General features: G+C 39.7%; 95 protein-coding genes (2 of these 95 cut by a window edge). 38 read left to right on the forward strand and 57 right to left on the reverse strand.

The genetic code is table 11. The annotated features are described in order from the left end of the window. On the reverse strand, window positions 1-640 hold the 5' portion of the coding sequence (locus tag ACSLUH_RS03845; RefSeq protein WP_448564782.1) for a pirin family protein. 212 nt of this gene lie to the left of the window's left edge; only the first 640 of its 852 coding nucleotides appear in the window; the start codon lies at window positions 638-640; its stop codon lies off the left edge, out of view. 176 nt (window positions 641-816) lie between these two features. On the opposite strand from ACSLUH_RS03845, the gene ACSLUH_RS03850 reads away from it, so the two are divergent. Then, window positions 817-1,422, forward strand: coding sequence for an FMN-dependent NADH-azoreductase (locus tag ACSLUH_RS03850; protein ID WP_448565217.1), 606 nt, complete (start codon window positions 817-819; stop codon window positions 1,420-1,422). A gap of 216 nt (window positions 1,423-1,638) precedes the next feature. Here the strand turns inward: ACSLUH_RS03850 and ACSLUH_RS03855 are convergent, their stop codons facing one another. The 5 genes from ACSLUH_RS03855 to ACSLUH_RS03875 form a co-directional block, all read right to left on the reverse strand. Further along, a complete protein-coding gene (locus tag ACSLUH_RS03855; RefSeq protein WP_448564784.1) occupies window positions 1,639-2,850 on the reverse strand; it encodes a CaiB/BaiF CoA transferase family protein in 1,212 nt (403 codons plus the stop codon). Between the two features lie 17 nt (window positions 2,851-2,867). After that, window positions 2,868-3,290 carry a hypothetical protein gene (locus ACSLUH_RS03860; RefSeq protein ID WP_448564786.1) on the reverse strand — a complete coding sequence of 141 codons (423 nt, stop codon included), beginning with the start codon at window positions 3,288-3,290 and terminating at the stop codon, window positions 2,868-2,870. A gap of 150 nt (window positions 3,291-3,440) precedes the next feature. Beyond that, window positions 3,441-4,658 (reverse strand): erythromycin esterase family protein, encoded by a 1,218-nt coding sequence (locus ACSLUH_RS03865; RefSeq protein ID WP_448564788.1) that lies wholly within the window; start codon window positions 4,656-4,658, stop codon window positions 3,441-3,443. A gap of 8 nt (window positions 4,659-4,666) precedes the next feature. Then, entirely contained in the window at window positions 4,667-5,221 is a 555-nt protein-coding gene (locus tag ACSLUH_RS03870) for a cytochrome b (protein WP_448564790.1), read from the reverse strand. 121 nt (window positions 5,222-5,342) lie between these two features. Beyond that, window positions 5,343-6,257, reverse strand: a complete 915-nt coding sequence (locus tag ACSLUH_RS03875; RefSeq protein WP_448564792.1) for a LytTR family DNA-binding domain-containing protein — start codon at window positions 6,255-6,257, stop codon at window positions 5,343-5,345. Window positions 6,258-6,525: 268 nt separating this feature from the next. Between ACSLUH_RS03875 and ACSLUH_RS03880 the strand changes: the two genes are divergently transcribed. Next, the gene (locus tag ACSLUH_RS03880; RefSeq protein ID WP_448564794.1) at window positions 6,526-6,894 is read left to right on the forward strand and encodes a hypothetical protein; all 369 of its coding nucleotides are present in this window, start codon (window positions 6,526-6,528) and stop codon (window positions 6,892-6,894) included. A 24-nt stretch (window positions 6,895-6,918) separates the two neighbouring features. Further along, window positions 6,919-7,896, forward strand: coding sequence for a hypothetical protein (locus tag ACSLUH_RS03885; protein ID WP_448564796.1), 978 nt, complete (start codon window positions 6,919-6,921; stop codon window positions 7,894-7,896). 89 nt (window positions 7,897-7,985) lie between these two features. Here the strand turns inward: ACSLUH_RS03885 and ACSLUH_RS03890 are convergent, their stop codons facing one another. Next, entirely contained in the window at window positions 7,986-9,143 is a 1,158-nt protein-coding gene (locus ACSLUH_RS03890) for an RNA polymerase sigma factor (RefSeq protein WP_448564798.1), read from the reverse strand. Further along, complete coding sequence (locus tag ACSLUH_RS03895) at window positions 9,143-10,018, reverse strand: alpha/beta fold hydrolase (protein ID WP_448564800.1); 876 nt, start codon at window positions 10,016-10,018, stop codon at window positions 9,143-9,145. The genes ACSLUH_RS03890 and ACSLUH_RS03895 overlap by 1 nt, the downstream gene beginning before the upstream one ends. Window positions 10,019-10,326: 308 nt before the next feature. On the opposite strand from ACSLUH_RS03895, the gene ACSLUH_RS03900 reads away from it, so the two are divergent. Beyond that, window positions 10,327-11,448, forward strand: a complete 1,122-nt coding sequence (locus ACSLUH_RS03900; protein WP_448564802.1) for a helix-turn-helix domain-containing protein — start codon at window positions 10,327-10,329, stop codon at window positions 11,446-11,448. A gap of 33 nt (window positions 11,449-11,481) precedes the next feature. On the opposite strand, the gene ACSLUH_RS03905 is transcribed toward ACSLUH_RS03900, so the two are convergent. Both ACSLUH_RS03905 and ACSLUH_RS03910 read right to left on the reverse strand, forming a co-directional pair. Then, on the reverse strand, window positions 11,482-12,339 hold the full coding sequence (locus ACSLUH_RS03905; protein ID WP_448564804.1) for a TolB family protein: 858 nt from the start codon (window positions 12,337-12,339) through the stop codon (window positions 11,482-11,484). Between the two features lie 217 nt (window positions 12,340-12,556). Next, window positions 12,557-13,594: a winged helix-turn-helix domain-containing protein gene (locus ACSLUH_RS03910; protein WP_448564806.1), complete on the reverse strand. Its 1,038-nt coding sequence runs from the start codon at window positions 13,592-13,594 to the stop codon at window positions 12,557-12,559. Window positions 13,595-13,679: 85 nt separating this feature from the next. Between ACSLUH_RS03910 and ACSLUH_RS03915 the strand changes: the two genes are divergently transcribed. Next, entirely contained in the window at window positions 13,680-14,621 is a 942-nt protein-coding gene (locus ACSLUH_RS03915) for a TolB-like translocation protein (protein ID WP_448564808.1), read from the forward strand. A 111-nt stretch (window positions 14,622-14,732) separates the two neighbouring features. On the opposite strand, the gene ACSLUH_RS03920 is transcribed toward ACSLUH_RS03915, so the two are convergent. Next, window positions 14,733-15,893 (reverse strand): helix-turn-helix domain-containing protein, encoded by a 1,161-nt coding sequence (locus ACSLUH_RS03920; protein WP_448564810.1) that lies wholly within the window; start codon window positions 15,891-15,893, stop codon window positions 14,733-14,735. Window positions 15,894-16,034: 141 nt separating this feature from the next. On the opposite strand from ACSLUH_RS03920, the gene ACSLUH_RS03925 reads away from it, so the two are divergent. From ACSLUH_RS03925 to ACSLUH_RS03935, 3 genes are all read left to right on the forward strand, one after another. Beyond that, the gene (locus ACSLUH_RS03925; protein WP_448564812.1) at window positions 16,035-16,856 is read left to right on the forward strand and encodes a TolB family protein; all 822 of its coding nucleotides are present in this window, start codon (window positions 16,035-16,037) and stop codon (window positions 16,854-16,856) included. A 269-nt stretch (window positions 16,857-17,125) separates the two neighbouring features. Continuing rightward, a complete protein-coding gene (locus ACSLUH_RS03930; protein ID WP_448564814.1) occupies window positions 17,126-17,971 on the forward strand; it encodes a helix-turn-helix domain-containing protein in 846 nt (281 codons plus the stop codon). Between the two features lie 112 nt (window positions 17,972-18,083). Further along, a complete protein-coding gene (locus ACSLUH_RS03935) occupies window positions 18,084-19,490 on the forward strand; it encodes an alpha/beta hydrolase family protein (RefSeq protein ID WP_448564816.1) in 1,407 nt (468 codons plus the stop codon). Between the two features lie 107 nt (window positions 19,491-19,597). Here ACSLUH_RS03935 and ACSLUH_RS03940 read toward each other — a convergent pair whose 3' ends face one another. The 15 genes from ACSLUH_RS03940 to prlC all read right to left on the reverse strand — a co-directional run bounded on the left by ACSLUH_RS03940 (window position 19,598) and on the right by prlC (window position 36,777). After that, window positions 19,598-20,899, reverse strand: coding sequence for a hypothetical protein (locus ACSLUH_RS03940; RefSeq protein ID WP_448564818.1), 1,302 nt, complete (start codon window positions 20,897-20,899; stop codon window positions 19,598-19,600). A 168-nt stretch (window positions 20,900-21,067) separates the two neighbouring features. Then, window positions 21,068-21,823 carry a LytR/AlgR family response regulator transcription factor gene (locus tag ACSLUH_RS03945; RefSeq protein WP_448564820.1) on the reverse strand — a complete coding sequence of 252 codons (756 nt, stop codon included), beginning with the start codon at window positions 21,821-21,823 and terminating at the stop codon, window positions 21,068-21,070. Further along, window positions 21,816-22,838: a sensor histidine kinase gene (locus ACSLUH_RS03950; protein WP_448564822.1), complete on the reverse strand. Its 1,023-nt coding sequence runs from the start codon at window positions 22,836-22,838 to the stop codon at window positions 21,816-21,818. The genes ACSLUH_RS03945 and ACSLUH_RS03950 overlap by 8 nt, the downstream gene beginning before the upstream one ends. Before the next feature lie 149 nt (window positions 22,839-22,987). Beyond that, complete coding sequence (locus tag ACSLUH_RS03955) at window positions 22,988-23,347, reverse strand: hypothetical protein (RefSeq protein WP_448564824.1); 360 nt, start codon at window positions 23,345-23,347, stop codon at window positions 22,988-22,990. 595 nt (window positions 23,348-23,942) lie between these two features. Then, complete coding sequence (locus tag ACSLUH_RS03960) at window positions 23,943-24,383, reverse strand: nuclear transport factor 2 family protein (RefSeq protein ID WP_448564826.1); 441 nt, start codon at window positions 24,381-24,383, stop codon at window positions 23,943-23,945. 40 nt (window positions 24,384-24,423) lie between these two features. Continuing rightward, the gene (locus tag ACSLUH_RS03965; RefSeq protein ID WP_448564828.1) at window positions 24,424-25,641 is read right to left on the reverse strand and encodes an alpha/beta hydrolase-fold protein; all 1,218 of its coding nucleotides are present in this window, start codon (window positions 25,639-25,641) and stop codon (window positions 24,424-24,426) included. Window positions 25,642-25,824: 183 nt separating this feature from the next. After that, on the reverse strand, window positions 25,825-26,928 hold the full coding sequence (locus ACSLUH_RS03970; RefSeq protein WP_448564830.1) for a helix-turn-helix domain-containing protein: 1,104 nt from the start codon (window positions 26,926-26,928) through the stop codon (window positions 25,825-25,827). A gap of 109 nt (window positions 26,929-27,037) precedes the next feature. Further along, a complete protein-coding gene (locus ACSLUH_RS03975) occupies window positions 27,038-28,222 on the reverse strand; it encodes a BaiN/RdsA family NAD(P)/FAD-dependent oxidoreductase (RefSeq protein WP_448564832.1) in 1,185 nt (394 codons plus the stop codon). Window positions 28,223-28,398: 176 nt separating this feature from the next. Continuing rightward, window positions 28,399-28,926, reverse strand: coding sequence for a non-heme ferritin (ftnA, locus tag ACSLUH_RS03980; protein WP_448564834.1), 528 nt, complete (start codon window positions 28,924-28,926; stop codon window positions 28,399-28,401). Window positions 28,927-28,984: 58 nt separating this feature from the next. Continuing rightward, the gene (locus tag ACSLUH_RS03985) at window positions 28,985-29,458 is read right to left on the reverse strand and encodes a peroxiredoxin (protein WP_448564836.1); all 474 of its coding nucleotides are present in this window, start codon (window positions 29,456-29,458) and stop codon (window positions 28,985-28,987) included. Window positions 29,459-29,731: 273 nt separating this feature from the next. After that, on the reverse strand, window positions 29,732-31,675 hold the full coding sequence (locus tag ACSLUH_RS03990; protein ID WP_448564838.1) for a methyl-accepting chemotaxis protein: 1,944 nt from the start codon (window positions 31,673-31,675) through the stop codon (window positions 29,732-29,734). A 149-nt stretch (window positions 31,676-31,824) separates the two neighbouring features. Then, window positions 31,825-32,610 carry a class I SAM-dependent methyltransferase gene (locus tag ACSLUH_RS03995; protein ID WP_448565218.1) on the reverse strand — a complete coding sequence of 262 codons (786 nt, stop codon included), beginning with the start codon at window positions 32,608-32,610 and terminating at the stop codon, window positions 31,825-31,827. Window positions 32,611-32,626: 16 nt separating this feature from the next. Next, the gene (locus tag ACSLUH_RS04000; RefSeq protein ID WP_448564840.1) at window positions 32,627-33,301 is read right to left on the reverse strand and encodes a DNA-3-methyladenine glycosylase I; all 675 of its coding nucleotides are present in this window, start codon (window positions 33,299-33,301) and stop codon (window positions 32,627-32,629) included. A 91-nt stretch (window positions 33,302-33,392) separates the two neighbouring features. Further along, on the reverse strand, window positions 33,393-34,556 hold the full coding sequence (locus ACSLUH_RS04005; RefSeq protein WP_448564842.1) for a GGDEF domain-containing protein: 1,164 nt from the start codon (window positions 34,554-34,556) through the stop codon (window positions 33,393-33,395). A 175-nt stretch (window positions 34,557-34,731) separates the two neighbouring features. Continuing rightward, window positions 34,732-36,777: an oligopeptidase A gene (gene prlC, locus ACSLUH_RS04010; protein ID WP_448564844.1), complete on the reverse strand. Its 2,046-nt coding sequence runs from the start codon at window positions 36,775-36,777 to the stop codon at window positions 34,732-34,734. 328 nt (window positions 36,778-37,105) lie between these two features. Here prlC and ACSLUH_RS04015 point away from each other — a divergent pair, with 328 nt between their 5' ends. Continuing rightward, window positions 37,106-41,602 carry an EAL domain-containing protein gene (locus tag ACSLUH_RS04015; RefSeq protein WP_448564846.1) on the forward strand — a complete coding sequence of 1,499 codons (4,497 nt, stop codon included), beginning with the start codon at window positions 37,106-37,108 and terminating at the stop codon, window positions 41,600-41,602. A 95-nt stretch (window positions 41,603-41,697) separates the two neighbouring features. Beyond that, entirely contained in the window at window positions 41,698-43,050 is a 1,353-nt protein-coding gene (gene gorA, locus ACSLUH_RS04020) for a glutathione-disulfide reductase (RefSeq protein WP_448564848.1), read from the forward strand. Window positions 43,051-43,162: 112 nt separating this feature from the next. On the opposite strand, the gene ACSLUH_RS04025 is transcribed toward gorA, so the two are convergent. Then, window positions 43,163-43,594: a DUF4177 domain-containing protein gene (locus tag ACSLUH_RS04025; protein WP_448564850.1), complete on the reverse strand. Its 432-nt coding sequence runs from the start codon at window positions 43,592-43,594 to the stop codon at window positions 43,163-43,165. Between the two features lie 6 nt (window positions 43,595-43,600). Next, window positions 43,601-43,777, reverse strand: coding sequence for a hypothetical protein (locus ACSLUH_RS04030; RefSeq protein WP_448564852.1), 177 nt, complete (start codon window positions 43,775-43,777; stop codon window positions 43,601-43,603). Between the two features lie 328 nt (window positions 43,778-44,105). Between ACSLUH_RS04030 and ACSLUH_RS04035 the strand changes: the two genes are divergently transcribed. Then, window positions 44,106-46,184 (forward strand): TonB-dependent receptor, encoded by a 2,079-nt coding sequence (locus tag ACSLUH_RS04035; protein WP_448564854.1) that lies wholly within the window; start codon window positions 44,106-44,108, stop codon window positions 46,182-46,184. A 77-nt stretch (window positions 46,185-46,261) separates the two neighbouring features. Here ACSLUH_RS04035 and ACSLUH_RS04040 read toward each other — a convergent pair whose 3' ends face one another. Then, window positions 46,262-49,159: a M64 family metallopeptidase gene (locus ACSLUH_RS04040; protein WP_448564856.1), complete on the reverse strand. Its 2,898-nt coding sequence runs from the start codon at window positions 49,157-49,159 to the stop codon at window positions 46,262-46,264. Between the two features lie 369 nt (window positions 49,160-49,528). Here ACSLUH_RS04040 and ACSLUH_RS04045 point away from each other — a divergent pair, with 369 nt between their 5' ends. Then, a complete protein-coding gene (locus ACSLUH_RS04045; protein ID WP_448564858.1) occupies window positions 49,529-50,917 on the forward strand; it encodes an ATP-binding protein in 1,389 nt (462 codons plus the stop codon). Window positions 50,918-51,559: 642 nt separating this feature from the next. Next, on the forward strand, window positions 51,560-54,304 hold the full coding sequence (gene polA, locus ACSLUH_RS04050) for a DNA polymerase I (RefSeq protein ID WP_448564860.1): 2,745 nt from the start codon (window positions 51,560-51,562) through the stop codon (window positions 54,302-54,304). 276 nt (window positions 54,305-54,580) lie between these two features. Here polA and ACSLUH_RS04055 read toward each other — a convergent pair whose 3' ends face one another. Next, complete coding sequence (locus ACSLUH_RS04055) at window positions 54,581-54,772, reverse strand: type II toxin-antitoxin system antitoxin (protein WP_448564862.1); 192 nt, start codon at window positions 54,770-54,772, stop codon at window positions 54,581-54,583. Window positions 54,773-54,818: 46 nt separating this feature from the next. Further along, window positions 54,819-55,685: an SPFH domain-containing protein gene (locus ACSLUH_RS04060; protein ID WP_448564864.1), complete on the reverse strand. Its 867-nt coding sequence runs from the start codon at window positions 55,683-55,685 to the stop codon at window positions 54,819-54,821. A 238-nt stretch (window positions 55,686-55,923) separates the two neighbouring features. On the opposite strand from ACSLUH_RS04060, the gene ACSLUH_RS04065 reads away from it, so the two are divergent. Beyond that, window positions 55,924-57,342 carry a hypothetical protein gene (locus tag ACSLUH_RS04065; RefSeq protein WP_448564866.1) on the forward strand — a complete coding sequence of 473 codons (1,419 nt, stop codon included), beginning with the start codon at window positions 55,924-55,926 and terminating at the stop codon, window positions 57,340-57,342. On the opposite strand, the gene ACSLUH_RS04070 is transcribed toward ACSLUH_RS04065, so the two are convergent. The 4 genes from ACSLUH_RS04070 to ACSLUH_RS04085 all read right to left on the reverse strand — a co-directional run bounded on the left by ACSLUH_RS04070 (window position 57,339) and on the right by ACSLUH_RS04085 (window position 63,274). Continuing rightward, window positions 57,339-58,283 (reverse strand): tetratricopeptide repeat protein, encoded by a 945-nt coding sequence (locus ACSLUH_RS04070; protein ID WP_448564868.1) that lies wholly within the window; start codon window positions 58,281-58,283, stop codon window positions 57,339-57,341. The two genes, ACSLUH_RS04065 and ACSLUH_RS04070, sit on opposite strands and share 4 nt — an antisense overlap. Next, window positions 58,284-59,948 carry a M1 family metallopeptidase gene (locus ACSLUH_RS04075; RefSeq protein ID WP_448564870.1) on the reverse strand — a complete coding sequence of 555 codons (1,665 nt, stop codon included), beginning with the start codon at window positions 59,946-59,948 and terminating at the stop codon, window positions 58,284-58,286. A 256-nt stretch (window positions 59,949-60,204) separates the two neighbouring features. Continuing rightward, the gene (locus tag ACSLUH_RS04080) at window positions 60,205-61,785 is read right to left on the reverse strand and encodes a DUF418 domain-containing protein (protein WP_448564872.1); all 1,581 of its coding nucleotides are present in this window, start codon (window positions 61,783-61,785) and stop codon (window positions 60,205-60,207) included. Between the two features lie 244 nt (window positions 61,786-62,029). Further along, window positions 62,030-63,274, reverse strand: coding sequence for a c-type cytochrome (locus tag ACSLUH_RS04085; protein ID WP_448564874.1), 1,245 nt, complete (start codon window positions 63,272-63,274; stop codon window positions 62,030-62,032). 208 nt (window positions 63,275-63,482) lie between these two features. Here ACSLUH_RS04085 and yihA point away from each other — a divergent pair, with 208 nt between their 5' ends. Next, window positions 63,483-64,115 carry a ribosome biogenesis GTP-binding protein YihA/YsxC gene (yihA, locus tag ACSLUH_RS04090; RefSeq protein ID WP_448564876.1) on the forward strand — a complete coding sequence of 211 codons (633 nt, stop codon included), beginning with the start codon at window positions 63,483-63,485 and terminating at the stop codon, window positions 64,113-64,115. Here the strand turns inward: yihA and chrA are convergent. The 4 genes from chrA to ACSLUH_RS04110 all read right to left on the reverse strand — a co-directional run bounded on the left by chrA (window position 64,112) and on the right by ACSLUH_RS04110 (window position 68,468). Continuing rightward, window positions 64,112-65,254, reverse strand: a complete 1,143-nt coding sequence (gene chrA / locus ACSLUH_RS04095; protein ID WP_448564878.1) for a chromate efflux transporter — start codon at window positions 65,252-65,254, stop codon at window positions 64,112-64,114. The two genes, yihA and chrA, sit on opposite strands and share 4 nt — an antisense overlap. Window positions 65,255-65,383: 129 nt before the next feature. Further along, entirely contained in the window at window positions 65,384-66,382 is a 999-nt protein-coding gene (locus tag ACSLUH_RS04100; protein WP_448564880.1) for a cytochrome d ubiquinol oxidase subunit II, read from the reverse strand. Then, a complete protein-coding gene (locus ACSLUH_RS04105) occupies window positions 66,375-67,796 on the reverse strand; it encodes a cytochrome ubiquinol oxidase subunit I (protein WP_448564882.1) in 1,422 nt (473 codons plus the stop codon). Before ACSLUH_RS04105 ends, ACSLUH_RS04100 begins: the two co-directional genes overlap by 8 nt. A gap of 123 nt (window positions 67,797-67,919) precedes the next feature. Next, window positions 67,920-68,468 carry a GbsR/MarR family transcriptional regulator gene (locus tag ACSLUH_RS04110; protein ID WP_448564884.1) on the reverse strand — a complete coding sequence of 183 codons (549 nt, stop codon included), beginning with the start codon at window positions 68,466-68,468 and terminating at the stop codon, window positions 67,920-67,922. A 908-nt stretch (window positions 68,469-69,376) separates the two neighbouring features. On the opposite strand from ACSLUH_RS04110, the gene ACSLUH_RS04115 reads away from it, so the two are divergent. Continuing rightward, window positions 69,377-70,360, forward strand: a complete 984-nt coding sequence (locus tag ACSLUH_RS04115) for a helix-turn-helix domain-containing protein (protein WP_448564886.1) — start codon at window positions 69,377-69,379, stop codon at window positions 70,358-70,360. Window positions 70,361-70,630: 270 nt separating this feature from the next. Beyond that, complete coding sequence (locus ACSLUH_RS04120) at window positions 70,631-71,572, forward strand: TolB family protein (RefSeq protein ID WP_448564888.1); 942 nt, start codon at window positions 70,631-70,633, stop codon at window positions 71,570-71,572. A 168-nt stretch (window positions 71,573-71,740) separates the two neighbouring features. Here the strand turns inward: ACSLUH_RS04120 and ACSLUH_RS04125 are convergent, their stop codons facing one another. From ACSLUH_RS04125 to ACSLUH_RS04140, 4 genes are all read right to left on the reverse strand, one after another. After that, window positions 71,741-72,901, reverse strand: coding sequence for a hypothetical protein (locus ACSLUH_RS04125; RefSeq protein WP_448564890.1), 1,161 nt, complete (start codon window positions 72,899-72,901; stop codon window positions 71,741-71,743). A gap of 84 nt (window positions 72,902-72,985) precedes the next feature. Then, entirely contained in the window at window positions 72,986-74,173 is a 1,188-nt protein-coding gene (locus ACSLUH_RS04130) for an acetyltransferase domain-containing protein (protein WP_448564892.1), read from the reverse strand. 226 nt (window positions 74,174-74,399) lie between these two features. Beyond that, window positions 74,400-75,329 (reverse strand): ABC transporter ATP-binding protein, encoded by a 930-nt coding sequence (locus ACSLUH_RS04135; protein ID WP_448564894.1) that lies wholly within the window; start codon window positions 75,327-75,329, stop codon window positions 74,400-74,402. Next, on the reverse strand, window positions 75,326-76,174 hold the full coding sequence (locus ACSLUH_RS04140; protein WP_448564896.1) for an ABC transporter permease subunit: 849 nt from the start codon (window positions 76,172-76,174) through the stop codon (window positions 75,326-75,328). The genes ACSLUH_RS04135 and ACSLUH_RS04140 overlap by 4 nt, the downstream gene beginning before the upstream one ends. A 266-nt stretch (window positions 76,175-76,440) precedes the next feature. Between ACSLUH_RS04140 and ACSLUH_RS04145 the strand changes: the two genes are divergently transcribed. From ACSLUH_RS04145 to ACSLUH_RS04160, 4 genes are all read left to right on the forward strand, one after another. Beyond that, the gene (locus ACSLUH_RS04145) at window positions 76,441-76,959 is read left to right on the forward strand and encodes a GrpB family protein (protein WP_448564898.1); all 519 of its coding nucleotides are present in this window, start codon (window positions 76,441-76,443) and stop codon (window positions 76,957-76,959) included. 136 nt (window positions 76,960-77,095) lie between these two features. Continuing rightward, window positions 77,096-78,817, forward strand: a complete 1,722-nt coding sequence (locus ACSLUH_RS04150; protein WP_448564900.1) for a diguanylate cyclase — start codon at window positions 77,096-77,098, stop codon at window positions 78,815-78,817. Between the two features lie 136 nt (window positions 78,818-78,953). Next, window positions 78,954-79,682 (forward strand): substrate-binding periplasmic protein, encoded by a 729-nt coding sequence (locus tag ACSLUH_RS04155; protein WP_448564902.1) that lies wholly within the window; start codon window positions 78,954-78,956, stop codon window positions 79,680-79,682. Window positions 79,683-79,787: 105 nt separating this feature from the next. Beyond that, entirely contained in the window at window positions 79,788-80,174 is a 387-nt protein-coding gene (locus ACSLUH_RS04160) for a VOC family protein (protein ID WP_448564904.1), read from the forward strand. A 20-nt stretch (window positions 80,175-80,194) separates the two neighbouring features. On the opposite strand, the gene ACSLUH_RS04165 is transcribed toward ACSLUH_RS04160, so the two are convergent. The 3 genes from ACSLUH_RS04165 to ACSLUH_RS04175 form a co-directional block, all read right to left on the reverse strand. After that, window positions 80,195-81,373, reverse strand: a complete 1,179-nt coding sequence (locus ACSLUH_RS04165) for a glycosyltransferase (protein ID WP_448564906.1) — start codon at window positions 81,371-81,373, stop codon at window positions 80,195-80,197. Window positions 81,374-81,456: 83 nt separating this feature from the next. Then, window positions 81,457-82,317 carry a hypothetical protein gene (locus ACSLUH_RS04170; protein WP_448564908.1) on the reverse strand — a complete coding sequence of 287 codons (861 nt, stop codon included), beginning with the start codon at window positions 82,315-82,317 and terminating at the stop codon, window positions 81,457-81,459. A gap of 349 nt (window positions 82,318-82,666) precedes the next feature. Further along, a complete protein-coding gene (locus tag ACSLUH_RS04175; protein ID WP_448564910.1) occupies window positions 82,667-83,245 on the reverse strand; it encodes a PEP-CTERM sorting domain-containing protein in 579 nt (192 codons plus the stop codon). Between the two features lie 257 nt (window positions 83,246-83,502). Between ACSLUH_RS04175 and ACSLUH_RS04180 the strand changes: the two genes are divergently transcribed. The 4 genes from ACSLUH_RS04180 (at window position 83,503) to ACSLUH_RS04195 (ending at window position 86,717) form a co-directional block, all read left to right on the forward strand. Further along, window positions 83,503-83,877, forward strand: a complete 375-nt coding sequence (locus ACSLUH_RS04180) for a BlaI/MecI/CopY family transcriptional regulator (RefSeq protein ID WP_448564912.1) — start codon at window positions 83,503-83,505, stop codon at window positions 83,875-83,877. Then, window positions 83,878-85,179 carry a M56 family metallopeptidase gene (locus tag ACSLUH_RS04185; protein WP_448564914.1) on the forward strand — a complete coding sequence of 434 codons (1,302 nt, stop codon included), beginning with the start codon at window positions 83,878-83,880 and terminating at the stop codon, window positions 85,177-85,179. It abuts the gene before it with no gap. A 225-nt stretch (window positions 85,180-85,404) separates the two neighbouring features. Then, window positions 85,405-86,241, forward strand: coding sequence for a hypothetical protein (locus ACSLUH_RS04190; protein WP_448564916.1), 837 nt, complete (start codon window positions 85,405-85,407; stop codon window positions 86,239-86,241). Continuing rightward, window positions 86,241-86,717, forward strand: coding sequence for a pilin (locus ACSLUH_RS04195; protein WP_448564918.1), 477 nt, complete (start codon window positions 86,241-86,243; stop codon window positions 86,715-86,717). The genes ACSLUH_RS04190 and ACSLUH_RS04195 overlap by 1 nt, the downstream gene beginning before the upstream one ends. Window positions 86,718-86,777: 60 nt before the next feature. Here ACSLUH_RS04195 and ACSLUH_RS04200 read toward each other — a convergent pair whose 3' ends face one another. Together ACSLUH_RS04200 and ACSLUH_RS04205 are read right to left on the reverse strand one after the other, a co-directional pair. Continuing rightward, on the reverse strand, window positions 86,778-87,566 hold the full coding sequence (locus ACSLUH_RS04200; protein ID WP_448564920.1) for a DUF2145 domain-containing protein: 789 nt from the start codon (window positions 87,564-87,566) through the stop codon (window positions 86,778-86,780). A 33-nt stretch (window positions 87,567-87,599) separates the two neighbouring features. Beyond that, complete coding sequence (locus ACSLUH_RS04205; RefSeq protein ID WP_448564922.1) at window positions 87,600-87,986, reverse strand: hypothetical protein; 387 nt, start codon at window positions 87,984-87,986, stop codon at window positions 87,600-87,602. 140 nt (window positions 87,987-88,126) lie between these two features. Here ACSLUH_RS04205 and ACSLUH_RS04210 point away from each other — a divergent pair, with 140 nt between their 5' ends. From ACSLUH_RS04210 to yiaA, 3 genes are all read left to right on the forward strand, one after another. After that, complete coding sequence (locus ACSLUH_RS04210) at window positions 88,127-88,867, forward strand: helix-turn-helix domain-containing protein (RefSeq protein ID WP_448564924.1); 741 nt, start codon at window positions 88,127-88,129, stop codon at window positions 88,865-88,867. Between the two features lie 17 nt (window positions 88,868-88,884). Beyond that, a complete protein-coding gene (locus ACSLUH_RS04215; RefSeq protein WP_448564926.1) occupies window positions 88,885-90,240 on the forward strand; it encodes an alpha/beta hydrolase in 1,356 nt (451 codons plus the stop codon). A 121-nt stretch (window positions 90,241-90,361) separates the two neighbouring features. Next, window positions 90,362-90,751 (forward strand): inner membrane protein YiaA, encoded by a 390-nt coding sequence (gene yiaA, locus ACSLUH_RS04220; RefSeq protein WP_448564928.1) that lies wholly within the window; start codon window positions 90,362-90,364, stop codon window positions 90,749-90,751. Between the two features lie 81 nt (window positions 90,752-90,832). Here yiaA and ACSLUH_RS04225 read toward each other — a convergent pair whose 3' ends face one another. From ACSLUH_RS04225 to ACSLUH_RS04245, 5 genes are all read right to left on the reverse strand, one after another. After that, entirely contained in the window at window positions 90,833-91,468 is a 636-nt protein-coding gene (locus ACSLUH_RS04225; protein ID WP_448564930.1) for a MarC family protein, read from the reverse strand. 130 nt (window positions 91,469-91,598) lie between these two features. Further along, on the reverse strand, window positions 91,599-92,045 hold the full coding sequence (locus tag ACSLUH_RS04230) for a DUF3592 domain-containing protein (protein ID WP_448564932.1): 447 nt from the start codon (window positions 92,043-92,045) through the stop codon (window positions 91,599-91,601). A 187-nt stretch (window positions 92,046-92,232) separates the two neighbouring features. Beyond that, entirely contained in the window at window positions 92,233-92,664 is a 432-nt protein-coding gene (locus ACSLUH_RS04235; protein ID WP_448564934.1) for a GNAT family N-acetyltransferase, read from the reverse strand. 115 nt (window positions 92,665-92,779) lie between these two features. After that, complete coding sequence (locus ACSLUH_RS04240) at window positions 92,780-93,652, reverse strand: hypothetical protein (protein WP_448564936.1); 873 nt, start codon at window positions 93,650-93,652, stop codon at window positions 92,780-92,782. After that, window positions 93,653-94,348 (reverse strand): hypothetical protein, encoded by a 696-nt coding sequence (locus ACSLUH_RS04245; RefSeq protein WP_448564937.1) that lies wholly within the window; start codon window positions 94,346-94,348, stop codon window positions 93,653-93,655. A 174-nt stretch (window positions 94,349-94,522) separates the two neighbouring features. On the opposite strand from ACSLUH_RS04245, the gene ACSLUH_RS04250 reads away from it, so the two are divergent. The 3 genes from ACSLUH_RS04250 to ACSLUH_RS04260 all read left to right on the forward strand — a co-directional run bounded on the left by ACSLUH_RS04250 (window position 94,523) and on the right by ACSLUH_RS04260 (window position 97,648). Beyond that, window positions 94,523-94,876: a transporter substrate-binding domain-containing protein gene (locus tag ACSLUH_RS04250; RefSeq protein ID WP_448564939.1), complete on the forward strand. Its 354-nt coding sequence runs from the start codon at window positions 94,523-94,525 to the stop codon at window positions 94,874-94,876. A 128-nt stretch (window positions 94,877-95,004) separates the two neighbouring features. Further along, complete coding sequence (locus ACSLUH_RS04255; protein WP_448564941.1) at window positions 95,005-97,083, forward strand: marine proteobacterial sortase target protein; 2,079 nt, start codon at window positions 95,005-95,007, stop codon at window positions 97,081-97,083. Then, window positions 97,073-97,648: a class GN sortase gene (locus ACSLUH_RS04260; protein WP_448564943.1), complete on the forward strand. Its 576-nt coding sequence runs from the start codon at window positions 97,073-97,075 to the stop codon at window positions 97,646-97,648. The genes ACSLUH_RS04255 and ACSLUH_RS04260 overlap by 11 nt, the downstream gene beginning before the upstream one ends. Before the next feature lie 127 nt (window positions 97,649-97,775). Here the strand turns inward: ACSLUH_RS04260 and ACSLUH_RS04265 are convergent, their stop codons facing one another. The 3 genes from ACSLUH_RS04265 to ACSLUH_RS04275 form a co-directional block, all read right to left on the reverse strand. Next, window positions 97,776-99,458 (reverse strand): SulP family inorganic anion transporter, encoded by a 1,683-nt coding sequence (locus ACSLUH_RS04265; protein ID WP_448564945.1) that lies wholly within the window; start codon window positions 99,456-99,458, stop codon window positions 97,776-97,778. A 192-nt stretch (window positions 99,459-99,650) separates the two neighbouring features. Further along, the gene (locus ACSLUH_RS04270; protein ID WP_448564947.1) at window positions 99,651-101,633 is read right to left on the reverse strand and encodes a tetratricopeptide repeat-containing sulfotransferase family protein; all 1,983 of its coding nucleotides are present in this window, start codon (window positions 101,631-101,633) and stop codon (window positions 99,651-99,653) included. A 102-nt stretch (window positions 101,634-101,735) separates the two neighbouring features. Continuing rightward, on the reverse strand, window positions 101,736-104,423 hold the full coding sequence (locus tag ACSLUH_RS04275; protein WP_448564949.1) for a TonB-dependent receptor: 2,688 nt from the start codon (window positions 104,421-104,423) through the stop codon (window positions 101,736-101,738). A gap of 253 nt (window positions 104,424-104,676) precedes the next feature. Between ACSLUH_RS04275 and ACSLUH_RS04280 the strand changes: the two genes are divergently transcribed. The 7 genes from ACSLUH_RS04280 (at window position 104,677) to ACSLUH_RS04310 (ending at window position 115,045) form a co-directional block, all read left to right on the forward strand. Then, window positions 104,677-106,647, forward strand: coding sequence for a BCCT family transporter (locus ACSLUH_RS04280; protein ID WP_448564951.1), 1,971 nt, complete (start codon window positions 104,677-104,679; stop codon window positions 106,645-106,647). A gap of 441 nt (window positions 106,648-107,088) precedes the next feature. Then, window positions 107,089-108,027, forward strand: a complete 939-nt coding sequence (locus ACSLUH_RS04285; protein WP_448564953.1) for an ABC transporter ATP-binding protein — start codon at window positions 107,089-107,091, stop codon at window positions 108,025-108,027. Then, window positions 108,017-110,944, forward strand: coding sequence for a Gldg family protein (locus tag ACSLUH_RS04290; protein WP_448564955.1), 2,928 nt, complete (start codon window positions 108,017-108,019; stop codon window positions 110,942-110,944). The genes ACSLUH_RS04285 and ACSLUH_RS04290 overlap by 11 nt, the downstream gene beginning before the upstream one ends. Before the next feature lie 10 nt (window positions 110,945-110,954). Next, window positions 110,955-111,959 carry a DUF4340 domain-containing protein gene (locus ACSLUH_RS04295; RefSeq protein WP_448564957.1) on the forward strand — a complete coding sequence of 335 codons (1,005 nt, stop codon included), beginning with the start codon at window positions 110,955-110,957 and terminating at the stop codon, window positions 111,957-111,959. 440 nt (window positions 111,960-112,399) lie between these two features. Beyond that, window positions 112,400-112,708: a hypothetical protein gene (locus ACSLUH_RS04300; protein ID WP_448564959.1), complete on the forward strand. Its 309-nt coding sequence runs from the start codon at window positions 112,400-112,402 to the stop codon at window positions 112,706-112,708. Between the two features lie 9 nt (window positions 112,709-112,717). Continuing rightward, window positions 112,718-113,572 carry an RNA polymerase factor sigma-32 gene (locus ACSLUH_RS04305; RefSeq protein WP_448564961.1) on the forward strand — a complete coding sequence of 285 codons (855 nt, stop codon included), beginning with the start codon at window positions 112,718-112,720 and terminating at the stop codon, window positions 113,570-113,572. A 315-nt stretch (window positions 113,573-113,887) separates the two neighbouring features. Beyond that, the gene (locus tag ACSLUH_RS04310) at window positions 113,888-115,045 is read left to right on the forward strand and encodes an iron-containing alcohol dehydrogenase (protein ID WP_448564963.1); all 1,158 of its coding nucleotides are present in this window, start codon (window positions 113,888-113,890) and stop codon (window positions 115,043-115,045) included. 93 nt (window positions 115,046-115,138) lie between these two features. Here the strand turns inward: ACSLUH_RS04310 and ACSLUH_RS04315 are convergent, their stop codons facing one another. Beyond that, a protein-coding gene (locus tag ACSLUH_RS04315; protein WP_448564965.1) for an acyltransferase family protein crosses the window boundary here: on the reverse strand, window positions 115,139-115,343 show its 3' end. The gene runs 1,082 nt beyond the window's last position; the window shows 205 of its 1,287 coding nt (coding positions 1,083-1,287); its start codon lies off the right edge, out of view — the gene reads right to left on this strand; its stop codon occupies window positions 115,139-115,141.

Consider the following 115,343-nt stretch of genomic DNA (forward strand, 5'->3'; position numbering starts at 1 on the left):
AATCCCCCGATGAGTATTGTTCGCCAGTGAGGGTAACTTCGCCATAAATAACATAAATTGCGGTTTCATGTGCTGGGTTAGGAGGCGCTATTGTGTTGTTTTCATTGGCGACCATATCAATAAAAAACATCGGTGAATAAGATGTCACTGGCGATTTTAAGCCGTACGCTTCTCCCACAATGACTCTCATCATAATGCCTTCTAAGTGACGCTGAGGTAATGAGATTTTATTAACATGTTCAAAGTTTGGTGACATTTCTGCTAGTGCTTCGGGAAGGGCTACCCAGCATTGCACGCCGCTAAGCTTATGTTTTGTTGCTCTAACTTCAATGGTTTCTCGTTCAGAATGGACAATGCCGCTGCCTGATGTCATCCAATTGACATCACCAGGGTGTATTTCAACGATATTACCCAAAGAATCACGGTGAAGCATGCTACCTTCTAATAGATAACTGAGCGTAGATAATCCAATGTGCGGATGGGGTCTAACATCGACGCCTTGTCCTGGAGAAAACTCCGCCGGGCCAAATTGGTCAAAGAAGATAAACGGGCCAACCATGCGTTGCTCGGCGTTTGGTAGTATACGTTTAACCTTAAATGCGCCAAGGTCATGAGTTTGTGCTACGAGTTTACTCGCCATATTCTTGCTCCACTAATCAATCATTTATCATAGTTTACATTCTGTTATCTGTTTATATATTAGCGATAATTGAAGCTATTGTTCGTTTATTTCGAATGTTATGTGCGATTTTTATCAATTTTCATTGCCCATTTCTTAGGCAATAATGCTTCATCAACCAAAGTTAGGGGGCTATGATGAAAAAAGTATTAGTGATCAAATCATCGTTAAATGGTGAGCAAGGCAACTCAAATAAGTTAACTGACGAGTTTTTAATTAAGCTGCAAAAGACAACAGACTTCACCGTTACCGAAAGAGATTTAAGTGTTGAGCGGATTCCTCATCTTAGCCAAGAAGAGATGGGTGCTTGGATGGCAAGTCCTGACGAGCGTACACCAGAGCAAATCGAATTAGCAGCATTATCGCAAGCGTTGATCGACGAACTGCAAGCTCATGACACGATCGTAGTGGCAATGCCGATGTATAATTTTGGTGTACCGTCTAACTTTAAAGCTTGGGTTGACCGAGTCGCGCGAGCCGGCATAACGTTTAAATATACGGAAACCGGTCCGGTTGGATTGTTGGACAACAAAGACGTCGTTATCGTTGCGGCTCGTGGCGGTATGTATGCGGGTACTGAAAAAGATAGTCAAAGCCAATACCTTAAGGATTTCTTTAGCTTTATTGGTTTGAGTGATATCCGTTTTATTTATGCCGAGGGATTAAATATGCCCGAAAAAGAGCAACGCTTGGTTAAGGCTAGCGAGCAAATGACAAAGGTAGCGGCAGAATTGGCGGCATAAAACTTACTTAACCTCAGGTTTGTATAAGAAATAGCACGAAAACGATAAAGTCAAACGCTTAAGGTTACTGTGACTTTATAGCGCGCTACTTTTTACGTAATTCAAGGCGAATTGTTGTAGGAATAGCCAGCTATTTCACGACAATATAACGAAGAAGTATGTAAAAATAGGCGTTAGAAATGCATTCCTTATGCAGAGCTGAGGTTACTTAAGTGGCTAAGCGATGATGTTGTCTTGGTAAAGTTTATCGATGACTTCTTCACTTAGCCCTAAACTAGTGCTCAGTATTTCTCTGGTTTGTTGACCAAGTGCAGGTGGTGCACTGCGATAAGAAACAGGTGTTTTAGATAAATTAATAGGGTTTGCGATGGTTGCTGCCAATGCATTATTGTCATGGTTAAACAGCTGGACCATTTGGCGGTGCTTTATTTGTGGATGATTAAATACATCGCTTAGTTGATTGACGGCACCACAGGGAACTGAAAGCGGCTCTAAGTGTTCCAACCACCATTGACAGGTACGTTGAGCGAGTTCTTCATTCAAAATAGCAATCAGCTTTTGTCGATTGTTGACTCGTGCTTGGTTAGTGCTGTACTTGGGATCTTCTGCTAACTCTATTCGGTTAATTAACTGACAAAACTTTTCAAATTGTCGATCATTACCAATGGCAAGAATAATGTATCCATCTAGGGTCGCAAAAGTTTGGTATGGGACAATGTTAGGATGGCCATTTCCATGCCGAGTAGGATTACTTCCGGTTGCCAAATAATTAAAGCCTTGGTTTGCTAGTGTCGCTAGCTGAACATCGAGTAAAGAAATATCGATAAACTGACCAATGTTTTGTTGCTGGCGAGCAAATAAAGCCGCCATTATTGCATTAGCAGCATAAAGGCCGGTCATGACATCAACCACAGCAACACCCACTTTCATTGGTTGGCCATCAGGCTCACCAGTTAAGCTCATTAAACCGCCTTCACCTTGGATCATAGCGTCATAACCGGCTTTGTGAGCGCATGGGCCGTTTTGTCCAAAACCAGTAATCGAACAAAATATAAGCGTCGGGTTGATACTTTTTAGTGATTGATAATCAAGGCCATATTGTTGCAGCCCGCCTACCTTAAAATTTTCAATCACGACATCAGCTTGTTTTACCAATGATTTAATCAAGGCTTGCCCTTGAGCTTTACTGATATCAATAGCAACTGATTTCTTATTTCGATTAGCGCAATGAAAATAAGCCGCTTGTTCGGTATCATTGTGCTGAGAGGGCATAAAAGGAGGGCCCCAATGACGAGTATCATCACCACCTTTAGGGTTTTCGACTTTAATCACTTCTGCACCCAAATCAGCGAGCATTTGTGATGCCCAAGGGCCAGCTAAAATACGACTTAAATCAATAACCTTAATATTTTCTAGTGCAGACTTCATTCGTGCTTATCTTACACTCAAATTAGGGAGAAATATTTGATAAAAAAAGCAATGACGATAACAACATAAGGGAAGGCAACAGTGGGTCTTAATGCATTCTTACCGTACTCAAACATCAATTTGATCGCATTTGGTCGATTTGCTAAAAACTCACTTTGAAATTGAAAAGCCTTCGTTGCTTGGCCATTTTCACTATTAATTGCTGATTCTAAGATTAAAAGTCGTTGTTCAATTCTGCTTTGGAACGTATTCCATATGGCGTTTTGCCCCCAAAAACACAAAGTGAGTACTAATAGCCAAAGGGATAAATAATCATTGGCAAGATAGAGGGCTACGCTCGCTAAACAGACTAATTTTATGATCAGTCCATATTTTTCATAGCTGTCGCATTGGTTTTGCAGGAGTTGCCATTCAGTTTGCAAAGCTGACGTGTTTTTCATTGCTTTTCCTCGTAACTAAGTTAACTAATCTACTTTACACAAAGCTAAACAGCTTAATAGGACTTTGCATCTTAATCTCATCATAACCTATTTAAAATTAATCAGTAAAAATTAATCAATTTACAAGCTTTTTCAACAAGTGCTAAATATTTAATGTTGACTTGGGCTCACTTCCTTAATTAAAAATACCCCATCGAAATGTTGCTGCCAGTTGGACACGTTAATCGCAGCGTTTGCTTCGTAGTTAAATCCATGTAGTTCCAATTGTTGATACTGTTGTTCATCGAATTGCTTCGGGTAAATAAATCGTATTGATTGTTGGGGTGTAAATTGTTGTTTGAGTTGGTATCCAAGGTGGCGTTTAGTTAGCAGGGGTAATGGTTTGACTTGCCCGTCAATATAATCACGATAAGCACCTGAAAGCCCAGCGATATTAACGTGGTATGTTTGTTCTGGATAATAGCTGTTTAGTCGTGTGGCAAGGTTGTCGTAGTTTTTATCGAGATACCCTTTACGATTAACGTGAACATAGTGCCCCCAGATTATGACTTTCTGCTGAGGATAAACATGCTCCATTAACCATCTGATATTATCGGCCATGATCAAATCGTGTTCATCAAAGCGACGATAATTGTGCTCGACCTCAAAGAGGCGAATAACCCCTTTCAGTAATTGCGCGTAATAGCTTGGCGAGTCAATGTTTGGCTGTTTGTCGATAGATTCAAGCGCGGAAATTAATTGATAAGTCTGCTTGATGTGATTAATTTTTTGCTGTTCAGTTAAAGAGGCAGGCTTGCGATCTAGACTCGATTGGAGAAGCGTTGCAAAACTCTGCCAATTTTGTGGCTTTTGACTTTCAAGCAAGTATGTATCGACAATTGTTTTCAGCATTGGCACCAATTGGCTTACCGAATGTTCACCACTTAAACGGCCATCAAATCCACTAAGTTGGAGTGACTTTTCTTGCTGCCTTTGTTGGTCAATGTAGTTTAATAGTTCGGTAAAACCTTGGTCTGTTGCGTAGCCATAAAATATATTGCCAGGGGCAAGCGTGGTTAAGTTTGCTGTCTCAGACTGAGCTGATTTTTTATCTATTTCCTGTACATCGTAAAGGCCACTCTCTAACAACAACACATTGAAGTTATGCTGTTGATGGAGGTATTTAATTAAGCGCGTCTTTAATGCGTAAACTTCATGCTCTCCATGGGTTAACTCATCAAGGTAGATTATGCGTTTATCTTTGATTTGTTCGCCAAAAATAGCTAAATCAGAGTAATCATCTTGAATACTCATAGCGCAAACGGCATTCGCGTGAAAAAACAGAACGATCAAACTGAGCAATTTAGCGAATATTGAAAATGGTTTCATAAAAATCCTTATCTTGTGTGAGATGACTGAGCTTTACCTGTAAGCATGCGAGATAAGGTGTCATCTCGATCAATAAAATGATGTTTTAGTGCTGCTAAAAGGTGCATTATGACAATTAGGGTAAAGAGATAACCTAAGTATTGGTGAATAAAGTCGCCTAAGTTACTGAGCATTAAATTTGGCGCAATAACTTGCCCCTTTTCATTATAATAACTCGGGATTAACTCAACACTCCCTATACTGACGCCGTAGCCACCAAAGCCAGAATATAGCAAGCCTGATATTGGCATTAATAAGCTGGCGAGTAACAGAAATTGATGCGTGTAGTGCACTAATTTTTGATGTGGAGTGCCTAAAGCAGCAGAGGGCCATGGATGTCTGTAGCGGATTAAGAGGCGGATGATGATGATGGCAAGGGCGATAAAACCAATAGCTTTGTGCCAATCATATAAGCCATAGTGGTTACCATCAGACATGTACAGCCCCGTTGACAGTAACCCAATAATAATCAAGGCACTGAGCCAGTGCATGTAGCGTGTTTGCTGTTTTAAATCAGATGACATGCTGTTCCTTTCAATTAAATGTTTTCGCTAAAGCTACCTATAAAAATCCTTTAAAACCAATATGCTGGGATGAATGGAACGATTTTGTGACTAACGAACGGGTGTTTTTTCTTTGTTGCTTTCACGTTTTGTTTCTTTCAGGTTTTGTTTCTTTCAGGTTTTTGTCGAAATTTAACTGGTGCTTTAATTGTTGCTTTAAAAGGCTTTTATATCGTTTGCTCACCGCTACATGTTGGTTGTTGGTCAGTAAAACATAGCCGTTACCAGAGGCTTGATTGGTTAGCGATTTTACTTTTTTAAGATTAATAATATGACTACGGTGACATTGAAAAAAATAACTTGGTAATAACTTTAGTAGTTGTTTTAGTGTGCCTCGTTTTAAGTAATTGCCATGATTGGTTTCGATTTCAATGTAGTTGCCACTAGCATTGACAACAGTGATATCGCAAGTAGCTAATTGCAATGGACGGCCAAGATGTTCAACATCGATATTTTGAGTTGTTGAGTGATTAACTGGCGTTATGGTTGACCTTTTAGATCTTCGCATTTGAACCATGAAAAACCAATATAAGTAAACAGCAATAAAGATGGCGACCTGCTTAGGAGTAAAAAGCACAATATAAGCGATAACATCGTGGTTAAGAATGTAGGTTAAATCGAAAGAAATTTGCAGGCTAACTGCCAGAATAACCATCGGAAACCCTATCGATATTGCGATCAAACTATGCTTATACCGGCTCGATAAAGCGGTTAATATCATTAATGCTAATGGCGTAAAGAAAAACCACACCCCTGAAAGCTTTAGCCACCATAAAAGGTGACTGATAAATTGAGTTTGCCCTTTAGCGACAAAGCTATAATAAAAAATGCTGTAAACAACAATAAATAGCAAATACAGTAAACTAAACCAAGCTAAGTAGGTTAAAGATTGCGCGAATTCGGGGCACAATATTAATCGACGTTTTTGCTTGTCTATTTGCTTTGTTAATTGCCTTTTTACGCAAGAAAATGTTTGACGCTGAGCTTTCAATAACACTTGAAGAGTACATTTGAAATTTCAATGGTATGAGACAGATAGCTTATTGATTACAGGCTAGGATAACAACCGCTAGTTTATTAGACTTTAGTCGTAGTGACGAGGCATTTGGGGCTAACAATTTTTATCTGCTATAGTATCTTTGTTGCTTGGATGTAACGAGTTTTGTCAAGGAAGAGCGTGGCTACTTGTTCTCTATTAATACTTGATTTTGCATTTTAGTAACGTGTGAATTTATTTTAAGCATGAATATATTAAGGAGAATAACATGGCTTACCCATGGCGCGATAATTTTGCTTGCACGAGCGTTTATGCAATTTTACGTAGCAAAAAAATGCTCGATCAATCCACTATCCCTTCAGTATTTAGTCAAGCGGGTGACACGAAACTCGGCAGTTTAACTTATTATCCTAAAACCAGTAACGATCAAACATTGCGAGAGAATCAAGCGACTATCATTGCCAATACTTTTGTTAACTATCTTGATAATTTGGGAGTGGTTGAATCAATGGAAGCCGATGGAACCACAATCGCTGACATTAAAAATCAGTTGAAAGCTGTGTTTATGGATGGTGATAAAACCTTAGTCGATGTTGCAGAAGCACTGGATGATTTGATCAAATTTTTTGACGAATAATGACTACATATTAAGGATGATAACATGAAATTTTTCTCTTCTTTATTGATGGCCGCCAGTGCGATGGGTTATAGCGCTAACGCCATGGCTGATGACCCATTGAAAGAATTATTTGGCTTAGATTTACTTAATAATAAAAATAGCCAAGTTCGATTGGGATTATACGGTAATGATACTGGGGACCAGTCAACCGTTGGGGTTGAGTTTAAGTTCGATAAGCAGTGGAGCTTCAATAAGAAGTTTACCAATCCTCAATCAAATCAACGTGACAATTTCATGAAGCTGCCGAGCAATCTTAGGCCAACGTCACAGGACTTGATTAGCATCGGACAAAATGATTACTCGGGGATTTCTGCTGAAAAAATGGCGGCTTGGTTTAAAGCATATGATCATAATGTTGATAGTTATACCGATTTTGCGGCAAGCCTCAGTGCAGAAGGATTATTAGCGCTAAAACAAGAAAATAACCTCAAAGACTACACCAGATTTCGTGGCGAAGCGCATTATAAAAGTTGGATCGCTAATCATTATACCTATGCAATAGGTGGTTTTACTGCCTATGAAACGGATCAATCAAATGATAATGCTCAATTTGGCTATGGTTTAACCGCTTACGGTCAATATTGGTTTCAACAAGGTATTGCTAATGAATATGCTTTTTTTAAAATTGATTATGCTCAAATAAACCCTAAAGATAACAGTCAACGACTTAGTGTCCTATCAGGAGACGATGACAGCTATTATCGCTGGGAAGTAAACACTACGGTGCAACTCGACGTGTCATTAGAGCAAGTCGATAAAGTAGAGTTTTCCTATCGATACTTTTATGAGCCTGGAGCACCTGAATTAATTAAGCAAGCTGATATGAACAAGTTTAGTCTGGCAACTGTTGGAATCTATTTTGACCAAGGTTGGTTTATTGCTTATAGCGATGGTAAGCTGCCATTTAGCGCCCAAGAGCAACAGATTTACCAAATTGGCTGGTCATATTCGTTTAACTAAGCTTGGTCTAAGAGTTAAGTTGCGATGCCGAGGCTTATCAGGCGTCGCAACATGTAACCTTAAATATTTCGTTGTTTTATCATTATTCATTACAGTAATTGAGAGAATCGGCCACTCATGTATAAGCCATAAAGCAGTCCTAAGGTACCGCCGCCACCACCGATGACCCAGCCAACGACACACCACAATCGAGTACTTTTAACCTTCTTAGCCGCTTGCGGATCTGAAGACGCTTGGCGTTGTAGATTTTCGATACTAATTCGATTGGTTGCTGTGACATTGACTGCTAAGCCCGCAATAAATAAGGCATAGGTAAGCACGGGGAATAGCCAACCTTGAGAATATATATAGCTAAGGCCAAATATAAGTGATGTAATTGCAATGAGTATATTACTGCGCCATTTGATCCGTTTTAGTGTTTCAATATCTGCCTGATTATCGATATGTTTCAGTACCTTGTTAATAGCAAAGCTATTGGCGATTATTGCTATTACACCACCAATGGCCGCACCGCCAAGTGAAGCAAGCAATTTACTTAACCAATGGCTATTTTTTGATACTGCACTATAAGTTAACGTGCTTGCTGCAACTGGGCTTGCGGTCATCGCTGTTGTTGCAAAGACACTCACCAGTCCAACAGGCGCGGTTGCTAAAATAACTTTACCATATTTGGCGAGCACTGAAGATTTAATGGTTTCTCGGGCTCGTTGCAAGCGCTTGCGCACCGTTGTTTCATTTAGTTCGAGTAACTCAGCAACCACTCGACTATTGCTGTCTTCGCGATAATACAATAATACGATTTCTTTGCTTTCATCAGGTAGCGTGTCAAGTAGGTGCCTGATAAGCCTATTCTGTTGCTCTTTTATTAGCGCGGTATCGTGTTGTTCATTTTCACTCAGTGTTTCCAGTAAGCTTTCTAGCGCTTCATCATCCTGATTCTCTTGTCGATAGCTCTTTTTATCACGAATAAAATTGAATGCCGTGTATCGTGTTATTTGCCTTACCCATGGCAGTAAACTGTCATTGTTGTTAAGCTGATCAAGTTGTTGCCACATTTTAATAAAGACCAGTTGGCACACATCTTCACTGTCTTGAACATCTTTCGTGATAGCCAAAGCGATACTGCTGACAGTATTACTGACTTTTGCTAGTAGCGTTTTAAACGCGGCTTTGTCGCCTTGTTTAGCGAGCCCAACATAATGGCTAATGGTATCGGAGCCGCCATTAACATGAGTTGTTACTGACATTATGCTTGCTCCTTAATAAATTGAGTAATTGCTGCCACTAACCATTCGGGTTGATCCCACATCAAAAAATGTCGCCCTTGATTATTCATTTTCAACTCCACTTGAGCTGAGTTTTTCAGTTGCGTTTGATAAAGTTGCTTAGCGGCAAGTTGCTGCTCTGGCGTTGCAAAGCCACCAGATGCTCCTATTAATAGCATAGGTGTTTTAAGCTTGGCTAGTTCACTACGTAAATCTTTGCTCATCACCGAGTGGAAAGCACTTGCTGCGGTTGTGGGATCGGAATTTTCTGCCATGGTGAGAATATCAGCGTATCGCATCGTATTACTGGTTTGAATAGAGATCGCTTGTTGGGCCATCATTTTCATTTGCTCAGCATTTGCGTGTTGATACATCTGCTTTATTGATGTCGCTTGGTAAGCAATATCGTCAACTGTGGTGTCGTTGGTGCGAGTAAATACTGGACCGATAAACGGTAAACCATCTACAGAGATTGCCGCTTTTAAGGGTAATTCTTTCTCTAGTGCTAGTTCAAAAGCCATTAAGCCGCCCATGCTATGGCCGATAAATATGGGGTTTTGCAGTGATGAGTGTGCTATGTATTGCTTTACTTCATTAATAATTTGAGGGTAAATATTGTCTGCTTGCTGGCAAGCAGGGTTTTTGCCAAAACCTGCTATCGATAACTGATGTACTTGATAATCTTTACTTAAATTTTCAGCAATAGGCTGCCAAACTCGCTCATCGCTAATAAAGCCAGGCATAAGCAAAATTGCTTGTCCTTGACCAGAAACTTTTGTGTTTAAGCAGCTAGCATTGGCTTCTGTGCTCAATAGTGAGTATGCGAGGATAAGAAAGTGGAATATATTTTTAATCATCTTAGTGTCCTTAATTAATGGGCTCATTAACAAAGTCACTAAGAAATAGAAAAGTGTGACAAAAAATTTTAATAACTAAAAAATCATTTTTAATCATGATAACGTTGATCATGGATTTGTATGGAGCGAACTTGCGCTAGTGAATAGCGATAAAAAGATTTTTTACGGATTCCCTCATGTGATCTGGCCTATAGAGGGCATTCGCTTTCCAATACTTGAGGCTTTAGTTATAACGATTTTACACGTTATCGTGATCTTTCGTTGAGAAATTTTTATTCATTATTTTATGAGTGTAATAATATATCGTCATGAATCCACCAATACTATTTGACGGTTTCGCTTTTATTCAGCTTTTTGCCACAGGGTTGGCGTTGTTTTTAGCTGCGGTTAACCTAAAAAAACCTAAAAGTGCTTCCTCTACCTTTCCATTTATCAGTGGTATTTTTTTACTGCTCGGGATCAACATATTCCATGATTGGGCGGTTTACTCCCAATATATTTTACAAGCGCCAAATTTGTTAGGCCTTGGCCCAATTCATTTTTATATTATCGGCCCACTGATCTATCTTTATATCGTCCAGCTCTGTCGTGGAAACACTACATCGAACCCAAAAGTGCTTTTGCATTTTGTACCTGCTATTTTTTTTCAATTGGACCGGCTTGATATTTATTTTCAATCGAGCGCTCAAAAGCTCGCAATCATTGAATACCATTTAAGCAGTATTGATAGTGCTGATATGAATCTGCATTCTTTAGAAAATTTGGTGCTCTATTTATTGCCACGTTTACACTGGTTGATGTATCTATTTTTAGCGCGTCAAATAATTTATAAAACTCAAGTTAACAGCCGTTCTAAACCCATGCTGCAAAGGATAAGAACATTTATCAACGTCTACCTATTTCTGCAGATCAGTGTTCTAAGCACTCAATTTGTCGCTGATTACTTGAATTTGGATTATGTCGAGTTGCGTGGTGTGGTTCAGGCGCTTACTGTTTATTTAATTGCGCTACTTGCGATGAATTACTCTGAGCAATTAGCGTCTCAGAAAATCAGTGCTGTAGGGCAGATGACAGAGGAGGAGCATGCACTTTGGCTCAAAATAAAGGCTGCATTAGAGCAACAACATCAATATAGAGATCCCAAATTGTCTTTAAACTCTTTAGCGACTTCTTTATCTTGTAGTACTCAGGAAATATCTAGGTTGCTAAATCAATTTGTTGGCCTCGGGTTTAATGCATATATTAACCAATTGCGTATTAAAGAAGCATGTACAAAGCTCGACGATCTCAGTTACAAAGATAATAGTAGGACACTTGAGAAGCTAGGATATGATGTTGGTTTTAATTCTAAAAGTACTTTTTATCGTGTATTTAAGGCCCAGGTTGGTGTGAACCCAGGCGACTATTTAGAAAATAAACAAGCTGATTAACGTGAAATGGATGTTAATCAACCCAAAGGTATGTCACTGACTTTCTAGTAACGTCTTCAATACTCTCCCCTCAGGGCTTAATAAGACAAACTTCCCACTACTGAAATCGTTGTTAATCAGGCTAACGGCAATTTCTCCAGTTGCTGGTGAGACCGATGGAGCTAAGGCACTCCAGCCATGCTCAGGTTTATACAATGACTGCTCCTGATGTTGAGTATTTAGCAACATTATTTGATTATTCTTATCGTAAACAATATTTTCCCCCCAAAATTGAGGGTGGCTCGCTCTTTCATCACCTTGGGCTTTTGCGAAATGATGCTGCTTGCCATTATTAATCGTCACATGGGTAATAAATGAAGTTGCTTCATTCATGCCAAAGTCCAGCAATATGAATTGACTGTCAAGACTCCAGCTGGGGTGATATTCATTGCTCTTGGATTGCACAAGATGTTTTTCTTCAAAAGTTTCGAGATTAAACAGGTGTAGATCAAAGTTGTTTTTATCAACCTGCTTATCGTAGGCCAACCATTGGCCATCCGGCGATGGTGCAGGATGCATTACCTCGCCAGTTATTTTCGCAAGGTAAGTTACTTGTTTGCTAGTAACATCAATTTTGAAAATACCGCTATTTTGGGCGCTGCGACCTGAAGCATAAACGTATTTTCCGTCATGAGAAAACTTCGGGCTATGCAACCAATATTGATCATCGGTTAGTTGGATCACTTCTTGTGTTTTGACATTGATCATCTTAATCAGCATGGCTTTACCAATGCGGTCGTGGTATGTCAGCCAGTTTCCATCTGGTGACCAAGTTGGCTTCATCGGGACTGCAAAACACACCGTGCTGAACACCACGATCGACAAGATTGTTAAATGTTTAAATAAGCTCATAAGTTACGTACCTTTTTATCCGTTATTGGAATAGGTATTTCAGCAGAACCATTCCTATTTGTATGGTTCAGAGCGTCTCAATTATGTTTTTGAGAATAATTTGACAAAAAAGTAACGGTAATTTGTAGAAAAAGGACTGAAATGCTAAGCCACTTTTAGTGGCAATCGTGCAATACAAATTGAAAAAAGCAACAAGGTAGTGTTAATAGCAATTCTCTTACTGCATTTTTAATATTTCCTGTTTAAGCTGCTGAGCCTGTTCAAAATTGGGGTCAAAGCGCAGAGCGTCATCCAAGTATTTCTCTGCGAGCGATTTATTGCCAGTTTTAACATAGCCCTGTGCAAAAATATAAGCTGTCAACGATGCAGGGTTTTTAGTTTGCCCTGAAATGATACTTTGGTGTAAATCGTCGTCATAGTGTGTCTTTAGCATCATCGCCACATGCGCCGCAATATGCGCCAAAGCTTGGTAATAGTTCTCGTCTTGTGAAATAGGGTAGGCTTTTGACCATAGATACTGTTGAGTATCAATATCTAATAATTGTACAACCAGAGTTGAATGGTCGCTATTATTGCCGATACCTATTAAAACGGTAGCGTCCACCGTGTTGGATTTATCGCTAAACACTTCGATATCTGGGAGCTTAATTAAAACTTCAGATAACATAAAAGAAAAGCCATCTGCAAACGCGCGGTCTTGTTGGCTCCCTTGTTTCGGTGAGACTGAAGCGATGTTTAACTTAATATTGGAAGCAGATGACGTGTAATTTATCATCAGCAAGCTCAGCAGCACTAGTGCAGTAAAACTTACCAACGCGACGATTTGCCATCTGACGCCATGCGTTGATTGGTTGCCAATGACCTTAGAACTTGCATTTTGTATTGGCTCTTCAGCATTATCTATGGCGAAATTAATGTCCTTTTTTTGAACATAATACCCTTTGCTACGTTCATTTTTAATAACGTCTTCGCCGTGGCATTTTTTTAGCTCTGAACGGAGTAATTTTATTCTTTGGCGCACTGTATCTTCGCCAATATGTTCGGTTTGCCAAACCAGTTTTTTAAGTTGTTCTACCGATAGTGGTGAGGGGCTGTGCTCTATTAGTACCTTTAGCAAGTTAAATGATTTTGATTTGAGCTCGAGGTTGTTTCCAGTAGTATCAACTATTCTTTTATTCTGCAAATCTAAGCTCAAGGAAGCTTGCATGTGATTGTTATAACTGTTTGTTTCTAATGTATATTCACTTTTCTTCACACAGCTTACCTGTTTTGGAAAGGGAGGTTGAGTTTAAGATGGTTGTGATGATTAACCAAGCAATAAATTATGGAGAACTTCGTTAATGAAAGCAACTAAACTCAATCGTCGTGCGTTTAAGATAAAGTATTTATTCAAGCTGAAATTATGTTTACTGGTGATAGGTTTTGTTGGTATGGCTAGCGCTTCTGCAGAGCGTGTGCTAAATCAGCATCATGCAAGTTTTTCTCCGAAAGGAAAACAGATGATTTTTCACTCACAAGTCCCAAATGGGCGGGGGGGAATGCTCACGCAACTATTTATAAAAAGCCTGCCTGACGGCGTAATTCATCAATTTGCAGCCAACCGTTTTTTGATAATGCAGGAGCCGCGCTGGTCACCTGATGGTCAATGGATAGCTTTCATTGGCGGGGAAGGTTATGGCTTAGGACAGTCTGGTTTGTATATAGTGCGTCCAGATGGTAGCCACCTTAAGCAACTTTTCATCAGTCCTGATGGGTTAACTAAAGCGCCTAGCTGGCATCCCGATAGTACCAAGATTGCTTTTGATCTTAGAGCACCACAACAAGCTAGGTCACAACTTTATGTGATTGACTTGCAGGGAAAGTACCAACCATTGACAACTATTCAACAAGGGATGGTGCTGCAACCTGAGTGGTCGCCAAATGGAGAATCTTTGGTCGCGGTTCTGCAGCTCGAGACTCATTCAAATTTGATGGTGCTTTCAGTCGATCACCCTAATAATTTTGAGGTCATAACTGATACCTCAGATACAGAAACCATGCCGATTTGGGGGGCAGATGGAAAGCGCATCATCTTTTCTCGTCTGCTATCTAGCGAAGGACAACATGACCTTTTTATGCTTGACTACGAAACAAAAGTGGAAAAGCGATTAACATCAACGAAAGATATCCATGAGTTTTTCCCGTTACCCTATGGCTCTGAAAATCAACTTTTTTATGACCAAGTGATCTTTGATCAATCGGGTAAGTCATCAACCGTAAAACGGCTTACGTTGGCTGACTAAAGCGGATATTTTCTTGCCGCTGCCGCATTTAAGAGCAGCGGCGATTGTCGGTTATACGGTTCAAAAGCTTCGATAATTCGGGTGTAAGAAAGAGTTGAAAGCTATAGCCATTCATCTACTTTCTTTGCTTGGTGATTGCGCCACTTGTTTTCGATATTGAGTGGGAGTAACCTGCATTTTCTCTTTAAATACGCGATAAAAAGTGGCTTTAGAGCTAAAGCCCGCTTCTAATGCTAATGTCTGGATATCTTTATCGCTTTGATCGCTATCTGCTAATAACTCCTTAACATAATTAATCCGATACTCATTCATATAATCATTAAAATTTAGGCCTACCTCTTTATTAATAACTTGCGAGATCATTGCAATCGATAAGCCGGTAGCATTCGATAAATCCGCTTGCCTAAAATCAGGTAGGCAAAATAACTTATCCTTACTGATCGTCGCTTCAATAGAGGCTAATAGACTTTTGCTTAGATCTTCATCGAGTACATTTTTCTGATATTTTTGGGTACTTTTACTCGAAAAAATGTCAGTTAGTCGATGTTTAAATAAAAACACTGCAATTAGCAAGGTAAGAGCTCCTAGCCCAATGGCATTAATTGACGTAGACAAACTTTTAGAGATTTCCGCGATAGCCGGAAAGTAAAATGTTGAACGGTATAGCAACCAAAATATGCAATATCCCAATAGGATATAAAACAACATATGTATCAGTAGTTTTCGAGCGATGGTGAAATGCTGAGTATTAACTTTGGCTTGCTTTAACAACCAACAACTTAAGATGAGATAAATAAAGCGATGGCTGTAGAATATGAGCATATTGGTAAGCTCAGTTAGTGTTAAAACACTGGGGCTGGTAATTTGACCCTGTTGATAGAATGATTCTAGAAAAATCAATTTTTCATTTGCAGAGCGAAAAATTTTTGGCAAGCGCGATAGTTGATGAATAACAAAAGGTACGAAGTGCAATAAATGCCATAACGATAGCGGTTTATCTGGCCTGAGTAATTTTAATGTGATCAACAATATTAGCGGCCCAATTAGATAAGTGCTAAAGGGACCAAAACCGAGAATGTGAGGAAATGATAACGCCAGTTTAGAATGCAAAAAAACGCTATGGCCAAGCGCAATAACAAAGGCAAGCAGCAGGACAGTGATTAACCATGAAATACCTAATCGAGGGTATGTAAGGACAACAAAACACGCTAATAGCACGCCTTGAGCTAAAGCCAAAAAGCCAATAAAACTAGTAAAGTCAAAAATAAGCATAATAATTAAACTCCCCTAATTATCAGTCATTAAAGAGATTAATCAGGGGTTTTAAGTCTCAATTTTTAAGATGAGACATTTGATAATGCCTTACAGCATATAGTTGAGCGGAGTATTAGGCAACACGTTGAGAGAGGCATTATGTTTAAAAAGTTAGTCGTTGGATTAGTGATGGGTAGTGTGGCATTTAAGATGAGTGCACAAGAGAGTCAATATGGACCGATATGGTCGCCTGACGGTCGCTACCTTGCTTATACGCAAGTCGATGAGCAAACAGACTGGGAAGTGATGATCAAAGATGAGCAAACAGGAAAAATTAAAAGAGTGACGGATAGTAAAGGGTACGATACTGATATCACTTGGTCACCTGATGGAAAATATTTAGCTTACACTTCGAGTCGAAGTGGCAACAGAGATATTTACCTTTATGATGTAGCTAAACATCAAGAAACACGGTTAGTTTCAAATGCGGCAATGGATAATCAACCTAAATGGTCACCTAACGGAGAGTACCTCGTATTTTTATCCCGCCGCAATGGGCTCAGTCAATTGTATCTATATCACTTTGCAACGCAACAAACAGCCCAGTTGACAGATTTAGACGGCCACGTGTTTCACCCTAGCTGGCACCCTGACGCCCGTGCTGTCATATTTGATCGACAAATAGAGGGTAAATCACAAATATTCAGCGTTGACTTAGCATCGAAAAAGGTCACTAACCTTTACCATGGCCCAGGTAGCAATATTGCCGCGGTATTAAGAGGGTCAAGGTTGATTTTTTCATCCAATCGTTCAGGCAACTGGGACATCATTCAATATGATATCTTAAGTGGTGAAGAAAAAGCCTTGGTAGCTACCCCTCAAAATGAAATGAAGGCAGACTGGCATCCTATTAAAAATGAAATAACTTTTACCCAACAAAACTCAAAAGGTCAATATCAGCTGGTGACCTTAGCACTTTAAAACGGATGGAGGCGATAGAAAGCGATCTTAAGCTTAGTGATCATATGCCTTTGTTATATTATTTCACTTAAACTTTCAAGCCAGCTAATTGCAGTATTGGCTGGCGTTAATTATTTTCTCGTAACATGATAAAGAAAAATATATCTTGTTACATCGTTTAGTTGTCAACAAATTGTTAATCAGTTAATTTCTGTATTAGGACTTTTTAATGAACTGAAGTTCTGCAATTAGCTCCCTAAATATCAATTAAGCTGACAAAGTACTGTGTTATGAAAGTTCATAGAGTCGAAGATTTTGAAGGGTTGGGAAAAAGTAGAGCACGCTCTTCTTATGCCGTTTATTCTGAATTAACTCAAGGTTCATGTCAGGGAACATCTGAAATGATCTCGATAAAAATGGTGCTGTCGGGAGAAGAGCATTATCATGTTGGCTCTCGCCGTTTTAAATTGCAGAAAGGTCAGTTTTTATTGACGCCAGCCGGTGCTGAGGTTCAAGGTGTAATACCTAATCGTGCTAAAGGGCTGTGTTTATTTATTCCTAACGCCTTACTGCAAGAGTTCACTCAACCAAGCGATGAGTTGAACAGTGGGTTTAATATGTCTTATTTTCAGGGTTTTAACCCAATAGACTTTGCTACTGCCAGCACTGGCATAGGGAAGCTATTGCAAAAAACTTCACTAGAGCAACTAGCTTCTCCAGAAAGTGAACAAATGATTGTTGAATCGTTAGCAGGACATTTTGACTATCTGGCACAAATGGATCGCAAGCTTGATGGCGTGAAATCGTCGACAAGACAGGAGCTACTGAGACGATTGGAGCGTGCCAAAGCTTTCATATTGGCGAATCTCGAGCATCAAGTAGATTTAGCGGAACTTGCACAAGTAGCCAACCTATCGAAGTTCCATTTAAACCGCCTTTTTAAGGTGGTTTATGGAGAACCGCCACTTCGACTGCACCAGAACTTTCGTCTTGACTGGGCTTTGGAGCAATTGCAACACGGAAAAACAACCTCTCAAGTGTCAGAATTACTAAACTTTGCTTCGGTTACCGGCTTTTCTCGCGCGTTTTTTCGCCGTCATGGTGTTCGACCGAGTACCTTACGTCACGCTAACTGAGCATTCTCATAGCAATTGGTCACTAGCGCTTGGTTTTAGCAATTTCGGATCACAAGGCTTTTTCAAACCTTTGTTAGCATAGTGGAAAACAGTTGATGTTGAGGAAGTATCTATGAAAATTAAGCCGCTGTTATTGAGTCTAGCCTGTCTAGGAACGTTGGCATTGCATAACGCTGCACTAGCGTTAGATCGAGAAGTTCGTCTTGGCTTTCAACCTGTACCTTTAGCCGCAGAACAGTTAAAAACACTGCAGCTTGAGGGCCAACGTTTATCAGTCGGTCATGTCCTTCCAGGGGGAAGTTTCGCGTCTGCTGGCCTTATAACAGGGGATATTGTTCTTTCTATTAATGAGCAAGCGATTTTTGGTCGTGAAGATTTAGGTAAAGCCAAAGCATTACTTCGAGCAGGAGAAACGTTTAGCGCTCAAGTTTTACGTGACGGGAAGATACTTAAGGTGGAAGGCATCGCCCAAGCCATGCAAACCGAACGCTTTAAAGGTGCTGACGTCGAGCTTGACGCGGTGCCGTTTGACAATGGCTATTTAAGAGCCATTCTCGTTAAACCGAAAAATGTTAATAACCCTCCGGTCGTTTACTACATTCAAGGATATACTTGTGGCACGGTAGAAATGCAAAGCCCTAAGCACCCCGTATATGATTTTGTTCAAGGACTTATTGACCAGGGTATAGCTGTTTGGCGGGTTGAAAAACATGGCATTGGCGACAGCAATAATGAAAAACATTGTCGCGATGTTGGCTTTCAGCAGGAGGTTGATGGTTTTAGTGCCGGTTTTAAACAGTTGGCCAGTCGCACCGATATCGATGCCAGTAATATCTTTCTCTTTGGACACAGTATGGGAGGCTACCAAGCACCCGCTATGGTCGCTGATGGTATCAAGCCTGCTGGCGTGGCTATTTTCGGTACTGGGCTTTTGCGTTGGCGCGATTATATGCGCAATATTGTTCGCTACCAGTCAACGCTAATGGGCACAGGTGATCCGGTTGAATCTGAGCAAACGCTACTGACGGCTGATGAGGCAATCACAATGTTGTTTAAACCGGGCGCAAGTTTTGCCGAGGTCAATAAAGCCTATCCACAAGGATTACAAGCCTTTGGAGAGTTGTTTGGCTGGCGTGGCGATGAATATATTCTAGGTCGCTCATTAAAGTTTATGCAGGATGTTGATGCATACCCTATTACTAAAGCCTGGTCGAAAGTTGATGTGCCAGTGTTAGCGTTAGCGGGCGAGGTTGATATGGCGATTATCGACCCTTTTGATACCGAATATATCGCTCGTATCGTTGATACTTATCATCCCGGGTTAGCGCGTTTTGAAGAAGTTGCAGGCACTAATCATTATATGGCCTATGTTGGCGGGCATGAACAAATGCGCAAATTAAGACAAAGTGGCGAGTATGAAAAGGTGCAATATGACACTAACCCTAAGCTCACTGAAATAACCGCAAACTGGGTAAAAGAAATAACGAATAGCAAGGTTGAGACCCAAACGAAAAGTTAATAATAATAACAAGAGTCATCGAGCTGTTTACCTCAACAGCAATTAGTATCTTGCGCCTCTTTGAGGCGCTTTTTTATTGAAGGTGAATACGATATTGATTAAATACGTTATTCTTTCGCTGCGACTAAATCTGAAAATTTGGTAGCGGGATGGGTATTAGGGATTGCCATATAAGCGTCAAAAGCAACCACAAGGCTTCGAAAGTCGCGGTCTAAAAACTGGAACTTTTCAAGGTGCTCTCGAATCGGTCTTAAATCAACTACAAAGATGTCATCATTATCCTTAATAGAGTTTACAAAAGGGTGGGTTGTGTTGTTGGTAATATCGGTATTGGTTAATTCGCCATACATAGATTGACAGCGAGTTTTTTCGTCACTGTTATCATTAGAGTCTTGACCACTAGAAAGTTTGCCGCCTCCTGAGCATTCAATGAAGATATTGAATTTGTGGCCACCAACGACTTTGGCGTAAGCTTGAATAAATGAGCCAAAGGTTACTCTACCTAACAGCTCGTCAACGTTTGCACCTGCATGATAGCCGCCAAATTTAAAAAATACTTTCGGGTCTGTGTTTAAGCGTTTTCGTTCAGCACGAATATCCCGTAAAAAGTTATCTTTCATCAACTCTTCACGAACAATATTCGATTTAGCTTTTGCAATTCTTATCGGTTTTGAAAAACCACCGTAGATATAGTTACTCGTTTCCATATCATCGAGAAGATGTTGTACTCTGCTATTGTTGATTTTCCTAAAGTGTGCGGTGAGTTCCTTCATTTTTTCTGGGGCTAAATCGGCAAACAAATAAGGCGATGTTTTCAGCGCTTGTTGGTATTCCTTGATGATGTCTTTTTGCTCGGCTGTGCTGGCAAATTGTGAGAGAAAGTTTAGGTGGGCAGGGAAACCCAAGAGAAACTCTTGATCTGGGCCAATAAAGAAATTGGTTTTATTGGCAGAGCTCTGATACATGGCTGCCGCCATTTCGGCCTCTTCAACCCAACCCATAAAGGCAATAGAGTTAAAACCGACTTCTGAGCTTAAATAGCGGTTTAACTGACCATAGCCCCCCGCTTTAAGCTGATTCTCCATAGTATATGCGCCGAAAGGGCTGATTTCTAAAGCCGCGTGGCTATAACCATGTTGCACCAAACCTTCAAAAATACTGGCACTAATATAAGGTATTTCAGCTAGACCATGGCGCTCACCGATTAGGAAATACTGTGCTTGTGCCCCTTGTTCAATTAACCAATTAAGCCCTTCGCCGGAGGCCTTTTTATTGGCAAGCTTAATTGGATAAGTGTTTTTCGACACGAGCTCATTGAACAAGGCTATATTTTCTGGTTTTGCCGCGGTGGTTTGCTGAGCAAATACCAGCGCTGTTAGCGCAATAGAGGTTTTTAGCAATTTTTTCATAGTAAATCCTTATTGAAAAAGATGCCTATAACATTAACGGTAAGTGCTTTGATGAAAAGCACTTTGCCCCTGAAACGACAATATTAGAGGGTGAATCGTTAATGAGCGGTGAAAGGAAAACGTAAAAAGCTGAGGCTATACAGCTGAGATTGCCAGCAAAGAAGTTGACTAAATATCGAAATACCAAGCTTTGACTTCTTTAGCTTTATCTCGGCTGACATTAACGGCAAAGTCACAGGCAGGAGTTAAGGAGACGCGTAGCTTACTGCCCAATGTTTTCTTTAACGATGTAATTGCACTGCGGTGCGCAATTACTTTGCGATTTAATCGGATAAAATCTTTCGAGAGAGTTTGTGATTCAATATCGTTTAAAGAGCCTTGAATAGAGTAAGTTTTATTATCATGCGTGACACAAAAACTACTGTCGTCACTATAAAAATAAGCGATATGTTTACTGGATAAATTGACTAATTCGTTTCCTCGCTTGCCAATAAAGCAACGTTGTTTTGGCGCTTTTGATTGCTGAGTTTGATAGTCATGCGCTAGCTGATTAAGGTGAGCTGGTCGGTGAAAGGCTTGGTATTTATCTAGTGCTTTTTGTATTGATGTTAAAGACAGTGGCTTAAGTAAATAGTCAACGCTATTTAGCTCAAAGGCTTTTATCGCGTATTGGTCGTATGCAGTTGTAAATATTACTGGCGTTGAAACCTTAACCTGTGTAAATATTTCAAATGAATTACCGTCTGACAATTGTACGTCAATCAAGAGTAAATCGGGGGGGTCAAAGCGTTGCAAAGCGTCTATTGAAGATTCAACACTTTGCAGCCAACGACTGACTTGGCATTTTGGCATCACTTTATCTAGAGAACGCTTAAGTAATTGATACGCAGCAAGTTCATCTTCAATTATCCATACGTTAATCAAGCTGGGCAACCTTTAGTAATGGCACAGATACAGTAAATTTATCTGATTTATCATCAATAATCATTTTGTGGTCACAAATCAGCGCATAACGCTGCGCTAAATTTTTAAGGCCTAAGCCGGTTGAATCAACACCTGTCTTAAGGTTTTTATTATTGTCGAAAATCAAATAACCATCATTTTGGCTTATGCGGCATCTCAGTGGGTGTTGAAGATCTATTCGGTTGTGCTTGATAACATTTTCTAATAATAACTGCAGTGTGAAAGGCGGTAAAAACAGATCGTCCTGTTGGCTCACTTCAATCACTAAGTTAAAGCTGTCGCCGAATCGCTGGGTTAATAATACGCTAAATTGCTGCAAAAAATTGAGTTCTTGTTCTAGAGGGACGAGTTGTTTGCCCGTTTCTTTTAGCATATAGCGGAGCAAATCAGAAAGATGGTTGATAAAGTCATGCGCCTGTGCTGATTCTTCCGGAATTAACGAGGATAAGGTATTTAAATTATTAAATAGGAAATGAGGATTTAATTGCGTTTGTAATGCTTGAAGTTGAAATTGAGCATTCTGTTTTTGTAACTCAAGATTAATGAGTTGGGCTTGCCGCTGCCCTTCTAGATGACGTAACAGCATCACAAATAAGCTAACAGCGATAGCGACTAACACGCCATGCACGGCATAATTATATAAATGAAGGCGCTGTATATGGTCATTTTGATTCATAACCTCAATCAACAACAATTTTGTCGCTATTTGGGCAGCGATAGAGAGAACACTAATGACAACAAAAGAAAGAAGTACATTTTGAATGCGAATACTGTGCTCTTTTTTAATAAAAAAAGCACCAACCAACCAATAGAGATACATCAAGACTATTTGTTGTGCTATTGCCCACCAAGAAAACTGTTCTGGTCCTGAAAACTGACTTGTCCAGTATATATTGAGGTAGATAAAAGCCCCTAAAATTGCCGGTATTAACCAATAAACTCGGACATGTGAATACTGTTCATTCAGTTTTTGCATTTCTTAATGGTAGCTATGTATTGTGATTTGTCATATTACAAACAGTGAAGCAAGGCCGCTAGTTATTTCATTGATAAGTAAATAGGGCACTGCTCAAATTTACAATTCACTTTGCTCAACGTAGACAAATTTTAAGCTTGATATTACCACTAGCTATTCGTTTTGTAATTGATAGACATTAAACCAAATTTGCAGCTTTTATCGTTCGGATCATGGCTTTTGCATGAACTTAAAATAACGTCTTTACAAGTGTCAGGCATGTAGGGCAGGGTCATGTTGAGCTCTTCTTTGGATAAGTGACGATTATCTGAGAGAAATTGAGACATCGAATTAATACGACATTGTTGATATGCTTTTTGGATAGTCTCGTTGTTCGAAATTTTTACCGTGTGCATCTGAGCCAAAACATTCTCACTTTGCCAATCGTCGTCATTGGCGTTGTATTGGTCAATAACCACCATTGCGACAATGACTAAAAGCATTAGGCCGATCTTAGTAGAATGACTCACGATATAAATCCTTATTTCTCAGTAGCTGGTTGTTTAGTTAATCATGGAGCGTTTGGGTGTAAACTCAAGAAAGCAGCTTACTAAAAAAACGTTATAGAATCGAAAGAAAACTATGTCAAAGTGGTGCAGAATGTAAAAGTTTGATTAATATTATTGCGTTTTAGGGGGGGGCTTTGTCGTTTACTGATAGTTGAAATCGAATAAATATATTAATTCATTCGATTTTCCTAAGAAGAGTAGCGAGTGTCATCATGTCATGAAAAGATTGGCTATAAGAAAAAATTTGTTACACCTCTGATGATTTAATGGTGTTTTCTTAATGATTTGTTTGGTTAATGTCGTTATAAAAAGTGGTTAAATGATGCCTTTTGTAGTGCCGACCTTGAGTATGAATTGATCAGTTACACTTTAATTAGTAACTTATGATCTCTCATAATTATGCCGAAGACAAAGTTGCTCCGTATCCTTTATCAGGTAAGGGCTACTTTAGCCCTATTAGATTTAATTAAAACGAAGACAATTCTAACGTAGTAATTTGCAGTAATTTTAATAGGTCGCATTTAGAAATAGTGAAAATGATTGAGCTATGACTCGGCTAATCCAAATACCTTCTCATATGATGGATCAAACCTTCGCTATTGAATTCTAGGACATATATGGTTCGGCCGATAAAATGCTTTTCCTTACCTTGTTTTATGTATATTGCGTTTTCCTTAATTACAGCGACAGCAGTGTTGGTGCCTAAGACAAGACTTTCAATGTCTAATTTATAAGAAATATTATTCGGTTTTCTTTGAGTATATGCTTCCCGGGGCTTTACAACCCCACTCATTGTTACACCGTAGGCAGCATGATAATCAGTGAGATCATCAGCGATATAAGCGAAATAGTTCTCCAAATCATTTTCGCTCATTTCGGGTTGATATAAAGCAGCCATAGTCGAGAAAAATCCTTCCACTTTGGCTTTGTTTATTTCTGCTTTACAGTTGGGTATTGTTGATAGAATAAGCAGCGAAACTAATAAATATTTTTTCATAATTGTCACCTTCATTTTTAATAGTATTTAATCTGAATGCTTACTGAATCAGCTTATTTAGCCTATCAATCTGCGTTTTGAAAAAATTTGCGTTGCTAGATGACTTTTCTTCTGCCAATTTTAAACCTTGCTTATAAACCGCTAAAGCCTTGTCAGGTTGTCTGGCATCTTCATAAATCTGAGCTAGCGCGTTAAGCGCACGTAAAGAATCAGGGTGTTTTCTAGCGCTTAGCTCTAGAATTTCCAGCCCTTTTTCTTGCTCTCCATCATCAAAAATGGAAAAACCAAGTTGTCTAAATGCGATTTCTGGTATTTCAGCAGTTACCGAGTATTTGCTGGCTCTCTTTTCAAAATAAGCTTTCAACCCCTTCATTTCACCACGCAACTTATAGTCGGCCAGTCCAGAATATCTTGGCAGTTGATAGTCAGAAAAACTAAACGATAAGCCTGCGTATAAAGTTAAGTAAGGCGTAGTCATATGTACCTGCTCTGGCATCGGGTCATATTTCCAGTTAAGCCCTTCTATTGGTAAGTCGTTCATTAGTCCAACAAAAGCATTGAGTGCATCAGTCGCACTTTTCCCTTCAGCAAGTTCATTGCCAAAGCTGATATAAAGAGACTTAGTTAACTGTTTCTCGGAAAGTTTAAAATGCTTGAATTTGTTGATTAACTCTGAGTTATTCATCTGAATAACTGGACTCGCAGCGATATAGTTATCAAATATCTCTGGTTGAGTAGCCAATACATCCATTGTAAATGCTCCAGCCATTGAATGACCAAAAAGTGTTTTATGCTTAGAGATACGGTATTTGCTGGCAATAAGAGAAAAAACCTCTTGTTTGATAAAGTTTAAAAAGTTCTCTTTTCCTGAAGATAAGTCTCTACGTCTTGTGCCTAGGTTATTGGTGATCGCAACAATAATGCTTGAAGGTATTAATGATTCGTTTTGTAAAATATCTTCTGCGGCAATTGCGTGTGCGAAGTGTCTCTTACCATCCAAAAGATAAAGTACAGGGTAGTCTTTAGTTGTTGAACCATAATCATTTGGTAAATTTACCAGTAGTTCTCTTTCCTCACCTAAAATACTAGAGTTAATTTTTATTGATATGTATTTTTGCTCAACACTGCGGTGTTCGACTAGTTCGGTATTAGTCGACGTTTGCATATTGTGATTTGATTCTATCGCCAAAAGATTACGGCTAATCAAAATAAGTATTGAACAACAAAAGGTAATGACCACTCTTTTAACATTCATCATGTAAACAGCTCCGAAAAGTAATTGGAAAGATTTATGGCGAGAAAATCTACCAAAGCCATGGAACCAAGCGTCAACCTCTATCGGATTTGCTTAAATTAATTTTAATTATGTTGCCAGTAATCACCTAAGGCATTGAAATATATAGCTCAATTATTTAGTCTCATGATGTGATATTTTTAATTCTTAAGAAGCAATTTTCATAGAGCTTGCTCTAAATTGACTAGGGGTTGTTTGCGTGTATTTCTTGAAAGCGTTATTGAATGAGGTTTTATTGTTAAAACCAACCTGATAAGCAACATCAATTATAGGTAATTTTTGAAATGCGGCATCAGCTAACATTTGCTTAGCTCGCTCGATTCGGGCTGAGTTTATAAAATCATAAAAGTTCTGTCCAAGTTGTTCATTCAGTGCTTGCGACAAATGATGAGGAGTAACGTCTAGATTTTCGGCTAGAGAAGCTAATGAGACCTCATTATCCATAAAAACTTCTTCATTGCGCATTAAAAAATTAAGCTGGTTAATAAGCTTCTGAGCGCTATTTTTAGTTAAAGTGGAGTTATCGTACTTACTATTCGCTTTAACCAGAACTTGTTCAAAATGGATTTCTGGCTTGCTTATTCCCCAGAAACCAATCAAAAAGATAAAAATGCATTCTGAAATACTAACGGCTAAACGCATTGATTCGAATACTTCAAACCCCATGAACCTTGCACTCATTTTAATCATTTCAATTACGAGCAGTATTACATAGCCAGCAATTATTAGCTTGAGCCAATCTACCTTTGCTTTTTCAAGATTCGATAGGTTTTGCTTAATATTCTCATGGTGCACTTTAATTCTCAGCCAGCATGCAACTAAGCAACAAACCAATTGAATGCTAACCAGCATAAAAAACCAATACCAAACGTACTGACTGAACCCTCCATCAATGAAATAAAAATGTGCACTTTTAAAAAAAACACCAAAAACAGGACCCGCAGCAAGTAAACCCCACGTGAAAGTCGACGGTTTTTCAGTCTGGGTGAAACTAACCGTGTATAAATATAGCAATGGACCAAGTAAAAATGGCAAATAAAAAATAGTTGGATGAATAATCAGGGAACTGTATGAAAGCGGTAAATAGCTAACATATTCATTCCACAGGGGAATAATATTTAGAACTATAAAAAGTGACAAAGTTCGGTTAGCCCAAAGCTGCCCTTTTTTCTTAAACAAAAGCAACAAGGATAGCGTAAGACCTTGCCCAACACTGAGTAAAAGAATTATTTTCAGAAATTCATCAGTCATATGTCGATACTAACAGTTAACAAAGAAATCAGTCCACGTAATAAGATAGTTTAAACAAAAATTAGACTTCTTTAGAGTGGATTGTCTTCGTTTTAATTTAAAGAAATCATTAGCAAGCCAAACCACAAGCGACACCTTCCGCCCAGCATGCCTGGAAATTGTAGCCTCCTAGCCATCCTGTCACATCTATCACTTCACCAATAAAGTAAAGACCCAATACTTTTTTGCTTTCAAATGTTTTAGATGAAAGCTCATCGGTATCGACGCCTCCTAAGGTAACTTCAGCGGTTCGATAGCCTTCAGTACCATTGGGCTTTATTTGCCAGTGATGCAGGTATTGATTAAGTACATCAACCTCCGCGTTACTAATTTGGGCGATAGATTTATCGATAATTTCCTTTTGGCTAACCATTGCTTCGACAAAACGTTTTGGAAGCACAGTTGATAACATATTTTTAAGCGATTTTTGGCTACTGTCTTGACGCCAGAAAGCGATGAGCTCAGCGAATTTTGTTTCGGGCAGTAGGTCAATCGTTACTGCTTGTCCTGCTTGCCAAAACGATGAAACCTGCAAGATAGCCGGGCCTGATAAGCCTCGATGAGTAAAGAGAATGTTTTCTTTGAAGCTAACCCCGGATTCACTGGTGACGATAGTGGGAATACTAATGCCTGATAAACCATCGAATCGTTCTTTATCATGTGAGTGCAGGGTAAAAGGAACTAATGCGGCGACTGTGGGTAGTACCTTTAAACCAAATTGTTCTGCGATTTTGTATCCTATCGGTGTTGCACCAAGCTTTGGCATAGTGAGCCCGCCTGAAGCAACCACAAGAGATTGACAGTGATAATATTGGTCAGTGGTTTGAATGGTAAACCCATCGTCTACTTTTGTAACCGATAAAACTTCACTGCGCATTTTGACAGAGACGCCAGCCCAATCGCACTCGGTCATCAGGATATCAACGATGTCTTGCGCACTATTATCACAAAATAACTGCCCAAGGGTTTTGTGATGATAGGAAACGCCATGTCGTTCAACCAGCTCGATAAAGTCTTGTGAGCGATAGCGGCTTAATGCCGATTTGATAAAATGCGGGTTTTGACAAAGATAATTGTCAGGTGCAGCATTTTCGTTGGTAAAGTTGCATCTGCCCCCGCCACTGATCAGTATCTTACGCCCTGGCTTTTTCCCCATATCGACAACAGTAACCGATTTGCCGCGGTAGCCCGCCGTTGCAGCGCACATAAGCCCTGCGGCACCTGCACCAATAATGAGAACGTCAGTGTGAATCAATATTTTTTACTCTATTGTCGAATTGCTTGGCATTATAAGGATATTTGCAGGTGATCTCTATAACACTTGATGAGGTTAGCGAAATGATAGAAAAGTAGTGAAGCTAATAAAATTTAAAATATTAAAGATAAAAAAGGGCTGCGCTGCAGCCCTTTTACGTATTGGCAACGTTATTGTTAAGCGCCACCACTATTCATGATGCTGCTTGAGCCTGTTTTGGCAAGATCGGCTAAATCTTTATCGACAAAGAACAATGCATGGCCATCATGACCAACCAAATTAATTTTATCCAGAACGCTTTTAAATAAGGTTTCTTCCTCATGTTGCTCAGCAACATACCACTGTAAAAAGTTAAAAGTAGAATAATCCTGATTTGAAAATGCATGGTGTGCCAAGCTATTAATTTGCTCTGTGATCATACATTCATGTTCGTAGGTTTTTTCAAATACCTCACCCAACGACTTGAATTGGTGTGGCGGTGCGTCAATCGCACCAATAATAGGTAAAGCACCTGTTTCGCTCACATAAGTGAATAAACGATTCATATGATCCATTTCTTCTAATGCATGTTTGCGCATGAATTCGGCCGCACCTTCAAAACCGTGGTCTTCGCACCAAGCACTCATTTGCAGGTATAAATTGGAAGAATAAAACTCTAAGTTAATTTGTTGGTTTAACTTGTCGACCATTTCTGGTTTTAACATGAAAACTCCTAGCGGCTTTTTAATCAATAAGAATGCGATAGGTCGCTAAACGATATCGCTAGAGAATGTCTAGTATAACTTCTGCTTTACTGACTTCAAATGCTTTCGGCTCTTCTAAATGTAAGTTGGTCACTACGCCATTGTTAATGATCATTGAATAGCGTTGTGAACGAATGCCGCCAAAGCCCTGAGTATCCATTTCTAAGCCTAGTGCTTTGGTGTAACTTGCATCGCCATCGGCGAGCATCATAATGCTTTCTGCGTTTTGCGCTTCACCCCAAGCATTCATGACAAAAGCGTCGTTAACAGATAAACAAATGATCATATCGACGCCTTTGGCTTTTAATTCATCAGCTGAAACAACATAACCAGGTAAGTGTGCAGCTGAGCAAGTCGGAGTAAAAGCGCCAGGCACAGCAAACAGTACCACTTTTCGGTTAGCAAATAATTCAGGCGTATTGTGAATCACTAAATTACCATCAACAATTTGTTGAAGTTGGCCGATAGGCATTTTGTCGTTAACTGAAATCATGTGCTTTGTAATCCTTTTGTTGGGTGATTTAATGGCAGTTTGACAGGTTTACATAAAAAACCTTTATCATGTGCACTACGAGCACAATCTTTACAAATAAAGCGCGGTTTATCAACGATATGAGCTAGCTCATGTAAATTTTTTTCAATCTCTTTTTTCTTGAGTTTGCATAAAGACTTCGCCATGCAATACCTACCAAACAACGAACCTAGTGATAGTTTAGTTGTTTGCTTGCAAGTTCGCACTCTTTCATCGATGGTAAGTGTAAAATTTTTAAGATGCTTTTTTTAACGTGGATGTTATATCTCTAACGTGAGTGCTAACTTCATTGGAAATGCTGTCGGCAAGCTGTTGTGATTCGGTCACTTCTTTATCAACATTACTCATCGCCACTTCAAAACTATTAAAGTGCTCTTTTTGCTGAGTGATCTGATTTAGGGTATCCATAGCCACATGTGCTGAACGTTGCGCTTGGCCGGTCACTTCTATTGCTGTAGCTTGTAATTCATCTGCAATTTGTTGCTGATTTTCAGACGCTTTTTCAATGTCGATAATGATGTTTTCGATTGAATGACTTGCACCTTGTAATTCATCCAAGCGGTTACTGATTTGATTCAGAGACTCTTGAGTTTTTCCTGCCAACTGTCTTACTTCATCAGCCACCACAGAAAAGCCTCGGCCGTGCTCTCCCGCACGAGCGGCTTCGATTGCGGCATTAAGGGCTAATAAATTCGTTTGATCGGCGATGGCACTAATGACATCCACTATCGAGGTAACACTATCAACGGCTTGTGATAAAGAAGTAATTGCGCTTTTACTCTGTTTCGCCGCTTGGTTGGTTGTTTTACTGGCATCAAGTACCATAGCAACGCGAGACTGGCTACTTTCCATCGCTTGTTGCGTTGCCTTGGCGTTATCAACCACTTGGCTAGATAAGGTATTAACGTTTTCGGTTGCTTCCCCTAAGGCAATCATAATGCTGCGCGCCGCTTGCACATGTTCACTGGTGCTGGTGGACGATTGATAAATATTAGCCACTTGATGTTCCATCGCTGACAACGCTTTAGCAACTAAATCAAGTTGTTGTGCTTTTTGTTGATCGTCCTCGGCAAGTTTGTTCACCATGCGGTTGAAACTTTGAGAAATTTCGCCTAACTCGGTTTTCTCAGCAATACCGAGAATATTGTCAACTTTACCCTGTTCGACCAGTTGTACGAAACTATCTCGCAGTTTACGCAATGGGTTCAAAATGACAGAGCGTTGCAGCCAGTAATTCGAAATAAGAAAGATCACTAAAAATAGCAATAAGCCAGCCACTATCCAATTGAGTTGGGTATTCAACCTTTTTTGCGTGTCATTAATCTTTTGTTCACCCGTTAAAATAATCTCTTCCAATGCCCCAACTTGTTTAGCGAGTAAGCTAAACCCTGATTCACGTTGCTGTTTTAATGCCAATGTAGTCGACAGCTCTTTTTGATAACGATTCACCAATGAATTTAAATCAGACAAGGCGCTTTCACTTAAGTCTTCTTTGTCGTCTTCATCATCGAAAAAGTCGTCATCATCGCTTTCATCTTCACTCGGATAGATTTCCAGCAATGGGAAGCTATTCAGTGTTGCTAAGAACGTATTTAATTCATCTAAAGCGATATCGATGCCATCACTGCTAACGTCTGCGATGCTAAAGAGTTTATCGCGGCTGTTGATCATTTCAGCACTGGTCTTAGCGATTTTGTTGGTAATGGTTAGGTATTCAACTTTTTGCTGGTCAGATAAAACCGTACTTTGACTCGCATAATGTGCCAACTCTTTATTTATCGCCAGTATTTCGGCTTCGACATTACGCAATAAAGCTAAAGGGTCACCACTGAGTTTTCCAATGGCTCGAAACTTGGTTTCAATATTGGTGTGTAGTAATTTTGCTTCTTCATCAATAGCTTGGTGTAATTCTTCAACACCTAATTGCTGACTTATCGCGGTGATTTCTGTCAGCTCTTTTTCTGCTTGGTTGAGTAAATTGGCATCACCGTTACGCAAATATTGCCCGATAGTGCGATTAAACTTTATCGTTGCTAACGATTTTAGCGTTTGATAGTTGGTATTTTGAGCGCGGCTATCGGCAAGCGATTGGGCGACTTTATACATTGTTGCTAAAAAGATGATGGCAAACAGGCTAATAGCTATAAATGAAAGACGAGAGAAACTGGAAACGCGCACCTAATATCACCTTTTAAACGGATGCTAAATGATGGCGAATTTTCCCTTAGAATTATGACGCTTAGGTTACAGAATTGTGACAATTAAATGTAAATTTGCACAAAAATGTATAAATATACATTTTTTGTGACTAATAACCAGTGTGGTGACTAGCGCTTAGGTATGGCCTGATTAACATAAACATCAAAGCGATTTTTCTTCATTTTTATTGAGGTTGATGGTGCTTTTCCTGCGAGTGGTGGTGCATACGAGGGGCGTTTAACGACAACACGATAGGTTGCTAGGTCTATAGCAGGCGCCAATAACGCATCTGCATCGAGATCTTCCCCAACGAGTGATTGGAAAACACGCATTTCTTTTTTTACTGCTGCTGATTTCTCTCTATGGGGGTACATCGGATCGAGATAAATCACGTCTGCTGCCCGAAGTGCCGAGATTTTTTCACTCGACGAAGCAAATATTAATGACATACGCTCTGCGATTTCTTTTGTCTCAGCGTTTAGTAGCGCTCGCGCAATGCCATCTTCTAACAAAGCAGCAACCACAGGCATGCGTTCGATCATGGTAACTTCACAACCAAGTGATGCTAAGACAAAGGCATCGCGACCTAAACCAGCGGTTGCATCTAACACTGTTGGGGTAAACCCATGCTTGAGTCCAACCGCCTTAGCAATGTCTTGACCTCTACCACCACCAAATTTTCGTCGATGAGCACTAGCTCCTTCAACAAAATCTACCGCAATTGCGCCAAGCTTTGGTTCATCACATTTAATGAGCTCTAGGCGATGACAATTAACTTGCAAAACAAACGCTAGCTCTGGATGTTTATCTATCGAGGCAATATCGCCAATATAATTAAATTGCCAACGATGAGCGACCTTCTTCGCTAAGTCGGTGTCACTATTATTAACGTATGCAACTGCAATATTGGACATGCTCATTAGTTCTGACCTAGGAAATTAAATTATTGTCACCTGTCGCAAAAGCAATAAGTTTGCTTAATTGACTTAATGACATATTACTTTGTTGCTGCCATTGATTAAAACATTGTTGAATGGTAGTTAGGCTAGCTTTGGTTTGTAATCCGCCTGAAATTAAATCATGCGAGCGAAAATATGCCTCTACGTCGCGGCTGAGTAGGAAGGTATCTTTTCCGAGAGTTCGCAACGCATAGGGGCCGGTATTACCACCTAGGCGTTGACCATTTTTTTTAAGATACGCCCACAAACCAACAATATCCTCACTGGGCCAATTGGCGATAAAGTCTGCGAAATTATCTTGTTCGTAGATCATCTGGGCGTTGGCTTTGATGGTTTTAACCTTATTGAAGTTGCGAATGATTTGTGGGTCTGCGGCTTTCCTTTCCCACATTTCATCTGGCATCATTAATATTTTTTCTATATCAAAATTGAAAAAAACTTCTTCAAAACTTGCCCACTTATTTTCAACAACACGCCAGACAAAACCAGATTGGAAAATTTTCTTAGTAAATGCTGATAAGAAGCGATCATCGCTTAGCCTTGATAATTGAGTATCATCGGCAGGCTCACCCAACATCAGGTTTAGAATGTCACTGCCACCCTTGCGCTCGGCAGCTCGTTGGTATATTTGTTCAAAAGTTTCCATCAATTTGTCTTAGCGTTAGGTTAAGGTGTCGGCCAGGATATTCTAGATACATGGCAGTTAATATAGGGTTATATGGTCAAAGTTGATGATATCAATATGAAAATGCGACAACTTTGTTTCTGCCGGAGCGCTTTGCTTCATAGAGTGCGGTATCTGCATTATTAACGTTTTGATTAATATCAATCGCTGCATCTATTTCACTCACACCAAAACTCGCAGAGACCGTTAACGTCGATTGATTAAATACAATCGCCAATGATGATAATGAATCACAAAGGCGTTGTGCGGTTTGAACAGCATTTTTTAAACCAATTTGTGGTAGTAAAATAAGAAATTCTTCGCCACCTATGCGGATAAATACGTCTTCTTCTCTTAGTTGTTCTTCAATATGTTTACAAAATGCCACCAGCACTTGATCACCTGCGGCGTGACCGTAATTATCATTTATTTGCTTGAAATGATCGATATCACAAGCGATCAGCGTTAGCGGCGTTTTACTGCGTTGTGATAATGACATCAGTCTTTTGGCTGCGTCAGTAAAATAATTTCGATTTTTCGCACCGGTTAAACGGTCAGTAATTAACTCTTTTCGTAATTTGCCCACTAATGAATAGATTAAGCTCAACGCGAAGCCAAAAAATAATATGCAAACAAAACTTAATAAACTGATGAAATCAATAATGAGCGGCATGAATATCTGTTCACTATAAAACACAGCAAACAGCAATGTGTATAACAAATAAAGTAATAGTGTTAGCAGCACTGCACTATACAAAACGCGATCACCAATACGATGTTTTTTAAATTGTTGGTGGCACTTTTTAATCGTAAAACTAAATGGAATAGCAATATTGATCAGCGTTAGCAATGCTCGCCAATAACCAACTTGGCTATATTGATGTAACTTAAACAACAGTAATGCAAAGATTAACCCATGAACGACAGCCCAACTGTAATGACCAAGGGTAATCGTTGCGTCATAACGAGTAAAAATAGCAAACATCAATGAATAGGTGATGGATAACAACAACACATTACCTATGATTATCGAAGCTAAAATTGCGTCATCATAACGAAATAAATTAGTACTTTGAGCGGCAATGACGAACAATAAGAGTAGTCTAAAGTAGTCACTAGACTTTGCTTTGTTTGTATTCTCAGGGCGAGGCAAAAAATAGGTAAAAGCAAATAACACCATGCATACGATGCTTAATGCGGCAAGATACGCGATAGCGGTTTGAAATTCGTTTAACAAGAGAGCCTCATAGATCGCCCGTTTTTCCTAATTTGCGATAAATTGCATGAAATATCGCAATATTATAAAGACTTTATTGTCGTTTTGTGAAACTTCAAACGTAAAAAGGTGTGTCTTATCTAGACACACCTTTTTGACTGTTCGCGCTTACATTAACTATAGCGTGTTGATCTTGTTAGGCGATCCCTGAGTGATGTAGTAAAGCATCAATTTTAGGCTCTCGTCCACGGAATGCTTTAAACAATTCACTCGGTTCTTGTGAGCCACCTTTCTCAAGAATATTTTCTAAAAAGTCTTGCCCAACTTGTGGGTTAAAGATACCTTCCTCTTCAAATCGAGAAAATGCATCTGCTGACAGTACTTCCGCCCATTTATAACTGTAATAACCAGCAGCGTAGCCACCACCAAATATATGGCCAAAGCTGTGCTGAAAGCGATTAAAAGGCGCGGTCGATACAACTGCGTATTCTGCCCGTACTTGATCTAAAATCGTTTGAATATAGTTATGGTTATCAGCTTTTGGATCAAAGTTCATGTGCATCTTGAAATCAAATAAGCTGAATTCAAGTTGTCTGAGCATTTGCATTGCTGATTGAAAGTTTTTCGCTGCAAGCATTTTATCAAGCATCGTTTGCGGGAGCGATTCACCTGTTTGATAGTGACCAGAAATAAAGGAAAGCGCTTCTGGTTGCCAGCACCAATTTTCAAGAAACTGGCTTGGTAGTTCGACTGCATCCCAAGGTACACCATCAATACCGCTGACGCCGCCGGCATTCACTTGTGTGAGCATATGATGGATGCCATGACCAAACTCATGAAATAGTGTGATCACTTCATCATGAGTGAATAAGGCTGGCTTATCACCAACGGGTGCATTGAAATTGCAGGTTAGATAAGCAACAGGGTATTGAATGTCACCACTAGCAAGTGATCGTCTACCAACACAATCGTCCATCCATGCGCCACCTCGCTTCTTGGCTCGGGCATATAAATCTAGATAGAAACTGCCACGTAAATCTCCATGTTTATCAAAAACTTGATAAAACTTTACATCTTTGTGCCATGTATCGATGTTTTCAACTGCCTTGATTTGAATACCAAAAAGGCGATTTACTACTTCAAAAAGCCCTGAGACGACTCTGCTTTCTGGGAAGTAGGGGCGAAGTTCCTCATCTGAAATTGCGTAGCGAGATTGTTTTAGTTTTTCACTATAGTAGGGTAAGTCCCATGGCTCGAGCTCTGTTTGACCAAATTGCTCAGCCGCAAATGCTTTCAATTCGCTTAAATCATTTTCACCTTGATGTTTAGACTTCGCCGCTAAACTTTCAAGAAAGTCAGTCACTTCTTTACTGTCATTGGCCATTTTGGTGGCTAATGACTTTTCAGCATAATCTTTAAAGCCTAACAAGTTAGCGAGTTCATGCCGTAAAGTTAAAATTTCAACCATAATGGCTGAGTTGTCATATTCACCCGCGTTAGGGCCTTGTTCTGAAGCCCGAGTGACGAACCCCCAATAGAGTTTTTCACGCAGTTCACGGTTATCACAATACATCATCACTGGTAGATAACTTGGGATATCCAAGGTAAACAACCACCCCGATTTTTCGTGTTCTTTTGCGCATTGTGCGGCAGACTCTTTTGCGCTATCTGGTAGACCAGCTAATTCTTGTTCATCTTCAATATGCACTTGATAGGCGTGCGTAGCATCTAATAAGTTATTGTTAAATTTAGAACTTAGCTCTGACAACCGTTGGGTTATTTCACCGTAACGTTTTTTATCTTGTTCAGGTAAAGCAATGCCTGAGAGTTTGAAATCACGCAGGGCATTGTCAATCACTTTGCGCTGCGCAACATCTAGTTCCTGATAAGCGTCACTGTTAGCCAATTGTTGGTATGCCTCGAATAGGGCTTGATGCTGACCTACAAAGGTTGAGTATTCTGAAAGTAACGGCAGGCAAGATTCATAAGCTTCTCTTAACTCGTCACTACTGACGACAGAATTCATGTGTGATACTGGTGACCATAGCTTACCAAGTTTATCGTCAACTTCTTCTACTGGTACGACAAGGTTTTTCCAGTTGTACGGTTTATCTTCTGACAATACTTCTTCAATAGTTTGTTTGCACAATGCTATCGCTTGTTCTACTGCGGGTTTAACGTGTTCAGGCTTAATTTTAGAAAATTCAGGTAATAGGCTAGTCGACATTAATGGATTAGACATCGGTTAAACTCTATCGGGTTGCTGTTAGTGTATAAGTAGATGTAAGACTTCTGGTTTGATATTTCAATACGTTGTCGTTAATAAGTTAAGAAAAAATAAAAGCGTTGCATCGCTTTTCGAGTACTCTTAAGATTTATCGGGTATGTCAATTCTCATAGACGATATATACTTAAAAAACAGTTCAAGTAACTGGTGTTTCGAGATTGTCTATTCTTAGGCAATTTAGGTAGTCAAGCATAATAGGTTTTTAATGCCCCTTTTAACTAGTTTTCGTTTTTTGCTGATTTGTTTTACTTTGAGCTTGAGCCACTCATCCTTCGCGAATTTGATGGACCTTGCATTAAAGTCACTTTCGGTCGAGCAAGGTTTATCACAAGCGAGTATCACTCAATTACTTCAAGATGATGAGGGCTTTATTTGGATAGGGACAGAAAATGGCTTAAACCTTTATGACGGTTACAGTTTTCGAACACTGCCTGGCCCTGATGGCGATTTTAGTAATTATGGCATCTATAAATTGTTGCAGGATAAAGAGGGGCTTTTATGGATAAACCTTAATGGTAAAGGCTTGTATACCTATAATAAGCATACCGATAGCTATCAAAAAATTCTGCTTCATGCCCCGCAAAGTAAAGACTACTATGTCGTTGATGTCGATGAAGGCCCAGAACAAATCATTTATATCACGACAGCTAAAACTATCATCACTTATGATAAGACGACTGGTGCTTTAGAGACTTTGGTTGATTTTAGTGCAGAACTTGAAGACAGACGGGTTATTCATAACACACTTTATCATCAAGGGGTTCTATTCATAGGTAGTGAAAGTGGTATGTTTGCTATTGATGTTAATAGTAAAAACTGGAAAAAGCTGCCGATATTGACACAAGAGACGGTCATTAATCCTGATGGAAAAATAAACGAGAAGGAAGCAAACCGTGTTTATCAATTCTATTTAAGTCCTGAGCAATTACTGTACTTTGGAACAAACTATGGCATTTACAAAATTGATATTACAAACATCAGGAATCAGATAGACAATAAATTACCATTTGAAATGTACCAGTCGGTTATTGCTGAATTGCCAAGTTGGACATTCTATGGTGATGACAGTGAGCTTTATATTGGCAGTTACAAAGGCTTAACTCGCGTTTCTACCGAAAATGATCGAATAGAACACTTATTTGCGTTTAATGATGTTTTTGAATACCTCAACAACAATATTGTTGTTGAACTAATTAAAGATAAGCAGGGTGTATTTTGGTTGGGATCAAATGCTAATGGTGTTTTTCAATGGGATCCAAGTTTAAGTATCGTTAAAAATTATCGTTATAAAAAGTCTTTAGTCGGGGGGATGTCTGACAACTTAGTTTGGTCAATCACTAATGACAATATTGATCCTAATAAAATTTGGGTGGGGACTTCTAACGGCGTAAATTTAGTCGATTTAAGTACTGACAATATTGAGCAGTTTTTAGTAGAAAAAGATAAGCGTGTTATTTATACCGAGTCGTTTATATACCTTGCAGCTCCTGATAAATATCAACGACTATGGATAAGCAATGCACAAAATATTCAAGTATTCGATATTAATACCAAGAAACTTATCGACTTACCTTTTTCAAAGGAAACTAATGCAATTTTCAAAGAAGAGAATTGGTTGTTTTATGTCGACCAGGAAAGTTTTGCATGGGTATTAGCAGAGTCAGGGCTGAATCGTGTTAATTTACTTAATGGTGAAGTAGATTCGCTAGATGTTATTGATCAAACCTTAGGAGACAAAAACATTTATAGCCTACTTGGGCTTTTACCAAACACTAGAAAAATGTTGTTATCAACGAATGATACTTTGTGGTTTTATGATTTAGAGAGTCAACGCGCCGAAAAAATTTATACCCATCCAGATATTCTCGCGACAGACTTTCGCTTGATGGACAGTTTTGCTATCGATCGTAATAACACCCTTTGGTTAGCTATTGTTAGCGAAGGTTTAGTGGGTATCGACATACAAACCAAAGAGCGTAAGTATTTTATTGATAAGAAAAGTTACGATATAGATCCTAATGTTTACAGAATCTTTGCTGATCAGGAAGGTGATATTTGGTTTTCAAGTCATAACGGTATTTATTATGTAAATGTCGATTCATTGCATGTCCGTAATTTTAATATTGGTGATGGCTTCAGCGCCCGAGAATTTAATGGTGGGGCGGCGACCAAGCTTGCCGATGGTAAGTTAGCCTATGGCTCGATTAATGGTTTCAGTATATTTGATCCGCTTGTGCTGAAAAACAAACAGCTGGATGAAAATTTGAAGCTTCATGCTACCAATGTTGAAGTGTTATCGCGACGCTTGGATTTGCCTTTTATGCGTAATCAAGGTCAGCCACTGTATTTAAATTATGATGATGTTGGCATTAAAGTCGCGTTTTCCCCATTAATTTTCAATAATCAAAACAATATGATCTTTGAATACAAACTTGTCGGAAGAGAGAATGTCACCTACCCAGAAACCAATGAAAACTATATTACGTTTCCAACGTTAGCTTCTGGTAATTATGAATTACAAGCTCGAGTAAAATCACCATTTACAGGCAAGTATTCTGAGCCAGCAATAGTAAAAATCTATGTTAGCTATGCGCCATGGGCTTCGCCGGCCGCTTATGTGCTTTATGCAATTATTATAATGGGCTTTATCATTTCATGGTTAAACAAGAAACGACGACATACCCAACAGTTAATTGATGCGCATGAGCAGGTTCAGCAACGAGAACAGCGCTTATCGCTGGCGCTTCGTGGCAGTAATAGTGAGGTTTGGGATTGGCAAGCTAAAGACAATATGATTTTTGCTAGTCGTGCTGCCAATGAGCTTGGTTATTCGAGTTATGGTGACTCATACCGATTTGATGATCATATCAAGCTAATTCATAACGGGGATAGGGAAGCCTTTGTTCACCAGTGGCAAGAGTTTTTGCGAGCGAGTAACCTTAAAGAAACCTTTAGTTGCACTTACCGAATGCGAACTCATGATGGGCAGTGGCTTTGGTATACCGATTTAGGCAAAATCGTTGAAACGGATATTAACGGTAAGCCGACTCGCATAACTGGCTCATATACGAATATAACGCAGTCGCGAGCAGATGCCGAGCGCGCACAATATTATGGCGAAGCGTTTAAGCAAACCAAAGATTGGGTATTTATTATCAGTGATAACTTTAATCGTATTATTGTTAATCAGGCACTGCAAGATGCTCTTGGCTGGCGCAGTGATGAAATAAATTTTAGCTCGCAAGTATTTGGCTTAGGTAAAAAGCGACGGGAGTTTTATCAACGACTCTTTGTCACACTAAAGGAAGATGATCATTGGCGTGGCGAAGAGTTAATTCAGGCAAAAACAGGTGAGGAATATCACGTCCTGTTGAACATTAGTGTTAATCGCAATAAAACGACAAATGCTCTTCACTTTGTTTGTATTGCTACTGATATTACCGCACAAAAAAATGCAGAAAAGGAACTGCGTTATTTAGCAAACTATGATCACTTAACTGAATTGCCGAATCGCTCATTATTGCTTGAGCGCATCAAGCATGCCATGGATTACTCAAAGCGAATAGGCCAATCAGTGGCGCTATTTTTTATTGATTTAGATCGCTTTAAAAAGGTTAACGATTCGTTAGGCCATGATCACGGTGACATGTTATTGAAAGAAATTACCATGCGATTAAAAAGTGTTTTACGAGTTGATGATACAGTGGCTCGGATTGGTGGTGACGAATTTGTTATTTTGCTTGAGTCTTTTAATGGTAATAGTCAACTCAGTAAAATAGCGCAAAAGGTGATTAAGGTGGTTAATGAGCCTATTGATCTTAAAGATAATACTGTATCTGTTGGCGCCAGTATCGGTATTGCGCTGTATCCAGAAGATGCCAACAATTCAGATGAACTGTTAAAAAATGCTGATGTTGCCATGTATCATGCTAAACAACTTGGCCGTAATACCTTTCAGTTTTTTACACCACGAATGAATGTTGAAGCAAGCCAGAGATTGTTAATCGAATCAAAAGTTAAAGCAGCTCATCAAGGTAAAGAATTTATTAACTATTACCAGCCAATTGTTAACTCAAGTACGGGTAAGGCTGTTGGTTGTGAATTATTGCTACGCTGGCAAACTGAAGAGCGTTTAGTGCCCCCTAACGAGTTTATCCCTGTTGCAGAAGAATTAAATATCATTATCGCGATGACTGAAGATGCGATGGAGAGGGGGATTGCTGATCTAAAAGTGTGGCAACAGTATCGTCCCGACATGTATTTATCAATTAACTTATCAGCACAGCATTTTGGTAATGAAAGCTTGGTGCGTAAGCTGTCATTAATGCTTGAAAAATACCAGTTGCCAGCGCAAGCGTTAAAGTTTGAAATCACTGAAAGTATCTTAATTTCAGATCCTAAAACTGCGATACAAACCATGCGAGAGCTTGCTGATATGGGCATAGAGTTAGCGTTAGATGATTTTGGTACGGGCTATTCTTCACTTAATTATCTTAAGCAATTGCCGCTACATGCGTTAAAAATTGATCGTTCTTTCATTAAAGGCATCGGTCGACATAAGGCTGATGAAGCAATTGTTGACGCAACGCTTGTCTTGGCGAAAAATTTAGATATGCACTGTATCGCTGAAGGTGTAGAAACCGTCGAACAGCTTAATTATTTAGCTAAAAATGACTGCTACGCCATTCAAGGCTATTTATACAGTAAACCAACCACCGCTGCACAAATTGCGCAGTTTTTAATTGAGGACAAGCAAGAAGTGACTGCTTCTTCAAAATAATCAGATAAAAATGAATTAATATTTCTTGTGTAGTGAACTAGAAAAGGGGGCTTTTCGTTCCTATATCTGATTAAAATGAAAATAAAGGCAATATTATGATTGAGCATTTTGATTTTCTCGCCATTGGTGGCGGCAGTGGTGGTATCGCGTCAGCAAACCGAGCCGCTAAGTTAGGTAAGAAGGCTGCTGTAATAGAAGCAAAAGCGATTGGCGGCACTTGTGTTAATGTTGGCTGCGTGCCTAAAAAGGCAATGTGGTATGCGGGGCAAATAGCTGATGCCTTAAATTATTCAGCCGATTATGGCTTTAACATTGAACGAGGCCCTTTTAATTGGCAAACGCTAGTGACTAATCGTGAGGCTTATATTGAACGTATTCATGGTGCTTATCAGCGAGGTTTTGATAACAATGGCGTAACTGTCATTAACGGTTTTGCCAAGTTTATCAATAAAAACACCGTAGAAGTTGATGGCAAGCGCTACAGTGCTGATCATATTTGTATCGCAACCGGGGGCCGCCCGAGTATACCCAATATTCCTGGGGCAGAGTTAGGAATCGATTCAGATGGTTTCTTCGCATTAACTGAGCAGCCAAAGCGTGTCGCTGTGATCGGTGCCGGCTATATTGCTGTTGAACTAGCAGGTGTGCTGCATGCGCTTGGTAGTGAAACACATTTATTGGTTCGCAAAGAAAAACCATTGCGAGATTTTGATGACATGCTTTCCGATACCTTGGTTGAGCAAATGGCGAAACATGGCCCAACGTTGCACAATCACAGTGTGCCAAAGAGCGTTGAGCAGCATGACGATGGCAGCTTAACGATACATTTGGAAAATGGCCAATCAGTTGGTCCGGTTGATACGCTAATTTGGGCAATTGGTCGTGCGCCAGCAACAGATAATTTAAACATTGAAGCAACCGGCATTGAGTTGGATTCACGCGGCTATATTCCAACTGATAAGTATCAAAATACCGATATAGATGGTATCTATGCCGTAGGGGATAATACCGGGCGTGTTCAATTGACACCTGTCGCTGTCGCTGCCGGCAGACGTTTGTGTGAACGCCTATTTAACAACAAACCCTATGAACATCTAGATTACGAAAATGTTGCAACCGTTGTCTTTAGTCACCCCGTTATTGGTACTGTCGGTTTAACTGAAAAGCAAGCCATCGCTGAATATGGCGAACAACAAGTAAAAGTATATAATTCTCAGTTTACCGCTTTATACCAAGCGATCACTGAAGATTTTCGAGACCCTACACGGATGAAACTTATTTGTGTGGGTAAAGAAGAGAAAATCGTTGGCATTCACTCAATTGGTTTTGGCAGTGACGAATTATTGCAAGGCTTTGCCGTGGCAATGAAAATGGGGGCGACTAAAGCAGACTTTGATAACACCGTGGCGATACATCCAACGTCTGCAGAAGAATTTGTGACAATGTAAGCCTTAAATCGAATAGGTATAGTGGAACAATCAACCTTAGCCTTTAGTTTAGGAGTTAAGGTTGATTGCTATATTACTCTTATCTCTATGCTTTACGGCAAGAAGTATTAGGTTAGCTTGTTGTCGTAAGCTGCCGCTCTAAAAGCAACATAACTTGGCCAGCGCCACCATGGACACTGGTACCATATGTCACAGTGTGTACTTTCCAACCTTCGAATGCATACTGGTTAATCGCATTATCAATTCCGAATGGTCCTTCGTCTTTATCCTTTTTTCCCCAAGCTGACATCCAAGAGATATCACTTTTCAGGATAACGGTTTTATATTCATAGCGAGTCACCTGTTCTTGCTCGATATAATCCAATGTGGAAACGTCAATATCAAATGTGGCAGCAAGTGCTTTTTTTGATTGTAATGAAATCACCCCTTCACGCTCAATTCGCTGAATCGTGCGCAAATTTAGGCCAGAAGATATGGCCAATTCTTCTTGCGACCATAATTTTTTTTGGCGTAATTGAACAACAAGTTCAGCATCAATTTTCATAATAAACTACTTTTCTTTTTTCATTCCAACGTATAAGGCAATGGAGATTGGCAGTGCGATACAAAATGCCGCGCCGTAACTATTAATGCTAGGACCAACTGACAACGTAAAGCCGATAAGTAAAGCGAAACTGCTTAACAACCGCTTTGTCTTGAAGTTATCATGCTTTTTACATTCTTTCATTTTTTATTCCTAAAGTATTAAATTGACGACACTAAATTTGTCGTATTGATGTCGACAGTGCTACGGCGATTTATCGACAGTTATACGACAGCTTTAATTACATTAATAAAAACAAAGATTTTCATGGAAAAGTTGAATACATATCGTCGTTATTAGTACATGAATAACTAAGCTATTTAGCGCTTTAACATTATGGAGTAAGCTATAATTAGCTTCAGTATAAGTTATAAATGGTTGCTTAATGAACATCCCTATTACTACAAAGCATAGCTTTCCAACATGTCGAAAAAAAATATCGCCATTGTTGCTATTCCTTTTTAGTTGTTTAATGAGCTTTAAGTGTTCAGCAGAAGCAGAAGATCGAGAATTTTTTTCGCTCAGTTTAGCTGAACTACTTAATGTGCAAGTCGTTACTGCAGCGACAGGTTATAATAGTTCTTTAGAAACCGCGCCAGCATCAGTGACTGTGATAGAGGCTTTTGAATGGAAAGCACAAGGTTACACTCAGCTTACTGAGGTACTTAAGGGCGTAGCAGGAATACAACTGAGTTATGTAAATCGTTCTACTGCCCAGTGGAAGCCAATAATAAGAGGGTTGGGAGGTGCTTTTACTCAACAGATAAAGCTTTTATATGATGGCATTCCGCTCAATGGTATTAATATCGGATCTATGCCAGCGCTTGATATTCCTCTTGATGGCTTAAAGCGTGTAGAAGTATTGCGAAGTCCGGGTTCAGCAACCTATGGTGCGGATGCTTTTGCCGGTATTATTAATTTAGTGCCTAATGATGAGTTAAGTGATTCCATCGACATTGTTGCCAAAATTGGTAGCTTTGACACTCAACAATTATCTTTAACAGGCTCAGGAGAGAAAGAAAGTGTTAAGTTTTTCTATTCTCTTTCTTATCATCATTATGATGATGACCCACAGCGTATCATATATTCAGATTTACAAAGCCAACTAGACAAAGCCTTTGGCATTAATGCCAGCTTAGCTCCTGGCCGATTTGATTTGTCTCAAGAAGTCTTTAGTTTTCAAGCAAAAATTCAAAATTCGTTAAGTGCTTTAACGTTACACAATTTAAAAGGACACTACGGAACAGGACAAGGTGTGGCGGAGGCATTAGATCCGACCGGCAGTAATGAGGTTGATAATTTATTACTAGACTTTAAGCATTATATTTTTAAAAACGATAAAAAATTCGGAGACGTGGTTTTTCAATCGTGGTACCAGAAGCAATATTACTTCCATCCGATTAATATCTTCCCACCAGGATCAATCATGCCAATTGGTAGCGACGGTAATATTAATTTTGTTCAGCCAACGACCTTTACCTTGTTCAGTGACGGAGTCATTGGACATCCTGGTAAAACATCAATTCTAACCAATGTAAATATATCGCAAACCAACAGTTATGATGACCATCACATACGTTGGCAGATTGGTTATGAAAAGCATCAACATAAACCAACAGAGCAAAAAAATTTTGGACGTGGCGTATTAAATGGTAGTGAAACGTTGGTTGACGGCACCCTGACAGATGTCACTAATACTAAATTTTCTTACCTTCCATACAAAAATCGCTATTTTCAGTTTTTATCGCTGCAAGACCAATGGCAGATAAGTTCCGATGTTATGGTCCATCTCGGGTTGCGTGTCGATCACTATAGTGACTTTGGAACAACAACTAATCCTCGTGTTGGAGTTGTCTGGCAGTTTGATGAGCAACTCACGTTTAAAATATTCAGTGGTAAAGCATTTAGAGCACCAGCATTTTTTGATCTCTATGCCGTAAACAATCCGGTTAATTTGGGAAACCCAAACCTTAAGCCAGAAAAAATATCGACGCATGAGTTTAATTTATCTTATCAATTTAATGAGAATTTAATTACAAATATCAGCTTGTATTGTTATAGCGCAACACAAATGTATCAATACGTTGATGATGGCTCAGGTAAAGGCTCTGTGGCAAAAAATGTTGGCGAGTTAGATGGTTATGGTGCAGAAGTTAATATTCGGTGGCGATTGAATAATAAGTTTGATCTGATGGTGAATGCGAGCCATGTAAACAGTGAAGATAAAAAGGGAGAACAGCAACCGCATTATGCAAAGCGCTTTGGTTCAATATCATTGAATTATCAATTGACTGAACGATGGCATATGAATATTTTCGCTTTATATACTGGACGTCAAGGCCGTAATAATAACGATATTAGAACACCTTTAGCTTCAAGCGTTTGGTATAAAGGGATGCTTAGGTATCAATTACATCAACCACGCATTAATTGGAATCTATCGATTGAAAACCTAACAGATGAAAAGTATTACACGCCAAGCAATCAAATAGAGTCAGACTATCCGTTACCCGGTCGTCGCGTTGTTCTTGGACTTGAGTATCAATATTAACATGTATTCAATGATAAAAAAGCCAACCGTAAAGTAGCGGTTGGCTTTTTGGTTATTGGCAACTGGTATCTTAAGGGTTAGTAAGCTGTCGCTTTTACATAATCACTGTATTCACTGCTACCACATGAGTTGCTAGCGCTTACTCTAAAGTATTGATAGCCATAGCTGTAAAACCAGCCAGTATCTGTACTTGATGTCGTGGTAATTTCTTGCCAGTTGTAACCATTCCAAGCTTGCACACTATAAGAAGTCGCTCCTTCAGAAGCTGTCCAACTTCCTGTTGCATAGTAAGAAAAATAATCTTGGAATGCCAAGTTAGTAGGTACTGCAGGCTCGCATTGTGCAGGTTCATCTTCTAAGGTAACCGTTAGCGAAGCAGATTCAGTTTCACCGCAGTCTGCTACAGCAACAACTCGCACTTGCACATCACTGCCGGCGGTAAATCCAGATAAGTTGGCATTAGTGTTTGATGTTGTCACTTTTGTGCGCCAAGTACCATTCTCAAATACTTGTACCTTATAATTTTGAGCATTGGCTGCAGCATTCCAGCTTAATGAGAAGCTGTTTGTATTTACATTGCTAGCACTCAATCTTTCTGCCGTACCTAAGTCACAAGTAGTATCTTTGATAAGATTAACAACAATGGTGGCAGAGATAGTTTCACCACACGATGCCACAGCAACAACGCGAACTTCAACATCACGACCTTCGGCAAAACCGGTGAGGTTAGCGTTGGTATTTGTTGTCGTTGTTTTAGTGCGCCAGATACCATTTTCTAATGTTTGTACTTTATAGTTTTGTGCATTTTCAGCAGCGTTCCATGTCAGAGAAAAACTGGTGCTATTGACATTGCTTGCAGAAAGTCTTTCTGCAGTACCTAGATCACAAGCAGGATCAGTTAATAGCGTTACAGTAAATACCGAAGTGAGCGTTTCGCCACAATCGCTAACTGCTTGCACTCTAACTTGCACATTGCTACCTGCTTCAAAACCGCTTAAGTCTGCACTCGTACTTGACGTCGTTGCTTGCGTGCGCCAAACACCATCGTCTAGTACTTGTACGTTATAAGAGCTCGCATTAGCAGCAGCACCCCAAGTTACGGTAAAGCTGCGGTCAGTAATATTGCTTGCTGTTATTGCGCCAGGCTCACCAAGATTACATTGCTGATCTGATTGCAACTGCACCGTTATAGCGGTTGATGCATTTGAACCACAATTACTTATCGCATTAACGCGAACTTCTACTTGACGACCTTGCGCAAAGCCAGATAAGGCAGCGTTAGTTCGCTCCGTAGTTAGCTTGGTGCGCCATGAACCTGATTCGTTAACTTGAACTTCATATGAACTAGCATTAGAGGCAGCGCTCCAGTCTAGATCAAAGCTGGTTTGCTGAACGTTGCTTGCTGATAATTGGCTAGGCGCACCAATATTACAGCTTGTTGAGCCCGTTAGCTGTACTTGCCAGCTTTGACTCGTTTCAGTGACGTTATTAGTATCTCTGATCACCGCATCTGTAGTGTCTTTTACTCGCGCACGAATGGTATAAGCACCATCTTGGTAATCGTTAGAAGATAACGTGAAGCTTTTACCTGTAGCGACTTGTTCATTGTTTACAAACCAGGTTACTTCTGTGGTTGAAGGGCTTGCTTCAACGGTGGTTACAGTGAACGTTTGTTCACCTTCTACCGATAAGTTAGTTTGTGAAGGAGCGAAGCTATCAATACCGTCGACATAGCCATAAAAACGAACAATGAGCTCTTCGGTATTAACTTCATAGAAAGGTTGACCAAGTGAGCGCATCATTGAGTTTTCTGTTGGGCGATACATGCCACTGCTACAATACCTAGCACCTTCATAGGCACCGACATTGCTAGCAACATTATTCCAATGAGACCACTTAGCACCATTTGAGTTGGTGGTTACATTGGCTTCACTTGGCTCGGCTGAATTACATGTACCATAATCATATTCATCGGCCAATTTACCTAATGTGTGACCGATTTCATGAACTGCGATATCAATCGCAGCATCTGCTAACGACATCGTAGCAACTTGACCACCAGCGCCACCATAGGTTTGGCTGTTGACAACAACAATGACCTGATCTGCTTCTTGGCTCTCCAATACACTGTTAATGTAGGTCAGTACTTTATTTTCATCGACACAAAGCAAACGCTCAATGTTATAACAACCAAAGTTTGCACCAAAGCGAGTGTTGATTGGTTGGCCGTTAGTGCCAGCTCCAGAAACTTGTGAAGCTGCCTCTACACGCCATACATTAAATAGGCTTATGTACTCTAAAAAAGGAGACTCTCTGAAAAAACCTTCAACGATGCGCTCGACATCGCCACTAAAATTTGGCAATTCACTTTGTGTATAGCCTTCACTTAAAAAGACTAAATCAACGCGGTTGTTTGAGTCTCCATTGTCAACTATTTTGAATACACCCTCTGCTTGTGATGCTGCACTTTCGCTAACGATTGACTTTTTTGTTGAACTCGCAATGTTATCTAAGCTAAGTGATTGCAGTTGTTTGAGGGTAAATTCACCTAAATGTTTTTCTACTTCATAAATCGCAATTGAGTGGAGTTCTTTGTGCTCTGGTACACGAATATTGAGTAGTGCAGAATCACGTTTAACATCTTTGGCAAAAACGATAGAACCATCATGCTGATCGAACACTTCCGCTCTAAAATAGAGAGGGTTTGAAATCACTTGACGACTAAGTTCTTTACCATTTTTATCAAATCCAATAACCACCATATCTTTTTCAGAATTGATGGTTTTACTGGGCGTTGGTTTGGCCTTGGTTAATTTGTTTGCCAGTAATGGGTTAGTTTGCACCGCAAACTGTTGTGCCTGTTTAGTATGGTTATGTATTTTCACACTAAGATGCCGGCTTTGCTCTGCAGCAAAAGCGAGCGAGCTTGCAAACATTGCTGTTAGCAGCGCAACTCTCCTTACAGCTTTGAACATGGTATTCTCTCCTTTATTTATAGTTTTTATTGCACTTGGAAACCTAAATGGGTTTCAGGTAGATCCCAATAATGCTTTATGATTTTTTTATTACTAAAATGTTAAATTTTAGTAATATTTCAGTGTAGATTGGTCATAGGAATTGATAAAGGGCTGATGAAGTTTACTGCTGATTGTGAGGCATGAATGGTGAAATGAATGACATCAATGTTTAAAAAAACAACACTTTTTGAGGCAAGCTATTGAGCCGTTTAAAAATTCCAAAAAGGTACAATGACTAGATATTGACGTTCGCATAGGGGGTTAACTCGCAGTAACCGTTAACAGCGGCTATAGTAAAACTATTGTCAAATTGTGGTTTACCACTCGATGGAAGAAATAGAAAAGCCGTTAGTCTCTATCAAAAACAAAGAGCGCAAGAAACGCATTCTTCAAGTTTTTTGGGTGTCTCAATTCGCACTATTACTTGCCTTATTTCAACCGATCATGAATAGCGATTGGCGTAATTTAGCGCTGATCGTGTTTTTCTTTAGTTTATTGTTTATCGCATTTTTTTATGCACGTAAGGGAAATTTAGACCTAGCCGCTAATGTGATTACCTGCGTTTTAACCATGTTGGCGTTGTCTTTGGCTTGGTTAAATCAGGGCGTTAGAGACGAAGCGTTATTAATTTTTCCGGCACTAATTACTTTTGGAATTCTAACCGGGTCTCGCATTGTCGTTAAGGTGATGTTAGCGCTGATATTGGTCAATGTTTTAATAATGGGGTTGGTGAATCAATTTGGTTGGCATACACATTACCTCAGTGGCAGCGGGCTAGAATCAGCAATTGTCATCATTATCATTTTTTCAGTGGTCTACTATAGCATTCGTTTATTAGGTGTTGATTTAATGGAAGCAAACGAGCGCTTGTATCAACATCAGCAAGAGCTAGAGGCACAAGTACAAGATAGAACGAAAGAACTTCAGCAATCGATAAAACTATTAACGGAAGCAAAAAATGAACTAGTTGAAGTGGAAAAAATGGCGTCATTGGGGCGCTTAGTTGCAGGAATAGCGCATGAAATTAATACGCCGATTGGCATAGCGGTAACTGCGGGTACTTCAATGAAGGATTATAGCGATGAAATAGAGGCTTTGTTGGAGCAAGGGCAGTTATCTCGAAAACAATTATTTGAGCATTTAAAGCGCAATGCCGATACCTTTGAACTACTTAATGCTAACTTGATTAGAGCCGCAAATTTGATCGCTGACTTTAAAGAAGTCGCTGTGCTTAATGAAGGTTTACGACGCTGTAAATTTGAATTAGGGCAAGAAATCAAAAATATATTTTCGCAACTTCAAACGGAGCAAGAAAAACTGTGTTATCGAGTGTATTGTCAATGTCCTGATGACCTATATGTTTATCAAGACCAAGAAGTGCTGACGAAGATTTTAACTAACTTATATATGAATTCGTTGAAACATGGCTTCGAAAATAAACCTCAAGGGGAAATCAGTGTCAGTGTAACTGTTGATGATGATAACCAGGTAGAACTTGCATACGCCGACAATGGAACAGGAATAGCTGATGAGCATGTAGGTCATATCTTCGAGCCTTTCTACACCACAAAAAGAGGAAGGGGAGGGACAGGTTTAGGTATGCATATTGTTTTTAATCTGGTGACCCACTCCTTAAATGGTCAGATAAGTTATCAAGGAAAGTTTGGTTTAGGTGCTAAATTTGTCATCAAGTTTCTTGCTGAAGCGGCAAAGTAACATCTTGATGTTGTCCCTGTTTTTGACCGTAAGTATGACAAAATTTACTTCTGTTAATTAATCATTTATTCAAGGGCTCATCCTTACCCCCTCGTTATTTCAATACTGTCTTTTTAAACGTCCGGCGAATAAAAAGTTAGTAGAATAAAGATGTATAAAAATAATCTTTAAAGAGTTTTTTAATATAAGAATTAATTCTCGTTTAAATGGAGAACAGGTAAATTGCGGCTTATATTTTTTTGTTATTTGCTTGGGAAAAACTCATTAAAAAATATTTTAATTTAGGGGTAGTAATCACTAAAAATTCTGGTAACCTCTATCGTCCTTAGATAAAAAGTCTGTGTTTTTTTTAAATAAAAAATTACTCAGTAACATTTTTATCCACATATAAAAAAATAATAATTAAATGTGATAGAAACGGATTTTTTCTTACCTTTCTTCATTTAAAACAATAATTTGCACATGATTCTATTTCTATCTTTTTTATTCAGATGGAAGCGTTTGCTATTGTTTTCAACAAAGTTATCCACAGGTGTGCGTTTTTTAATGTGGTATTCATCAAATAAATTGTTCGAACTGCTAGAGAGCAAGCTAGCTTTGTGGCATCCTTAGCGTCAAATTTTGGTAATCGATTAATGGCTTATGACTCAAGCGCAATTATCCCCTCTTATTTTAGTTGATGGCTCCTCATATTTATTTAGGGCTTATCATGTACCTTATTTGCAAGCTCTTTCAACTAAAGACGGCCAACCTACTGGTGCTATCACCGGTGTGCTGAATATGATCAACAGCCTTAAAAAAAGCTATCCAAATGGCAATATCGTTGTTGTATTTGATGCCAAGGGTAAAACCTTTCGTAACGACCTATATCCAGAATACAAAGCTAATCGACCACCAATGCCGGATGATCTGCGTTCACAAATAGCGCCTTTGCATGAAATTATCGAAGCGATGGGATTACCTTTGCTGGTGATTGAGGGTGTAGAGGCAGACGATGTTATTGGTACCTTAGCTCATCAGGCAACGCAAGCGGGTATTGAAACCGTTATCTCAACCGGCGATAAGGATATGGCTCAGTTGGTAAGTGAGCATGTGCGTTTAATTAATACCATGACCAATGTTGAACTTGATGTCCAAGGTGTTATCGAAAAATTTGGCATACGCCCAGATCAAATTATTGACTATTTAGCCTTGGTGGGTGACAAGGTAGATAATATCCCAGGGGTCAATAAGTGCGGTCCTAAAACCGCGGTAAAGTGGCTGTTAGAGCATGAAACACTCGATAATGTTATTGCTAACGCAGATAGCGTTAAGGGCAAGATTGGTGAACATTTAAGAGCGGCAGTAGACCACCTTCCATTGTCATATGAGCTTGCAACGATAAAGTTAGATGTAGATTTAGCGGTCGGTGTTAAGGAGCTTTTACCTGTAGAACCGAACGTTGATAAACTCGCTGGCCTTTACCGTAAGTTTGAATTGCGCCGTTTACTCGCTGAATTAACATCCAATGAGAAAGTAGAAGTAGCCGTACCAGAGATTATTGAGCAAGAAGATACTGTTGACCATAGTGCGATAACAACAGATTACGAGACAATTTTCACAGAGCAGCAGTTGGATACATGGTTGCAAACAATTTCAAATAAAGGGATCTTTGCTTTTGATACAGAAACAACCAGCTTGAACTATATGCAAGCTAAGTTGGTTGGCGTCTCATTTAGTGTTGAAGCGGGCAAAGCAGCTTATGTCCCAATTAATCATGATTATCAAGGTGCGCCAGAACAACTTAGCGAAGAGCATGTATTAGCGAAGCTTAAACCGCTACTTGAGAGTAAAACCGTTGCCAAAATCGGACAAAACTTAAAATACGATGCCAATGTGCTAGCTAATTACGGGATCAATATGCAAGGCATTCAGTTTGATACGATGTTAGCGTCTTATTGTTATAACAGTGTTGCCAGTCGTCACAATATGGATGCGCTTGCAGAGAAATACCTTGGCATGAAAACGGTTCATTTTGAAGATATTGCTGGCAAAGGTGCTAAGCAGGTAACGTTTAATCAAATAGATATAGATAAAGCCAGTCATTATGGCGCTGAAGACGCTGATATTACATTGCGTTTGCATCAGCATTTATATCCTAAATTGGTTAAGTCACCTGGACAGTTAGCGATATTTAATTTGGTTGAGATGCCATTAATGCCAGTTCTGGCGAGAATGGAGCGTACTGGCGTATTAATTGACAGTGATCTGCTGGCTGAGCAAAGTCAGCATTTAGGAACGCGTTTATCTGAGCTTGAGATTGAAGCGCATAATATTGCCGGTCAAAGCTTTAATTTAAGTTCACCGAAGCAATTGCAAAAAATACTATTTGAAGATTTGAAATTGCCAGTGACCAAGAAAACGCCAAAAGGGGTGCCATCTACAGCCGAAGAAGTGTTACAGGAATTAGCGTTAGATTATCCACTACCTAAAATCATTCTAGAACATCGCGGACTCAGTAAGCTTAAATCAACATACACGGATAAATTACCCTTGATGGTTGATAAGCAGACAGGTCGGGTTCATACCTCTTATCAGCAAGCCGTTGCAGCTACCGGTAGACTTTCATCTACGGATCCGAATTTACAAAACATCCCGATTCGAAGTGAAGAAGGCCGTAAAATCCGTCAGGCGTTTATTGCTAAGCCGCACCACAAGGTTGTTGCAATAGATTATTCTCAAATAGAGTTGAGGATTATGGCGCATTTATCGGAAGACCCAGGTTTATTGGCCGCGTTTTCAGAAGGGCGAGATATTCACCAAGCAACGGCCAGTGAAATTTTTGCTACACCTCTAGATGAAGTGACGAGTAACCAAAGACGTAGTGCTAAAGCAATAAACTTTGGTCTGATCTATGGCATGTCTGCATTTGGACTCGCCAAACAACTTGATATTGGGCGACAACAAGCGCAAGAATATATGGATAAATATTTTGAGCGCTATCCACGTGTATTAACGTACATGGAAGAAACGCGTCAAAAAGCTTCCGAGCAAGGTTTTGTAGAGACATTATTTGGTCGTCGTTTATATTTGCCTGATATTAAGTCAAAAAATGCCATGCGCCGTAAAGCAGCTGAAAGAGCAGCAATAAACGCCCCGATGCAAGGTACAGCCGCAGATATTATTAAGAAGGCGATGATTTCTGTTGATGCTTGGATTGAAAAGCAACAAGACTCACGCATTACTATGACCATGCAGGTTCATGATGAATTAGTATTTGAGATCCATCAGGATATTGTTGACCAGACTACTGAGAAACTTGTTGAAATCATGAATGACGCTGTCAAGCTCGATGTGCCGCTCATCGCAGAAGCGGGAGTAGGGGATAACTGGCAGCAAGCACACTAGTAGAGCTATCAATTTGGTAATCAAGTTACTTAAATGTAATTTTATTACATTTTTTCTTGACGTTTAGAGTTGATACTCTATAATAGCCTTGTTCCTACTTAGGACGCTTGTTGTAATAATTTGTATATTCTAGCTTTCCTCATAGCTTGGCCGACAACGGATGTTGTCGGCTTTTTTATTTCTATATCACGTCTATTTTTTGTAATTTATTTACATTGCGGTTAGCAATGCTAAAAGTCGCCCACTACCGATAACAATTTGCCATGCTATGCAGTTTTAATTGTCATCATCCAATGGATCGATTATCGGTTCGATAGCTTTTGGCTTGCTGCGACCCGATTTTCTTAGCGCGTCTCGCAAAACATATTCTATTTGTGCATTTAGGCTACGCAGTTCGTCATCGGCCCAATGCTGCATAGCATTAAGAATTTCCTCATTGATGCGCAGGGGATAAGCTTTTTTAGCCATATTCGCTCCTACAAAATAGTAAGTAATTCATCATCTTCGCTATTTGTTAGTATAGGCTACCGGTGTTAACCACTGGTTGAGCGGCTTCATCACTACATAATACCACCAACAAATTACTGACCATTGCAGCTTTTCGCTCGGCATCGAGTTCTACTATATCTCTTTCAGCAAGATGAGTGAGTGCCATTTCTACCATTCCTACGGCGCCTTCAACTACTTTTTGGCGAGCGGCGATAATCGCCATGGCTTGTTGACGTCTGAGCATAGCATTGGCAATTTCTGCTGCGTAAGCGAGATGACTGATGCGAGATTCAATGACATTAACGCCTGCTTCTTCTAAACGATCTTGAACTTCTTTTTTCAATGCTTCAGATATTTCATTGGGATCACTTCGCAACGATATTTCGTCATCTTCATGATTATCATACGCATAACTTGTTGCTAAGTTACGAAGGGCAGATTCACTTTGAATAGAGACGAAATCTTCATAATCATCCACTTGAAAAACTGCTTCGGCTGTATCGACAACTTCCCACACGATAACAGCAGCGATCTCGATTGGATTACCGTTTTTATCGTTAACTTTCAATCTACCACTTTCAAAATTTCTGACCCTGGTCGAAACTTTCATTTTGGTAAAAAATGGATTGGACCATCTAAGTCCGGGGGCACTTACCGTGCCTACATATTTACCAAAGAGTTGCATTACACGCGCTTCTTTTGGCGCGACCATGTAAAACCCAAACCAACAGATAAAAACCGTGATAAAACTGATTAATCCGACAATCACAAGTAATCCTGACTTACCGGACAAGCCTGAGGCTATGACAGCCCCTGCGGCAATCTGTAAAATAAGTAACACGCCAATAAAGGCAATTCCATTGGGCGCTTTCACTGCTTTTTCTTTGATCATAACGATATCCTTAACATTAGTATTATTGTGATATCAATATGATATCACTTTGCCATTTTGTCAAGTGCAAGTTTATAAGTTGTTAAGTGTGCGTTGTTGAGGGCTTGTTGTGTTAATTTGCATGTTAAATTCGGTGATTTTTTGACAGTAAAATTGCATTTTATATTGAATTCATTCATATTTTAGAACAATACCAAACCACATTTTCTTCGTTAATTTTTTAAGGGGTAGCTAAGCCTTGTTGTATGTTCGCTTGCTGGTTATATCTTCACTGCTAAGCCTTGTTGCATTAACCAATGCGCAACAAATTGAAGACGAATCTTTTGACCCCTTTTACTCGTTGAAGCAAACAATTGAAGGTCAACAGCTATTAGAGCTTGCAGAAAATGCACAGTTTGACCCCGCTTTAACGAAACAACAATTAGATGTATTGGCTGACACGGGGATAAAAGCGAAAAGTATCGAGTACGAAGTGGCTCAATATATCGCATACATCTCGGTTTATTCAGCAATGTCAAATTTTACCGAAGCTAAAGAATTGTTAGATAAACTGCATATATTGGGAACTAGGCTCGGCAATGATTGGATACTAGGCCTATATTTTACTCAAAAAGCAGCAATTGCTATGCGTCAAGGAAACATTATTAAAGGCGCTGATTATGCAACTCAGGCGGTTAAATTGGGCGAGGCGCTCGATTATGAATACTTAGTTGCGATAGCCAAAGCACTGCGGGCGGTATTTTATAGTAAGCTTAATAAAGGCGCTGATGCGCTTCAAGATTTTACTGAAGCATTGACAGTTTTTGAACTAAACGGTGATGAGCGCAGAGCAAGCAATATTTACTTAAATTTAGTGACTTTGTATTTAGATCGTCAAGAATACGAAAAAGCCTTAGTTGCATCGAATAAAGTAACTCAAATGCTCGAAGCGCAGCCGAGAAAAGATATTCGAGCATTGGCCGCAAACTATATTAATCGTGCGATTACCTTGAGTTATTTAAACCAAAAAGAGGATGAATTACAGGCGTATATAAAAGCGCAAGAGTATGCGATCAAATCAAATGATATAGAAATACTTGCTTCTATTTATGCCAATCTTTCAGACTATTTTCTTCGAAATGAAAATTACCTGTTAGGTGTAGAGCGAGCCAAACGTTGTATTGAAACTGCAAAAAAAATAGAGAATGATACTTTAATTGCCATTTGTCAGTTAAATCAGGGCTTGTCGCATGTTTATTTAAATGAACGTGAATTAGGCTTTGATCTACTTAACAACGCTTTAGAGACAATTAAAAAAGCTAATATGACCAGTACATTAAAGGATGCTTATGGGGTATTTATTGAGGCCTATCAACATTTAGATGACCATAAATCGGCTAATATTTGGTTGGAAAAACGTTATCAGCACCTCATTGAGCAACTAAAACAAGATAACGAAAGCTACTTTGACAAAATGGAAAGCAACTTTCAACAATCCGTAGCAGATCGTGAGCAAATGTTAAACTCGGTTAAAGAAGATATGATGAGTAATATTTTGACGCAGGAACAACTGGTGAATAAGCTCACCATAGCGTGCGGTGTTATTGCCTTTTTGTTATTAATCTCTGTGGTGTTCAATATACGTTATCGTCGCAAAATACGTAGTCTTGATTACTAATCGCTATGTTTGTTTAATAACTCGATTAACTCAGGTAATTTGTTTAAGTGTATTAACGGTAGGTAATCGAGGTTGATCCCTTCAAGTGTCACTTTTGCATCGTGATATTTTTCTTGAGCAACTTTAATGTTTACTAATTGAAATTGCGCTTCTGAAGTTTTTGCGTAGTCTTCAGCTGCCATTGCAAAGGCTATCGCTTCAATATAATAACTTTCTGCCGAATCCAGTTGGTTTAGTGTCGAATAAGCATTGGCAAGGTTATAGAGTACCGTACCAATTTGTTGTTTATTATTAAATTTCGACGCCCATGGCACGGTTTTAAGCCAGTAGTCTAAAGATTGCTGATGTAACTCTAATTGTCGGGTGACATGTGCCAAATTGCCATAAAGTTCCATCATAAAGTGGGAATCTTTACTTTGACGGTATTTTTTTTCGACACTGAGGAGTAGCTCATAAGCTTTTTGAAACTCTTCTAATTGCATCTGCACATTAGCAAGCTCGACAAGCCTCATTGGTGAGGGGAAAGCTTCCTGCATTTGCTCAAGTTTTTCTTTGGCAAGTTGAGCGTATTTTGATGCGACATCTCTTCCTTCATAGGTGATACTGGTTTTCGCATAGTAGATAAAAATCGTCAATTGAAATGAAAACGGCGCTTTTGTATTTATCCAAGCTTTGGTTTCTTCATGTAATGTTTCCATGAGTTGAAGATCAAACAATGCATTAAAACGATTTTGCAATAAATCATACCAAAGGTGACTTTTTTCAGTGACCTTTGGTAAATGTTGATCAAGTAATATCAAACATTCTTTAGGCGAAAATGTACAGGCCTCATTGATTTGTGAGAGTGTTTTTGTATCTAGATTGTTAGCTGCCAGCGAAAAAGAGAAGCTTTGCGCCACTAAAAGCGCTACAAATTTAGTGGCGATGTGTTTTTTACTCAATTAATTTCCCAATAAATCTAACGTACCAATGTAAAAGTTCGGATCTACCTCGATTGTTGCATCCGTTTCAACATTTTTTATGGTCGTCCAAGATTGGGTAGGGGAGAGCCATTGTTCTTTACCGTTAATAAAGAGTTTAACAGGCATCTCGAATCCTTCAATAACATTTCCCCAGCGGACAAGTAAACCTTTACTTGTTTGTAAATATTCGAGCATTGGTAGACGAACGTCGCGCAAGTACTGATCGAAAACCTTATCAAAGTTGATTCCGGACTGTTCATTAATATAGCTTTCAATTTGTTCGGTCGTTACTGTTTGGTGGTAAAAAGTTTTACCTAAGCCTCTAAGTATTTGGCGCCATTTATCATCGTTATTAATAATTTGGCGAATGGTATGAAGCATATTTCCGCCTTTATCATACATATCTCCAGAGCCCTCACGGTGCACATTATACTGGCCGATAATAGGTTTTTTGTTTTGAATATTCACGCGTTGACCACGAATGTATTTAAATGCGGTTTCTTTATCGAAGTGGTATTCAAGGAACAAACTTTCAGAGTAATTCGTAAAGCTTTCATGAATCCACATATCAGCAATGTCTTTACTGGTGATATTGTTAGCAAACCATTCATGACCTGTTTCGTGCACGATAATAAAATCAAATAATAACCCTGGGCCAACCATACTTCTATCACGGCCTAAATAGCCATTTTGGTAGCCGTTGCCGTATGTTACCGAACTCTGATGTTCCATCCCTAAATAAGGTGCTTCAACGATTTTAAAACTGTCTCGATAAAAAGGATACGGGCCAAACCAATGTTCAAATGCTTCAATGGTACTTTTTGCTTCTTTAAATTGGATTTTGGCTTTATTTAAATTTTCTCTGAGTACCCAATAATCCATATCGAGTGTGCCTTTTTCACCCTGATAGGTTTCGCCAAAATGAACATAATCCCCTATGTTAATGTTTACCCCATAATTATTGATCGGGTTAACCACTTGCCAATGGTAGGTTTTGGTTTTTTTTGCTTCGTTGTGTTCTGTTTTTATGAGCCTACCATTGGATACATTCACTAGATGCTCTGGAACTTCAACGCTCATGGTAAGGCCAAGATCTGGTTCATCATAGGCATGGTCTTTATTAGGCCACCAAATACTTGCACCAATCCCTTGATTTGATGAGGCAATAAAGTCGACGCCGTTACTATCTGTTGTCCAGGTAATACCGCCATCCCAAGGCGCTCTCTTTGCTGCGACGGGCTCTCCTGAAAATTCGACGGTGAGCTTCATTTCAGCACCTATCTCTTGAGGCGCTTCGAGGTTAACAAAATAACTATAGCCGTCTTTATCTATTGTTAATTCCTTGCCATTTTGACTCACCTTATCGATCGCCATAGGAGCTTGTAGATCGAGTTGTAAGCGTTTACTTTCTGATAAAACACGATAGCTAATGGTATTAGTACCACGAATAGTTTTGGTTTTAGGATCAACGTTGATGGCTAGATGATAGTGACTTAAATCCCACCAAGCCCTTTCCGGTGTGATCGAGCCTCTTAAAATATCCTGACGTGAAATTGTATTATCTTGAGCAAATAAATCGCTCGCTACGACAGCACTTGAGAGGCTAAGAGCTGCTATGCATAAGGCTGAATAGAGTGCTTTCATGAATAGGTTCCAATTACTAAATTTGGATTGATGATAGTTTGTATTACTAATACCATAAATTAGTAGTACAAACTATTAGCATGCGTTAAAAGGTACGCTTCAAACGATAGTACGACAGAAGTTGATGTTAAGATATGTGCATCGCTTGCTTCTTAGGAGCAAAAATAAGTTGCTTATTTGTTTTTTGGCGGATTGTCTTTTGTGGCCGTAAGAAAAGAGCCGCTTTAGCGGCTCTTTGCGCAATGCTATTTAGCCCTTACGCGGTTTGTAATTTACCTGTTGGCTCTGCTAATTTTAGCGGTTGCCATTTAAGGTAGGTAAATGAACGCCATAACCATTCTAATGGGCCGAAACGGAAGTACCTTAACCATAGGTAACTAAAGATTGTTTGACCGATCAATATAGCAAGGATTATTAATACTTGCTCACCACGAGGCACTTGACCAAACATACCTGCGCCGTAGCCATAGAATATCGACGTTAAAATAACCGAATGGCTAATGTAATTAGTTAATGCCATTTTCCCTAAAGGAGCCAACCAAGCAAAAGCCTTTAAAAACCATGCTTTTTGAGCCAGTTTTACAAACATGCCGACGTACCCAAAACAAAGAATATATTGGCCATAAAAGAACAGGTTGTTGCCTGCTATTTGCAAAATTTGTGTTTGTTTGGTGACTGGGTGTAATGCAATAAAGACCGCTGCCAAATTCATGATTAAACCTAGGGTAAGTCCGCCGTAGCACATTAAATCAAACAAGCCTTTATGCTTTTCGGGCGCTGCAAGTTTCTTACTGGCTACCAACCAGTAACCTATCATAAACAACGGTAAGGTGATGATAAATGCCATCACCGGAGTTTTGGCAAGCTCTCCAATTGCGAAACTAGTCCGGTATTTAGTTACTTCCCAGTAATTGCCTTCGCTAAAAATTAAGCTTTCTTTTCTCAGTTTAATTTCTTTTTCTTTTTTACGCTCAAAACGCTTTTCTATACGAGAGGCGATACTTTCTTCTTCGGCTACTTCTTCACTCTCTTCGCTTTTAACAACGTCTTCAATATCGGCAGTCGTTTGCGTGTCTTGGATCACTTCTGCGTCACTGGTAGCTGCTTCTTCAGTATTTTCATTGATTTCATCTGATTGAACTGGAGGTGCCAACGCATCTGCCAAACTTATCGATAGATACTCTTCACTTAGCTTAAATTCATCGAGTTTTTCTTGAGCGCCAGTGACGACCTGCTGACGTTCTTGCCATTTTTTCTCGATATCCGCGCCGTTATGGCTGACACCGTAATAAATTGAGAAACAACCCGCAATAATGATCGGTAAGATAATCAGTGTTAAACCGGTTTTGACAAAGGCTTGTGGGGTATTGAATTTTTGCAGACGTTTAGTACGTAGTAAGAAAACAAAGCCAAGCAATAACATACCGCCTGCTGCATAGTCATGTAAGATATCGCCGCCCCATAAAAAAATCATGTGAGCCATACCAAAAGCAAATAGTGCTAACATACGTCGTGTAAACATAGCACCGAATGGTCGCTCGGCTTTTTGCGCGTTTAACAACATCACCGCGAAACCCATACCAAATAGTAGCGAAAAGAGTTTATAAAACTTGCCTTCGATAAATACCTTAATCAGCCAGCTTGCTCCCCAATCAACACCGGTTTGTGTTTGATCAAACATCATTAAAGAGGAAATTGGTCGATTAAACCATTCTATGTTCATAAAGATGATCCCAATCAGGGCAAAACCCCTGAGTAGATCCATCACCTGAATTCGACTTTTGTCACTCACTGGTGCAAGTGTTGCAGTCGAAGGTTGCTGCGTTAGTGTATCCATAATGCTTCCTACATCTTTTAGTTATAATTTACTTAGTTATCAGGTACTAGGCATTTAGTATGCCAATATTAAGTTATTGAAACGTAAGAGATTAATTTTGATTGATAGTTGTGTTGATTATCAAATCAGTTAAATTGACCAAAGTGTAGGTTAAATCCACTAATTTTGTGTGTGATTTGGTAAGTAAGTGTTTCAGAGATAAAAAAAGCAGCGTAGTCGCTGCTTTTCTAACAGAATTTACTGTTTATTTCATTGATGAAATGTAAGTTGCTAACGCATCGATATCTTCTGCTTTTAGCTTAATAGCAATGTTTTGCATCATGCCGTTGTGATCATTTGCACGTTCACCTTTAGCAAAGCTTGCTAATTGTGCTTTAATATAGTCAGCGTTTTGTCCGGCTAATGCTGGGAAGCCAGCTGCATCCATACCTTTACCATCGATGCTATGACAACCAGCACAAGCAGTAATACCGCGTTTCGCATCGCCAATTTGATAAAGTTTCTCGCCCACTGGATCAGTCTCAGTGCCACTAGCTCTAGGGGTTTGCGAAGCATAGTAAGCGGCTAAGTTTTTCATATCATCTTGCGATAATGGTGCCACCATACCAGCCATAACTGCGTTAGCACGACCTTCTTTATTATCAGTTTCTACCGCTTTTTTGAAATCCATTAATTGTTTCAATAAATACTTTTCACTTTGGCCCGCTAATGATGGATACATAGCAACTGCAGCATTGCCATCGCTACCATGACACGCAGCACACGTTGCAGCTTTAGCTTTACCCGCTTCGATATCACCAGTAAAAGATTTCACTACCGTAACTACAGCATTCGCTTCACTAATTTCACCAACAGCATCCGTGTCTTTAAAATAAGCACCTAAATTAGCGATATCTTCAGTTGTTAACTGGCCAGCAACTTGGTTCATTGCAGCATTATCACGAGAGCCATCTTTAAAAGCATGCAATTGCTTTTCAATATATTCAGCGTGTTGATTAGATAGGTTTGGATTAATTAACACATCGCTGTTGCCATCTTCACCATGACAAGCAATACACGCGGTAATCCCTCTAGCTTGATCACCATTTTGGTATAGTGTTTTACCAGCCGTTGGATTGGCAACATAGGCTGGAGCTGCTGATACCGTGGGAGCAGAAGCTCCACCTTCACTTGCAGAGCTTTGTTTACCTAAGCTCTCATAATATGCTCCTAAATTCGCCATGTCCTCTGCAGATAGGCCAGTCGCCATCGGAGACATCATTGGGTTTTTACGAGCACCGTCTTGGAATGCTTTTAATTGCTTTGCAATATAGTCTGCATGCTGGCCACGTAAGTTTGGATAGATATCAGCTACACCAATACCATCAGCACCGTGACATGCGGCACAAGCAGCTGCTTTTGCTTTACCTGCTTCTGCATCACCAGCAAATGCATTGGCATGAGCTAGCGCACTTAATCCAATGATGAACGAATAGATGACTTTTTTCATGGATTGCTCTCTGTTTTCAAAGGTTGTTTGTATTGTTGATGAAAAACAATAGTATTACTTTAGTCGTTAACGCGGCATTTTACACGATATAGCTCATTGTTTAATAGCCTTTGAGTAAAAAATCATTAAAAAATGTAAGGAGATAGCCAGTCATTTTTATTAAAAAGAGATATAATGACGGCATTATTGGTTAATTAGGAATTTTACCTTGTCGACACCAGCGGTTAATTTAAACAAAGCAACGTTTACTATAAGTGCACCAGACATTAAACGTTTACCATCAGATACGGGCATTGAAGTCGCTTTTGCTGGGCGTTCTAACGCCGGTAAATCAAGTGCGTTAAATACGCTAACTAACCAAAAAAGCTTAGCCCGTACGAGTAAAACGCCAGGCCGTACTCAATTAATCAATGTTTTTGAAATTTCTGAAAACCAGCGATTGATTGATTTACCGGGCTATGGCTTTGCTAAGGTGCCATTAGAAATGAAACAAAAGTGGCAACGTGCGCTAGGAGAATATCTAGAAAAACGCGAGAGCTTGCACGGACTTGTTGTGTTAATGGATATTCGCCATCCATTGAAAGATCTAGATCGAGATCTAATCGAATGGGCTGCTGATAGCGAACTGCCGGTTTTAGTGCTGCTAACAAAATCAGACAAGCTTTCGCAAGGAAAAGCGAGTGCCGAAGTACTGAAAGTAAAAAAGGCTTTAAAGCCGTTAAATGCCGATATCAAAGTGCAAGAGTTTTCTTCTTTGAAAAAAACTGGCGTCGAAACTGCGAATCAGCATATTTGCCAATGGTTAGCCGGAGAGCAAGAGCCTGAGCTAGAGCAAAGCTAAATTGTTAACAATACTCCTGTTACAGCAAACCCTAAAACTAAATATACGATTGGGGTTTGCCACTGCTTTAATAAGTATAAGCCCACTAAAACAACCGCCATATCTTTCGCTTCAATCACCGCTGCGGTAAATACCGGCTGATATAACGCACTGATCAATAAACCTACCACGGTTGCGTTTATGGCTTGCATTGCGCCAGCGACCTTTGGCATTGCAGCAAGCCCTTGCCAATGTTTTAGGAAAGCCAACATGAGCAAAAAACCGGGCAGAAATATCGCAAGAGTGGCCAATACTGCTCCAATAATCGGAGCGCTTGGTAACAATTGATAGCCCAAAAATGTTGCGAGGGTAAACATAGGTCCTGGCACCGCCTGCGCGGCAGCATAGCCGGTCAGGAAGGTATCTGTTGGCATGTTATTGCCAACAAGCTCTTGCAGTAATGGCAGGACAACATGTCCACCGCCGAATACCATACTACCTGCTTGATAAAAATTACTGACAAGTTGCCAGTGCGCTGAAAGTGGTTTTAGCCATGGCAAACACGCTAATAACCCGACAAATATCATTAACGGTAGATACGAAATCTTTACTTGCTTTGTAGCGTGTAAACTTTTATTGGTTAGCAATAGTGCGCCAAGCCCACCAGCAAGCAAAACAAGCAAGAGCTGTATTTGCCAAGACGAGAAAAACAATAAAATAACCGCGGATAATAAGGCTAATAATTGCGTGAGCTTCTCTTTGCAAAACGATTGATACATTGATAATACGGCATCAAACACGACAATAACCGCTAATAGCTTTAAACCATGGGTGACGCCATAAAAATAGCGATTATCGATTAGTTGATAGCTGATCGTTGCTAAAATAATCATGAGCAGCATTGAAGGTAGCGTAAAAGCAGTGAAGGCGGTGAGTGCACCCCAAATTCCACCTTTTCGATAACCTAAAGCAAAACCAACCTGGCTGGAACCTGGGCCTGGTAAAAACTGACTTAAAGAAACTAGATGGCCATATTCTTCCTGATTTAACCAGTTAAGTTGCTTAACAAACTTTTGATTAAAATAGCCAATATGGGCAGCAGGCCCACCAAAACTAATACAGCCGAGCCAAAAAAAGTGCTTAAAGATTGTCATTAACATGGTGCGTGTGATCGCCTTTTTTGTTTGCAATATTTTCTAACATGTCTTAGCTCCAGTCAAAATTTGTTAAGATAGAGTATTTTCAATTAAACGTATTTAGTCGACACTGATTTGCGACGCTTTTTGACACTAATAATAACGTAAATCTTCTACCTTTCCCCAAAAAACCCAGTAAGAAAAAATGGTATAGCCAACAATGGCGGGTATCACCACCATAGCCCCATAAAGAAGAAAATTTAATGATTCGGCAGCTGATACAGCCTGCCAAATGGTTAATTCATTTGGAACGATATAAGGGTAGAAGCTTACCGCTAAACCTAAAAAGGTAAGCATAAAAATACCAATGCAAGCGATAAATGGCAGTGCCTCATTCTTTAGTCGCTGCTGCTGTATTTGATTGACTGCTCGCCACGCTATAATAAATAAAACAGCAACAATCATGGGGATAAGAATTAACCCACCACTGAATGACAAACTAAGCCAACGTTGATAAATGCTCTTATCAATAGTGATATTAGCGACTGATACAACGATGATACCGCATAAGCATAACCATAACGTTCGCCGCGCGTATCGGATTGCACGTTGTTGTAGTTCACCTTCTGTTTTCATCATCAGCCAGGTTGCACCGATAAAACTATACGCAATACTGACACCAATGGCACTTAATATGGCAAATGCTATGGCGATAGGTGTTTGTTCGAAACCCATAACATACAGGCCGAGCATATAACCTTGCGCTAAACTGGCGATAAAAGATCCGAACTTAAAGACCTTATTCCAAGTAGGTTTGTGGTTAAAAGCAGCTTTAGCGCGAAAGTCAAAGGCAACACCTCGTAAAATTAGACCGATCAACATAATCACCGTTGGTAAATAAAGTGCTTTAAAGATCACACTATGAGCAGTGGGGAAGGCAATAAGCAATAGGCCAACGGCTAGCACAAGCCATGTCTCATTGGCGTCCCAAAATGGACCGATAGACGCAATCATGGTGTCACACTCCTCGGGTTTATTGAGTGGCATTAGCATGCCGACACCCAAGTCATAGCCATCGAGAATTGCATAGAGAAGTGTTGCCAGAGCCATCAGGCCAGCAAAAATAACGGCGAGTGTTGTTTGCTCAAACATTAGCGTGCTCCTCAGTGGAAGGGGTAGATGACGTGTGTAGCGTCTGCTGAAATGGCATGTGCTTATTTTTAGCGAAGTATCGATGTTCGTGTTGTTGAATTTCCTCAATCTCTACTGCTCGCATCGCCATAATAAATAAGGTGCTAATGTAGGCGATAAGCAAAAATGCATAAACCAATAAATAGAGTATCAACGACATGGCAACATTTTCAGCGGGGAGATCGGTTACCGCATCCTTAACCAATAATACGCCACTGACTAAGTAGGGTTGTCGACCAATTTCGGTGACATACCAGCCAGCCAGCGTTGCTATCCAGCCAGAAAAACTCATGGCGACCAGCAACTTCAGTAGCGATCGGGGAAATGCTACTTGGCTTTTTTCAAATTGATACCAACGATAGCGCCCGTACCAAGCAACGATAATCATCAGTAAACCTGTCGCGACCATCACTCTAAAACTAAAGAATACAGGAGCCACGGGAGGGGTGTGTTCAAATTCACTTAGCCCTTTAATTTCTCCGTTGAGTTCATGTGTTAAAATTAAGCTGGCGAGTTTAGGAATACCAAAAGCAAAATCGTTTTGTTGTCTTTCTTCATTGGGGAGTGCAAAAAGTAGCAATGGTGCGCCTTTTTCGGTGTGCCAAACACCTTCCATCGCGGCAATTTTTGCAGGTTGATGTGCTAAAGTGTTTAGGCCGTGCAAGTCGCCAACGAAGGCTTGAAGCGGTGCTAATATCATCGCTGCAGTCAATGCGACTTTTAAGGTAAGCTTTGGTGCACGCTTATCGTCGCCTTGTAGTAAACGAAAAGCGCTGATCCCAGCCATTAAAAAGCTTATCGTTAAACCTGAGGCGATAAGCATGTGCGCTAAGCGATAACCAAAAGATGGGTTAAAAATTATCGCAAACCAATCAGTTGGGTAGGCAATACCTTCTCTTAGCTCAAACCCTGTAGGGGTTTGCATCCAAGAATTTAGTGATAGTATCCAAAAAGCTGACAAACTGGTGCCTACGGCAACAATAATGGTGGCTAACGTGTGTACCTTCGGGGGTACACGTTTAATACCAAATAGCATTATCCCTAAAAACGTGGCTTCGAGGAAAAATGCGGTGAGCACTTCATAACCAAGCAGAGGTCCGGCAATATTGCCTACTTTCTCCATAAAACCTGGCCAATTGGTACCAAATTGAAATGACATTGTTATGCCACTCACTACACCAATGGCAAAACTGAGTGCAAATATTTTTACCCAAAAGCGGTAGGCGCGCATCCACACCGCATTTCCTGTTCGGTCAAATTGCACTTTAAAGAAGACTAAAAACCAGCACAGTGCGATGGTAATCGTAGGAAAAAGGATATGAAAACTAATGTTTACCGCAAATTGAATTCTGGAAAGGAGCTCTGTATCTAGCATAGTAAATCCTTACTCGTGCATAAATTGGGCACAAGTTGGCTCGTAGTGCTTTATTTAAAGCACTAATGATTAAAAAATTGTTATCTCGAGTCGTTGGAGTGTGACGACTCTTAAGGTTGTCGTTTAACTACCGCTTTTTAAGAACTTGTCTTTCATATCAAGCACTTTTCCTACCCCTGAGCCTAGTTTTAATAGGGTTTTAAGTTTATCTGGGTTCATAGTTTGTAGCTCGCTCGCGAAAAAGGTAATACTTTCGAGTAAGTCATGTATTTCACGCATTTTATCTTGCGCGTAAACTTCTTCGTGATTAGCGGGTTCATTGAGTAAGTTGTCACGCAATAAACTGAGCGTTGGATCAATTTCTCGTTTGCGACGCTCTTCAAAAATGCGATTAGCCATTTCCCAAATTGAACCAGCAGGGGAATAATATTCTTTTCTATCGCCAGGCTTATGTTGCACTTGAATCAAACGCCACGACTGCAACTCTTTGATCCCCATACTCACATTACCACGACTGATATTAAGCAGTTCAGACAGTTGGTTGGCGGTTAATGCTTGTTCACTGATGGTAAGTAGGCCATACATTTGCCCTACAGTACGGTTAAACCCCCAGCGACTTCCCATTTCACCACAATGCAGAACAAACGCCTCAACTTTTGATGACATGATCATATGTGAATTCCACTATGTTTTAAAGTTTCAGAAATTACTGAAACTTTAAAACATAGTTTGATATAGATCAAGTTTACAACAGAAATTTTGTCGATATTTTTTGTTAAGAGCGCAATTAAATCAAAAGTATTAAAAGCGGTAAGAAGGAGTCATTGAAAGATTTACAAAGGAAAAAGACAAAAAAAAGCCGAAAACATTGTCTTCGGCATGATAGCTTTGGGGAAAGCCAGAATATAAAAAATTATTACAACAGGCGTTCGCTAAGGGAACAAAATGAATTATAGAGTAACCACTCTATAAAAGTAAAGTCTTTACTCTAAAAAATTAAATAATTGTGTAATTTGTTTATTGTGGAGAATTATGATTGCGCGAAATGTTTGAGATTACACTCAAAAAATGAGTTTGGCTTTTTGGGGCTAGTATCGGTAGATGAAACGCTCTCAAGTATTATGTCCGTTACTAATCAATTGCATTGCATGTGATTATCACTGTCACTAGCATCGTAAGTTTTTTGCTTAATAAAAGTGTCGGTGGCATATGGGTATCATTCGTGTTTGAATGCTGGCTATTCGAGATTTCAAATATTCTATCGCTCTTCATACTCGTTACCATAATTCCATGCAAAAATGTTATTGACGACACAGTTAGTTGAACAACAATTGACTAGCAATTTTGTTTTAAAAGTCGAAAACTACCTTGTTCGAAGTAGTTGTCTAATGCTATTTTTCTCATGGTAGGGTGAAGTTTTTTGAAAAAATTAATAAAAAACATTACTTTTAGTATATTTAATTTCAAATACTTACGTGAATTGCAACCGCTAGTTGACAAAATAACAAGCTAGCTTGGTAGTGCGCAACAGCCTGTTTTTCTATGGTGATGACCACATTACCAACAAAGGATAATTACTGATGAAATTAGCGGATAAAATAATCAAGTTAAGAAAGCAACTTGGCTGGTCACAGGAAGAACTAGCAGAAAAAATTAACGTATCTAGGCAATCTGTATCTAAGTGGGAAAGCGCTAACAGCATTCCAGATTTAAATAAAATTATTATGCTGGCAGAGCTTTTTGAAGTGTCTACTGACTTTTTATTGAAAGACGAAAACGAATGCTTTGACAAAGAGAGGGATGTCGTCGCTCAGGATTCACGGCTCCACCAAGTCAGCTTGGAGGAAGCGAATGCTTATGTCGAAAGTAAGCTTGAAGCGTCTAATGTCATCATGAAAGGGGTGATATTGTGTCTATGTTCTGTTATCCCGCTTTTTTTCTTTTTTGCTTTGGCCGAGACCGGACGTATGGGTATGACAAATGATATTGCAGCAGCGAGCGGGATTGTTGGGATACTCATTTTGATCGCTGTTGCTGTCAGTTTTTTCATCAAAATTAATCAGTATGAAAAAGACGTTGAGTTAATTGATAAGCAGCCGTTTGAATTGGCCTACGGTGTACATAGCGTTTTCCAGGAAAAGTTGGAACGTTATAGGTCTAGCTATAACTTGAGGCTTTCTGCTGGCATATTTTTGTTTATTACCAGTTTTTTGCCATTAATGTTAACCGCCATTTTTAATGGTCGACCTGATGCAATATTAATGATGATGATAGTGTTGATGGTGTTAATTTCTGCGGGTGTTTTTATTGTTTCACCTGCCTCAGCGAGGTACGACGCTTATAACCATATTTTAAACGATAATTCTGCCAACAAAGAAAAAAGTAAGCGAGAAAAACGTGCTGAAAAATTAGCTGCGTTCTACTGGCCGATGTTGGTGGCTGTGTTTTTGGGGTGGAGCTTATGGACAGCAGAATGGGGCATGACTTGGATAATCTGGCCTGTTGGCGCGGTATTGTATGTCGCATTGCTTGGTTTAATGGAACTACTTGAAAAAGAAGAATAGCGATCTTTTAAGGGTACAACATAGCAGGTGCTTTATCGTTTCATCGTCAAACATGACGAGTTTCACTTAAAATATGGGGTTGGTGATTTCATTTGCACTAACCTCAAGTTAAAAAAACATTTTCTATCATAAACTTTAGAGGCCGTTTTTCTCAACCTGATATTGAGATAAACGGCCTGTTTTTTGCGTTGTAGTTGCTATGTTTTTGTGCCGTAAACAATAAACTTGTATTTATTAACCACTGGTTTTGATAAATAGGGACAGCTTTTTATGCAAGCGAAAATGACTTATCCATTAAAGGTTTTTCTGGCGAGTTCATCAATTTTTTTTATTTCAATGTTTTCTCATGCTGCACCTGAGACAATGGAGCAACCATTTTCAATTATTTATGGCTTTAAAGAGGGGAATACTAAAGCCATTTATTTGAGTGATGCAAAAGGCAAACAACGTGTAAAAGTGCTCGAGACGGAAGCGAGTGATGGTTACCCTGCAGTTTCTCCCAATGGCATGCAAATCGCCTTTTACGGCAAATACGATAAACGTAGAACCTGGTCGATACATACTGCTGATATCGACGGTAATAACATTCGTCGCTTAACTAACGTAAAACACGTTTGGGATAGCGCACCTGCTTGGTCACCTGATGGCAAAACCATTGCCTTTGCGCGTGAATACCAAGATGAAAAAAACCAATGGCAAGAAGAGATTTGGTTGATGGATGCCGATGGTGCTAATCAACGTCAAATCAAAAAATTGGCGGGTCGCAGTCCAGAGTTTCTAGCTGACGGACGATTATTGTTTCAATCTCAATCGAGCCCGAGCCAGATCAGCATCGCCAATATTGATGGTAGCAATGTCATTCAGCTTACCAATGATGATAGCAATAATATGTCACCAAAAATTTCACCAGATGGCTCACAAATCGCGTATTTATCAAATCGAGATGGTAACCAAGAAGTTTATGTGATGGATATTGATGGCTCTAATCAAACTCGCATTACCAAGAACCGTGTTGAAGAATGGGATCCAGCATGGTCGCCTGACGGCAAAAAGGTGTTGTTTTCATCTCAAAATGTGCATGGCTTTTATGATATTTACAAAGCCAACAAGGATGGCTCAGCGATAGAAAAGGTACTAGAGAATGGTTCACAATCGGCAACAGTGCATTATATCGATACGAGCTATTTAAATAAGTTAGCTAACACTCAATAGCAAGATTTGCCAAGTAATGTGCTTAATTAATGCGTTTGCACTGAACAGGAGTTAGAACTCGCTACTTTTAATCGAGCAACTTTCAAAATAAGCACCAGTATTTTATTGGCGAGTTTCGCTTTTTAGATCTGGCGTTACTGATCAAATAAATTCCAATTGAAAGTGGTGTTAGTTGCTGAGTAAATTACAAAGGTAATTTTTATCTTGTTGTATAGCTTGCGTTAGTTCTTCAAGCCCTTTTTGTTGAGAATCAAGCTCACCTATGTTGTCAAGGTTGTAGAGATAAGTTCTGGTAAGGCTCTCATCGAGCATAAGTGCTGTATTAAAATGAAATAAGGTTTCTTGGTTTTGTTGTGAAAACAGTGCTTGCCGTTTTTTCGTTAATTCTTGATGTAAATCAGTACTCGCTTGAAATTCAGCTATCGATTCTTGTAGCACCAAGCCGATAGCTTGAGAAAGTAGGGTTTTACTGCGGGTTGCTATGTTTCTTCCTAGGGTCAGGCAGGCTTCAGCAATAGCCGGATTGGAAACATTATCATTACACCAATTCCGAATAGCTGCAAAGGATGGTAACACCACACTGCTTGCTAAACCGAGCATGGCATTTTGGCTAAAATTACTTGCCATCGAGCCTTCTAGTGCTTCAGCATAGGTAACAGCAGATTCTCCTATTCGCTCGTTAAACAATGAAGTTTGCGTAAGTCTAGCAATTTTTACCATTGTCTTTTCGTCATTTCCTTGTGCAGCGTAATAAGATATAGAGCTTAACCACATTGCCCCGTTTTCTTTATCAACCATGGTTAAATCGCTGATTAAACTGTCGGTGCAACGCTGATCATCACCAGTGGCACAATAGTTAATTATGTATTTAGCCGTTAACGGGTCTGCTGAGAAATCGTTAATATAGTTGATAAGCAAATCTAACCGTGTTTGGTTTTCGTCAGGCTCGGCGAATAATGCGTAATATCTTCTACCTTTTTGGGTAGTAGCGTCTTGCAGTGAGCTAAAATACGTTTGAATGTTGTTAAGTGATTCTTGTTCATCATCAATTTCATCTGGGATATCGCAGGCTACAAAGCTACCTGCTAGCTTTGTCTCATTCTCGATAGTATCGGTTTCATTAGCTATGACATTTGACTGAGCATCATTTTTTGACCGTACAGAAATGGATTGTTGCTCTGAAGAGTCAATTGGCGCTAATGCTGCATTTTGCAGTTTAGCTTGTGTGCCGACAGCTGTTATGGTTTCGCTTTTGTGGCTAAAAAGGTAGAAAGTGACAACTATGACAATAACGATAGCCAATAATGATAAAACGTACCTATTTTTCAAAGCATTAATCCATTAATGTCAAAGGGAGTTTTTGTATATTACATGCAGTTAGAGGATAGAGCAAAATATTTAAATAACAACACGTTAAAGGTATTTAAGCCACCATTTTTTGTTGGTTGATTTTATTAATACAAATTGTCGACACGGAAAGTACAGCAGAATAACGATTGCGAGCCAAATAACGTAGGTAAAAAACAAATTTACGCCATGAGTATCAGGGTAAAGCCAAAAAGGGCCGGTGATAACGCTTAAATCACTGCCTTGAAACTTGCCGATAACTATCGCAACCAAGTGGATCACGTAAAGGTGCACCACGTAAAAGAAAAACGGTACCTTGCCGAAATTAACCATCCAATGATGAAATTTCGATTGGCTCGACTCTGCAAAATACATAATCAGTGAACTTATACCTAATGTTGCTAGCAGGTAAGCTAACGAAGGGGGATACTTTTCAACATTTAACATTGCTAATAATGACAACAGACTATTAGCTTGAGCGCTCCACTGTGTCGGATTGCCATAAATATTAAAACCTCTAAGAATCGCAAATGCTGCAATGCAGCTAAGTGCAAATGCCATCAATATTCTTTTGCGTTGAGACACATCAAGCTCGAAGATAGGCGCTATCATATAGCCAAGCGCCATAACGCCAACCCACGGTATTAAAGGATAAGCCATATAAATAGTTAGCCCAAAAATTTCAACGTTGCCTGAAACATGAATAGACCACCAAAAGGGCATTGGCGAATTAGGCGGCATCCAATTGTTGGTCGGCAGTGTGCCATCAAAAGCGTTGTGTCCAAAAATCAATGCTAACGCTATAAGTAAAATCAATGGTTTAGGTAACCAAATAAGCGCAGCAAGGGCAATCATTGACATGCCCAATGCCCAAATGACTTGCAAACCAACTTGAAAGTTTGGCGAAAACCAATTCATATCCCATGCAAACGAAACCACCGTCAATTCAATAAAAACTAGCCATATTCCACGAGTCACTAGAAAGCGCGCTAATTGTTGTTTAGATTTTTTTCGAGCAATAAGCCCGGCTGAAACACCGGCGAGTAGCACAAAGACAGGCGCACATAAGTGAGTTATCCATCTTGTTAAATATAAAGGAACCGTGGTGCTATCTAGATCTAGCGGGTTAATTGTCGATGCATGAACGTAATCGCGCACGTGATCTAATGCCATGATGACAATGACAAGGCCACGCATAAAGTCAATTGATTGTAATCTTGTTATGTAGCCTTGGTTTTCATGGGGATCTGTCATCTTCATCCTAAGAGCTATGCCATACTGCATTGAAACGAAATAGAGTGGTTGGCAGGGGCGCTGCTTTCAAAAGTCGTTAACTAACTTTAGTTGGCATTACCGGTAAGTCAAACTATGGCGTTATAGAAGCGTTGTGTTTGATTGGAAAGGCAGTTGCGATTAACTGCCTTTATCACTCAGGCCAACAGCCCTAAGAAAATAGCTGTTTTGTAAGCTTTGGGTTTAATTAACTGTTACTTACCATTCGCTCAGCATGGGTGAATAGTTGTTCTTCAAGAGAGCGGCCTTTAATAAGTTGGCGATACTTAATGCCATTATCGGCAAAAAACTTAAGTAACTGTTGATCAAAGTAGGGCTCAATTTGTTCATTGTAGGTAATGACAAACTCCATACGATTAGTTTGTTCAATGTGCTCAACTGCAGAAAGATTATTAAGAATTAACTGTTTATCTTGTGCTAATGCATCGAGCAGTTGCACAGTGATGTAACCTGCGTTAGAGCTACTTTCACCGATTTGCTGCTGACTTAATTGCCCTTTGTCGAGGTACAGTACAGTGCGACAGAGTTTTTCAAGTTCATCTAAGTTGTGTGAACTGACCATAATGGTTGCTTGTGAAGAAAGATCACTGATTAACTTTCTAATCGCTCGAGCATTAACAGGGTCAAGACCCGCTGTTGGTTCATCAAGCAGGATAAGCTCAGGTTGCCCCAATAAAGCTTGCGCTATTGAGATACGTTTTCTCATGCCATGGCTGAGCTCTTGAGGCTTGACGTGCATGCTTTCTGCTAGACCAACTAATGTTAATACTCGCTCAGCTTCTTTTAATGCCATGGCTTTACTCATACCTTGCAGTTTGCCAAAAAATAATAATTGCTTGAGAATCGAGAAACGAGGATCGAGTTGTGCGTCCTGCGGTAATGCCGAAAGTTTGCCAAAAAGCTTTGGAGAATTTGGTTTATGTCCAAGAATTTCAACCTGACCTGAAGACGGTGTTAAGTAACCACAGAGAATGCTAAACAAGGTGGTTTTTCCTGCGCCATTTGGGCCGACCAACGCTATAGGTTCTCCGGTTTCTACTGAAAAATTAATGTTGTTCAGTGCCCGTTTATTACCGTATAGGTGACTTACGTTTTTACAGTGAATAACTGAACTCATAATGCTTTCCTTTTAAATAGGGTTAATGCTAATGACAATAAAACCACAGATTGGCAGATTGGCAGAACCAGCTGATTTAACGATTGCAGGCCAAATGAAGTGACTAAGCGCGGATACTGTGCCCCTAGAAGACCTTTCATCATAAAATCTAGCTGAGGAATATAGTAGATAAGAACCCCAGTCAGGATGAATGAGCCTAGAATGGCGATAATAGCGAGAAATGATGCAGAGCGAGCGGTTTGACAGACTACCGACGTTAACGCGGTCACTGCTACAAAAGGTGCAAGTACGAACACCATATGAAAAAGCACAAAACCAAAATGAGGAAGAAATGAAGAAATTAAACTAGGGTCTCGATAAATGGCCATGCCAGTTGAAGCGATGATCGTCGCCAGTACTAAAAGTATGAGAATAAGTAACTGGCCTAAATAGCGACCAAAAAACAATTCGGTTCTTGTGCACCTTAGTACGATAAAACGCAGTGTTCCCCGAGCTCTATCTGAGGATATTTGATCAGCAGTAATAAATAACGAAAACAACGGATACAGAACCAAAGAGGCCAACCAAAATACTGCAATTTCAGGTACAGACCAACTTAAAAGGCGCTCAGCGCCAAACATTCCTAGTGCTTGCTTGAGTGAGTTGGCAAATTCAGGTTGGGTGACAAGTGTCGTCGAGTAATATATCGGGTATCGTAAAATAAAATACCAAATTAATGCGAAAGCGGTTAGTGCCATCCATCCGCGTTTAGTATTAAATAACCGCGTTAATTCATAGCCAGCAATAATTTTTACGCGTGACAGTGAATTGATCGGTTGAATATTTTCAGTAAGCGAGTTGTCCATAGATTTTCCTCAGCCATAAATTGAAATAGTTTAAGCGATGATTGTGCCAATCTTAAGTTATTGTAAATATTATGTTTTATTGTTTAATGTTGGAAGCGAGTAGCCTTTGCGACTAATTAATCGTCAGATTGCTCATTTTTGTGGATATTTTTACACCGCTTCTAGTGATACCGTAAAGCCTGCCGTTAGTGGACTAGTGATCGCATCCGATAAGTAATTGTTATAAAATGCACATTATGTTTTTTTACCTAGTTTAAAGTGATTTTATGGCTAAACGTATAATAGAAGTAGTTGCTTATAACCCTCAATGGCCACGATTATTTGAGTTAGAAAAAGCGTTGCTGAGCGACATTATTGGCGAATTTGCCACAAAAATAGAGCATATTGGTAGCACTTCTGTTGAAGGCCTGGCAGCCAAGCCCATCATCGATATTTTAGTTGAAGTTCCTAATTTAGCTTTGCTTGATGCCAAAGCAAGCGAGTTTGAGGCTTTGGGCTATGAAGTGAAAGGGGAAAATGGTATCGCTGGGCGCCGTTACTATCAAAAAGGTGGTAACGCCAGAAGCCATCATATCCACGCTTTTGTTAGTGGCACAGAAGATCTTCACCGCCATCGTGCTTTTAAAGCTTACCTTATTGCGCATAAAGAGATTGCCCAAGAATATGCCAAGATTAAAAAACAAGCCGCATTGCAATGCGCACATGATAATGACGTTTATATCGCGCTAAAAAATGGCTTTATCGCCGAGCATGAGCCTAAGGCTATTTGCTGGTTTAATCAGTGAATAATTTTTCTAACTGTTGAGAAATAACCCTTCAACTTAGTAAATTTGCTCAAGTATAGATGCGAAAATCCTATAAAAGGCTTACAATATGTAAGTGAATAAGTGGGGCTATTGAGTCATTCCCAAATAGGCATCTATGTTTAATCCATTGTTAAAAGTTTTATTTTCGTTGTTGGGTGTATGCCTTTTTTTATTATCGTTTCAAGCTTTTTCAAACACGCTTCCTGTTACGCTAAATATCAATGATGTTGATGACACCGTTATTTCTAAGCACTTTCTCTATTTTCAAGAATCAGGTGATATTTCCCCAGATCAAGCGTTAGCAATATTTCGAGGCAAGGTAGACAGTCAACATAAGCCTCTGCGTGTTGATAGTTCGATTTTATCGTTAGGTTTAAACTCACCGCCTGTCTGGATGTATATTCGTTTTTATAGCGAATATGAGGAAGTTTTTTACCAGCACGTAGTCATTGATAATAGTTGGTTAGATAATATCGATTTGTATTTTTATCATGGCAATGTTCTTAATCGTCAAATCTCTGCTGGTGACGCTTATGCTTTCGATCAGCGAGCCATTAAGTTGCGCACTTTCGATATTCCTTATGGATTTTTGCAAGGTGAAACGGAGCTGTTAATAAAAATCACAACAACAGATCCTCTTGTTGTGCCAATTTATTTACTTAATGCCCAAGAGCTGGTTAAAAAGGAAGAATTCGACATGTACAGCTACGGTATGCTCTATGGAGCGATACTGGTTATGCTGCTACATAATTTTATTATCTATTTTACTCTTCGTGATTCTCGTTACTTATTTTACTGTATTTTCCTAACAATGTTCTTATTTGCTAACGTTGCTTATACTGGGCATGGTTATAGGTGGCTTTGGTCAGATTTTCCACGATGGCAATATTGGAGCACTTCATCTTCAATGGTGCTCTATGCAATTAGTGGGCTAATGTTCGCCCAGTCATTTTTGAATTTGAAGCACTTTAAACCGAAATTAGATCGCGTTATTGGCGCTTTTTGCGTTTTTTCCGCGCTGGTCTATTTGCTAATTGCCGCCATATTTGGCGGCGCTGGTGCACTGACGTTGGCTTTTGCTTTAATTCTTTTTTATCCGTTTATAATGCTCTCAATTGGGGGGATGGCAATTTATCATGGGTATAATAAGGCGTTTTATTTCTTTTTCGGGACAGTATTTGCCACCGTTGGCTCATTAATTACTGGGTTGGTTACCTTGGGAGTTATACCTTTTTCGACGATGCTTTTTAGGGCGGTAGAAATTGGAAAAGTGATCGATATGGTGGTGCTCGCTTCAGCTTTGGCGATAATTCTCAAGAAAACACAGGATGACGCAGTTAATGCAAAACGCACTGCTTTTTCAGATCACCTTACCGGATTGCATAATCGTCGGGGCTGGTACGCCAAAGTTGAACCTTTTTGGGAAAAATGTCTGTTGGAAAAGCAGGACTTTTCACTTATTGCATTAGACATCGATCATTTTAAACAAATAAACGATACCTATGGTCATGGTGCAGGTGACAAAGTGTTGATCGCAATAGCTAATGAAATTCAAAATAATCGCAGAAAAGAAGATGTCATTGCAAGGTGGGGGGGCGAGGAAATGATTATTGCTTTGCCCAATGCGTCAATTGATGAAGCGATACAGATAGGGCATCGTATATTAAATAGCATTCGCAATGTTGAAGTGGAAGATGGTGAGCATTTTATTTCTGTTACCGTCAGTCTGGGTTTGGTTTGCAAAGAAGAAGATAAAAATGTCGATGAAATGATCAAGCGCGCAGATCACAACTTATATCAAGCCAAACGTAATGGCCGAGATCAACTCTTCGTCTGATCTGAAGGTGTTTGATTCAAATGAAAAACTTTCTTAATTCACAAGATTGATCTGGCGTTTTTAATGTGAGTAAGCTAAAACATTTACAGACGTTCAATATTTATCGCAAAACCTATCGGTTTTGTTTAAGGGTATCGTGTCTCAATACTTAGCAAAGTTTTTTTGGGTTTTTTTAGCGGTTTTTTCGGTGAATTTGCTCGCCCAAGAGGCGCTAACGTTAATTACCGAAGACGGACCGCCGCATATGATACAAGTTAATGATGGCGGAATTGATATCGACATTACCAAGCAAGTATTGCAAAGCTTAGGATATCAAACTGATATTATCTATGCGCCGTTAAAGCGAGCTAAAGTGCAAGTAACGATGGGCGAAGCCGATTTAACGGTACCAACCTTTTTAAGCCAAGACAGCGATAGTTTTTATATTAGCAAGCCGATTATTGATTACCGACCTATGGTGTTTTCTGCTAAAGCATTTAATTTTAGCACCATCACTGATATCAAAGATTTAAGGGTTCGCTCATTTCAAGGAGCGACCGGCTACTTTGGTGATGCTTTTGTCGCTATGACCAAACACAATCAATACTTAGAAATTCCGAATATGGAAACGCTGGTGATGATGTTGGTCACTGAGCGTGTTGATGTGATCATCCTTGATTATTATATCTTTTATTTTTACTTAAAAAATTTGTCGATTGATAGACCTAAAAAGGTCATTCATGAGCATGAATTAATCCCTCCGGTGAAAGCCGCGGTAGGATTTCATGACGCTAAGTTGCGTGATAAATTTGATCAAGCCTACCAAGTTTTTGAGCAACAAGGGAAGGTCAAAAAAATAGTGCAGCACTATATTGGTGATAACTGACAACTTATAACTGGCCAGATTATTCTGTGTCGGTATATATCGACGGGGTACTTAAGTTTCTTTAAACTCGTTAAAACTTATACAGTACTAAGGAACCCTCTTACTATGATCAGCCCCTCTACACTGCTTGTCGTTAACGATTTAACTGAGTCCAAAAGGTTTTATACTCAAGTTTTGGGTTTTAAGGTAGAAGAGGCATATCCAGAGCGAGTTCGACTCAGCTATGGTGGCCATCACGTATTTATGTTTCAAGGTACAGCCGGTGCAGTTGACTATGACCATGGTGTCAACGCTAATGAAACGCTAATTTTACCGGTTAGTGATCTAGACGCGAAAATTCGGCAGCTAAAAGCTTTAGGTGTTTGCTTTATACATCAAGTACCAAGTGAAAACCCATGGGGAAGATATGCCGCATTTAAAGATCCATCCGGTATTGTTTTGGAAATTATGCAGTTCAATTCACAGATAACGAATGGTCATTATCCACTGTAAATAGCTTGCATTGTCTGTTTTTAGTGCTCAGACGTCAGCTTTTCGACCATAGTCATCAGACGTTGTTTTGTAGCCGATTCACTATAGTACTCGTTTGCATATTTTTGGCAGCGACTTTCGATGTGATGACAATATTGGCTATCATCGAAGAGTTTCACTATTTCATTTATCCACGATTGTATATCACTCTCTGTTAGCCAGTTTTTGCTTAAAGGTGTCAAGGTTGAAGGTATTGGCAATACGATGGCTGCATTTCCGGCAATTTCGGGTAAAGCTCCGCGATCAGAAACAATAGTGGCAATACCATTTAACATCGCTTCCATAGCTACTCTACCGGCGGACTCCTCGACCACCGACGGCATCAAAACCACCTTCGCATGTTGATAGATATCCTTCGGCGTCATAGCTTCTGAGGTCATAAATATATTGTTTGCTTGTGCTAAATTGATACCCGCCAAATTTAATGCGGCAATTAGTGCCTCACTATCGGCTCTTCCTTCGACAATGAGTAACGGAATATCTGGCCGTTTTGTTATCAAGAACTTAATCAAGGTTACCATTACGATTAACCCTTTTGCGGGCTCGGGATTTACATAGGTTAGAAACAAGCGTTCTTGTTTTTCTGCGATGATATCTGAATGCATTAAGGGTGGATAAATCACCGATGTTGGCTCTTGATAATGTTGATGATATTTAGCGAGAAATTTGCTTGGGACGATAAAGTAGTCAACATAATTAAGAGAAATGTCACTATATGAGCTATTGTGTAAGGTAAAGATGACTTTGGCCCCAACCTCTTGAGCGTCTTTTCTTAATGCGCGCTCGATGAAAGCGTTGCCAAATGTCAAAACAAGTTGCGGTCTTTCCGCCTTTAATATTTGCTTTGCTGTACGTTGGTAATGTGCTTCGATTTTCTCCGGTTCGCGCTTAGAAACTTTAATAAAACGATAAAGTCGTTTATTTTCGTCCAATAAAATTTCATCTGGTTTCACAACAGCGTTCTTTAATGAGGTTAAATAGTTTTCGTGTGCAGAGCTAGTCGTGTAGTGCTCGCTAGCCGTCGTTGATAGGCCAATAACTTGCCAACCTAATTCGACAAATAGTTGTGCAAAATGATCTGTTGATTTTGCAGCACCACTGGCCGGATCCAAAATGGATTGTTGGATAAAAATAAAGAGCTTTTTCTTGCGGTTTGTCATTAAAAAGCAACGCCTATCAAGTGATAAATCTCAGGCGACAACTTATACTGCCTGAGCGTTATTGGCAAAAGAGATTATTGCCGCTATTTTGTGACTTTTCGACGAGAGAATGCTAACCCAGATAATCCTGCAAGTAATAACGCCATTGAGCCAGTTTCAGATACTGCGATTGGTTCTGCCGTTGGTACTTGGTTAATACCAACATCAATAGAGTGATCTGGAATATTCACACTGAAAAAGTCGGCATCTGTCACCGCATTTTCACCGCTATAGTTACTCCAACTTGCGGTTAGTGCTACACTCCAAAAATATTCACCGTCACTGTCTACGGCGTTCGAAAAGGATTGGCCTGTTAACCAGTTTCCAGAACCAGAAACTGTGCCAGTGTGTGCATTTCCGTCAGAACTAAAGCTTGAAGTGTCCGCCGAAGTGCCTAACGTTTGCTCCCACAAATCGGCTGTTGATGACCAAGGTGCAATATATGATACAACTTGCCAGTCAACAGCGGCACCATTTGTCTCAAGTTCAAATTCAAAGTCAAAATTTAGTTGATCACCAGCGTTTAGATCATGAGTAAATCGGCCTGTCCATAAGAATGCCAAACCTTGAATACCATCTCCCCAACCATTAACATCTTCACCTGTCATCGACGCGTCACCATAAAGCTTTAAGCCTTTACCCAGTGAATCGCTATAGATGTTGCCAGAACCTTGCCCTCGAGTCTGTGGGTCAAAATTATCGCTTGTGGGGAGTTGGTTAAAAACTCCGGTAAATTGGCCAGAAACATTCCAAAATCCAGTATAACTTGACTCTAAAATCAGTTCAGAGTTATCGATAATATTGGCTGAGGCGTTGTTTGACGCTAATACCGCGATAGAGGCGACTGCTGCTAAAGCCCCTTTATTCTTTAGTAAGACATTTGCCTTTTCTGTAAAAGTTGACATGAGTATTCTCCATAGTAAGTTCGCGGATAATCTACTATATTTTTGTAAATAAAGTGTTAATTGTGGCGGTTAAGTTGTTAATGGCAGAATAGAAAAATGAAACAGAATATGTACAAACAATAATAGCCTTTAATAAAGCGCAGGTAAGTTATTGAATGTTATTATTTTAATTAGAAATTGCACATTATATTTGTGAACGGGGTGGAGCTGAATTTTTGCGATGCAGTTTAGTTAGTTGTTTCGCAATGTTCGAAAAAGCGCTTACTAGCTTGATTATTCAGTTTAGACGGGTTGACGAAAACACTGAACACCAAGTCCAGTATTTTCGTGGTTTACAGACGCTATACTTCTATTTTCGATTACGACGCAAACTAAGCCCTAGTAACCCTAAACCAAATACAGCCATAGTAGAAGGCTCAGGAATTGCTGAGGCAAACCTTGCTTCAAAAGTACCTGGGTTTGAACTATCGGCAAAAGATAGCACCCCACCTGACGTATTAACGGGCGAATTGTCCCATTGAAATAAGCCTGGAGTTGCCGCCACAGGTGCTAATGCAGAAGCCATATCAAAGTCACCCACATTAAAGCCGCTGTATAGATCTAGTCCGGATTCGCTAGCACGGGATAAGCCTAATAAGCCATTATTTTTGAAGGTACGAGTTCCGGTGATAAAGTTAAACTCACCGATGTTCTCTAAGGTAATGGTAGTTTGTTGTGCATCAATGAACACACAAGGTCCACCACAAGAAAGCAGGTCGTTGGTGTCAGAGTACTCAGTAATAGTAAACGCCGTATTGGAGAAGTTTATACCGCCAATAGAACCTGAGCCTGTACCGGTATAGACAAATTCAATAAGCGTTGCATGAGCAAAATTGCTAAGGCCAAGCATAAAAATTGCTGTAATGGTATTAAACATCTTAAGTTTCATTCGAATTCCTTTTTTATTAGGTGGCGCGAGAATAGATATCTCAATTTAATTTACATATTTTTTACAAATGCAAATCTTGTGCCATTGAAATATATGTATTTTTATCAGTGATTTACTGATTGGTTTTTTATTGGTGTGTTTTATGTGTAAATATTTATAACGATTAAATTATAACCAAAGCTTGGCTTGTAAGCCGAATTATCAATTGACATCTCTACATGTGTAGATATTATATCTACACATGTAGAGGAGGGGTTATGTCATTGTCGGATTTTGAACTTGAAGTTATGCAATTGTTTTGGCAAGTAGATGAGGCAACAGCACCGGAAATTCATAAACGTATAGAAGCAAAGCGAGATGTAAAATATACGACGGTAAAAACTATTATCGATCGGTTAGAAAGAAAAGCAGCGCTCAAACGATACCGAGTTGAAGGACGCACAATTTTCTACCAAGCAGCCTTGAAAAAACAACAGGTTAAAGCGCCATTGATCCGCAATTTCATTAATAAAGTCTTTTTAGGTAAATCAACTCCTTTAGCTGCACATATATTGGAAGAAGAGCAACTCAGTATCGAAGATATTGAATACTTAGAGGCCATATTAAAAGCGCGAAAAAAGGAGTTAAAGTAGATGCTCAGTTACTTGATTGTAAACATTGCTAGCTCAGCTCTCGTATTGTCATATATTCGTTGTGATCGAGGTACAGTGAATGCTAACTATTGGCTATCGAACCTTGCCATATGTTGTTGGCTGCTGCCCATAAATACAATTGCGAGATTACTTACTGATATAAGCTTGAGTAAACCTGTCATAATAGCCTATTCAAGTGTCAGTAAGTTAATAGCTTCGTCACCTATAAAGCCAACACGATTTAACTTTTCAGAAATTGCTTTGCAGGTACTTATAATGCTGTTTTTGATAGGAGTGTTGATCGCAAGTATTCGATTGTTAAAGTTTCACTATTGGCGCAAGCAGCTAACTCGTTCTTCGAAAACTACTTACCATTTACTGCTCAGTAAAAGGTATAACCATCCCATTTACACAAGCCCTAACATCGAAGGCGCCATTACGTTAGGCATAATCAACCCTATTATTGTCATGTCAGAAAAGGTAGCAACAGATCCCGAAGTTGAACTCGTTATTCTGCATGAAAAACAGCATATTCAAAACAGCGATAATGGCAAACTATTATTTCTATTGTTGATGGAAAGCATTTTTTGGTGGAACCCTTTAGTTCGTAGTTTAGTTAAGCTCAATCGATTTTTAATTGAAGTAAAGTGCGATCAAAAAGTCAGTGCCGTTTATCCTAATTATGTTGAGGGGTTGTCTCAGTTAATGCTGCGTCACCAGCGAGATAAAACCATGGCATTGTCAAGTAATGTATTGACATCAAAGAACACTAATATTCATAGAATAAAACTACTTAAGGAAAATAGAACAATGAATTTATTTAATAAAGCGATCTTGATCAGCACTTTCTTGTCAGTGGCTACGATGATGTCTTCAGTAACCTTGGCAACGGCTCATCGAGGTAACTTTATAGAGGCGACTGATGTTGATACTAAGCTTGGTGCGTTAATTAATTTAGATATAAATCTACGTTTATCCCACCAGCAAAAAGGGGATGAATATACCGAAAACACTCTCAGTAGCAAACTGACACTTTGGTCAAAATTTGATGAACCATTCTCTTATCAAATGGAAGGTTATCAAGTGAATTTGGTGGTAAAAGATCTTGGTGATCAGGCAAAAATATTTTTCGATATCATTGAAAATGAAAATAACCAGCAAAAAGTAGTGTCGTCGCCTCAACTTACCATGAAATATGGAGAGCAAGGTAAAATAGAAATTGATAATCCTGATGTAAGTGATACTGGGTATGCGTTTTCATTTTCTGTTGCTAAGGCAAAGGATCCCAGTAGCGATAGTTAATAGATTACGATTATTTGAGAGAATTTGCACATAGAGTTTGTTGATTCTTCTGCAGCCGACTCTGGTGCGTGTTGGTCTTTTGTGGTTATACGTGGTTCGAGTTAATAATAATGTTATTACTGTAAGTTTGGTGCCTAAGTTAAGTTGCGATGTTTTCTTGGCGTTGTGATTTATGTAGTAAACCGCTAAAGTTATTGTATAAAAACGATAGAGACAAAGGGAATTATGAATTGGGAGCAGTTTAACTTTAAGAGTCGCTTCTTTCTTCAACGGCTTAAACAGGGGGCTACATTACAGCAAGCTGAGCAAGCATATAAAAGCTCAGGGCTAGAGCATTTATATCAAGACAACTCTTCAGCGACTATTCAACAGCAGTTGTTTGATCAACTTTTTCAACTTTCTAACCCCGCTGATGTCATCAAAGCTTTAGCTTTTTTCAAGGAAATAAGCCTTTCTGGTGCAATACAAGGTGCTCTCCTATTTGGGCGTGTGCTAAAAAAGCTTGATGCTATTGTGGTACTCAGCATCATGTTTGGTTTTTTTATCTCCTTTTTTAACTTCTATATTTATCCAGCGTTTTTAAGCCTTACATCTGAATACCCAAATATTGTCGGACAATTATTTTACCAGCTACCGCTGCTATGGGGGGTTGGTATATCGTTAACCGTCGTTGTATTGGTGATTTCATTTTTAATTAAGCGTTTTTTAAAGCGCATTGATCGTTTTATTATTAGTTTGCCTAACATGGCGATGAGCTGGTTTGTACCTAAAAGCATTAAAGTTGAACTTTTCAATTTAAACCAATTGCTTGGGTATGCGTTATCGAAAGCTAACCTCAATAGTGACCTTCAAAATGAGTTGGGACTTATTGCTCAAAACGGCATGGATGTTAATCATGAGCTAAATAACTTATTTAATTTGAAGTTTCAGAAATTAATAATGATGATTCAATCCTATACTCGACATCTGCTTAGGTTGCTTTATGTCATCATAGTGACAGCGATTGCTTTCTTTGTGATGCAAATCTACGATCCTATTTTTAAACTTGGAATGATAGTCTGATGAATAAATTGAAAGGGTTTACGTTAATAGAACTGATGATAGTTGTATCTATTATTGGCATTTTGGCCGCTATCGCCTTACCGCAATACCATATCTACACGATAAAAGCACATGTTGCTGAAGCCTACACTTATGCAGGTAATCTACGTCAACCGATCACGGAGTATTATGGCGAGCATTTAAGTTTTCCTGTTGATAATGCAGCCGCAGGGTTACCCGCTCCAGATAAGTTGATTTCAAATAAAATTACCAGCGTGACAGTAGTAAATGGCGCTTTTCATATTGAGTTGGGTAATAACGTTCCACAGCCGTTGCAAGGAAAAACACTAACGTTTAGGCCAGCTGTTGTTGTTGGTAGTCCAATGAGCCCAATTTCCTGGTTATGTGGATTGGCTGAGCCTGTTAATGGTATGCAAGCAATTGGTGAAAACAAGACGGATTTGTCAGTTGAAATGTTGTCTGGTGATTGTGCGTGATCAATAAAAGCGTTGATAGCGCAATCAGTTGAAAGAATGCGCTATCGCCATTAACAATGATTAAATGCGATAAACATAGCTTGTTTCTAAAAGGTTGTATTTAGCTAAATAGCGCTTGATGCTATTAAACGACGTAGTTTCTATCGTTTTGTCATGGTCAGCTAACGTCATACCGTTACTAAATGCGCCACCAAGTACCAGCTTTAATCGGTTAACTTTAACGGGTTGAGCGTCAAAGTAAGCCTTAGTATTTCGCTTTAGGCGTAGCATATCTGTGGTCTCATATATCGCTGCATTTATAATGTTTAAGGTATGCTCAGTACAGTTTTGATATTTATTGTTGTAAGGATTAGCGATGAGCGAATACTTAGGGTTATGAACTTGTTTATTCTTACCCGTGACAAATGCATCGATGATTTTGTCCTGTAAGTCTGGGGTAGGAATAATAATACCCGCTTTAAGTTCATGGGCTCCCCAAAAGAAATCGACAGGATAGTCGGTAATTAATGCACTTTTACCTGAATCTTTGGCATCTTGATATAAATTATGTATTGCATAGCCTTTGGCGATACTTCCGTCAGCTAGTGTAATATCGGAGTAGATTGCAATTGCAGTGTGAGTAAACTCGATGCCTTTGGGCAGACTCGACTTGGGTTGACCAAGACGAGCAATAATGAATGCTCTCGCCCCTTGTTTGGCGGCGTAGCGTTCTACATCTTTTGCAAAGTTGGCAATTTGCTCAGCTTTAAACTTTGGTTTGCTGTTTTGATTACTACCTGCAATAGCTTGGTTGGTTATTAATAGGTTGGTTAATAATAATATCCAGGTTAATGTGATTAACTTTTTCATGATCATGTCCTTATAAATAAATTTTGCTAACAACTACTGGTTATCTGTCATTACTTGCTGCGGTGAGCGGTCAGCAGTAATGGTCACCTCAGTGATTTCTAACGCTATGGTTTTACGTACTTTAGCTTGTCGTTTTTGATGGTGGTGATGGTGTTCTGATACGATATGCTCGCTGGCGTGTGATACTGTATCTATTACAGCAGCACTTGCCGCTCCAGCACTTAATGCCACACTACCAGCAACGATCACTGGCGCAGCAACGACTGCGCTGGCTACTTGGCCGCTTGCGCCAATCCCGTGAGATGCTGCAAGGGTTGAATGTTTGCTTGCTTTCTCTGAATGTCTTGTTGAGGGTTCAGCATGAGATACCATTGAGGTAAATAACACCGTTATGCAGGTTAAATAAGTTAGCTTTTTCATACGTCATTCCCTAGTTTTTATCGTTGATTCGTTATCTACATTAGTGATTGGTATTTTTCTTGTAAACCATGTTGCTTGATGTATTGGTTTTAAACACGTAAAGTATCGAAATGTTATACTTTCGGTGTTTTGAGTGAGAGATGAGCCAAATCAAACAGGTGACCAGCACGTTAAAGCAATTACTTAAACAACAAAAAATTACCTATAAAATGCTGGCTGAAGCATTGTCGATGAGTGAAGCAAATATTAAACGGGTATTTTCAACGCGAAGCTTTTCATTAGAGCGCTTAGAGCAGGTTTGTCAGGTGATTAATATTTCACTGTCTGATCTCTTTGCTTTGTCAGACAAACAACAGCAGCAAATTACCGAATTAACTTTAGAGCAAGAGCAGGAATTGGTGGAAAATCCAAAACTCTTATTGGTTGCTGTCTGTGTCAGAGATTATTGGCGTTTTGAAGAGATTATCGAACAATATGATATTGATTTTCATGAAGGCATTCGTCTTATGGCCAAGCTCGATAAAATAAAATTAATTCAATTATTGCCCAATAATAATTATAAACTGCTCATTGATCAGGATTTTCGTTGGATCAAGAATGGTCCTTTTGAGCGGTTCATGGAAAAAGAAGTGATTAATCAGTTCTTAGCCAGTAAATTTGATGATGATGATAGCTTTCGCTTTTATCTGCGAGGACGCTATTCAAAAACATCGATTACTATCATTCAGCGAAAACTGAATCAATTAACCAAGGAAGCTGCGGAACTCAATATTGAAGATAGTGCGTTACCTTTAGCACAACGAAAACATATGGGATTATTAGTGGCAATCCGACCTTGGGAGCCGACCATGTTTGAACAATTTCGCCGGCAACCTCAGTAATAATCATAGGGAATATTATGCGTATTTTTTTAGTCATCTCATCAGTTCTGACAATCTTTTCCAGTGGCCTTACCATAGCGAAGTCTATTGATTGCGTAAGCATAAATACGGATATTGAGCACATAAAAACGCTCAAAGATTCGGGACAATATCGACGTATTGCTAATGACATGCCAGCGCCTGAATTTCGTTACCAAGAAGGGCAAAGCTATCAAAAGTACTTGGATTTCGCTGCCAAACTGATAGCGGTACAAAATCCAAAGGCGCAAATAAAATGTCCAATAGAAACCGGGGTAACAAAGCTACAAGGGAAAAGCAAAGCAACCATGACGGTTGCTGATGTGGTGGCTCCTTTTGAACTAACAAACAATAATCATTCAAAGGGGATTCTGTTAATTCATGGCCTGACAGATTCACCTTATCTATTCCATGATTTGGCAACTTTTTACCATCAGCAGGGTTTTAACGTGCGAACGCTCTTGTTACCCGGTCATGGAACAGCACCACAAGCGTTGATTGATGTTGATTTTACACAGTGGCAACAAGCCAGTGCCTATGCCATTGAAAAAACAATTGCCGATTTTGAGCAAGTCTATTTGGGCGGTTTCTCAACAGGTGGCGCTTTGATACTCGATTATTTGCTGACTCAGCCATCCGTGGAAAAAAATATTAAAGGGGTGATGTTATGGGCGCCAGCAAGTCAGGCAAAATCCAAGTTTGCCTGGGCTGCGAAGTTTGTTGATTGGCTACCTTTTGTTGACTATGCAAGTAAGGGGGCAGATATCGATTTTGCCAAATATGAATCTTTTCCGTTAAATGCAGGCGCTCAAGTTCATGCATTGATGAATCAACTAGGAAAAAAAATCGCCAAGGCGCAGCATATCCCAGACATCCCGTTGTTAACCATTACGAGTGAAGTTGATAATACCATTGATACCCAAGCGACATTAGCTTTGCTAAATACATGGCACACTAATGCTAATAGAAATACTGCTGCACTAGATACTCTTTTTTATTTTGGTGATCCTAAATCAGCTCATGCGTTACCAACGACATTTACCAAAATATTTGCCCAATGCCAGCAGCGAAGTTACTGCGACAGTATTATTAATGTCGCACACACCTCAGTAACTAATGCGCCAACTAATCCACATTATGGCTGGCAAGGAAATTATCGAAATTGTGAAGCAATTGCCATTGCATCCGACTATCAACAATGTAAATTAACCGAGCAACCAGTGTTAGGTGAAACTATTACCAGTAATATGGAAAAGACACCTTATTTGCAGCGTTTAACATTTAATCCAAGTTATCAGCAAATGTTGTCAATTATGAGTGATTTTATCGTTAAAACTAATGGTGGTATTAAATAGCTATACTTTTGGTCGCTTATTTAGCGTCTTTTACTTAAAAGGTTTACAAATTTTGTCGTTGATTTGATACTCATCTTCGTCACTACTACACGGTTGTAGTTTATTTTAAGGAGAAAAGAAGATGAGTACTAAACCAACTAAAGCATTTGTATTTACCTCAATTGCCATGTTAATCGCTGGTGTCGCTGCATTTTGTATTGGTTTGCTGAATGCGGAAATGCAACTGAATGAAAAGGGCTATTATTTTGCAATTTTAATTTTTGGTTTATTTTCATTTGTGTCGTTACAAAAAACCATTCGCGATAAACTTGAAGGGCAAAATATTTCGAAGCCTTATAGTATTATGTGTTGGGTTTCATCAGCTATCGCTATAGCCTTATTAACCATTGGCCTAATTAACGCTGACCTTTTACTCAGTGAAAAAGGGTTTTACGCAATGGCCTATTTATTGAGTGGATTTGCAGCGATAACGGTGCAAAAAAATGTTCGGGATAATGCACAGATTAATTAAGTTGATAGCCCTGATACTAAAAAGTGACCTTAAGGTCGCTTTTTAGTATTGATGAAAATAGATTTAGCAAACGCGATAAGGTTACAACAAGGGTAAATCAAACATTTTACGAACATAAGGCGTAACGCCAGCAAAGAAGAATTCCACCCCGATTAACATGACGACTAAGCCCATTAAACGCATCATGACTTTTGCACCACTATCACCTAGGAAGTTGAGGATTTTTTTACCTGCTAGCAAAATAGCCCCGGTAAGCAAGAGCACGATAGCAATACTACTAATTAAAATTGATTTAGCCTCAACCGTTGTTGCATCCTCCATAAATAAGATCGCCATCGTAATGGCACCAGGACCGCATATCATTGGGATCGCTAATGGAGTGATTGCTATCTCACTGGCAAATGAGTGATTAGTTTCATTATCATAGCGTTGCGTTAATGTTCGACCTCCTAACATATCAGAGCCCATCTTAAAAAAGATAAAGCCACCAACCACTTTGAGACCATCGATTGAAATACTAAAAAATTTAAAGACCCATTGGCCGGCAAAGGCGAGTAAGGTCAACATTATAAAAGCGGCAACACATGCTTTGATGACAACGCTGCGACATTCCGATGATGAAAACCCATGAGTTAACGCAATATAAACAGGTATCGCTCCTAATGGATTGATCATGGTAAAAAACGAAGTGAAGTATAACAGTGCTAATTCTTGCATCTTGTCCTACAAAACTGAAATGCGGTTACTTGGCTCTATTATATTTCACATTTAACTTGGAATTCGATAATAATTGCACATTAATTTAAAAATTTTGTATTTTGTTCAATTTAGTCAGAGGTTGGTACTGCTATTTACGTTTGATAAAGATGGCGGCAATTGTTCCGATGCCACAAAAGAAGAAACCACATCCCAAGATCGCCGTCACAATAGCTGAGCCATAAACAGAAAAAAAGTCATTGATAATTGCGTTTGAAGGATGATTTTTGTCATAGATAATAGAAACAAGTTCCCCAACACGATAAGAAGCAGGATTACTACTCACTTTAGAAGTAAAGCGAATAACCTGGCCACTTGAATCAGAAAATTCGACAATCGGTGCGTAGGTTGTCGACCCCCCAGAATACTTATCATAAATGTCGACGACATAGCCTGTTGTTAATGCGCTTGAATTAATAAATTTTTTTGTGTCTGAATAAGTGTTATAGCTGATAGTTAAAAAAATGATACCCACGAGAGTAAACATAACCATCATCATTGCCCATTGATCATGTTGAGAGGACTTTTTCTTACTCATTATATTTCCTTATAAAAGTAGCGATCGAAATTAGATGGGTTATAAACCTATTAACAAAACTCCGTATGTATGGCTAGCATAATCATGGAAATGAGCATAGGCAAGTTTATTGATAGGAAACGGAAGCGCCTGCCGTTATTAGCGTTAGGCGCTACTTCTGTCAGATTCGTTAATGACGAACCGAAGCTTACAACTTCATGTGCAGAATAGGAAAGGGTTTTCCTAAATCATCTAAAGGCGAACGTGCATAAACGTTGAACCCCATATGCAAATAGAATTCTTTTGCGTGTGGGTTTTGCTCATTGACGTCCACTTTATTGGCGTTAAGATGCTCAATTGCGTATTGCAAAAGCAGCTTACCAATACCTTGACCGCGCATTTCGTTAAGAATAAAGAGCATTTCAATTTTTTGCTCATGAACACCCAAAAAACCGATAATAGCTCCACGATTATTCTTTACACACTTTAGCGTTACCACTGGAAATGCTTGTTCAATAATGATCGGTTTGAAAAACTCGATATCTTCTTCTGTAATAAAGTCGTGAGTTGCTCGGACTGAGTTTTCCCAAACATTAAGCAGCTCTGCATAATCTTTAGGAAGCACATTTTCTACCATCATAATAATTACTCGTTGTTGACTGATATGGATGTGCAGCCGCGAAACACTAGAATAGCAAACTTTAGGACTAGGCAATAACCGTTATTTGTTTCTAGTTGTGAATTATTATTAATGCTTAACTATTACAAGTTTCATCCGAAATTACTGGGTTACTAGCAGCTTCATCGAGTGGTTTCGGTATTGCGATAAACCATGAATGTAGATCTTTAACAATATTATATTGGCATTTAGAATCGACTAATTTGCCTCTAATAACTTTATTTTGATTATTATCAGATATGACAAATGTTTGATTATTAATTTTGCTTGTTCGATATTGACCTTGAATATCTTTTTTAATGATATGTAAGGAAGTTTCATATAACTCCAGTAAAATAGCTTGAATTTCCGCTGTATCTTTTGCTTCTACGGCACTTATCAAACGATTATTTGGCTTTGCATAAACTTTCACCAAGTTTCTATATCGTATCTTTTTTGGTTTGCCGGGCGTAGGTATCCATACGACATTGTTTAAGATGATTTGCGACATATCTTTTGTGCTAAAGAAGATAGGCTTGGTTACGACAGTAATGCTATTTTCTTTTTCAACAAGTGCCTGATCAAATGTAGTTAGAGCCGATTCAAGCGAGACATCCGTTGTTAATTGTCTAAGCGCTTTTATTTCATCGTTTGCGTCCGATTGTAATTGAGATAATCTATCATCTCTTTGGCTTTGAACAATAGAAGAGTGAATACCTACCTGAGCTATAAGACCTATTAACCCAGCGTCTCCAGCATAGAGCATGGTTGGTGTTGTTACAGAGTCATCACTTGAGTAGTAACCTCTTAAATCAACTTTAGGGCTGCCAGCCACCACAAAATTCAGATTTTCTATATCTATGTCATCGTAATGAATAGTGTTGATATGTGTCGTGTAATCGTCGCGATAAGGGGTGCTTCCGCACCCCATTAGCAAAGTTGCTATGATAATTATTAACCAAGCTTTCATTTAGATTGCCGCTTTTATTGCACTTTTTAAGTTTTCTATTGCTTGGTAATAAGAGGTCGTTACGCTAGGGAAGCTAGGTGGCTCATCCCACTCGCCTTTTGGCTGTACCGATTCATTGATTGGCATGTAGTGCATATAAGCGTTGCTGTCGAGATCTACAGAGTATAACAGTCCAGATACATATCCTTTTGGGTCACCTGTTGGAATATAGCCATTAAAAGACCGGGAAGCTCCATGACTTGCAATGTCTACAACGACTAATACATCCACACCTAACGTCTGTTTTAAGCTACGAAAGTCTTTTTTTGCAAAACCCAGCTCGCCTTTAAAGTCACCCAGATCTTTAAGAGGGATAGGTAGTGAAACGTACTTCACCTCTGTAGATTTGTCTTTATATTCATTTAAAACAAGTTCTTTAATGGTGACTAGCTCTCCATTGCCAACTTCACTTTTTAAATGCTTGTCAAGTGAGCTCGTCAATGCAGAAGCGACACCGTAGCAAAGCAAACAACTTGCACCATAGATATGCGTAGTGGCTGTTTGTTTCGGAGGGCTATAAAGCACACCAATTTTAGGTTGCTTGCCATCGAACATATTAGTTTTTAATGATACTGGGGGCTGAGGTGTGCTGCCACAACCAATTATTGTGATACTGATTACTAGTGCGAACAGGGATTGAATATATCCTTTTTGCATTGTTATATATTCCTAATATTTTTAAAGGAGCTGAAAATTAAACAATTGTTAAAAATATGTCAAATTATTTATTTTTTGTTACATGTTAATGAATATTTATTTTTGCATTATTGTTAACAGTAACTTGTTAAAAGAATAGTATGTTATTTGTTTTTAAGTTTTTAATACTTAGTAGTGATCGGTGTAAAACGAGGGGCCAGTTATTTTGAGCCTTTTGATCATGATGATGCACTCAATAAAATGGTCGTTAATGATGAAGAGCAGTTAGCGCAATTGCTTATTCACAAGCGTATTGATACCTTTATTGGCTCTGCGATCATATTTGATCATGTGATTAAGCAAATTGATTCTTCGGTAAAGCTCGTTCGAGCTAACTACCAACCAGGGCCAGGTAATTTTTCTTATTTGACCGTTTCTAAAAAGTCTCCGTTAAGTGCAAACAAAGCACTCATTGAGCAAGCGCTAAAAAAACTGTTAGAGAATGGTGTTTATCAGCAAACTTTGGAACATTACCTAACATCTGAGTAATCTCTCGTTGGCTAACACCTTGCCATAATTGGTCATAATTGATCGCCACATTGCCATTTTTTTGTCTCTGGCTTGGCGTTTTCATTTGCTGAAATAGTTATTATCTTAAGCAAGGTGGAGTGTGACCAGTGACCAGGGCTAAAAAAAGAGACTATTTTACCGACTATCGAGAGAGTTACTTTTATCAACAACAACGACGTAAAAAAAGGGCAATTCGTTTTAAAGCGTTATTGATGCTATTAGTGCTGGCGCTATTTAGCGGTGTGCTTGCCTATGCCAGTGAATCAATCAAGCAAAACAACTTAATACATGGCCCGCAACTGGTATTTGATCATCCAAACCCTAACATGCGTAGTGCTTTGCCTGTCGATATTCAAGCCAGTATAGAGATCAATGGCTTGGTTGCTTATACCGAAATTAAGCAAGTCTTTCTAAATCCTTACGATATTACCATGGAAGGTAAATATCAGTTTCCTTTACCTGAGGACGGTGCCGTTCATTATTTAAAAGTCATGATTGGCGAACGCGTAATCGTTGGCAAAGTCATGGAAAAAGAGGCAGCAAAAAAAGCCTACCTAAATGCAAAGCATGCAGGTCGCAAGGCTAGTTTAGTTGAACAGCAACGGGCTAATTTGTTCACCAATAAAATCGCCAATATTCCACCTAAATCAACCATTGAGGTGGTTATCCGCTTTATCAACGCGGTTGATTTTCAGGACGGAAATTTTCGCTATGCTTTACCATTGGCAATGACCACTCGTTACCAGCCGTTTGATCAAACATCTTCACCAGCTTATCTTAATAGTGAAATACTCTCCCCTCTGAGTTCATCGTTAGCGGATAGCATCGCTATGGTTAATGTCAATCTTAACAGTGGCGTGCCTATTGAAAATATCGCGAGCTCCTCTCATGCCATCATTGTTGAATCCAGCGACAAAACTCAGGGTGCTTTTAACGTTAGCTTGGCAAAGCATCAGGTCAAAGCAGATAAAACGTTTATCATTGAATGGCGACTTTCAGCTTCCGAACTTCCTTTGGTAAGCCAGTTTAGTGAACAAGTCGGAGAGGACTATTTTACATTATTTACTTTTTTCCCGCCGAACACTAAACCAGAACATCTGTTTGCGCGTGATATTACTTTTATTATTGACACCTCAGGCTCTATGCAAGGGCGCTCAATCATTCAAGCTAAGGCCAGTCTTGAACAAGCTTTATCACTACTTACGCCGCAAGACAGTTTTAACATTATTGCCTTTAATAGCGATTTTGAGCAATTGTTTGCGCAGAATCAACTCGTTACTAATCGGTCGTTAACTGTAGCTCATCGATTTATTGAAGGACTTCGCGCGGATGGCGGTACTGAAATGTATCGACCGCTGCAGCGCGCGTTAACTATGCCCCAAAAGCAAGCACTCACTCAGCAAAACTTACGACAAATAATTTTCATTACCGATGGTGCGGTATCAAATGAGTTCCAATTGGCAAAACTTATCGAAACCACCATTGGTAATAGCAGGTTATTTACCGTTGGTATTGGACAAGCTCCTAATGGTTACTTTATGAGGAAAGCCGCGCAATTTGGTCGAGGGGACTTTGTCTATATTCAACATCTTGATGAAGTGAATCGTCGAATGACGCAGTTGATGAAAAAAATCAGCCAGCCAGTATTAACCGATATCAACATTTATTTGGACAATATGATTGATCATAATGTTGAGATTTATCCTAAACGCATTCCAGATCTTTATGCGCAACGACCACTGCAAGTCGCGATAAAATCAAGTTTACCAATTAACTCTGTAGAGGTTGTTGGCGATATGTCCAATAACCATTGGTCTCAACACCTGCTTACCCAAACAGATAAAACCGCTAGTGGGATCTCAAGCTTGTGGGCGCGAAAGAAAATCAGTGACCTACTTGATGGCCTTATCACAGGTGAAGCACCAGCGAAAGTAAAGTCAGCGGTGCTTGAAACTTCACTTCGCCATCAAGTGTTATCACCGTATACGAGCTTTATCGCGATAGAGCAGGATGAATGGCAATCAAACCAAATTGCGAAGAATAACCTGGCTCTGCGTCGCGATAGTCGTTCAATAACTATCCCACAAACAGCGCTAGGCTGGCAGCGTCAGCTAATTTATTCACTGATATTCTTGCTATTGGTGCTTGCGTGGCGTTGGAAGGCTAAATCGCAATATGCGTTTTAACAGTCGATTTATAGCCTTGTTGGTGGCAATTGGTTTAGTTGCTCAATCATTGTGGATACCAGCGAAGGCATTGCTTGCAGAGCAACTTATTAGAAAAAGTTGGCAGCATTTTAAACAAACAGGTCAAGTGAAGCCACCTTGGCCTTGGGCAGATACACAAGCGTTAGTGCAAATGACATTTCATCGCCTTGATCGTGAGCTCATTGTACTAAATGGTGGCGACCCTACCACTTTAGCGTTTTCTGTTGGTGCAGTAGCGCCATTTAATCAAATGACCTCAAGTCAACCGTTTGTCGTCGCTGGACATAACGATAGTCATTTTAGTTTCCTTTCTGAGGTGAAAATGAAAGATATCATAACCTTAGCTGACGCTAATGGCCGCAGTCAGCTTTATCAAGTCGAAGCCATTGAGATTATTGATGTAAGCCAGCAGAGCCTAGTCCATGAAGAGCTGGAGTTAGGATTGGTATTAATTACCTGTTATCCATTTAACTCGACAGCAACTGGTGGTAACGAGCGTTATATCATCAAAGCGAAACGTCTCGGTGATCAGGAACAGGTTTAACCCATGTGGTCATGATTATCGATTTTATAAATGTAACCTGTCGCTGTTGCTAAGCGACAGGCTATTAAGAGGCGTTATATACTGTCAGAAATGCTTAGAGCGTGTTGCGCTTTACTGCAAATGTACATCAAAAATCAGCACGCTCAAGTGTCAATGCAGGGTTTGCATTTTGTACATATGAAAGTGCGGCTTGCAAAGCCTCGTACCTGAAAGAAAAGGTATTACCTTGAGGCACCATATCCAATAACTCAAATTTTTCCAGTTGCTGACGAGTTTGTTGATTTGGGCACAATAAAAATACTTCGCAATCTGCGTCAATGGCGTCTTTTATTGCATTTTCTAAGGCCAGTCCAACGGTGACATCAATCATAGGTACATCAGTTAGGTCCAATATCATCGCTTGATAGTCACCAACACTACTGTGCTGACGTGAAATCGCTTTTGAAACACTAAAAATCATCGGGCCAGATAGATAGAAAAACAGCACCTGACCATTAGCTTGGTCAAGTAAACTGCGCTCACTATCGGTTAATGGTACGGTATTTTGATCCGCGTCACTAATGGCCTTCACTTGCCTTGCTTGCGCTCTACTCAATTGCTCAATAATAATGATATTAGAGATAAAAACACCTAGGCCGACAGCGATGATCAAATCAACAAAGACGGTGAGCAACATAACGCCATACATGACCGCCATACCTTGCATACTAACTTTGTGAGCGCGTTGAATAAAACTCCAGTCGAGGATATTAAAACCAACGTATACGGCGATGCCTGCTAATACCGCCATTGGGATCGGCTCGGTCAGCCCCCCGGCAACTAATACGACTAACGCTAAAACTGATGCTCTGATAACACCTGCTAGCGGCGAGCGTGCACCTACTTGAATATTGGTTACTGTGCCCATGGTGGCACCAGCACCTGGTAATGCACCGAATAAGCCAGAAATCATATTTGCTAAACCCTGACCTCGTAACTCTTTGTCTGAGTCATGCTCTTTACGAGTTAATGAATCACCGATAACAGCAGTCAATAAGGTATCAATACACCCAAGTGTACCAAGTACTAAAGCATCTACCACCATGGTCATAAACATTTCAGGCGTAAACGTTGGCCAAACGATTGAAGGTAAACCAACCGGTATTTCTCCAATTCGTCGGATACTGTCTGTATCGAATATAATCACTGAAATAATCGTTACGGCCACTAATGCAATGAGCTGAGCTGGCACATACCTGCGATATTTTTGTGGGAGTAAGAATAAAATGGCTAGGGTTATCGCCCCTAAAAACAACTCTCCAAATTGGATGTTGGTTAAAATATTAGGTAATGCGGAAAGGGTACCAATGACGCCCCCTGCAGGAGCGGCATGTCCTAGAAGCGGTGATAATTGTAAAATTATCAGTATTACGCCAATACCTGACATAAAGCCTGAAATGACACTGTAGGGCATCAAAGTGACATATTTACCTAGCTTTAGGGTGCCGAGTAATATTTGGAAAGCACCAGCCATCATTACGACGGTAAATGACATCGCTAACCCTGATTCAGGGTATTTGGCCATCATTGATGTTAAAATAGCGGTCATAATAACCGTCATTGGGCCGGTTGGTTCAGAGATCAGCGTAGAAGAACCACCAAAAAGTGCTGCGAATAAACCAACGAGAATGGCACCCCAAAGGCCAGCTTCTGCACCAGCTCCTGAGGCTACGCCAAAAGCCAAGGCTAATGGTAATGAAATAACCGCGGTGGTTACACCACCAAATATATCACCTTTGAGATTTATATCGTTAAAACGATCACCCAGCACAGTTCAGCATCCCTAAAATTATTCAAATTGGTTAATTTTATCAAAAAGAACAATTATTGAGTATATAAAAGATCAAAAAAATAACGCTAGGTAAAGTGTATACCCCTTTATTTATCAGGGGTATAGTTAACCAAAGCTCTGCATTTTATCGGTTTCTTGCTAATTCTTATACAAAGCTGAGGTTAAGTTGGTTTAACGTAATGCTTGCTTGAGCTCACCTAAAAATGGTTCAAAATTACGCCATTGATCTAACCCCTTTTTAGAGATAGGTTGACGCACTTGTTCAGCGCTAGGGGTATGAATGTTTCGTTTGGTTTTGTAAAACTCAAGACAGTTTTGTTCAAATGGTACTTGGCAATAGTCAAGAATACGCTTAACTTGCGCCTCGAAATCATTAACGAGTTCTTCGTGTTGAACTCGCAATATTTGATTGGGAAGGACTTGCTCCCAGTGATCCATTAAGCGCAGATAATCTTTATAATATCTTCCGATATCCGTAAGGCCATAGCTAAAATCTTGCCCTTCACCAAATAATTGTTTAAAGCCACTAAAACAGCACGCCATTGGCTCACGTCGGGCATCGATAATCTTGGCATTAGGAAGAATTAACTTAATTAATCCGATATGAATAAAATTATTTGGCATTTTATCAATGAACAAAGGGGCATTTTGCCGATATACTTGCGTGTCATTTATATACATTTCGCCAAGTTGGCGAAGCTGTTGTTCGCTCAGCTCAGATAAGTTTTTAGGGTATTGAGGTTCTCCACTTACGATTCGCCCGCGAAGTTTTAACGCTAAGCCTAAAATATTATGCAGCTCCATGGTGCCATCGATACGCGAGTGTGATGCTAATATTTGCTCTAGTAATGTTGATCCCGCGCGTGGTAAGCCGACAATAAATATTGGATCTGCAGCTTTTGCTCCAGCGTGTTTCTGCTGCTGAAAAAGTTCCGGTGTGCAATAACGGATTTGTTGGTTAATTAATTCGGTTGATTTATCTGCTTGGTAATTTAATTGCTGCTTTTTTTGTGCATTTCCTTGTTGATAGTATTTAAAGGCGCGTTGATAATCTTGACGATCTTCAAAAGCTTTACCTAATGAAAATGCAATATGAATACTGTCTTCAACTGCAATATCAGGTTGTTGCAGTACTTTTTCCATATTGGTAAGTTCGGCATCACTAAAGTGATAAGTTTTGATATTTGCCAAGCTCCAATATGCATCACCATAATCATGCTTCAGTTGATACGCCTGTTGATAGGCTTTGGTCGCTTCTTCTATCTCGCCAGCGGTTTTAAAGGTATGACCAAGCTGAACATAAATACCGCTTCGTTTGGGTTGTTCTTCAATGATGGTTTGATAAATCGCTTTTCCAGAATCAATTCTACCTAGGCTGACATAGCAATGGGCTAATGTCGCTTTAACTGTGGTTGCTGTTGAAGTGTTAACATCAAAGGTTTTCAAATACTCTTCGGCGTGTTTAGCAGCTAGCTTGAATTTTCCTAACCGGTTAAGCACATTGATATATAATGCTTTTGCATGTTCATTTTTCGGATAAAGGGTGACACAGCTTTCTAATAAAAACTCTGCGTCATCAAATACTTTTAATTGCAAGCCTATTTCAGCTAATAAACACATGGCATCGGCTTGGTGCTTATGTTTTTGCAAGAATGTACGGCATACATGCTCCGCTTTATGCAGTTTTCCTTCATACATTAAATCCATGGCGCCTAATACTGGCGCTGGCAAAGCTTTTAATTGAGCAAGTTGTTGTTGAGCTGCAGCGTAGCTTGGGTGCTGCTGTGCGTGAAATAACTCAACAATTTTTTGCCATGAAGCAATAAGTGCAGGGTTGTGCTCTACGGCTTTATGAAAAGCGATAAGTGCTTGATCTATTTGCTCTTCGGCAAGTTGGCAATAGCCCCGCTCCTGAAAGGCTCGGCCATTATTTGCTTGCAAGACTAACAGTTGATCATGTACTTGGTAGGCATCCTGATACCTTGCAAGATAGCGTAATGCGACCGCTTTCATATAAAGTAATTCTAATTTTTCTTCTGCTGGTAAATTTGCTTGCTCAAGTAATTGGCTTGCCTGCGTTTCTGCCGGCGCAAATAGCCCCGATTTTAATAGGGTTGTTAATTCTTTAAGCGCATTTTCTTGCGTTTTCGACATAGGTGGACAACGTAGTTAACTGGTTAATAAACAAAAAAATCAGTCAACCAAGATGAGGCTTTCTCGGCTGACTGATCTTAGGCTATCGATCAAACACTTGATTTACAAGATGTCGTATGAAAAACGAATACCTATGGTTCTTGGTCTATTGGTAACCACTTTTGGTGTAAACTGCTGTTCATCAATATAAAGTTGAGCTCGTTTATCGAACAGGTTGTCGATATATAGCTCAGCTTTCCATTCAGCATTGGTAACACCAAAAGCTATATTTGCAAGAGAGTAGGATTTGGCCACATAACGCCCACCAGCAAAGGCATTACCGTTTCTATCGTTAAATTCTACACCTTGATAATGACTTGCCGAAATCTCTTGTTCAATTTCTAGACCGGTTCCTGTGCCATACACCAGATGATGGGTATCTTCAGAAACGTAGGCATTGGCAAACATTCCTGATAAACGATCACCTGTGTAAGCTATTGAGGCGTTAACATAGCCTTCCCAGCCATTTTCTAATTCATAGAAATAACGTGCTCTAATATTGCCAGAAAAATCTGCCGAGTAGGGCAAGGCACTGCCAACAGGAGCTGATAGATTCACCATCGTATCATTGAGCTCGGTGATCTCTGTATCAAGCAAACTAAATGCTGCGCTAATAACTAAGTTATCAGTCGCCAGCCACATAATATCGGTATCAATCCCTTTAATCTCGGCGGTACCCACATTATCGGTGAAGTAGAAGAAGGCAATATTGGTTGGGTCAAAGCGTGACGTTTGTAAGTCGTTAATCTCAGAACTGTATGCAGTTGAATTAACGCGAAGGACATGGTCAAAAAAGTCCGCTTTCATACCTAGCTCATAGTTTTCCAAGGTATCGGTTAGTGAATAAACGGGAATGCGATACCCTTCAAATGCGGAACCTGGTGTTTGGTTACTGGCTAATTGCGCGCCGGTCCTTGCTGTCACTGGCGGTCTAAAACCTTCAGAATAGTTGGCAAAGAACATGACATTTTCAGTGGCTTGCCAATTAATTGATAACCTGAAAATGGTATCATCTACTTTAAGTACACCATCAGAATTTAATAAGTCGTTTTCCAGTTGACCTGAAGCAATAGCATCAAGCACGGCTTGGCCTTGATCGCCATACCAATCTAGAATGTCTTGGTCTGAGCCACCTAAAGCACGAATTTGCTTGGTGACTCCGCCGTCATTGGCGCTCGTCGTTGCACCAGTATAGATATCTTCTATTTCATACCAACGTGCCCCGATACTTGCGGTGACAGTGTCGGTTAGGTCGTATTCAAATTGGCCAAATACCGCGATCTGATTAATTTCGTGGGTCACATCATTAACAAAACTGACTTCTTGAGGAAATGGTGTGCCGTCATTATTGGTTCCTTCACCAGTTACGGTAACGCCATCTGGGCCCCAGACTCCGTTAGGGAATTTGCCAGAAGAACCAAGTTCAAATTGGCCAATGGTACCCAGTTCTTGTTCATCAAAGTAAATCCCAGCGGTGATTCGCCACTTTTTCTCTGCAGAGGTGTTAAAGCGCAGTTCTTGAGTAAAACGTTTTACTTTCGTGTCTTCTTTATAATATCCACTTGGGTCGTAGCATTTTTGTTCACTTGGCTCGGCCGCATAAGTACAGGCGTAGTAAGTCGCAAAAACACCACCATTGGTATAGCCGGTGTAATCGACGGTAGCATCAATTTGTCTATCCAGATAACCACCCGCATAAACAATATCTAATTGATTCATTCGACCTTCAAGTGTCCAAGTGGTTAACCCAAAGGTATCTTGATTGGTTTCTGGTACATAACGACTAGTGCTTTCTTCATCGTCATAAGAAGGGTCGTAGGCAAACACCCCTTCACTTTCTAGCGACTGTGCGGTGTGTTGTACTAAGAATTTCCAGTCATCATTGATTAAATAAGAGAGACCAAAGCGAGCGCCTGCGTAGGTAGCATCATTAAAGTTATCTTCAACGAGATCACCATTTAATGGCGCGACAGTATCGGTATTAGCAGGATCGGCTAGCTTGCCCCAGCCTGGGGCTATGCGGTCTAAATGAACTGGGCTACCAATATAGCCGCCTTCGCCAGGTATACTCTCTACATTGTCAATCCATCCACCTTGGTGATCTGAGTATGCGGCAACACGAAATGCCAACTCGTCTGTTAAAGGTAAATTAATATAGCCTTCTACCGCATTACTAATATCACCACCTTTAGTAAAACCGGTGTTGATATCAAATCCCGCTTCAAAACCATAATGCTCAGGCTTTTTAGAGATAAGTCTTACCGTACCTGCTTGCGAACTTGCACCAAATAAGGTGCCTTGTGGCCCAGGTAGGACCTCGACACGCTCGATATCTGTAGCATAGATATCTAAGTTACGTCCTTGCATTGAGACTGGTTGCTCGTCTAAATAAATCGCAACCGAGGGTTGTAACGCTTGCACAGATGAAACGGCAATGCCTGTTTGGCTAGTCGCTGCACCGCGAATGTACACTTCATTTTGACCAGGGCCGGTACCTTGGAAAACCACATTGGGAAGAAATTCGACATAATCTTGAAAGTTATCAATGCCCAAGTTTTCCATGGCATCACCACTTAATGCAGACACTGCTACCGGTACTTCTTGAATACTTTGAACACGTTTGGTTGCTGTGACTTCAATGGTTTCAATTTTACTGGCTTTTTCTTCGGGAGCTTCAGCCAGAACGGAAGCAGAGGTTAGTGTGCCGATAGCATAGGCAATCGCTTGTGCAACTCGGTTTGTTTGATACATGGGTCACCCTTTTTTGTTTTAATACGAATTATTAATGTTGTGCTTTATCTATCTTTAATTGATTGAATTGTAATTAGTTTAACGTACTTCTGAAAAACAAACCAAAAAAAAGCTAATAAAATTTGATTTTTCATCAATATATGTCGGGTCTTTTGATGGTTTAGGATTTTTTGGTGCTATCAATATAATTCGTATTCGACTATTATTGAGGTGTTTTTAATAAGATGTATTCTAATGATTTGGGCGGAATGTTGTGACAGAGGTAAACTCAAAATTAAATAAAAAAGTATTTATTAGTGCATCAGTGATGATCATTATTTTACTTGTTTTTACCGCACTTAGCCCTGAGACGGCCAACCAATTGTTTTCAGATAGCCAAGCACTAATTGTTAATAATGGCAGCTGGTTTTATGTGCTAACGGTAGCGGCTATTCTCGTTTTTGTGATTTACTTGGGTTTTTCGAGTTATGGTGATATTAAACTCGGCCCTGATCATGCTCTACCTGATTATTCCTATTCAACCTGGTTATCGATGCTTTTTGCCGCTGGTATGGGGATAGGGTTAATGTTTTTTGGTGTTGCAGAGCCGTTAATGCATTATCTAGCGCCGCCAACGGCAGATAAAGGCACACTAGCAGCAGTTAAAGAAGCAATGAAAATTACGTTTTTCCATTGGGGTGTTCATGCGTGGGCAATCTATGCCATTGTCGCACTGATTTTAGCATATTTTAGTTATCGCCAGCAGTTACCGCTTACGTTACGCTCTGCATTATATCCTCTAATTGGTGAGAAAATTTATGGATGGCACGGCCATATTGTTGATATTTTCGCGGTAGTAGGCACTGTTTTTGGCGTTGCAACCTCTCTAGGGTTAGGCGCATCACAGGTTAACTCAGGGCTTGAGTATTTGTTTGAACTTGATGTTTCGACGATAAATCAAATTATTATTATGGTAGCCATCGTTGCATTGGCTTCCGTTTCTGTTGCCACTGGCTTAGACAAGGGAATTCGTCGCCTATCAGAAGCCAATATGATCTTAGCAATTGCCTTGCTATTACTGGTTTTTATTCTAGGGCCGAGCGTCTTTTTGTTGCAAGCTTATGTGCAAAATTTAGGCGCTTATTTATCTGATATTGTTCGCAATACTTTTAATTTGTTTGCATACAGTAAAACCGACTGGATTGGCGGTTGGACAATTTTTTATTGGGGCTGGTGGTTAGCATGGGCACCGTTTGTCGGGTTATTTATTGCAAGGATTTCTCGAGGGCGTACCATCAGAGAGTTCATATTTGGCGTCATGTTAATACCAACAGCTTTTACCCTGTTATGGATGACGATATTTGGTAATAGCGCTATCTCACTGGTGCACGACCTCGGGATTACAGCACTAGGTGACATGGTCAATGATAATACCTCGGTTGCTTTATTCGTTTTTCTCGAAAACTTTCCGTATGCGAAAGTATTGTCGTTTATTTCTGTCTTAATGATAGTGATTTTCTTTGTCACTTCTTGTGATTCTGGTGCAATGGTCATTGATATGTTGTGCTCACATGGTAACAGTGATACACCGCTTTGGCAGAGACTTTACTGGGCGATTGGCGTAGGTGTCGTTGCGATTATTTTAACATTAGCGGGTGGGTTAGGCGCACTGCAAACCATGACAATTGCTAGTGCTTTGCCTTTTGCGATTATTTTGCTGATCGCAATCACTGGGTTAATGAAAGCGCTCAAGGTTGAAGAAGCGAAAAAAATTAGCCATTTAGTGCAAAGTTTACCGCACACGCCTAATGAAGGGAAAGAAGATTGGCGAGAGCGTTTGCATAACATTATTGAGTTTCCCAATAAAGCCAATGTGCGTGCGTTTATTGGCAAAACGGTTGAACCTGCCTTAACTGAACTGGTTGAGCAGTTTAATCAAAATGGCTTGAGCGCCACTCTTGAAGTGCAGACGCAACTGGTTCAACTGAAAGTAAATCACGGTAATGAACATGATTTTATTTATGCCGTTCATATAAAAGAGCACATTCAACCCGACTTCTCGCCGGTGGATACAGAGCAGGCAAAAGAAGACGATGAGCTTGAACAAAATTACTATCGGGCAGAAGTTCATCTAGCTGAAGGTGGCCAAGACTATGACATTATGAGTTGGTCAAAACATGCGGTGATCAATGATGCAATCGATCAATACCATAAACATCTGCATTTCTTACATCTACTGAGGTAATTTTCTCAGCGTTGGCGATTGCATGGCAGAAGACCTTTCGAGCAATGGCTAATTATAAAACTAGCGGCATTAGCATGTTCTCATTTTAACCGTTCCAGTAACGCTAATGCTGCTTGGTTTTTATCAGTGTTATGCGCTGTTGCATAAAAAATTCTAAGGCTAATCGACCTTAAATCTTCCTTTTTGTCAAAATTTTGAGAGAAAAAATTTCTTTTACACTCTTGAATTTTTAATGCTCAATCCCTATCAAAAAAACGTTCGTTAGATATTTTGTTTTTTTAGGGAATGTTCCCGGCAACCATGGAGAATTAAACAATGTATACCTCGAATGTACCTATCATGCAGGCTAGTGGTATGTTTATTAATAATTTACCTAAGCTTAATTTCTCTCACAATATTCAAAAAATACCCAGCAATTATTAATTAGTTCGGAGCACGACCATGTTAAATGTGAGTCAGTTAACTCGCAGCTATGGTGACTTCGTAGCTGTCGATAATGTGAGTTTTTCAATTAAAAAAGGCGAAATCATTGGTCTTCTAGGGCATAACGGTGCCGGTAAAACCACCATTATGAAGATGATCAGTGGCTATTTAGAAGCGGATCACGGAGAAGTTACTCTCGATGATATTGCCTTATCTTCTCACCCTAAGTTATTGCAAAAACATTTAGGGTATTTACCAGAGAATTTACCAGTCTATCCAGAAATGACTGTTGCAGAGTATCTCGATTATGCTGCTGATTTAAAAGGCTTAGATGCGAATGACAAACGAGATGAAATCAAAAGGGTGATCAAGGCAACCGATATAGAAGCAAAATTGCTTGCGCCAATTCAAACGCTTTCTCGAGGATACAAACAGCGCGTTGGTGTTGCTCAAGCCATTTTAGGAAAACCTAAACTGCTCATTTTGGATGAGCCCACTAATGGTCTTGATCCTAAACAAACCCAACATATGCGCGCACTCATTAAAGATATTGCACAACAAGCAACGGTCATTTTGTCGACCCACATCATGCAAGAAGTCAATGCCTTGTGTAATCGAGTCTTGATTATAAAAGCAGGTAAATTGTTGGTTGATGAAAAGCTAGAAGCGTTAAAGAACAGCAAACATATTATGGTAAAAACTGATTGTCAGGATTCGAAAGTATTCGAAGCAATATCCGGAGTCAGCGAGGTGAGTAAGGTCGATGATACATCATGGCAGCTCGAGGTAACTAAGCATGAATTTATCAACTCTATTAGTGCTGATATTAGCCAAAGTTTGATTAATCAAGGCTTTAAATTATTTGCGTTATATCCAGAAAAACGTGATTTAGAAAGTTTATTCCAACAACTAAACGAGCAAAATGTTGTCTCTGAGGAGGTCGCCAATGCAGCCTAATCATTCAGCGCAGTCTACTATTTGGCGAATTGCACAAAAAGAAGTTGGCTTATTCTTTACCTCGCCAGTCGCCTATCTGTTTTTAAGTGTTTTTATTGCAACTACTTTATTTGTATTTTTTTGGGGAGAAGCGTTTTTCTCTCGCAACATTGCTGATGTGCGTCCAATGTTCGAATGGATGCCAGTACTACTGATTTTCTTGTGCTCAACATTAACCATGAAATTGTGGAGTGAGGAACGAAGAACAGGCACCATTGAATATGTCCATACCTTGTCTGTACCCTTGTGGCATTTTGTCGTTGGTAAATTTGTAGGTTGCTTAGTGTTACTTGCTTTAGCGCTGTTACTTACCTTGCCGTTACCGATCACAGTGAGCGTGTTAGGTAGCTTAGATTGGGGGCCGGTTTTGTCGGGATACTTGGCAGTATTGCTTTTAGGGGCCGCTTATCTCAGTATTGGTTTGGCGGTTTCTGCTAAAAGCGATAACCCAATTGTCAGCTTAATTGTCGCTGCAGCAATATGTGGTGCGTTTTATGCGATAGGTACACCAGCCTTGACCGACTTCTTTGGTCATCAAAGTGCTGAGTTACTGAGACAATTAGGCACAGGGTCGCGCTTTGATGATATCACTCGGGGCGTGCTCGATGTGCGAGATTTGTATTATTATTTATCGTTGGTTTTGGTCTTCCTTGTGCTTAATACCTTGTTTTTAGAACAAGAGCGTTGGATAAGCGAGCGAGGCAATGTTCGTCACAAAAAATGGCACGCATTAGCAGCTTTAGGTATCGCTAATGCGTTGGTGGCTAATTTATGGTTGGGGCAATTACCACAACTTCGCTGGGATTCAACTGAAGGTAAGCAATATTCAATTTCTGATGCGACCAAAGGCTACTTAGCGCAAATTCAAGAGCCGCTATTAATTCGTGGCTATTTTAGTGAGAAAACTCATCCGTTGTTGGCGCCATTGGTTCCTCAAATCAAAGATTTGTTGCAAGAATATCAAGTCGTGAGTGACGGGCAAGTGCGAGTAGAGTTCATCGACCCTCAGCAACATCCCGAGCTGGAAGAGGAAGCGAATAGCAAATACGCGATTAAACCGATGCCGTTTCAAGTGGCGGACCGTTATCAAGCGTCTATTGTCAGTTCTTACTTCAATGTACTGGTGCAATATGGCGATGAATACAAGGTGCTAGGCTTTAGAGACCTAATCGAGGTTAATGCCCGTGCGGAAGCGGATGTAGACGTTTTGCTTCGTAATCCAGAGCACGACATCACTCGCGCGATTAAATCTGTGCTGCAAAGTTACCAAAGCGCAGGGAACTTGTTTGATACGGTAAAAGACAACTTAACCTTCACTGGCTATATTTCTGCAGACGTTAAGCTACCAGAGCAATTGGTTGATTTTAAAAATGAACTCAGCCGCGTTGTTCAACAGGTGAGTGAAAAAGCACAAGGTAAGCTAACGGTAGAGTTTGTTGAACCTGAAGCCAATAATGGTGCGATAGCCAAAAAAATCGCCGAGGATTATGGCTTTCAACCGATGGCGACTAGCTTGCTGTCACAAGATTCGTTTTATTTTTACATGACGTTATCTTTGGCAGATCAAGTTGTGCAAATTCCATTAGATGATTTTAGTGAAGCCGCATTTGAGCGTAATTTAGATGCCGCGATTAAACGTTTTGCAACAGGCTTTACAAAAACTGTGGCATTAGTTGCGCCACAGCGTTCACCTTATGGTGGTTATGGTATGCCAAACGCGCAATTTAGTCAGCTAGAGAGTTTATTGGGTGCTGAGTTAAACATTCAACGAGAAGATTTGTCGGATGGTTCGGTATCTGGTGATGCTGATATATTGTTGTTATTGGCTCCAAAGGAATTGGATGAGAAGCAAGTGTTTGCAGTTGATCAATTCTTAATGAAGGGAGGTACCGTTGTTGCTGCAACATCACCTTACAGTGTTAATTTAACCAACCGCAGTTTGTCAATGTCGCCGGTGAACAGTGGGTTGCAAGATTGGTTAAGTCACCATGGGCTAACGATTGATAACAGTCTGGTGATGGATCCAAGCAATGCCGCTTTCCCATTACCTGTTACTCGCAACCTAGGGGGCTTTCAGGTTCAAGAAATGCGCATGCTTGACTACCCCTATTTTATTGACATCCGAACGGGTCTAAACCAAGAGAATTTAATTACTTCTGAACTGCCGCAATTAACGATGGCATGGGCGTCTCCCATCACGGTTAATGGTGTAAATGGTGCTGATTTCAATAGCGCAAGTCAAAGCGGAACGATTGATTTTACCCCGTTATTACAGAGCTCTGATCAAGCATGGACATCGTCTACCTTGGATGTCATGCCAAAAGTGGATGCGCAAGGGCAAGCAAGCTACCTAGCAGAAGGTGAAACCGGTCAGCATTTACTCGGTGTTATTGCACAAGGCCGATTTAGTTCTTATTTCGCTGATAAATCATCGCCATTGTTGTCAGCCACTCAAGAGAGTGAAACAGCAGAGAAAGACGAGGAGGCCAGTGAAACTGCGCAAAATGAGGCGCTAGATATTGGAAGTGTTATTAAGCATTCGAGTGACAGTGCGCGAATTATCTTGTTTAGCTCAAATGATTTTCTGCAAGATCAAGTGATGCAACTTAGTGGCGGTGTCACACAAGATCAGTACCTAAATGGTGTTCAGTTAATTGCTAATGCCATTGATTGGTCATTAGAGGATCGAGCATTGATGAGTATTCGTGCGCGAGGTAATTTTAACCGTACCATGCCACCAATGGAGCATAGCGAGCAATTATTCTGGGAGTATAGCAACTATGGAGCAGCGCTATTGATGATTGTTATGTTGGCGGTTTGGCAACGCCAACGTCAAAAAGCTAAACAACGTCATTATTTATCGTGGCTGGCACAGTAGGAGAGTAAAAATGACTAAACCTGTAACAATATTGACGGCGTTATTAGTAACACAGCTGATTATCGCTGCATTGTTAACAATACCATCGTCCAACAAGGATCAAGCGGTCGCTAGCGTATTATTAGCAGTGGATAAAACCAAGTTAACGGCGGTCACGATTAGCACCACTAATCAAACACTTACTTTGGAAAAGTCGGCTGATGATTGGCAATTGCAATCTCAGCCAAGCTTGCCTTTGGTTGCTAGCAAAGTCAAAACGCTCATTGATTCGTTAACGGCAAAGCAAGTGACTTGGCCGATCACCACGACTGAAAGCAGCCATCAGCGCTTTAAAGTATCGGAAGATAACTTTGAGAAAAAAATTAGTTATCTGGATGAGTCAGGAGAATCGCAAACCCTTTATCTGGGAAGTTCGCCAAGTTATAAGCAGCTATACGTTAGACGAGATGATGACGATGCCGTATATGTCATTGAGTTTAATAGCTTTGAACTGGGGGTAACACCAGAACAGTGGTTTAATCGCAACCTATTGGCACTAAATGATATTAGCGCGGTTAGTTCAGCTAAGTTAGCGCTTGAAAAAGTTGACGATGAGTGGCAATTTTCTTCCGTAATCGCAAGCGCTGAACAACCAGCAATTGATGGTCAACAAGTTAGTGAATATGTTGAACGTTTTAATCGTTTATCGGTAACTGAAATTGCGGCTGTTGATGCGACGCAGTTGACTGATATCGAGACGATCAAAGTCACTGATAGTGAAGGTCGCACTTTCAATTATCAATTTGCTCAGCAAGATGAACATTATTTGGTTAAACGTGATGATATAGCGCCATGGTTTACGTTAACTGAACCACTTTACCAGCAGATTGTTGATGTCTCTTTTGATTCATTTTATCAAGAAAATGTTGCAAAAGTGACAGAAGAAGAAGGAGATGAGACATCAAATCAAACCGTAAATGATGATTCAACTCGTGAAATAGATTCTGCACAAAGCGAGGACAGTAACAGCGAATAAAAAAACAAAAAAAATTAAAAAAAGGGGTTGGATTTTTTATACCAGCCCCTATTTTAGGAACTGATAATAGCGTGTCGAGGTCTAATACCAATTATCTAAATATTTAGTCAGTTCAGAGCTATGTCAGGGAAATTAGAACAAAGCAAATTGATGCGGGTGTAGCATTCTCCATCAAAGCAATTTGTTAAGTTATCACTTTCCTGACAAGCTCCCAAGGGCGAGTTTAAAAGGCCTATATGCATCGTTATTGATTGTGATAAGGGAATAACCATTACCTACAATCAATGCCTTGCCTCTAAGCCTTTTAATTCTCGCTGAATGATCAAATATTTAAGCTAATTGGTATAACCTACCAATTGACAGCACAAACAGTGCGGTGCGAGATATTGGTAAAAGACTTGACCCATTGAACTTGTTTTATATTGCTTTACAGAGGATATATGATGACTTCAATTAAACGTTCCATCATCAAACCTTTCATTATTTTAGTTGCTGTGGTTGCGGCTTTAGGTGTATCAGCAACAAGCATAAGTAAGCAAAGCCAGCTTGAAAAAGAAACGACGAACCAAGCCCCGTTAGCCACTAAACAAAAGCGGTTGTCTGTAACAGGCAAATCGATTGTTTTACCAACGCCTAAATCAAGTTATGAGCGTAAGTTAAAACGTCAGGTCTTAGCGTTATTACCCGGAGAACGCCATTTTAATCAAAGATTCTTAGCCTATGTGTTAACGGCACCAGTGCGAGCGTAAGGAGGTATTATGTCTACTCAACTTATGCCATTACAAGCTGATAGCACACTAAGTTTTAACGCGTATATGTCTTATGTTCACACCATTCCACTATTGAGTGAACAGCAGGAGCGCGAATTGTTTGAGCGCTTTCATCAACATAATGACCTTGAAGCGGTTCATCAGTTAGTGCTATCGCATTTACGCTTTGTTGCCTATATTGCCCGTAGCTTTAAAGGTTATGGTTTGCCTATTGAAGACTTGGTACAAGAAGGCACCATTGGCCTGATGAAGTCTGTGCGTAAATTTAGTGTGGATGTTGGTGTCCGGTTAACCAGCTTTGCTATTCACTATATTAAATCTGAAATACAAGAGTATGTGATCCGTAACTGGCGTCTAGTTAAAGCAACAACGACCAAAGCTAAACGTAAACTGTTTTTTAATTTACGGCGCTTAAAAGGCAAACAAGAGTGGCTAAGCTATCAAGAAAAGCAACAGGTAGCAGCTACGCTTAAAGTTAACATCGAAGATGTCAGTGATATGGAAAGTCAACTTTATCAAACTGATCTTTCGACGAGTTTGCCTACTCAACAAGACAATGACGGTGATAGTTACTTCGATAAAGAATTGCAAAACGCCTTGGCGGATACCAATATTGAGCAAGTTATCGAAGACGACTTTACTGAAAGAATGTTCACTCAAGCCAAAACGGTGATCGCAAGGTTAGATGAGCGTAGTCGCGACATTTTTACTCAACGTTGGTTGAATGAGGACAAAACAACCCATAAACAATTAGCAGACAAATACGGTATTTCGCAAGAACGAGTGCGTCAGATAGAACAAAAGGCGTTATCTAAGTTAAGAGCTGAACTGGTTGAGCAATAATATCAATAGCGTAAATAACCTCAGCTCTGTATAAGGAATGCATTTCTAACGCCTATTTTACTAAATTCTGCGTTATATTGTTGTGAAATAGCGGGCTATTCCTACAACAATACACCTTGAATTACGTAAAAAGTAGCGCGCTAGAAAGTCACAGCAAAGCTAAGATTTTGATTTTATTGTATTCGAGCTATTTCTTATACAAACCTGAGGCTAAATAGTTTATTGATCCGATATAACGGCCAATCTTATTGATCTTGGCACTTTACTTTCACGTTATACTGTTTTAATTGATTTTATTCATCATGGGAAGTTGTCATGCTAAATTTTAGTTACCAAAATCCAACCACGATCCACTTTGGTCAGGATCAGTACGGACATATTATTAATGAAATTCCTGCCAATGCTAACGTTTTGATGCTTTATGGCACAGGCTCAATTAAAAACAATGGCGTCTATGAGCAGGTAACTAACGCGCTCGCAGGTTATCAATGGTGCGAGTTTTCAGGGATTGAGCCCAACCCAAGCTACGATACCTTGATGCAAGCAGTAGCACTGGTTAAAGCTCAAAATATTGACTACATTCTGGCCGTTGGGGGAGGTTCGGTTGTTGATGGCGCTAAATTTGTTGCTGCGGCGGCAAAATTTCAAGGGGAAGATCCATGGGATATTCTCGCCAAACAAGCCAATTTCAGCGAAGCCTTGCCCATAGGGGCCGTATTGACTTTACCTGCAACAGGTAGTGAATCTAACGGAAATTCAGTCGTTACTCGCGATGGAGATAAGTTAGCGTTTAGTAGTCCAATGGTTAGACCGAAATTTGCGATTTTAGACCCTGCCGTAACCTTGAGCTTATCTGATCGCCAAATTGGTAACGGTGTAGTTGATGCCTTTGTCCATATCGTTGAGCAATACCTCACCTACGATGTCAGTGGTAAAGTACAAGACCAATTTGCCGAAGGCTTGTTAAGGGTGCTGATTGAAGAAGGCCCTAAAGCACTAGCGGCAGAAACCAAAGAAGATTTAAATGTTCGGGCTAATATTATGTGGTCGGCAACGCAAGCACTAAATGGTTTGCTTGGTGCAGGTGTTCCGCAAGATTGGGCGACACATATGATAGGCCATGAACTGACAGGCGCACATGGTATTGATCATGCTCGTACTTTATCCATTGTTTTACCTGCTTTGCTGAAGGTGAAAAAGCAAGCAAAGGCGACGAAGTTGCTTCAATATGCAGAGCGGGTGTGGGGTATTGTTGAAGGAAGTGATGAGCAGCGTATCGACCAAGCGATCGTCAAAACCGAGCAGTTTTTTCAAACCATGCAGGTGCCGATTAGATTATCAGAGGTTAATTTAACAAAGAATGACATTCCCCACTTAATCGATAATTTGACTAGGCATGGCATGGTTAAATTAGGAGAGCATGGCGATATAACCCCAGAAGTGAGTCGAGAAATTCTAACCATGGCACTATGAATTGGTTAACCTTTTATTTCAATTGGTATAAGTCGTTAGCATAGTAGAAAACACAAAAGCCATGTCCGAGAGCATGGCTTTTTCATGATCACCTTAAAGTAATATCTCCAAACCAATTGGTGTAATAAGTAAGCAAGCGCTTACATAACCAAGGCGTTTTAATGGCAAGTTATATGAGCCGGTCATCGATAAACCAAAGAGTGGGCGCAATACGTTGCTGCGGCGAATTACTTCAAAACTTAAATAACACCCTAAAACTGTCAGGCTGATCAGGAGAAGAGGCTCTAACACAGGACCA

It is taken from the genome of Thalassotalea ganghwensis (assembly GCF_053485795.1).

What these genes read in the sequence shown, in the direction of transcription:
- ACSLUH_RS03850 (WP_448565217.1), top strand. Translation starts at nt 817, where the DNA reads ATGAAAAAAGTATTAGTGATCAAATCATCGTTAAATGGTGAGCAAGGC.
- ACSLUH_RS03855 (WP_448564784.1), bottom strand. Translation starts at nt 2,850, where the DNA reads ATGAAGTCTGCACTAGAAAATATTAAGGTTATTGATTTAAGTCGTATT.
- ACSLUH_RS03860 (WP_448564786.1), bottom strand. Translation starts at nt 3,290, where the DNA reads ATGAAAAACACGTCAGCTTTGCAAACTGAATGGCAACTCCTGCAAAAC.
- ACSLUH_RS03865 (WP_448564788.1), bottom strand. Translation starts at nt 4,658, where the DNA reads ATGAAACCATTTTCAATATTCGCTAAATTGCTCAGTTTGATCGTTCTG.
- ACSLUH_RS03870 (WP_448564790.1), bottom strand. Translation starts at nt 5,221, where the DNA reads ATGTCATCTGATTTAAAACAGCAAACACGCTACATGCACTGGCTCAGT.
- ACSLUH_RS03880 (WP_448564794.1), top strand. Translation starts at nt 6,526, where the DNA reads ATGGCTTACCCATGGCGCGATAATTTTGCTTGCACGAGCGTTTATGCA.
- ACSLUH_RS03885 (WP_448564796.1), top strand. Translation starts at nt 6,919, where the DNA reads ATGAAATTTTTCTCTTCTTTATTGATGGCCGCCAGTGCGATGGGTTAT.
- ACSLUH_RS03890 (WP_448564798.1), bottom strand. Translation starts at nt 9,143, where the DNA reads ATGTCAGTAACAACTCATGTTAATGGCGGCTCCGATACCATTAGCCAT.
- ACSLUH_RS03895 (WP_448564800.1), bottom strand. Translation starts at nt 10,018, where the DNA reads ATGATTAAAAATATATTCCACTTTCTTATCCTCGCATACTCACTATTG.
- ACSLUH_RS03900 (WP_448564802.1), top strand. Translation starts at nt 10,327, where the DNA reads ATGAATCCACCAATACTATTTGACGGTTTCGCTTTTATTCAGCTTTTT.
- ACSLUH_RS03905 (WP_448564804.1), bottom strand. Translation starts at nt 12,339, where the DNA reads ATGAGCTTATTTAAACATTTAACAATCTTGTCGATCGTGGTGTTCAGC.
- ACSLUH_RS03915 (WP_448564808.1), top strand. Translation starts at nt 13,680, where the DNA reads ATGAAAGCAACTAAACTCAATCGTCGTGCGTTTAAGATAAAGTATTTA.
- ACSLUH_RS03920 (WP_448564810.1), bottom strand. Translation starts at nt 15,893, where the DNA reads ATGCTTATTTTTGACTTTACTAGTTTTATTGGCTTTTTGGCTTTAGCT.
- ACSLUH_RS03925 (WP_448564812.1), top strand. Translation starts at nt 16,035, where the DNA reads ATGTTTAAAAAGTTAGTCGTTGGATTAGTGATGGGTAGTGTGGCATTT.
- ACSLUH_RS03930 (WP_448564814.1), top strand. Translation starts at nt 17,126, where the DNA reads ATGAAAGTTCATAGAGTCGAAGATTTTGAAGGGTTGGGAAAAAGTAGA.
- ACSLUH_RS03935 (WP_448564816.1), top strand. Translation starts at nt 18,084, where the DNA reads ATGAAAATTAAGCCGCTGTTATTGAGTCTAGCCTGTCTAGGAACGTTG.
- ACSLUH_RS03940 (WP_448564818.1), bottom strand. Translation starts at nt 20,899, where the DNA reads ATGAAAAAATTGCTAAAAACCTCTATTGCGCTAACAGCGCTGGTATTT.
- ACSLUH_RS03950 (WP_448564822.1), bottom strand. Translation starts at nt 22,838, where the DNA reads ATGCAAAAACTGAATGAACAGTATTCACATGTCCGAGTTTATTGGTTA.
- ACSLUH_RS03960 (WP_448564826.1), bottom strand. Translation starts at nt 24,383, where the DNA reads ATGAAAAAATATTTATTAGTTTCGCTGCTTATTCTATCAACAATACCC.
- ACSLUH_RS03965 (WP_448564828.1), bottom strand. Translation starts at nt 25,641, where the DNA reads ATGATGAATGTTAAAAGAGTGGTCATTACCTTTTGTTGTTCAATACTT.
- ACSLUH_RS03970 (WP_448564830.1), bottom strand. Translation starts at nt 26,928, where the DNA reads ATGACTGATGAATTTCTGAAAATAATTCTTTTACTCAGTGTTGGGCAA.
- ftnA (WP_448564834.1), bottom strand. Translation starts at nt 28,926, where the DNA reads ATGTTAAAACCAGAAATGGTCGACAAGTTAAACCAACAAATTAACTTA.
- ACSLUH_RS03985 (WP_448564836.1), bottom strand. Translation starts at nt 29,458, where the DNA reads ATGATTTCAGTTAACGACAAAATGCCTATCGGCCAACTTCAACAAATT.
- ACSLUH_RS03995 (WP_448565218.1), bottom strand. Translation starts at nt 32,610, where the DNA reads ATGTCCAATATTGCAGTTGCATACGTTAATAATAGTGACACCGACTTA.
- ACSLUH_RS04000 (WP_448564840.1), bottom strand. Translation starts at nt 33,301, where the DNA reads ATGGAAACTTTTGAACAAATATACCAACGAGCTGCCGAGCGCAAGGGT.
- prlC (WP_448564844.1), bottom strand. Translation starts at nt 36,777, where the DNA reads ATGTCTAATCCATTAATGTCGACTAGCCTATTACCTGAATTTTCTAAA.
- ACSLUH_RS04015 (WP_448564846.1), top strand. Translation starts at nt 37,106, where the DNA reads ATGGACCTTGCATTAAAGTCACTTTCGGTCGAGCAAGGTTTATCACAA.
- gorA (WP_448564848.1), top strand. Translation starts at nt 41,698, where the DNA reads ATGATTGAGCATTTTGATTTTCTCGCCATTGGTGGCGGCAGTGGTGGT.
- ACSLUH_RS04025 (WP_448564850.1), bottom strand. Translation starts at nt 43,594, where the DNA reads ATGAAAATTGATGCTGAACTTGTTGTTCAATTACGCCAAAAAAAATTA.
- ACSLUH_RS04030 (WP_448564852.1), bottom strand. Translation starts at nt 43,777, where the DNA reads ATGAAAGAATGTAAAAAGCATGATAACTTCAAGACAAAGCGGTTGTTA.
- ACSLUH_RS04035 (WP_448564854.1), top strand. Translation starts at nt 44,106, where the DNA reads ATGAGCTTTAAGTGTTCAGCAGAAGCAGAAGATCGAGAATTTTTTTCG.
- ACSLUH_RS04040 (WP_448564856.1), bottom strand. Translation starts at nt 49,159, where the DNA reads ATGTTCAAAGCTGTAAGGAGAGTTGCGCTGCTAACAGCAATGTTTGCA.
- ACSLUH_RS04045 (WP_448564858.1), top strand. Translation starts at nt 49,529, where the DNA reads ATGGAAGAAATAGAAAAGCCGTTAGTCTCTATCAAAAACAAAGAGCGC.
- polA (WP_448564860.1), top strand. Translation starts at nt 51,560, where the DNA reads ATGACTCAAGCGCAATTATCCCCTCTTATTTTAGTTGATGGCTCCTCA.
- ACSLUH_RS04055 (WP_448564862.1), bottom strand. Translation starts at nt 54,772, where the DNA reads ATGGCTAAAAAAGCTTATCCCCTGCGCATCAATGAGGAAATTCTTAAT.
- ACSLUH_RS04060 (WP_448564864.1), bottom strand. Translation starts at nt 55,685, where the DNA reads ATGATCAAAGAAAAAGCAGTGAAAGCGCCCAATGGAATTGCCTTTATT.
- ACSLUH_RS04075 (WP_448564870.1), bottom strand. Translation starts at nt 59,948, where the DNA reads ATGAAAGCACTCTATTCAGCCTTATGCATAGCAGCTCTTAGCCTCTCA.
- ACSLUH_RS04080 (WP_448564872.1), bottom strand. Translation starts at nt 61,785, where the DNA reads ATGGATACACTAACGCAGCAACCTTCGACTGCAACACTTGCACCAGTG.
- ACSLUH_RS04085 (WP_448564874.1), bottom strand. Translation starts at nt 63,274, where the DNA reads ATGAAAAAAGTCATCTATTCGTTCATCATTGGATTAAGTGCGCTAGCT.
- chrA (WP_448564878.1), bottom strand. Translation starts at nt 65,254, where the DNA reads ATGTTAATGACAATCTTTAAGCACTTTTTTTGGCTCGGCTGTATTAGT.
- ACSLUH_RS04100 (WP_448564880.1), bottom strand. Translation starts at nt 66,382, where the DNA reads ATGTTTGAGCAAACAACACTCGCCGTTATTTTTGCTGGCCTGATGGCT.
- ACSLUH_RS04105 (WP_448564882.1), bottom strand. Translation starts at nt 67,796, where the DNA reads ATGCTAGATACAGAGCTCCTTTCCAGAATTCAATTTGCGGTAAACATT.
- ACSLUH_RS04110 (WP_448564884.1), bottom strand. Translation starts at nt 68,468, where the DNA reads ATGATCATGTCATCAAAAGTTGAGGCGTTTGTTCTGCATTGTGGTGAA.
- ACSLUH_RS04115 (WP_448564886.1), top strand. Translation starts at nt 69,377, where the DNA reads ATGAAATTAGCGGATAAAATAATCAAGTTAAGAAAGCAACTTGGCTGG.
- ACSLUH_RS04120 (WP_448564888.1), top strand. Translation starts at nt 70,631, where the DNA reads ATGCAAGCGAAAATGACTTATCCATTAAAGGTTTTTCTGGCGAGTTCA.
- ACSLUH_RS04130 (WP_448564892.1), bottom strand. Translation starts at nt 74,173, where the DNA reads ATGACAGATCCCCATGAAAACCAAGGCTACATAACAAGATTACAATCA.
- ACSLUH_RS04135 (WP_448564894.1), bottom strand. Translation starts at nt 75,329, where the DNA reads ATGAGTTCAGTTATTCACTGTAAAAACGTAAGTCACCTATACGGTAAT.
- ACSLUH_RS04140 (WP_448564896.1), bottom strand. Translation starts at nt 76,174, where the DNA reads ATGGACAACTCGCTTACTGAAAATATTCAACCGATCAATTCACTGTCA.
- ACSLUH_RS04145 (WP_448564898.1), top strand. Translation starts at nt 76,441, where the DNA reads ATGGCTAAACGTATAATAGAAGTAGTTGCTTATAACCCTCAATGGCCA.
- ACSLUH_RS04150 (WP_448564900.1), top strand. Translation starts at nt 77,096, where the DNA reads ATGTTTAATCCATTGTTAAAAGTTTTATTTTCGTTGTTGGGTGTATGC.
- ACSLUH_RS04160 (WP_448564904.1), top strand. Translation starts at nt 79,788, where the DNA reads ATGATCAGCCCCTCTACACTGCTTGTCGTTAACGATTTAACTGAGTCC.
- ACSLUH_RS04165 (WP_448564906.1), bottom strand. Translation starts at nt 81,373, where the DNA reads ATGACAAACCGCAAGAAAAAGCTCTTTATTTTTATCCAACAATCCATT.
- ACSLUH_RS04170 (WP_448564908.1), bottom strand. Translation starts at nt 82,317, where the DNA reads ATGTCAACTTTTACAGAAAAGGCAAATGTCTTACTAAAGAATAAAGGG.
- ACSLUH_RS04175 (WP_448564910.1), bottom strand. Translation starts at nt 83,245, where the DNA reads ATGAAACTTAAGATGTTTAATACCATTACAGCAATTTTTATGCTTGGC.
- ACSLUH_RS04180 (WP_448564912.1), top strand. Translation starts at nt 83,503, where the DNA reads ATGTCATTGTCGGATTTTGAACTTGAAGTTATGCAATTGTTTTGGCAA.
- ACSLUH_RS04185 (WP_448564914.1), top strand. Translation starts at nt 83,878, where the DNA reads ATGCTCAGTTACTTGATTGTAAACATTGCTAGCTCAGCTCTCGTATTG.
- ACSLUH_RS04190 (WP_448564916.1), top strand. Translation starts at nt 85,405, where the DNA reads ATGAATTGGGAGCAGTTTAACTTTAAGAGTCGCTTCTTTCTTCAACGG.
- ACSLUH_RS04195 (WP_448564918.1), top strand. Translation starts at nt 86,241, where the DNA reads ATGAATAAATTGAAAGGGTTTACGTTAATAGAACTGATGATAGTTGTA.
- ACSLUH_RS04200 (WP_448564920.1), bottom strand. Translation starts at nt 87,566, where the DNA reads ATGAAAAAGTTAATCACATTAACCTGGATATTATTATTAACCAACCTA.
- ACSLUH_RS04205 (WP_448564922.1), bottom strand. Translation starts at nt 87,986, where the DNA reads ATGAAAAAGCTAACTTATTTAACCTGCATAACGGTGTTATTTACCTCA.
- ACSLUH_RS04210 (WP_448564924.1), top strand. Translation starts at nt 88,127, where the DNA reads ATGAGCCAAATCAAACAGGTGACCAGCACGTTAAAGCAATTACTTAAA.
- ACSLUH_RS04215 (WP_448564926.1), top strand. Translation starts at nt 88,885, where the DNA reads ATGCGTATTTTTTTAGTCATCTCATCAGTTCTGACAATCTTTTCCAGT.
- yiaA (WP_448564928.1), top strand. Translation starts at nt 90,362, where the DNA reads ATGAGTACTAAACCAACTAAAGCATTTGTATTTACCTCAATTGCCATG.
- ACSLUH_RS04225 (WP_448564930.1), bottom strand. Translation starts at nt 91,468, where the DNA reads ATGCAAGAATTAGCACTGTTATACTTCACTTCGTTTTTTACCATGATC.
- ACSLUH_RS04230 (WP_448564932.1), bottom strand. Translation starts at nt 92,045, where the DNA reads ATGAGTAAGAAAAAGTCCTCTCAACATGATCAATGGGCAATGATGATG.
- ACSLUH_RS04235 (WP_448564934.1), bottom strand. Translation starts at nt 92,664, where the DNA reads ATGATGGTAGAAAATGTGCTTCCTAAAGATTATGCAGAGCTGCTTAAT.
- ACSLUH_RS04240 (WP_448564936.1), bottom strand. Translation starts at nt 93,652, where the DNA reads ATGAAAGCTTGGTTAATAATTATCATAGCAACTTTGCTAATGGGGTGC.
- ACSLUH_RS04245 (WP_448564937.1), bottom strand. Translation starts at nt 94,348, where the DNA reads ATGCAAAAAGGATATATTCAATCCCTGTTCGCACTAGTAATCAGTATC.
- ACSLUH_RS04260 (WP_448564943.1), top strand. Translation starts at nt 97,073, where the DNA reads ATGCGTTTTAACAGTCGATTTATAGCCTTGTTGGTGGCAATTGGTTTA.
- ACSLUH_RS04270 (WP_448564947.1), bottom strand. Translation starts at nt 101,633, where the DNA reads ATGTCGAAAACGCAAGAAAATGCGCTTAAAGAATTAACAACCCTATTA.
- ACSLUH_RS04275 (WP_448564949.1), bottom strand. Translation starts at nt 104,423, where the DNA reads ATGTATCAAACAAACCGAGTTGCACAAGCGATTGCCTATGCTATCGGC.
- ACSLUH_RS04285 (WP_448564953.1), top strand. Translation starts at nt 107,089, where the DNA reads ATGTTAAATGTGAGTCAGTTAACTCGCAGCTATGGTGACTTCGTAGCT.
- ACSLUH_RS04290 (WP_448564955.1), top strand. Translation starts at nt 108,017, where the DNA reads ATGCAGCCTAATCATTCAGCGCAGTCTACTATTTGGCGAATTGCACAA.
- ACSLUH_RS04295 (WP_448564957.1), top strand. Translation starts at nt 110,955, where the DNA reads ATGACTAAACCTGTAACAATATTGACGGCGTTATTAGTAACACAGCTG.
- ACSLUH_RS04300 (WP_448564959.1), top strand. Translation starts at nt 112,400, where the DNA reads ATGATGACTTCAATTAAACGTTCCATCATCAAACCTTTCATTATTTTA.
- ACSLUH_RS04305 (WP_448564961.1), top strand. Translation starts at nt 112,718, where the DNA reads ATGTCTACTCAACTTATGCCATTACAAGCTGATAGCACACTAAGTTTT.
- ACSLUH_RS04310 (WP_448564963.1), top strand. Translation starts at nt 113,888, where the DNA reads ATGCTAAATTTTAGTTACCAAAATCCAACCACGATCCACTTTGGTCAG.